Source organism: Herbiconiux moechotypicola, assembly GCF_024979255.1.
Taxonomy (GTDB): Bacteria; Actinomycetota; Actinomycetes; order Actinomycetales; family Microbacteriaceae; genus Herbiconiux; species Herbiconiux moechotypicola.
Genome location: NZ_JANLCN010000001.1, coordinates 113577 through 227211, shown reverse-complemented (window position 1 = coordinate 227211; position 113635 = coordinate 113577). Strand labels below are relative to the sequence as shown.

Annotated in this window: 103 protein-coding genes (2 of these 103 only partly in view); 31 read left to right on the top strand and 72 right to left on the bottom strand. The window is 71.7% G+C overall.

The window, feature by feature from the left end:
• Positions 1–1034: the 3' portion of a M18 family aminopeptidase gene (locus N1031_RS01060; RefSeq protein WP_259477731.1), read on the top strand. The gene continues 253 nt to the left of window position 1, outside the view; the window shows 1034 of its 1287 coding nt (coding positions 254–1287); its start codon lies off the left edge, out of view; its stop codon occupies positions 1032–1034.
• Positions 1035–1090: 56 nt separating this feature from the next.
• Here the strand turns inward: N1031_RS01060 and N1031_RS01055 are convergent, their stop codons facing one another.
• A complete protein-coding gene (locus N1031_RS01055) occupies positions 1091–1540 on the bottom strand; it encodes a DUF3817 domain-containing protein (RefSeq protein ID WP_259477730.1) in 450 nt (149 codons plus the stop codon).
• 31 nt (positions 1541–1571) lie between these two features.
• Entirely contained in the window at positions 1572–2531 is a 960-nt protein-coding gene (locus N1031_RS01050) for a LysR family transcriptional regulator (RefSeq protein WP_259477729.1), read from the bottom strand.
• A 103-nt stretch (positions 2532–2634) separates the two neighbouring features.
• On the opposite strand from N1031_RS01050, the gene N1031_RS01045 reads away from it, so the two are divergent.
• Together N1031_RS01045 and N1031_RS01040 are read left to right on the top strand one after the other, a co-directional pair.
• Positions 2635–4047, top strand: a complete 1413-nt coding sequence (locus N1031_RS01045; protein WP_310795658.1) for an MFS transporter — start codon at positions 2635–2637, stop codon at positions 4045–4047.
• Positions 4044–4829 carry a 3-hydroxybutyrate dehydrogenase gene (locus N1031_RS01040; RefSeq protein WP_259477728.1) on the top strand — a complete coding sequence of 262 codons (786 nt, stop codon included), beginning with the start codon at positions 4044–4046 and terminating at the stop codon, positions 4827–4829. Before N1031_RS01045 ends, N1031_RS01040 begins: the two co-directional genes overlap by 4 nt.
• 401 nt (positions 4830–5230) lie before the next feature.
• Here N1031_RS01040 and N1031_RS01035 read toward each other — a convergent pair whose 3' ends face one another.
• The 11 genes from N1031_RS01035 to N1031_RS00985 form a co-directional block, all read right to left on the bottom strand.
• Positions 5231–5818, bottom strand: a complete 588-nt coding sequence (locus tag N1031_RS01035; protein WP_375163595.1) for a GIY-YIG nuclease family protein — start codon at positions 5816–5818, stop codon at positions 5231–5233.
• 41 nt (positions 5819–5859) lie between these two features.
• Positions 5860–6093, bottom strand: a complete 234-nt coding sequence (locus N1031_RS01030; RefSeq protein ID WP_259477727.1) for a hypothetical protein — start codon at positions 6091–6093, stop codon at positions 5860–5862.
• A gap of 4 nt (positions 6094–6097) precedes the next feature.
• On the bottom strand, positions 6098–6550 hold the full coding sequence (locus N1031_RS01025; protein WP_259477726.1) for an iron chaperone: 453 nt from the start codon (positions 6548–6550) through the stop codon (positions 6098–6100).
• Between the two features lie 138 nt (positions 6551–6688).
• Entirely contained in the window at positions 6689–7141 is a 453-nt protein-coding gene (locus N1031_RS01020) for a MaoC/PaaZ C-terminal domain-containing protein (protein WP_259477725.1), read from the bottom strand.
• Between the two features lie 9 nt (positions 7142–7150).
• The gene (locus N1031_RS01015; RefSeq protein ID WP_259477724.1) at positions 7151–8089 is read right to left on the bottom strand and encodes a methylenetetrahydrofolate reductase; all 939 of its coding nucleotides are present in this window, start codon (positions 8087–8089) and stop codon (positions 7151–7153) included.
• Positions 8090–8099: 10 nt separating this feature from the next.
• Positions 8100–9251 carry a flavodoxin-dependent (E)-4-hydroxy-3-methylbut-2-enyl-diphosphate synthase gene (gene ispG / locus N1031_RS01010; protein WP_259477723.1) on the bottom strand — a complete coding sequence of 384 codons (1152 nt, stop codon included), beginning with the start codon at positions 9249–9251 and terminating at the stop codon, positions 8100–8102.
• Positions 9252–9341: 90 nt separating this feature from the next.
• Entirely contained in the window at positions 9342–10670 is a 1329-nt protein-coding gene (locus tag N1031_RS01005; RefSeq protein ID WP_259477722.1) for a M50 family metallopeptidase, read from the bottom strand.
• 109 nt (positions 10671–10779) lie between these two features.
• Positions 10780–11865 (bottom strand): 1-deoxy-D-xylulose-5-phosphate reductoisomerase, encoded by a 1086-nt coding sequence (locus N1031_RS01000; protein WP_259477721.1) that lies wholly within the window; start codon positions 11863–11865, stop codon positions 10780–10782.
• 106 nt (positions 11866–11971) lie between these two features.
• Positions 11972–12961, bottom strand: coding sequence for an FKBP-type peptidyl-prolyl cis-trans isomerase (locus N1031_RS00995; protein WP_259477720.1), 990 nt, complete (start codon positions 12959–12961; stop codon positions 11972–11974).
• 53 nt (positions 12962–13014) lie between these two features.
• Positions 13015–14439: a DHA2 family efflux MFS transporter permease subunit gene (locus N1031_RS00990; protein WP_375163594.1), complete on the bottom strand. Its 1425-nt coding sequence runs from the start codon at positions 14437–14439 to the stop codon at positions 13015–13017.
• 4 nt (positions 14440–14443) lie between these two features.
• Complete coding sequence (locus N1031_RS00985) at positions 14444–14911, bottom strand: OsmC family protein (protein WP_259477719.1); 468 nt, start codon at positions 14909–14911, stop codon at positions 14444–14446.
• Between the two features lie 52 nt (positions 14912–14963).
• Here N1031_RS00985 and gabT point away from each other — a divergent pair, with 52 nt between their 5' ends.
• Entirely contained in the window at positions 14964–16337 is a 1374-nt protein-coding gene (gene gabT / locus N1031_RS00980; protein ID WP_259477718.1) for a 4-aminobutyrate--2-oxoglutarate transaminase, read from the top strand.
• Positions 16334–17344, top strand: coding sequence for an asparaginase (locus N1031_RS00975; protein ID WP_310795657.1), 1011 nt, complete (start codon positions 16334–16336; stop codon positions 17342–17344). Before gabT ends, N1031_RS00975 begins: the two co-directional genes overlap by 4 nt.
• A gap of 27 nt (positions 17345–17371) precedes the next feature.
• On the opposite strand, the gene N1031_RS00970 is transcribed toward N1031_RS00975, so the two are convergent.
• The 12 genes from N1031_RS00970 to N1031_RS00915 all read right to left on the bottom strand — a co-directional run bounded on the left by N1031_RS00970 (position 17372) and on the right by N1031_RS00915 (position 36210).
• Positions 17372–18169 (bottom strand): ABC transporter permease, encoded by a 798-nt coding sequence (locus N1031_RS00970; RefSeq protein ID WP_259477717.1) that lies wholly within the window; start codon positions 18167–18169, stop codon positions 17372–17374.
• The gene (locus N1031_RS00965; RefSeq protein WP_259477716.1) at positions 18166–19077 is read right to left on the bottom strand and encodes an ABC transporter permease; all 912 of its coding nucleotides are present in this window, start codon (positions 19075–19077) and stop codon (positions 18166–18168) included. Before N1031_RS00965 ends, N1031_RS00970 begins: the two co-directional genes overlap by 4 nt.
• A gap of 9 nt (positions 19078–19086) precedes the next feature.
• Complete coding sequence (locus N1031_RS00960; RefSeq protein WP_259477715.1) at positions 19087–20295, bottom strand: ABC transporter ATP-binding protein; 1209 nt, start codon at positions 20293–20295, stop codon at positions 19087–19089.
• Positions 20295–21518, bottom strand: coding sequence for an ABC transporter substrate-binding protein (locus tag N1031_RS00955; RefSeq protein ID WP_259477714.1), 1224 nt, complete (start codon positions 21516–21518; stop codon positions 20295–20297). The genes N1031_RS00960 and N1031_RS00955 overlap by 1 nt, the downstream gene beginning before the upstream one ends.
• 226 nt (positions 21519–21744) lie before the next feature.
• A complete protein-coding gene (locus N1031_RS00950; protein ID WP_259477713.1) occupies positions 21745–22479 on the bottom strand; it encodes an FHA domain-containing protein in 735 nt (244 codons plus the stop codon).
• A gap of 4 nt (positions 22480–22483) precedes the next feature.
• The gene (locus tag N1031_RS00945) at positions 22484–24925 is read right to left on the bottom strand and encodes a transglutaminaseTgpA domain-containing protein (protein WP_259477712.1); all 2442 of its coding nucleotides are present in this window, start codon (positions 24923–24925) and stop codon (positions 22484–22486) included.
• Positions 24922–26211 (bottom strand): DUF58 domain-containing protein, encoded by a 1290-nt coding sequence (locus tag N1031_RS00940; RefSeq protein ID WP_259477711.1) that lies wholly within the window; start codon positions 26209–26211, stop codon positions 24922–24924. The genes N1031_RS00945 and N1031_RS00940 overlap by 4 nt, the downstream gene beginning before the upstream one ends.
• A complete protein-coding gene (locus tag N1031_RS00935) occupies positions 26208–27185 on the bottom strand; it encodes an AAA family ATPase (protein WP_259477710.1) in 978 nt (325 codons plus the stop codon). Before N1031_RS00935 ends, N1031_RS00940 begins: the two co-directional genes overlap by 4 nt.
• A 9-nt stretch (positions 27186–27194) precedes the next feature.
• Entirely contained in the window at positions 27195–33152 is a 5958-nt protein-coding gene (locus tag N1031_RS00930) for an Ig-like domain-containing protein (protein ID WP_259477709.1), read from the bottom strand.
• Entirely contained in the window at positions 33149–34480 is a 1332-nt protein-coding gene (locus N1031_RS00925) for a serine/threonine-protein kinase (protein WP_259477708.1), read from the bottom strand. Before N1031_RS00925 ends, N1031_RS00930 begins: the two co-directional genes overlap by 4 nt.
• Before the next feature lie 3 nt (positions 34481–34483).
• Entirely contained in the window at positions 34484–35269 is a 786-nt protein-coding gene (locus tag N1031_RS00920) for a PP2C family protein-serine/threonine phosphatase (RefSeq protein ID WP_259477707.1), read from the bottom strand.
• 32 nt (positions 35270–35301) lie between these two features.
• On the bottom strand, positions 35302–36210 hold the full coding sequence (locus N1031_RS00915) for an FHA domain-containing protein (protein ID WP_259477706.1): 909 nt from the start codon (positions 36208–36210) through the stop codon (positions 35302–35304).
• Between the two features lie 149 nt (positions 36211–36359).
• On the opposite strand from N1031_RS00915, the gene N1031_RS00910 reads away from it, so the two are divergent.
• The 3 genes from N1031_RS00910 to N1031_RS00900 all read left to right on the top strand — a co-directional run bounded on the left by N1031_RS00910 (position 36360) and on the right by N1031_RS00900 (position 39666).
• Entirely contained in the window at positions 36360–36827 is a 468-nt protein-coding gene (locus N1031_RS00910) for an Lrp/AsnC family transcriptional regulator (RefSeq protein ID WP_259477705.1), read from the top strand.
• Entirely contained in the window at positions 36824–38242 is a 1419-nt protein-coding gene (locus tag N1031_RS00905) for an aspartate aminotransferase family protein (protein ID WP_259477704.1), read from the top strand. Before N1031_RS00910 ends, N1031_RS00905 begins: the two co-directional genes overlap by 4 nt.
• 77 nt (positions 38243–38319) lie before the next feature.
• Positions 38320–39666: an NAD(P)/FAD-dependent oxidoreductase gene (locus N1031_RS00900; protein WP_259477703.1), complete on the top strand. Its 1347-nt coding sequence runs from the start codon at positions 38320–38322 to the stop codon at positions 39664–39666.
• A gap of 95 nt (positions 39667–39761) precedes the next feature.
• Here the strand turns inward: N1031_RS00900 and N1031_RS00895 are convergent, their stop codons facing one another.
• The 3 genes from N1031_RS00895 to N1031_RS00885 all read right to left on the bottom strand — a co-directional run bounded on the left by N1031_RS00895 (position 39762) and on the right by N1031_RS00885 (position 42215).
• Complete coding sequence (locus N1031_RS00895) at positions 39762–40925, bottom strand: DUF4192 family protein (protein WP_259477702.1); 1164 nt, start codon at positions 40923–40925, stop codon at positions 39762–39764.
• 148 nt (positions 40926–41073) lie between these two features.
• Positions 41074–41628: a YceI family protein gene (locus tag N1031_RS00890; RefSeq protein WP_259477701.1), complete on the bottom strand. Its 555-nt coding sequence runs from the start codon at positions 41626–41628 to the stop codon at positions 41074–41076.
• A gap of 89 nt (positions 41629–41717) precedes the next feature.
• Positions 41718–42215 (bottom strand): hypothetical protein, encoded by a 498-nt coding sequence (locus tag N1031_RS00885; RefSeq protein WP_259477700.1) that lies wholly within the window; start codon positions 42213–42215, stop codon positions 41718–41720.
• 71 nt (positions 42216–42286) lie between these two features.
• On the opposite strand from N1031_RS00885, the gene N1031_RS00880 reads away from it, so the two are divergent.
• Complete coding sequence (locus N1031_RS00880; RefSeq protein ID WP_259477699.1) at positions 42287–43474, top strand: aggregation-promoting factor C-terminal-like domain-containing protein; 1188 nt, start codon at positions 42287–42289, stop codon at positions 43472–43474.
• Between the two features lie 19 nt (positions 43475–43493).
• Here the strand turns inward: N1031_RS00880 and N1031_RS00875 are convergent, their stop codons facing one another.
• Complete coding sequence (locus N1031_RS00875) at positions 43494–44456, bottom strand: DNA-3-methyladenine glycosylase family protein (RefSeq protein ID WP_259477698.1); 963 nt, start codon at positions 44454–44456, stop codon at positions 43494–43496.
• A 12-nt stretch (positions 44457–44468) separates the two neighbouring features.
• Positions 44469–45530, bottom strand: a complete 1062-nt coding sequence (locus N1031_RS00870) for an NUDIX domain-containing protein (RefSeq protein ID WP_259477697.1) — start codon at positions 45528–45530, stop codon at positions 44469–44471.
• An 81-nt stretch (positions 45531–45611) separates the two neighbouring features.
• Here N1031_RS00870 and folP point away from each other — a divergent pair, with 81 nt between their 5' ends.
• From folP to N1031_RS00855, 3 genes are read left to right on the top strand one after another with little or no spacing between them, the layout of a single operon-like run.
• Positions 45612–46544 (top strand): dihydropteroate synthase, encoded by a 933-nt coding sequence (gene folP / locus N1031_RS00865; protein WP_259477696.1) that lies wholly within the window; start codon positions 45612–45614, stop codon positions 46542–46544.
• The gene (locus N1031_RS00860; RefSeq protein WP_259477695.1) at positions 46541–47356 is read left to right on the top strand and encodes a pyrimidine reductase family protein; all 816 of its coding nucleotides are present in this window, start codon (positions 46541–46543) and stop codon (positions 47354–47356) included. Before folP ends, N1031_RS00860 begins: the two co-directional genes overlap by 4 nt.
• Positions 47353–48003: a trimeric intracellular cation channel family protein gene (locus N1031_RS00855; protein WP_259477694.1), complete on the top strand. Its 651-nt coding sequence runs from the start codon at positions 47353–47355 to the stop codon at positions 48001–48003. The genes N1031_RS00860 and N1031_RS00855 overlap by 4 nt, the downstream gene beginning before the upstream one ends.
• A gap of 49 nt (positions 48004–48052) precedes the next feature.
• On the opposite strand, the gene N1031_RS00850 is transcribed toward N1031_RS00855, so the two are convergent.
• The gene (locus N1031_RS00850) at positions 48053–50590 is read right to left on the bottom strand and encodes a DEAD/DEAH box helicase (RefSeq protein WP_259478045.1); all 2538 of its coding nucleotides are present in this window, start codon (positions 50588–50590) and stop codon (positions 48053–48055) included.
• Positions 50591–50683: 93 nt separating this feature from the next.
• Here N1031_RS00850 and N1031_RS00845 point away from each other — a divergent pair, with 93 nt between their 5' ends.
• The 4 genes from N1031_RS00845 (at position 50684) to N1031_RS00830 (ending at position 54725) form a co-directional block, all read left to right on the top strand.
• Positions 50684–51097 (top strand): Hsp15 family ribosome-associated heat shock protein, encoded by a 414-nt coding sequence (locus N1031_RS00845; RefSeq protein ID WP_259477693.1) that lies wholly within the window; start codon positions 50684–50686, stop codon positions 51095–51097.
• A 124-nt stretch (positions 51098–51221) separates the two neighbouring features.
• The gene (locus tag N1031_RS00840) at positions 51222–53270 is read left to right on the top strand and encodes a coiled-coil domain-containing protein (RefSeq protein WP_259477692.1); all 2049 of its coding nucleotides are present in this window, start codon (positions 51222–51224) and stop codon (positions 53268–53270) included.
• A gap of 146 nt (positions 53271–53416) precedes the next feature.
• Entirely contained in the window at positions 53417–54058 is a 642-nt protein-coding gene (locus N1031_RS00835) for a TetR/AcrR family transcriptional regulator (RefSeq protein WP_259477691.1), read from the top strand.
• Positions 54059–54101: 43 nt separating this feature from the next.
• Positions 54102–54725 (top strand): TetR/AcrR family transcriptional regulator, encoded by a 624-nt coding sequence (locus N1031_RS00830; RefSeq protein ID WP_259477690.1) that lies wholly within the window; start codon positions 54102–54104, stop codon positions 54723–54725.
• On the opposite strand, the gene N1031_RS00825 is transcribed toward N1031_RS00830, so the two are convergent.
• Genes N1031_RS00825 through N1031_RS00815 form a run of 3 tightly spaced genes read right to left on the bottom strand, consistent with a single transcriptional unit; the run spans position 54722 to position 58007 of the window.
• Positions 54722–56464, bottom strand: coding sequence for an FAD-binding oxidoreductase (locus N1031_RS00825; protein WP_259477689.1), 1743 nt, complete (start codon positions 56462–56464; stop codon positions 54722–54724). The two genes, N1031_RS00830 and N1031_RS00825, sit on opposite strands and share 4 nt — an antisense overlap.
• Positions 56461–57225 carry a lysophospholipid acyltransferase family protein gene (locus N1031_RS00820; protein ID WP_259477688.1) on the bottom strand — a complete coding sequence of 255 codons (765 nt, stop codon included), beginning with the start codon at positions 57223–57225 and terminating at the stop codon, positions 56461–56463. The genes N1031_RS00825 and N1031_RS00820 overlap by 4 nt, the downstream gene beginning before the upstream one ends.
• The gene (locus tag N1031_RS00815; protein WP_259477687.1) at positions 57222–58007 is read right to left on the bottom strand and encodes an SDR family NAD(P)-dependent oxidoreductase; all 786 of its coding nucleotides are present in this window, start codon (positions 58005–58007) and stop codon (positions 57222–57224) included. Before N1031_RS00815 ends, N1031_RS00820 begins: the two co-directional genes overlap by 4 nt.
• Before the next feature lie 80 nt (positions 58008–58087).
• Between N1031_RS00815 and N1031_RS00810 the strand changes: the two genes are divergently transcribed.
• Genes N1031_RS00810 through N1031_RS00795 form a run of 4 tightly spaced genes read left to right on the top strand, consistent with a single transcriptional unit; the run spans position 58088 to position 62669 of the window.
• Entirely contained in the window at positions 58088–59056 is a 969-nt protein-coding gene (locus tag N1031_RS00810) for a hypothetical protein (protein WP_259477686.1), read from the top strand.
• Entirely contained in the window at positions 59053–61425 is a 2373-nt protein-coding gene (locus N1031_RS00805; RefSeq protein WP_259477685.1) for an HAD-IB family hydrolase, read from the top strand. Before N1031_RS00810 ends, N1031_RS00805 begins: the two co-directional genes overlap by 4 nt.
• Before the next feature lie 10 nt (positions 61426–61435).
• Positions 61436–62230, top strand: a complete 795-nt coding sequence (locus tag N1031_RS00800; protein WP_259477684.1) for a ferritin family protein — start codon at positions 61436–61438, stop codon at positions 62228–62230.
• A gap of 1 nt (position 62231) precedes the next feature.
• A complete protein-coding gene (locus N1031_RS00795; RefSeq protein WP_259477683.1) occupies positions 62232–62669 on the top strand; it encodes a YdeI/OmpD-associated family protein in 438 nt (145 codons plus the stop codon).
• Here the strand turns inward: N1031_RS00795 and N1031_RS00790 are convergent.
• Both N1031_RS00790 and N1031_RS00785 read right to left on the bottom strand, forming a co-directional pair.
• On the bottom strand, positions 62627–64342 hold the full coding sequence (locus tag N1031_RS00790; RefSeq protein ID WP_259477682.1) for a hypothetical protein: 1716 nt from the start codon (positions 64340–64342) through the stop codon (positions 62627–62629). The two genes, N1031_RS00795 and N1031_RS00790, sit on opposite strands and share 43 nt — an antisense overlap.
• Before the next feature lie 104 nt (positions 64343–64446).
• The gene (locus tag N1031_RS00785; RefSeq protein ID WP_259477681.1) at positions 64447–64608 is read right to left on the bottom strand and encodes a hypothetical protein; all 162 of its coding nucleotides are present in this window, start codon (positions 64606–64608) and stop codon (positions 64447–64449) included.
• Positions 64609–64621: 13 nt separating this feature from the next.
• Between N1031_RS00785 and N1031_RS00780 the strand changes: the two genes are divergently transcribed.
• Both N1031_RS00780 and N1031_RS00775 read left to right on the top strand, forming a co-directional pair.
• Positions 64622–65314 (top strand): DNA-3-methyladenine glycosylase I, encoded by a 693-nt coding sequence (locus N1031_RS00780; protein WP_259477680.1) that lies wholly within the window; start codon positions 64622–64624, stop codon positions 65312–65314.
• A gap of 38 nt (positions 65315–65352) precedes the next feature.
• Complete coding sequence (locus N1031_RS00775) at positions 65353–65697, top strand: GNAT family N-acetyltransferase (RefSeq protein ID WP_259477679.1); 345 nt, start codon at positions 65353–65355, stop codon at positions 65695–65697.
• 22 nt (positions 65698–65719) lie between these two features.
• Here N1031_RS00775 and N1031_RS00770 read toward each other — a convergent pair whose 3' ends face one another.
• From N1031_RS00770 to N1031_RS00735, 8 genes are all read right to left on the bottom strand, one after another.
• Positions 65720–66106: a VOC family protein gene (locus N1031_RS00770; RefSeq protein ID WP_259477678.1), complete on the bottom strand. Its 387-nt coding sequence runs from the start codon at positions 66104–66106 to the stop codon at positions 65720–65722.
• Between the two features lie 119 nt (positions 66107–66225).
• Positions 66226–67848: an AMP-binding protein gene (locus N1031_RS00765; protein WP_259477677.1), complete on the bottom strand. Its 1623-nt coding sequence runs from the start codon at positions 67846–67848 to the stop codon at positions 66226–66228.
• Positions 67849–67920: 72 nt separating this feature from the next.
• Positions 67921–68766 (bottom strand): nucleotidyl transferase AbiEii/AbiGii toxin family protein, encoded by an 846-nt coding sequence (locus tag N1031_RS00760; RefSeq protein ID WP_259477676.1) that lies wholly within the window; start codon positions 68764–68766, stop codon positions 67921–67923.
• A gap of 95 nt (positions 68767–68861) precedes the next feature.
• A complete protein-coding gene (locus tag N1031_RS00755; protein ID WP_259477675.1) occupies positions 68862–69452 on the bottom strand; it encodes a type IV toxin-antitoxin system AbiEi family antitoxin domain-containing protein in 591 nt (196 codons plus the stop codon).
• Between the two features lie 78 nt (positions 69453–69530).
• Entirely contained in the window at positions 69531–70832 is a 1302-nt protein-coding gene (locus N1031_RS00750; RefSeq protein ID WP_259477674.1) for an SGNH/GDSL hydrolase family protein, read from the bottom strand.
• Between the two features lie 60 nt (positions 70833–70892).
• A complete protein-coding gene (locus N1031_RS00745; RefSeq protein ID WP_259477673.1) occupies positions 70893–71891 on the bottom strand; it encodes a DnaJ domain-containing protein in 999 nt (332 codons plus the stop codon).
• A 79-nt stretch (positions 71892–71970) separates the two neighbouring features.
• Positions 71971–72861 carry a universal stress protein gene (locus tag N1031_RS00740; RefSeq protein WP_259477672.1) on the bottom strand — a complete coding sequence of 297 codons (891 nt, stop codon included), beginning with the start codon at positions 72859–72861 and terminating at the stop codon, positions 71971–71973.
• A 94-nt stretch (positions 72862–72955) separates the two neighbouring features.
• Entirely contained in the window at positions 72956–73273 is a 318-nt protein-coding gene (locus tag N1031_RS00735) for a nuclear transport factor 2 family protein (protein ID WP_259477671.1), read from the bottom strand.
• 136 nt (positions 73274–73409) lie between these two features.
• On the opposite strand from N1031_RS00735, the gene N1031_RS00730 reads away from it, so the two are divergent.
• Positions 73410–74459, top strand: coding sequence for an LLM class flavin-dependent oxidoreductase (locus N1031_RS00730; RefSeq protein ID WP_259477670.1), 1050 nt, complete (start codon positions 73410–73412; stop codon positions 74457–74459).
• A 6-nt stretch (positions 74460–74465) separates the two neighbouring features.
• Here the strand turns inward: N1031_RS00730 and N1031_RS00725 are convergent, their stop codons facing one another.
• The 14 genes from N1031_RS00725 to N1031_RS00660 all read right to left on the bottom strand — a co-directional run bounded on the left by N1031_RS00725 (position 74466) and on the right by N1031_RS00660 (position 92465).
• Complete coding sequence (locus N1031_RS00725; protein ID WP_259477669.1) at positions 74466–74981, bottom strand: methylated-DNA--[protein]-cysteine S-methyltransferase; 516 nt, start codon at positions 74979–74981, stop codon at positions 74466–74468.
• On the bottom strand, positions 74978–76492 hold the full coding sequence (locus N1031_RS00720) for an AlkA N-terminal domain-containing protein (RefSeq protein ID WP_259477668.1): 1515 nt from the start codon (positions 76490–76492) through the stop codon (positions 74978–74980). The genes N1031_RS00725 and N1031_RS00720 overlap by 4 nt, the downstream gene beginning before the upstream one ends.
• A 70-nt stretch (positions 76493–76562) precedes the next feature.
• Positions 76563–77531 carry a phosphate ABC transporter ATP-binding protein gene (locus N1031_RS00715; protein ID WP_259477667.1) on the bottom strand — a complete coding sequence of 323 codons (969 nt, stop codon included), beginning with the start codon at positions 77529–77531 and terminating at the stop codon, positions 76563–76565.
• Positions 77532–77559: 28 nt separating this feature from the next.
• Positions 77560–78522 carry a sortase gene (locus tag N1031_RS00710; RefSeq protein ID WP_259477666.1) on the bottom strand — a complete coding sequence of 321 codons (963 nt, stop codon included), beginning with the start codon at positions 78520–78522 and terminating at the stop codon, positions 77560–77562.
• A complete protein-coding gene (locus N1031_RS00705) occupies positions 78519–79274 on the bottom strand; it encodes a hypothetical protein (RefSeq protein WP_259477665.1) in 756 nt (251 codons plus the stop codon). Before N1031_RS00705 ends, N1031_RS00710 begins: the two co-directional genes overlap by 4 nt.
• Complete coding sequence (locus tag N1031_RS00700) at positions 79271–80362, bottom strand: COG1470 family protein (protein WP_259477664.1); 1092 nt, start codon at positions 80360–80362, stop codon at positions 79271–79273. The genes N1031_RS00705 and N1031_RS00700 overlap by 4 nt, the downstream gene beginning before the upstream one ends.
• Positions 80363–80497: 135 nt before the next feature.
• The gene (locus N1031_RS00695; protein ID WP_259477663.1) at positions 80498–81562 is read right to left on the bottom strand and encodes a hypothetical protein; all 1065 of its coding nucleotides are present in this window, start codon (positions 81560–81562) and stop codon (positions 80498–80500) included.
• A gap of 33 nt (positions 81563–81595) precedes the next feature.
• The gene (locus tag N1031_RS00690) at positions 81596–82711 is read right to left on the bottom strand and encodes a hypothetical protein (protein WP_259477662.1); all 1116 of its coding nucleotides are present in this window, start codon (positions 82709–82711) and stop codon (positions 81596–81598) included.
• Positions 82712–82820: 109 nt separating this feature from the next.
• Positions 82821–85409, bottom strand: a complete 2589-nt coding sequence (locus N1031_RS00685; protein WP_259477661.1) for a hypothetical protein — start codon at positions 85407–85409, stop codon at positions 82821–82823.
• Between the two features lie 156 nt (positions 85410–85565).
• Positions 85566–87197, bottom strand: a complete 1632-nt coding sequence (pstS, locus tag N1031_RS00680) for a phosphate ABC transporter substrate-binding protein PstS (RefSeq protein ID WP_259477660.1) — start codon at positions 87195–87197, stop codon at positions 85566–85568.
• A complete protein-coding gene (pstA, locus tag N1031_RS00675; protein WP_259477659.1) occupies positions 87194–88519 on the bottom strand; it encodes a phosphate ABC transporter permease PstA in 1326 nt (441 codons plus the stop codon). Before pstA ends, pstS begins: the two co-directional genes overlap by 4 nt.
• A 15-nt stretch (positions 88520–88534) precedes the next feature.
• The gene (gene pstC, locus N1031_RS00670; RefSeq protein ID WP_259477658.1) at positions 88535–89677 is read right to left on the bottom strand and encodes a phosphate ABC transporter permease subunit PstC; all 1143 of its coding nucleotides are present in this window, start codon (positions 89675–89677) and stop codon (positions 88535–88537) included.
• Positions 89678–89821: 144 nt separating this feature from the next.
• A complete protein-coding gene (locus N1031_RS00665) occupies positions 89822–91654 on the bottom strand; it encodes a protein kinase domain-containing protein (RefSeq protein WP_259477657.1) in 1833 nt (610 codons plus the stop codon).
• The gene (locus N1031_RS00660; protein WP_259477656.1) at positions 91647–92465 is read right to left on the bottom strand and encodes a lytic transglycosylase domain-containing protein; all 819 of its coding nucleotides are present in this window, start codon (positions 92463–92465) and stop codon (positions 91647–91649) included. The genes N1031_RS00665 and N1031_RS00660 overlap by 8 nt, the downstream gene beginning before the upstream one ends.
• 125 nt (positions 92466–92590) lie before the next feature.
• Between N1031_RS00660 and N1031_RS00655 the strand changes: the two genes are divergently transcribed.
• Positions 92591–93490, top strand: a complete 900-nt coding sequence (locus N1031_RS00655; protein WP_259477655.1) for an ABC transporter ATP-binding protein — start codon at positions 92591–92593, stop codon at positions 93488–93490.
• Here N1031_RS00655 and N1031_RS00650 read toward each other — a convergent pair.
• Positions 93407–94180 (bottom strand): oxygenase MpaB family protein, encoded by a 774-nt coding sequence (locus N1031_RS00650; protein ID WP_259477654.1) that lies wholly within the window; start codon positions 94178–94180, stop codon positions 93407–93409. The genes N1031_RS00655 and N1031_RS00650 overlap by 84 nt on opposite strands.
• A 33-nt stretch (positions 94181–94213) precedes the next feature.
• On the opposite strand from N1031_RS00650, the gene N1031_RS00645 reads away from it, so the two are divergent.
• A complete protein-coding gene (locus N1031_RS00645) occupies positions 94214–95461 on the top strand; it encodes a geranylgeranyl reductase family protein (protein WP_259477653.1) in 1248 nt (415 codons plus the stop codon).
• 15 nt (positions 95462–95476) lie between these two features.
• Here the strand turns inward: N1031_RS00645 and N1031_RS00640 are convergent, their stop codons facing one another.
• Complete coding sequence (locus N1031_RS00640) at positions 95477–97456, bottom strand: cellulase family glycosylhydrolase (RefSeq protein WP_259477652.1); 1980 nt, start codon at positions 97454–97456, stop codon at positions 95477–95479.
• A 135-nt stretch (positions 97457–97591) separates the two neighbouring features.
• On the opposite strand from N1031_RS00640, the gene N1031_RS00635 reads away from it, so the two are divergent.
• The 3 genes from N1031_RS00635 to N1031_RS00625 all read left to right on the top strand — a co-directional run bounded on the left by N1031_RS00635 (position 97592) and on the right by N1031_RS00625 (position 101334).
• A complete protein-coding gene (locus tag N1031_RS00635; RefSeq protein ID WP_259477651.1) occupies positions 97592–98383 on the top strand; it encodes a class I SAM-dependent methyltransferase in 792 nt (263 codons plus the stop codon).
• Between the two features lie 95 nt (positions 98384–98478).
• Complete coding sequence (locus N1031_RS00630) at positions 98479–99879, top strand: MFS transporter (protein WP_259478044.1); 1401 nt, start codon at positions 98479–98481, stop codon at positions 99877–99879.
• 21 nt (positions 99880–99900) lie between these two features.
• Entirely contained in the window at positions 99901–101334 is a 1434-nt protein-coding gene (locus tag N1031_RS00625) for an LssY C-terminal domain-containing protein (RefSeq protein ID WP_259477650.1), read from the top strand.
• Here N1031_RS00625 and N1031_RS00620 read toward each other — a convergent pair.
• From N1031_RS00620 to N1031_RS00610, 3 genes are all read right to left on the bottom strand, one after another.
• The gene (locus N1031_RS00620; RefSeq protein ID WP_259477649.1) at positions 101315–101638 is read right to left on the bottom strand and encodes a hypothetical protein; all 324 of its coding nucleotides are present in this window, start codon (positions 101636–101638) and stop codon (positions 101315–101317) included. The genes N1031_RS00625 and N1031_RS00620 overlap by 20 nt on opposite strands.
• Positions 101639–101730: 92 nt before the next feature.
• Positions 101731–102699: a diacylglycerol/lipid kinase family protein gene (locus N1031_RS00615; RefSeq protein ID WP_259477648.1), complete on the bottom strand. Its 969-nt coding sequence runs from the start codon at positions 102697–102699 to the stop codon at positions 101731–101733.
• Between the two features lie 13 nt (positions 102700–102712).
• Positions 102713–103387: a hypothetical protein gene (locus N1031_RS00610; RefSeq protein WP_259477646.1), complete on the bottom strand. Its 675-nt coding sequence runs from the start codon at positions 103385–103387 to the stop codon at positions 102713–102715.
• A 91-nt stretch (positions 103388–103478) separates the two neighbouring features.
• On the opposite strand from N1031_RS00610, the gene N1031_RS00605 reads away from it, so the two are divergent.
• The 3 genes from N1031_RS00605 (at position 103479) to N1031_RS00595 (ending at position 106180) form a co-directional block, all read left to right on the top strand.
• Complete coding sequence (locus N1031_RS00605) at positions 103479–103799, top strand: DUF7882 family protein (protein ID WP_259477645.1); 321 nt, start codon at positions 103479–103481, stop codon at positions 103797–103799.
• A 67-nt stretch (positions 103800–103866) separates the two neighbouring features.
• Complete coding sequence (locus N1031_RS00600; protein ID WP_259477644.1) at positions 103867–104532, top strand: TetR/AcrR family transcriptional regulator; 666 nt, start codon at positions 103867–103869, stop codon at positions 104530–104532.
• A gap of 85 nt (positions 104533–104617) precedes the next feature.
• Positions 104618–106180 (top strand): MDR family MFS transporter, encoded by a 1563-nt coding sequence (locus N1031_RS00595; protein WP_259477643.1) that lies wholly within the window; start codon positions 104618–104620, stop codon positions 106178–106180.
• Between the two features lie 33 nt (positions 106181–106213).
• Here N1031_RS00595 and N1031_RS00590 read toward each other — a convergent pair whose 3' ends face one another.
• From N1031_RS00590 to N1031_RS00550, 9 genes are all read right to left on the bottom strand, one after another.
• Positions 106214–106606, bottom strand: a complete 393-nt coding sequence (locus tag N1031_RS00590; RefSeq protein ID WP_259477642.1) for a type II toxin-antitoxin system VapC family toxin — start codon at positions 106604–106606, stop codon at positions 106214–106216.
• The gene (locus N1031_RS00585; RefSeq protein WP_259477641.1) at positions 106606–106836 is read right to left on the bottom strand and encodes a type II toxin-antitoxin system Phd/YefM family antitoxin; all 231 of its coding nucleotides are present in this window, start codon (positions 106834–106836) and stop codon (positions 106606–106608) included. Before N1031_RS00585 ends, N1031_RS00590 begins: the two co-directional genes overlap by 1 nt.
• Before the next feature lie 26 nt (positions 106837–106862).
• Complete coding sequence (locus N1031_RS00580; RefSeq protein ID WP_259477640.1) at positions 106863–107360, bottom strand: DUF4253 domain-containing protein; 498 nt, start codon at positions 107358–107360, stop codon at positions 106863–106865.
• A gap of 106 nt (positions 107361–107466) precedes the next feature.
• Entirely contained in the window at positions 107467–108048 is a 582-nt protein-coding gene (locus N1031_RS00575; RefSeq protein WP_259477639.1) for a TIGR03086 family metal-binding protein, read from the bottom strand.
• A 42-nt stretch (positions 108049–108090) separates the two neighbouring features.
• On the bottom strand, positions 108091–109377 hold the full coding sequence (locus tag N1031_RS00570) for a glycosyltransferase (RefSeq protein WP_259477638.1): 1287 nt from the start codon (positions 109375–109377) through the stop codon (positions 108091–108093).
• Positions 109374–111977, bottom strand: coding sequence for a GH92 family glycosyl hydrolase (locus N1031_RS00565; RefSeq protein WP_259477637.1), 2604 nt, complete (start codon positions 111975–111977; stop codon positions 109374–109376). Before N1031_RS00565 ends, N1031_RS00570 begins: the two co-directional genes overlap by 4 nt.
• A gap of 285 nt (positions 111978–112262) precedes the next feature.
• Positions 112263–112793, bottom strand: coding sequence for a hypothetical protein (locus tag N1031_RS00560; RefSeq protein ID WP_259477636.1), 531 nt, complete (start codon positions 112791–112793; stop codon positions 112263–112265).
• Between the two features lie 81 nt (positions 112794–112874).
• The gene (locus N1031_RS00555; protein ID WP_259477635.1) at positions 112875–113354 is read right to left on the bottom strand and encodes a hypothetical protein; all 480 of its coding nucleotides are present in this window, start codon (positions 113352–113354) and stop codon (positions 112875–112877) included.
• Positions 113351–113635, bottom strand: partial view of a hypothetical protein gene (locus tag N1031_RS00550; RefSeq protein WP_259477634.1) — the 3' portion only. Its footprint extends 942 nt past the window's final position; 285 of the gene's 1227 nt are visible here — the last part of the coding sequence; its start codon lies beyond the right edge, outside the window; it ends in the stop codon at positions 113351–113353. Before N1031_RS00550 ends, N1031_RS00555 begins: the two co-directional genes overlap by 4 nt.

The window sequence follows — 113635 nt, the reverse complement described above, 5'->3', positions numbered from 1 at the left end:
GCCACACCGACTCCCCCGGCTTCATGCTGAAGCCACAGCCCACCATCGCGGCGCACGGCTGGTTGCAGGCCGGCGTCGAGGTCTACGGCGGGCCGCTGCTGAACTCGTGGCTCGACCGCGAGCTCGAACTGGCCGGTCGCGTCGTCACCGACGAGGGCGAGGAGCGGCTCGTGCGCACCGGGCCGCTGCTGCGCATCCCGCAGCTCGCCATCCACCTCGATCGCGAGGTCAACTCCGGCCTCTCGCTCGACCGGCAGCGGCACACCGTGCCGGTGTTCGGCGCGGGCGCGCCCGGCTCGGCCGACCTGCTCGCGATCGTCGCCGAGCGCGCCGGACTGGAGGGCGCCGGGCGCATCGCCGGATTCGACCTGCTCACCGCCGACACGGCGGCGCCCGCCCGGTTCGGGCTCGACGACAGCCTCTTCGCCTCGGGCCGGCTCGACAACCTGAGCTCCGTGCACGCCTCGGTCACCGCGCTCGTGACGGCCGAGTCGCCGTCGGGCTTCGTTCCGGTCATCGCCGCGTTCGACCACGAAGAGCTGGGGTCGCAGTCGCGCTCGGGTGCCAGCGGTCCGTTCCTCGAAGACGTGCTGCGGCGCATCGCGGCCGGGCTCGGCGCCTCACCGGAGTCGCGCGCCCGCGCGCTCGCCGCATCCTGGTGCCTGTCGAGCGATGCGGGCCACGCCGTGCACCCGAACTACCCCGACCGCCACGACCCGGTGAACCGGCCCGTGCCCGGGGGTGGTCCGCTGCTCAAGATCAACGCCAACCAGCGCTACGCGACGGATGCGCACGGCGCGGCGCTCTGGAACCGGCTCTGTGCGAGCGCCGGGGTGGGCTATCAGGAGTTCGTGTCGAACAACGCGGTGCCCTGCGGCTCCACCATCGGGCCCCTCACCGCCACCCGTCTCGGGGTGCGCACCGTCGACGTGGGTGCGCCGCTGCTGTCGATGCACTCGGCCCGTGAGCTCGCGCACGTCGACGACCTGATGGGGCTGCACGGGGCGATCTCCGCGTTCTACGCGGGGGTCTGAGACCGCCGAGGGCCTCGACCGTCCGCGCGTGCTCGGCTCGGCCCCGCCCGCTCGGCTCAGGCGGGCTTCGGTGCCGCGAGCGCTCCCCCGGCGAGCACGGCCACCACGAGGGCCAGCCCGACCGCGAACAGCCACGGGCGCCCGAGCGACCAGCGCAGCATCCGGTCGACCGCGCTGTCGTCGCGCGGATCGTCGCTCGGGCGGGTGCGCCAGACGCCGTCGAGGCGGCCGCGACGCTCGAGCACCACGTCGGCCACGACCGTGCCGTACGGAGGAACGGCGGCGAGAACGCAGAGGACCGTCACCCACCACGGCCAGCGCTGGTTGAGCCCCACCACCACGGCACCGACGGCGAAGGCGATGAACACCACGCCGTGGGCGAGGCCCACGGCGAAGAAGAACGGCACCTCGGCACCCACGGCCCGGGCGACCATGGCGGCGATGAGGGCGCTCCACGTGACGGCCTCGGCGATGGACAGGGTTCGGAACACGGTGCGCGGTGACATCCCCACGAGCCTAGCGGGGCCGCCTGCGAGCTCACCGGGCGGTGCCGCCGCCGCTTCGGCCGCCGCCGCCCTGGCTGCCGCCGCCGTCGCCCGCGAGCTCGCCCGCCATCGCCGCGGTGCGGCGTCGCAGCGCCTCCACCACCGCCGCGACCGCGGGCTGGGCGAGACTGTCGGAACGCACCACCATCCAGTACGGCAGCCGCTCGGCGATCGCGCCGGGCAGCACCCGCACGAGGTCGTCGTGCCGGTCGGCCACGAAGCACGGCAGAAAGCCGATCCCCGCCCCCGCCCTCGTGGCCTCCACGTGCACGAAGACGTTCGTCGAGCTCACCGCGTCGCGCATGGCGGGCACCAGCCGGCGCGGGGCGTCGAGGTCGTCGACCTGCAGCATCGAGTCGATGAAGTACACGAGCGGATGCGCGGCGAGCGCATCCACCGACTCCGGCATCCCGGCACGCTCGAGGTAGTCGCGCGAGGCGTACATGCCGAGCACGTAGTCGCCGAGCAGCACCGCCTCGGCGCGGTGCACCTGGGGCCGGCCGACCACGACCTCGATGTCGAGGCCCGAGCGCTGCTGCAGGGCGCGGCGGGTGACGGTCACGATCTCCACGGAGAGCTGCGGATGCTCGCGCTGCAGCTCGGCGACGGCGGGCGCGGCCACGAAGGCGCTGAACCCGTCGGTGGCGGAGAGCCGCACCACGCCGCTCAGCGTCGCGGGGCCGTCGTCGCCGATCGCGGCGACCGCGCGCTCCACACCCTCGGCGGCACGCACCGCCCTCGCGCCCAGCTCGGTCGGCTCCCAGCCGCCGGGTGCGCGCGAGAGCACGCGACCGCCGAGCTCACGCTCGAGGGCCGCGATGCGCCGGGCGACCGTGGTGTGGTTGAGGCCCAGGGACTCTCCGGCGGTGGTGAACCGGCCCGTGCGGGAGACCGCGAGCAGCACGAGGAGATCGGAGGGGTCGGGCGCGGAGCCGGGTGTCGTCGTCGACATTGTGCAATTATGCACACGGTCTGCGCGATCTTGGGCATTGCTCGACTCCCGAGGGGCACGAAGACTCGAGTGCAGTCAACGACGACCTGCAAGGAGACCGCACATGAGCGTGAACAACCCCCTCCGCACACCGAGCCGCGAGCATCCGGCCGCCTCCACGGCGGCCACCGTACGCGGCGGCGCACCCGCGGGGCTGAAGAAGGTGGTGGCTGCCTCGATGGTGGGCACCGTGGTGGAGTGGTACGAGTTCTTCCTCTACGCCACGGCCGCGAGCCTGGTGTTCGGGGTGGTGTTCTTCCCCAACGCGGGCAGCCGGCTCGACGGCATCATCGCCGCGTTCCTCACCTACGCGGTGGGTTTCGTGGCGAGGCCCCTCGGCGGCATCGTGTTCGGGCAGATCGGAGACAGGCTCGGCCGCAAGCACACCCTCCAGGTGACCATCGTGCTCATCGGTGCTGCCACCTTCCTCATCGGGTGCCTCCCCGGCTTCGACGGCATCGGGTACTGGGCGCCGGCATTGCTGGTGGCACTGAGGTTCATCCAGGGCTTCGCACTCGGCGGCGAGTGGGGCGGGGCGGTGCTGCTCGTGGCGGAGCAGAGTCCCGACCGCTCGCGAGGGTTCTGGTCGAGCTGGCCGCAGGCCGCCGTGCCGGTCGGCAACGCGGTCGCCACGCTCGTGCTGCTCATCCTCTCGGCCACGCTGCCCGACGACCAGTTCCTCGGCTGGGGCTGGCGCATCGCGTTCTGGCTGTCGGCTGTCATCGTGCTCGTGGGCTACTACATCCGCACCCACGTGAGCGAGGCGCCCATCTTCGTGGAGGCGCGGGCGAAGGCAGAAGAAGAGAAGAAGCGGTCCTACGGAGTGGTCGAGTTGCTTCGCCGGTACCCGGGCTCTGTGCTCAGGGCCATGGGGCTGCGGTTCGCCGAGAACATCCTGTACTACCTCATCGTGAGCTTCTCGATCGTGTACCTCGTCACCGTGCACGAGTACGACACCAGCCAGCTGCTGCTCGCGCTGCTCATCGCGCACGCGGTGCACTTCGCGGTCATCCCGCTCGCCGGCCGGCTCTCCGATCGCATCGGGCGCAAGCCCGTGTACTTCGCCGGAGCGGTGCTCGGGGCGAGCTGGGCGTTCTTCGCCTTCCCGATGTTCGACACCATGAACCCGGTGCTCATCGTGCTGGCGGTCACCATCGGGCTCTGCTTCCACGCCCTCATGTACGCCGGTCAGCCGGCGATCATGGCCGAGATGTTCCCCACCCGCACCCGGTACTCGGGCGTGTCGCTGGGGTACCAGGTCACCTCGATCGTGGCGGGGTCGCTCGCACCCATCATCGCCACGGCGCTGCTGCAGCGCTTCGAGAGCTGGCTGCCGATCGCGCTCTATCTCGTGGGGGCGTGCGTCGTCACCGCCGTGACGGTGCTCACCCTGCGGGAGACCCGCGGCAGCTCGCTGCGGGCGGTCGACGCCCGCGACGAGGAGCGCTTCGGAGCCCGGGCCGGGACCGCGGCGTGAGCGGCGCGGCGGTGCCGGGCGACGGCGCGCTGCGAGGGCGCACGGCACTCGTCACGGGAGGGGCCGGCGGCATCGGCGCCGCCGCCGCGCGCGAGCTGGCGGGACTGGGGGCCGAGGTGATCGTCGCCGACTGTGACGCCGCCGGAGCCGCCGCGGTCGCCCGCGAGGTCGGCGGCGACTCCTGGGCCGTCGACCTCGGCGATGCCGACCAGCTCACCGACGGGGCCGCCGAACGGATGCTCGGGCGGGTCGACATCCTCGTCAACAACGCCGGTCTCCAGCATGTCGCACCCATCGAGGAGTTCGGGCGCGAGCAGTTCCGCACCATGCTCGCCGTCATGCTCGAAGCTCCGTTTCTGCTCGTGCGCGCGGCACTGCCCGGTATGTACGAGCGGGGCTTCGGGCGGGTGGTCAACATCTCCTCGGTGCACGGGATGCGCGCCTCCGCCTACAAGAGCGCCTACGTGGCCGCGAAGCACGGGCTCGAGGGGCTGTCGAAGGTCACCGCCATCGAGGGGGCGGCACACGGGGTGACGAGCAACTGCGTGAATCCCGGCTACGTGCGCACCCCGCTCGTCGAACGGCAGATCGCGCAGCAGGCGGCGCTGCACGGCATCCCCGAGAGCGAGGTGCTCGAACGCGTCATGCTCGCCGAGAGCGCCGTCAAACGCCTCGTCGAGCCCGCCGAGGTCGCCTCCCTCGTCGCCTGGCTCGCCTCCGACTCCGCCGCCATGGTCACCGGCTCCAGCTACGCCATGGACGGCGGCTGGACCGCCCACTGACCCGGGCCCTGACTCGCCCGCCACCTCCCCACCGCATCCCCGCGCCCCACTCCCACACCCACCGACGGCAGCGCCACTCGAGAGCGCAACCGGCGGCCAGAGCGCCTCGATCTCACTCACGCGTGGCGTTCTCGACGCGCGACTGCGCCGGGTCGGGCCATCGAGACCGAGGCAGGTGGGTGGGATGGGAGGGGGCGGTCGGGAGGCACGCGCGAGTGGGCGGGAGGAACGGTCACGAGGCGCGCGGATGGGGCGGGACGGTCAGAAGGCACGGGCGGGTGGGTGCCGGACGGGACGGGACAGCGCACTCAGGAGACACACGCGGGTGAGCACCGCACGCGGCGGGCCGGGGTGGTCAGGAGACACACGCTGGTGAGCACCGCACGCGGCGGGCGGGACGGTCAGGCGGGGTGGTGGCCGAGGAGGGCGGTGGCCTCGCTGCGCCAGCGGAGGTAGAGCTGCCAGGGGTCGGCGGGGGCGTCTGCTCGGAGGCGCTCGAGGTGGGCGAGCAGCAGCGGGTCGCGATCGAACCACTCGCGCCCGGCGCGGCAGTGGGCGAACTCGCGGTGGCGACGCTGCTCGAGGTCGCGGCCGCCGCGCTCGAAGGCGAGCAGCTCGTCGTGGGGGATCTGCGCGAGACGAGCCCGCGGATTCGACGAGGTGCCGATCTTGATGCGGTCGAGCCGCGCCAGGTAGTACACCACCTCGACACGCACCGACTCGGCCCCCTCGTCGGGCACCTCACCGTGCCGCCACTCGCACACCGCGCACAACCACCCGGAGGCGTACAGCACCCCGAGCCGGGAACCGCACACCGCGCACGGAGCCGGCAGCGCATCCGTCACCCCCACCTCGCCGACGACTGCGTCGTAGGCCTCGAGCAGGTGGCGTGCGCAGAGGTTGAGGTCGCCCGCGGCGACCGGTCGCGGGCACGGCTCTCCGGATGCGCGGTCGATGATCCCGCATCCGGCGGCCTGGAGCGACGTCACGGCGCGAGGCTACCCCGCACCGCCGACACCGGCCGACCGTCTCAGACGATGGCGCCGATGGCCGCGTCGCGCCGCAGCTGCTCGTGGGTCACATGGAACCGCCCGTCGGGCGTGAACCACGCCGCGTGCCCCTCGGCGTCGGGGGCGTCTTCGACGACGGGCCAGTGCGCCTTGATGTTCTTCACGTAGTAGCGCAGTTCGCCGCCGATGGTCTTCTTCTCGAGCTTGTCGGAGTTCTCGAGCTCGTCGGGCGTGGGGTCGGTGTAGTCGCTCATGGCCTCAGCGTAGCGCCGCGGCGGCGCGCACCAGCTCGGCGATGCGCTCGGCCGACTCGTCGGTGACCTTCGTCAGAGCGTAGGAGGTGGGCCACAGACCACTGGCGTCATCGAGCGCCGAGAGCGAGCTGAACCCGAGCGTGGAGTAGCGGTCCTTGTCCTGCTGCCCGCTGCGGAAGAACACGACCGGCTTGCCGCCGCGCGCCCAGGCGGGCTGACCGTAGAACAGCTTCGGTGCGAGCTCGGGCGCGACCTCGGCCACGATGGCGTGGATGCGCTCCGCCATCCCGCGGTCGGGCTCCGGCATGCCGGCGATCTTGTCGAGCAGGTCCTGCTTCTCGGCGGCCGCCTTGTCGCCGGCCTTGGTGCGCTTGGCGGCGGTCTTGAGCTCGGCGGCGCGCTCCTTCATGGCGGCGCGTTCCTCGGCGGTGAATCCGTCGCTGCTGTCGGGGCTCATGATGGGTCTCCTCGCGGGTGTCGGCTTGCTGATGCCTCGACACTATCCAGCACGACGCGGTGCGCGCTTCTCGAATCCTGCTCGAACGCGCGACCGGACCGGACCGGACCGTGCCGCCAGCCCGCTCGCCCGCCCGCCTCAGACCGCAGCGGCCCGCGTGAGCACGAGCAGGTCCATCCGCCCTTCCTGCACCAGCTCGTCCCGCTGGTTGCGCAGTGACACCAACCGCCCCACCACCCCCGTCGTCCCCGACGAGGTGAGCCTCGTCGACAGGATCTCGACCGTGCACGTCACCGTGTCGCCGATGAACACCGGCGCCGTGAACCGCCACGCATCGATCCCGAGCAGCGCGACGGCGCTCCCCTCGAACACCCCCGTGCGCGCGATCAGCCCCAGGCACAGCGAGGTGCCGAACAGCCCGTGCACCACCCGCTGCCCGTACCGGGTGCCCGCCGCGAACTCGGCGTCGGTGTGCACCTGGTTGTTGTCGTTCGTGAGCGCGGCGAACATCACCACGTCGGTCTCGGTGATGGTCTTGCCCGGACTGACGAACCGCTGACCGGCGGCGAGGTCTTCGAGGTAGTGCGGCATGCTCCGAACCTATCGCGCACCGCCGCCGAGCTCGCGCCCGATGGCCGCCAGGGCGCGGGCGTAGCGCACTTCCGACCCCGGTGTCGCTCCCCCGGCGGCCACGATTCCCGCCACGCCCTCCACCGCGAGCAGCCGGGTGCCGAGCTCGACCGCGAGCCTGACGCCGGTGGTGAACGGGTCGGATGCGGAGAGCACCTCGTCGAGATACCCCGGCGGCAGCACGGTGCCCGGGAACGACGCGAGCACCCGTGCGCCGTCGTGGTCGATCACCACGGGCACCCCGGCCAGGAACGGCAGCGTGCCACCCGCCACCCGGGTCTCATCGATGAACTCGGCGAGTTCGGAGACCTCGCCCACGTACTGCGGCAGGCACAGCTGCGCGCCCGCCCGCTGCTTCTGCACGGTGCGCGCCGCCCGCCGGTCGCGCGGTGGCGCCGCGGGCGACTCGGCGACCGAGGTGAGCAGACCCAGCGAGCGAGCGGCGGGCACGAGAGTGGTGCCCTCGAGGTCGAACACGGCGCGGGCGTCTGCGCGGTGGCCGAGGGCGGTGTGGTCGCCCGTCACGCAGTGCACGGCACCCACGTCGGCCGCCGCGAGGGCGGCGAGCTCCTCGTGCAGCGCGGTGCGATTGCGGTCGCGCGCGTTCACCCCGAGCCAGGCACGCAACCCCTCCCGACGGATGAGCGCTGCACGGTACGAGGGCGGGTACTGCACGCGAGCCCGCCCCGAGTCGCCCGAGAGCACGGCGTCGACCGATCCACGCAGCTGCTCGGCGCACTCCGCCAGCGACCCCGAGTCCAGCGGACGGGCGGGCATGCCGGTCACGATCAGAGGCCGACGGCCCAGGATCCCGACGAGCTCGCGCCCCGCGACGGTCGAGACCTCACCGGCCACGGGTGCACCCGCATCCGTCATCGCCGCGGCGACCGCCCGATCAGTCACGGCCACCGCCGGGGCCTCAGGCCGTGACGACCTGCGGGGTGCCCACCACGTCGGACGGCATCTCGGCCGCGAGCCGGTTGGCCTCCTCGATGAGCGTCGCCACGATCTCGGCCTCCGGCACGGTCTTGATGACCTCGCCCTTCACGAAGATCTGGCCCTTGCCGTTGCCCGAGGCCACCCCGAGGTCGGCCTCACGGGCCTCGCCCGGTCCGTTCACGACGCATCCCATCACCGCCACGCGTAGCGGCACGCTCATGCCCTCGAGACCGTCGGTGACCTGGTTCGCCAGAGTGTAGACGTCGACTTGGGCCCGCCCGCACGACGGGCACGACACGATCTCGAGCTTGCGCTCACGGAGGTTGAGCGACTGCAGGATCTGCAGGCCCACCTTCACCTCCTCGGCCGGCGGCGCCGAGAGCGACACGCGGATGGTGTCGCCGATGCCCTCGGAGAGCAGGATGCCGAACGCGGTGGCGCTCTTGATGGTGCCCTGGAACGCGGGCCCGGCCTCGGTCACCCCGAGGTGCAGCGGCCAGTCGCCCCGCTCGGCGAGCAGGCGGTAGGCCTTCACCATCACGATGGGGTCGTTGTGCTTCACCGAGATCTTGAAGTCGTGGAAGTCGTGCTCCTCGAACAGCGACGCCTCCCAGATGGCGCTCTCCATGAGCGCCTCGGGGGTGGCCTTGCCGTACTTCTCGAGCAGGCGCGGGTCGAGCGAGCCGGCGTTCACGCCGATGCGGATGCTCACCCCGGCCGCCTTGGCCGCCGCCGCGATCTTGCCGACCTGGTCGTCGAACTTGCGGATGTTGCCCGGATTCACGCGCACGCCCGCGCAGCCGGCGTCGATCGCCGCGTAGACGTAGTTGGGCTGGAAGTGGATGTCGGCGATCACCGGGATCTGCGACTTCTTCGCGATGATCGGCAGCGCCTCGGCGTCGTCGCGGGACGGCACGGCGACCCGCACGATGTCGCATCCGGAGGCCGTGAGCTCGGCGATCTGCTGCAGGGTGGCGTTGATGTTGGGCGTGGGCGTGGTGGTCATCGACTGCACGCTCACGGGCGCGTCTCCACCCACGAGCACCTTGCCGACCTTGATCTGCCGCGACTTGCGACGGGGGGCGAGGGTCTCGGGCGGGGGCTTGGGCATCCCCAGGTTCACGGCTGGCACGTTTTCAGTGTAGAACCGGTGGCTGGATGCGCGGTCAGCGCGAGCCGGATCAGCCGAAGATGTTCGGCGCCGAGCGCCGGCCGGCCGGCGTCAGCCGAAGATGTTGACCGGCTTGACGATGTCGGCGTACACCAGGAGCGCGGTCATGCCGCCGAACACGATCACCACGGCGAAGGTGAGCGGCATGAGCTTCGCGGCGTCGACCGGGCCCGGGTCCTTGCGCTTGAACAGCTTGGCGAAGAAGCGGCGGATGCCCTCCCAGAGCGCCGACACCACGTGCCCTCCGTCGAGCGGCGTGAGCGGCACGAGGTTGATGACGAAGAGCGCGATGTTGAGCGAGCCGAGGAGGCCGAGGAGCGTCGCGGCCTTCGACTCGAGCGAGATCGAGTCCATGGACGCGATCTCGCCGGCCACCCGGCCGACTCCCACCACGCTGATGGGCCCGTTGACGTCGCGCTCCTCCGAGCCGAACGCGGCCTGCGCCACGTCGTAGAGCCGCTGCGGCAGGTTGAGCACCAGGTTGGCGGTGCTCGCGATGTTCTCGCCGATGAGCGGGAACACGGCGGTGATGGGCTGCGGCACGAGCTCCTGCGCGGCGCCGATGCCGACGAAGCCCACCTCCTGGGTCTGCGAGGTGCCGTCGGCGTTCGTGACGACGGCGCCCGACTCGTCGGTGACGTAGCGCTCGGTGAGCAGCGGCGTGACGGTGAGGGTGAGTTCTTCGCCGCCGCGCTCCACCACCAGCGGCAGGGCCTCCCCCGACGACTCGCGGATGATGGCGGTCGACTGCGCCCAGCTGGTGATCTCCACCCCGTCCAGGCTCACCAGCCGGTCGCCGGGCTGGAGTCCCGCGGCGGCGCCGGGCGACACCTGGTCGCCCTCCTCGCACGTCTGCCGGTCGCTCGTGGCCGGCAGCACGCAGGCCGACACGCTGCCGACGGTGGTGGAGGTCTGCAGAGTGCCGAAGCCGACGAGCACGATCGAGAAGAACACCACCGCGAGCACGAGGTTCATGAAGGGCCCGCCGAGCATCACGATGATGCGCTGCCACACCGGCTTGCGATAGAAGGCGCGGCTCTCGTCGTCGCCGATGGACTCCTGCGACTGCTGGCGCGCATCCTGCACCATCGACTGGAAGAAGCCGGTGCTGTTGGCCACCGCTTTGTCGCCCGGGCGCCGTGGCGGGAACATGCCCACCATCGACACGTAGCCGCCGAGCGGGATGGCCTTAAGGCCGTACTCGGTCTCGCCGCGACGGCGCGAGAAGACGGTCGGGCCGAAGCCGATCATGTACTGGGTGACCTTGATGCCGAAGAGCTTGGCGGGCACCAGGTGCCCCACCTCGTGAAGGCCGATGGAGACGGCCACGCCGACGGCGACGATGAGCACGCCGAGGATGAACTGCAGGACCGTTTCCACGAGAGAGGACACTACCCCGCGCGGAATCGACCGCGCTGATGGTTGGCTGAGCGCCGGCTGTCAGGCGGTGATGAGGATGCGCGCCACCGAGTGCGACCCCGGCTCCGGGTCAGGCCGCGGCGATGAGGGCGTCGGCCGTGGAGCGCGCCCACACTTCGGCCTCGGCCAGAGACTCGCGGGTGACCTCGCCGCTCGCGGGCTCGTGGGCGTCCACCACCCGCTGCACCGTGTCGACGATGTCGAGGTAGCCGATGCGACCGGCGTGGAAGGCCATGACCGCCTGTTCGTTGGCGGCGTTGAACACCGCGGGGAAACTCGCTCCGGCGCGGCCCACCTGCTTGGCGAGACCGACCGACGGGAAGGCTGCGTCGTCGAGCGGCTCGAAGGTCCAGTTGTGCCCGGCGGTCCAGTCGATCGGCGCGCCGACGCCCGGAACCCGCTCCGGCCAGTGCAGGCCGAGCGAGATGGGCAGCCGCATGTCGGGGGGCGAGGCCTGCGCGATGGTCGACCCGTCGACGAACTCCACCATCGAGTGGATGACCGACTGCGGATGCACGGTGACCTCGATGTCGGCGTACGGCACGTCGAAGAGCAGGTGCGCCTCGATCACCTCGAGGCCCTTGTTCACGAGCGTCGACGAGTTCGTGGTGACGACGAGACCCATGTCCCAGGTGGGGTGCGCGAGCGCCTCGCGGGGCGTGACACCGGCCAGCGACTCGCGGCTGCGGCCGCGGAACGGGCCGCCCGATGCGGTGAGCACGAGCCGCGACACCTCGCTCCGCGACCCCGACCGCAACGCCTGCGCGAGGGCCGAGTGCTCGGAGTCGACGGGCACGATCTGACCGGGCGCGGCCACCCGCTTCACCAAGTCGCCGCCCACGATCAGGCTCTCCTTGTTGGCCAGCGCGAGCATCCGGCCCGCCTCGAGAGCGGCGAGCGTCGGCCCCAGTCCGATGGAGCCGGTGATGCCGTTGAGCACCACGTCGGCCTCCACGTCACGCACCAGCTGCTCGGCCTCGACGACGCCGAGACCGGTGTCGGCCACGTGGAACTCGGCCGCCTGGGCGTCGAGCGTCTCCCGGTTGGTGCCGGCGACGAGGCCCACCACCTCGAACAGCTCGGGGTTCGCCCTGATGACGTCGAGGGCCTGAACGCCGATGGAGCCGGTGGAACCGAGGATGATGACGCGTCGCACCGTGCCATCATGCCACCCGCGACTGCCGCCGAGACGTCGAGTGGGCGCAATCGGTCGCATCCTGGAGGGTGATGGCGACCGATTGCGCCCACTCGAGGCTGAGGGGCTAGGCCGAGGCGGTGGCGAGGATGTCGATGACGAACACGAGCGTGTCGGTGCCCGAGATGCCGGCCGCCGAGTTGCCGTCGGAGCCGTAGCCCTGATCGGGCGGGATGACCACGAGCACCTGCGAGCCGACGGTCTGCCCGATCATCGCCGCGGCGAAGCCGGTGACCACGCCGGTGGTCTGGAAGGTGCGCGGCCCGCCGTTGCCCCAGCTCTGGTCGAACACGGTGCCCGAGCCCCAGATGACGCCCTGGTACTGCACGGTCACGCTGTCGCCGTCTCCGACGGTGGCGCCGTCGCCCTTCTTGAGCACCTCGATCTGGAGGTCGGTGGGCGCGTCGGTGGAGGGGATGGCGACGGTGGGGGCACCGGTGTCGTCGAGGGTCACGGTCGGGAAGCCGTCTTGCGCGGGCTGGTCGACGCCGTCGGCGCGGGTGGGCACGATGGCCTCTATGTCGGCGACCATCACCATGTCGTCGCCGGCGCCGATGCCGAGGGAGTCGTTGCCGGTGTCGCCGAAGGCATCGGCGGGCGGGATGACTGCGACCACGCGCGAGCCGACGGTGGCGCAGTTGACGGCCTTGACGATGCCCGGGATGTACTGGCTGGAGTCGACGGTGAGCTGCAGCTGGGTGCCGCCCTCGTCGAGGGTGGAGAACACCTGGTCGCCCGAGGTGCCGTTGTAGATGGTGAAGTCGATGGTGGCGAGCGAGCCCGTCTCGAGCGCGTCGCCGTCGCCCTCGGTGACGATGGTGCGCTCGGTGGTGTCGACCGAGAGCGGCCCCTCGAAGGTGGTGGTGGGCGCGGCCCCGAAGTCACCGGTGACCGTGATCGACGACGAGACGTCGCCGTCGGTGGCGCAGGTGTTGTCGACCGTGGCGTCGGCACCGGCCGTCGGCGTGGACGTGGCCGACGGGGTGGACGCCGTGCAGCCGGCGAGCAGCAGGGAGGCGGCGACGGCCGCGGTGGCCAGGGCCGGGAGTGAGCGCATGATTCCTCTTCGTCTGGTGGGGGACGGCGACAGTCTGTCGCAGCGGCCTTGGGTCAAGCTGGCCGCTCGCTGGGAGCGGGGCCGGTGCCGGTGCCGGGGCCGGGGTTGCGGATGCCCACGAACGAGACGGCGGCACCGGCGAAGAACAGCACGGCCGTGACGAGGGCGACGCGGTGGAACCCGGCGAGGTCGAGCACCGCCGCTCCGGTGACCACGCTCGCGAGCGCGATGGTGATGAGGCCCGCGACGCGGGAGACCGCATTGTTGACCGCCGAGGCGATGCCTGAGCGCGCCGGCTCGATGGCGCCCAGGATGGCGGAGGTGAGCGGGGCGACCGTGATCGCCATGCCGAGGCCGAAGACGAGCACCGCGGGCAGCACCTGCGTGAGGTAGTCGGCGCTCGCATCCGCCCTCAGCAGCAGGAGGAACCCGGCGCCCGCCAGCAGCGGTCCGACGGTCATGAACAGCCGCGGGCCGAATCGCCCGCTCAGTCGCCCGAAGAGCGTCGACAGTCCGATGAGCAGGATGCTCGTGGGAATGGTGGCGAAGCCCGCGAGCGTGGCGCTGTACCCGGCCACCTGCTGCAGGAAGACGGCGAGGCTGAAGAACCCGAGCGAGAGCGCCCCGTAGATGAACACCGTGGCCACGTTGCCCGCCGAGAAGTTGCGCGAGCGGAACAGCGACAACGGCAGCATCGGCTGCGCGGCCCGCCGCTCGTGGAGCACGAAGAGCACGAGGGCGGCGGCGCCCACGACCAGCGGCACCAGCACCACCGGCGAGGCCCAGCCGAAGTTCACCTGCTCGATGAGCGCGAACACCGGCAGACCGAGTCCCACCATGCCGAGCACCGCCCCCAGCACGTCGACCCGGGCGCCCGGTGCGTGCGGCGCGTCGTGCGGCAACCGGGCGAGCAGCACGAGGGTGACGGCGATCGGCAGCACGTTGATGCCGAACACCAGCCGCCAGCTCAGCTGATCGACGAGCACGCCCCCGAGCACCGGGCCGGCGATGTTCGCCACGCTCGTGAAGGCGGTCCAGATGCCGATCGCCCTGCCCTGGGCGGGGCCGGAGAAGTTCGCCAGGATGAGCGCCAGCGAGCTCGGCACGAGGAGGGCTCCCGCCACCCCCTGCAGGGCTCTGGCCAGGATGAGCACCTCGATGGTGGGCGCGAAGGCGCACAGCAGCGAGGTGGCACCGAAGCCCACGAGGCCGGCGAGCAGCACGCGCTTGCGGCCGAACACGTCGGAGAGCGATCCCGCGAGCAGGATGACGGAGCCGAGCGTGAGCAGATAGGCGTCGACCACCCACTGCTGCGTCGACAGACCTCCGCCGAGCTCGCGCCCGATCGCGGGCAGGGCCACGTTGATGACGGTGGCGTCGAGGAAGGAGACGAAGGCCGAGAGGATGGCGACGGCGAGCACCAGACGCTGGGCCGGCGAACTCGCCCCCGCCTTCGATCCGACCATCGACTCGGCCACGGGCTCAGGCCACGAGCGCGCGCGGCTCGTGCAGCACGGGGAACGACACGGAGTTCGCGATGAAGCACACCGCGTTCGCCTCGTGGTGCATCAGCGCGAGCTCGTCGGGGTCGACCGGAGCGCTGGTGGTGACCACCGGGCGGAGGGTCACCGAGGTGAAGCGCCCCCCGTCGCCGTCCTGTTCCATCACGCCCTCCGGAGCATCCGTGTAGGCCGTCACCACCACGCCGTGCTTCACCGCGACGTGCAGGAACGAGAGCATGTGGCACTCGCTGAGCGCGGCGAGCAGCAACTCCTCGGGGTTCCAGCGGTCTGCGTCGCCGTGGAAGGTGCGGTCGGCCGAGGCCTCGATGGGATGCTTGCCGGCCGCCTCGACCACGCTGGTGCGCCGGTAGTCGCGGTAGCCGCTGGTGCCGGTGCCGCGATTGCCCAGCCAGGCAACATCCACCCTGTAGCGATGCTCACGAGTCACGCGGCCATGCTACCCGGCGCTCGCGGGAGCGCTGGCCTAAGCTTGCCTGACTATGACTGACATCATCGACGCCCCGGCGGCTGCAGCCGCGAACACCCTCACTCAGGAGCGGAAGGTCGTCACGGCGATCCCCGGCCCGAAGTCGGTGGAACTGCAGCAGCGACGCCTGGCCGTCGTGCCGCCCGGTGTGTCCAGCGCCCTGCCCGTCTACATCGCCAAGGCGCACGGGGCGATCATCGCCGACGTCGACGGCAACCAGTTCATCGACCTCGGCGCCGGCATCGGCGTCACCACCATCGGCCACACCGACCAGGGGGTCGTGGATGCGGCGGCCGCCCAGCTGGGCGACGTCACCCACACCCTCTTCACCATCACCCCCTACGAGGAGTACGTGCGGGTGGCGGAGCTGCTCGCCGCGCACACCCCCGGCGACTTCGCCAAGCGCACCGTGCTGGTGAACTCCGGGGCGGAGGCGGTGGAGAACGGCGTGAAGATCGCCCGCAAGCACACCGGCCGCAACGGTGTGGCCGTGCTCGACCACGCCTACCACGGCCGCACCAACCTCACCATGGCCATGAACTTCAAGGCGGCCCCCTACGCCACCGGGTTCGGCCCGCTCGCCGGCGACGTCTACCGGGCGCCGAACTCCTACCCGTACCACGACGGTCTGAGCGGCACCGAGGCCGCCGCCCGCACCATCGGCTACCTCGAGAAGACCGTCGGCGCAGCTGACCTGGCCTGCCTCGTGGTCGAGCCCATCCAGGGCGAGGGCGGCTTCGTCGTGCCGGCCGACGGCTTCCTCCCGGCGCTGCAGGAGTGGTGCACGGCGAACGGCGTGGTGTTCATCGCCGACGAGATCCAGAGCGGGATGGCCCGCACCGGCGCCTGGTTCGCGAGCGAGCACTTCGGGCTCGTGCCCGACCTGGTGCTCTCGGCCAAGGGCATCGCGGGCGGTCTGCCGCTCGCCGGCGTGACCGGTCGTGCCGAGATCATGGACTCGGCCCAGCCTGGCGGCCTCGGCGGAACCTTCGGCGGCAACCCCGTGGCCGCGGCCGCGGCGGTCGCAGTGTTCGAGCAGCTCGAGAGCGGCGAGGGCTTCGCCGCCGCCCGCCGCATCGAGAGCACCCTCGTGAGCGGGCTCACCGCCCTGCAGGAGCGCTACGACGTCATCGGAGAGGTGCGCGGCATCGGTGCGATGGTGGCGATCGAGCTCGTGCAGCCCGGCACCGCCGCCACCACCAAGGCGCCCAACGCCGAGGCCGTGAACGCGATCGTCGCCCACGCCGCCCAGAACGGCGTGCTCGTGCTGACCGCCGGCACCTACGGCAACGTGCTGCGCTTTCTGCCCAGCCTCGCGATCAGCGAGGAGCTGCTGCTCGACGCCCTCGCGGTGATCGAGGAGGGCTTCGCGCGGCTCGGCGCGTGAGCGCGACGGGCGCGACGGGTACGTCGGCCGGCGCTGTGACACCCGGCACCGCTCCGGCGGCGGAGAGCGCCGAGCTCGCCGTCGTCACCCGCAGCGGCTTCGTGGAGTCGCGCCACCTCGGCTCGGCGGTGCTGCTCGACCCCGCGGGCGAGGTGGTGGTGTCGCTCGGCGCCCCCGCGCATCCGGTGTACCCGCGCTCGTGCATGAAGCCGTTCCAGGCGCTGGCCGTGCTCGAGTCGGGGGTCTCACTCGACCCCGTGCAGACCGTACTCGCGACCGCGAGCCACTCCGCCACGCCCGCGCACGTGGAGGTGGTCGAGTCCATCCTCGCCCTCGCCGGGCTCGGGGTCGACGACCTCGGCTGCCCGCCCGACTGGCCGGGCGACTCGGCCGCGCGCGACGCGGTCGGTCGCGCGCACGGAGGCCGCTCCCCCGTCTACATGAACTGCTCGGGCAAGCACGCCGCGATGCTCTACGCCTGCGTGCAGAACGGCTGGAGCACCACCACCTATCTCGACCCCGCGCATCCGCTGCAGCAGCGCATCGCCGCGGTGGTGGAGCGCGAGACCGGCGAGCCGATCGTTCACACCGGGGTCGACGGATGCGGGGCACCGGTGCACGCGATGTCGCTCGTGGCGCTCGCGCGGGGCATCGGACGCATCCGGAGGGCCACCGGGGGGCCGGCGAAGCAGCTGACCGACAGCATCCTCGCCCAGGGCTGGGCCATCGACGGGCCTGGACGCGCGAACACCGTCGTGATCGATCGTCTCGGCGTGGTGGCGAAGCTGGGGGCCGAGGGCGTCATGGTGATGGCGACGCCCGACGGCGCCTCCGTGGCGGTCAAGATGCTCGACGGGAGCCTTCGCGCCGCGTCGCTCGTAGCGCTCACGCTGCTCGCCCGTCACGGTTCGATCAGCGAGGAGCAGCTCGCCGGCATGACACCGCTGCTCGACCTCGACACCCACGGCGGCGCGAGCATCGTGGGCAGCATCCGCACCTCGTTCTGAGCGCAGCGCGCGCGCCGCACGCCCTCCTCAGCCGAGCCGCGCCAGCCGCTTCTCGCGGGCGGCCCGCGACACCTGGGCCACGATCACGAGCACGATCGCGAGCAGGAACACCGCCGAGGCGATCACGTTCACCTGCGCCGGGATACCCCTCGCGGCGGCCACGTAGATGAACTTCGGGAAGGTGTTGACCGACCCGGAGTTGAAGTTCGTGATGATGAAGTCGTCGAAGCTCAGCGCGAACGACAGCAGCGCCGCCGCCGCGATGCCCGGAATGAGCAGCGGGAAGGTGACCCGCCAGAACACCTGGCCGGGCGAGCCGTAGAGGTCGCGCCCCGCCTCCTCGAGCGCCGGGTCGAGCGACGCCACGCGCGCCTTCACCGTCACCACCACGAAGCTGATGCAGAACATGGTGTGGGCCAGGATGATGGTGCCGAGCCCCTTCTCCACCCCCACCGTGAGGAACTGCGCCGCCAGACCGGCGCCGAGCACCACCTCGGGGGTCGCCATCGGCAGGAACAGCAGCAGGCTGATGGCCGACCGCGCACGGAACCGGTAGCGCACGAGCGCGATCGCGATGAGCGTGCCGAGCGCCGTGGCGAGCACCGTCGCCACGAGGCCGACGATGATGCTGTTCGCGAAAGCCTCGCACAGCCCCTGCACGCTGCAGACGGTGAGCCACTTGTCGAAGGTGAACCCCTGCCAGGCGATGTTGAGCTTGCCCGAGTCGTTGAACGAGAACACGAAGGTGTAGGCGATCGGGATGAGCAGGAACACCAGCGCGATGACGGTGTAGATGCCCAGGCCGAGGCCGTCGCGGCGCTTCATACCAGGTCCTCCGTTCCGGAGCGGCGCACGTAGACGCCCACGATGATGAGGATGACCGCCATGAGCACGATCGACAGCGCCGCCGCCGCCGGGTAGTTCTGCAGCACGAGGAAGTTCGCCTCGATCGCGTTGCCGACCATCGAGGTCGACGCCGAACCGAGGAAGTCGCGGCTGGCGTTGATGTAGTCACCGGCGGCCGGGATGAACGTGAGCAGCGTTCCCGACACGATGCCGGGCATCGAGAGCGGGATGGTGACCTTGCGGAAGGTGGTGAACGGGCTCGCGTAGAGGTCGGCCCCCGCCTCGATGTAGCGCAGATCGAGGCGCTCGAGAGTGGCGTAGAGCGGGAGCGTCATGAACGGGATGAAGTTGTAGGTGAGACCGAAGATCACCGAGAACGCCGTGCCCGTGAGGTGCCCGTCGGAGGGCAGGATGGCCACGGCCTTGAGCGCCTGCACGATCGGGCCCTCGTCGGACATGATCTGCTTCCAGGCCAGGGTGCGCAGCAGGAAGCTGATGAAGAACGGGGCGATCACGAGCGTGAGCATGAGGCTCTGCAGCAGCGGCCAGCGCCGGGCCTTCACCCCGATGAAGTAGGCGATCGGGTAGCTGATGACCAGCGCCAGCACGGTCGCGACGATGGCGTAGCCGAAGGCGCGCAGGATCAGCGGCCAGTACTCCCCCACCGCCTCGGTGTAGTTCTCCCAGCGGAAGGCCGTGACGTAGTCGCCGATGTCGCCGTAGAGGTCGGGTGCCTGGAACGACGTGATGATGAGCGACACCAGCGGCGTGAGGAAGAACAGCACCAGGTAGAGGATGCCGGGCAGGAGCAGCACCAGCGCGATGAAGCTGCGCTTGCGCGGCGCCTGCTCGACCGCGGGCTGCGACGCGAATGCGGAGAAGGCCATGCCGCTCCCCTACGCCTGCTCGAGCTCTTCTTCGAGCGCGATGCGCCGCTGGATGGCGATCGACTCGGTCGAGTCGTCGGGCACGAAGCGGGGCACCACGCCGGGATCGTCGTCGAGACCGAAGCCGTGCTCGGCGTTCCACGACAGCCACACCTCGGCGCCCACCGCGACGACCGGCCCGAACACCATGTTCTGAGCGAACACGATGAGCTCGCCCACCCCGGGCACCTCGACGAGGTACTGGGTGCTCACGCCCGAGAACGACACATCCGTCACCCGGCCCGGCCCGAGCACGTTGCGGCCGGCCTCGGGAGTGGGGGCCTCCGTGAGCAGCGACACCTTCTCGGGGCGCACGCCGATCGCCACCTCGCCCGCGTGCCTCTGGGCACGCTTGCGGGGCACCACGATGGGGACACCCGCCACGTCGACCGTGATGTGGTCGGCGGTGGACGCGACCACGTCGCCCGTGAAGAGGTTGGACTGCCCGAGGAAGTTCGCGACGAACGCGGTGCGCGGCAGCTCGTAGAGCTCTTCGGGCGCGCCCATCTGCTCGATGCGGCCCTTGTTCATCACCGCGACGGTGTCGGCCATGGTCATGGCCTCCTCCTGGTCGTGGGTGACGTGGAGGAAGGTGAGGCCCACCTCGGTCTGGATGGTCTTGAGCTCGAGCTGCATCTGGCGGCGGAGCTTGAGGTCGAGCGCGCCGAGCGGCTCGTCGAGCAGCAGCAGCGCCGGGCGGTTCACGATCGCGCGGGCCAGAGCGACGCGTTGCTGCTGACCGCCCGACAGCTGGGCGGGGCGACGAGCCGCGACGTGGTCGAGCTCGACCAGCTTGAGCGCCTCGTGGGCCTTGCCCACCGCATCCGCGATCTTGCGGCGGCGCAGACCGAACGCCACGTTCTCGAGGATCGTCATGTGCGGGAACAGCGCGTACGACTGGAACACGGTGTTCACCGGCCGCTGGAACGGCTTGGTGCTCGTGACGTCGGCACCGCCGATGAGGATGCGCCCGGAGGTCGGCTCTTCGAGCCCCGCGACCAGCCGGAGCGTGGTCGTCTTGCCGCAGCCGGAGGGACCGAGCAGGGCGAAGAACGAGCCGGCCGGGATGGACAGGTCGAGCTCTTCGATGGCGGTGAAGCCCGGGAAGCGCTTGGTGATGCCGGCGAGCTCGAGGTCGGCCCCCGCCTCGGCGAACGACGCGATGGATGACGTGGCCATCAGCTGCCCAGCAGCACCTTCTGGAACTGGGCCTGGTAGTCGTTCTCCTCCTGCGGGGTGAGCGTGCGGAACACGTGCACCGTGGAGAGCGTCTCCTCGTCGGGGAAGATGAGCTGGTTCGACGCGAGGTCGGGGTCGATGGCGTCCATCGCCTCCTTGGCGCCCACCACCGGGGTGACGTAGTTCACCCAGGCGGCGAGCTCGGCGGCGACCTCGGGCTCGTAGTAGTAGTTCATGACGGCCTCGGCGTTGGCCTTGTGGGCCGAGCCCATCGGCACGATGAAGGTGTCGTTCCAGAGCGTGCCGCCCGCATCCGGGATCGCGAACTCCCACTTGTCGCCCGCCGTGGCGTTGAGGCTCGTGATGTCGCCCGACCAGCAGATGGCCGCGTAGGTGTCCTCCGACTGCAGGTCGTTGAGGTAGGCGTTGCCCTTGATGTTGCGGATCTGGCCGTCTTCGACCTGCTGGGTGAACGCATCCATCGCGTTGGCGAACTCGTCGTCTCCCCACTCGCCGGTGATGTCGGTGCCCTGGCTCAGCATGATGAGGCCCATGGTGTCGCGCATCTCGCTCAGCACGCCGACGCGGCCCTTGAGCTCGGAGTTCCACAGGTCGTCGACGCTCGCGAGGCCGCCCGGCACCTTCTCCTTGTTCCAGCAGATGCCGGCGAAGCCGCCCTGCCACGGCAGCGAGTGCGTGCGGCCCTCGTCGAAGTCGGGGTTCGCGAAGGCCTCGGCGAGGTTGGCGATGTTGGGGATGTTCGCGTGGTCGAGCTCCTGGAGGTAGCCCTGGCGCACCAGGCGGGCGACCATCCAGTCAGTGAGGCAGACCGTGTCGGCGCCGATGTCCTGCCCGAGCGCCAGCTGGTCTTTGACCTTGGCGTAGTAGCTGTTGTTGTCGTCGACGGTGACGTTGTAGGTGACCTCGATGCCGGTCTCGTCCTGGAAGCCGATGAGGGTGGGGTAGTTGCCGTCGTCGTCCTCGTCCATGTAGGCGGGCCAGTTGTCCCAGGTGAGGGTCTTCTCGGTGGCGGAGAGGTCTTTGGCGGGGGTGAGGGTGCGCTGTTCACCCGAACAGGCGGCGAGCGCCAGCGCCGTGGCGCCGAATCCGGCCGCCCCGATGAAGCCGCGCCGCGAGAGGGTGAGGGCACGGGCGCGCTGCAACGCCTGGGAGTGGCGGATGGCCTGGATGATCATCGGATCGGTAGGCGGCTTCAAAGGCATCTCTCGCTGTCTCCTCTGGTCTGGTGCACCTGTTCTGGGTGCACCGATCCTGGCACGGCGGTGGTCGGATGCACCAGCACGAACGGCGAAAGTAGCCATTCTGAAACAAAGACTTTACGAAATCCGTGCCGAAACGGTGGAATGACCTTCGATTTCGTCGGTGGGGTGGTGAAGGCTCAGACGAGGCGCGAAGGTCTCAGGGGGGTTCAGGAGGTCTCAGGAGGTCTCAGGAGAGATCGAACCATTGGTCGCCGAGTTCGACTCGGGTGCCGCGCGGGATGCGGTGCCAGGTGCCGGGGGCGAGATCGAGGGGTGTGGTGCCGGGGGGCGTCGTGCCGCCCTGGTCACCTGCGACGGGCGGGAGCACTCGGGTGCCGTTCGTCGAGTCGCGGTCACGGACCCAGAAGTCGTCGCCGTCGACGGCGAACTCGAGGTGGGTCTTGGAGACGCTGCGTGCAGGGTCGACGAGTTGCACGAGGTAGTCGAGGGTCTCACCGTCGGCGGGCGACGGGCTGCGGCCCACGAGGCCGGAGCCTGCGACGCGGATGCTCTCGCCCGTGCTGAAGCGGAGGTGGTGCACGGCGCGGTCGTCGCGGGGGGTGGGTGCGGATGCGCGGGCCGCGGCCCGGGCGGCGCGTCGGGTGGTGATGGTGGTGGGCACCCCAGGTGCGGCGGGCGCCTGCGGCGCGGGGGACGCCTGCGGTGCGGGCGACTGCGGTTCGGCGGGCACCCCAGGTACGGCGGGCGCCTGCGGTGCGGGCGCGGGAGCGGGTGGGGTCACGGCGGCGGGCGGTGCCACCGGCGCGGCAGGGGCGGGCCGGCGCAGAGCAGCGCGGAGGGCGGCCCGGTCATGGTGGGCGGTGTCGCCGAGGGTGGGACGAGGGGCGATGACGGAGGTTCCGCACTCGCCGCAGAGCAGGGCTCCGGCGGTCAGAGACGTGCCGCAGGTTCTGCACTTCACTGGTCTATCCGTTTCTCGTGTCTGTGCCATGATACGTGCGCAACGACCGGGTCGAGAGCGCCGCCCTCAGCCGCCCCCACCGCGATCGATGTTCTCCGAGCGCGCGGCGCTCCCGGTCGGAGGCCTGCCAGAGCTCGTCGACCTGCTCGGCCCGGGGCACCTCGGGAGCGAACACTGCGGCGTCGACGCGTTCGGCGAGCCGCACGCCGCCGGAGTCGCCGGCCAGCACAAGGGCGCTCTCGCGGCGGGTCGCCCTCGGTGGCGGAGGGAGGCCGTGGTCGCGCGCCGAGTCGATCAGCTCGTCCCACGCCCCAGCGGCACTGGCGCGCGGCGGGGCGCGGTGCCGACGTCGACGTCTCGCGCGCTTCATCAGAAGGATCACCATGAAGGGAATCGCGGCGACCAGCAGCAGCGCGACAACGGTGCCGGCGACGACGGCCGCGATCCCCCACCAGGGCTCCGTCTGCGGGAGCGGGGAGTCGTCGTCGTTCTCGGTCGCGGTCACCGACGGTTCGGTGCCGCGGTCGGCCGGCTCCGGCGCGGGGTCGACGATGCGGGGCGGCTCGACCGCGATCGGGTCGTCCTCGGCGACGGCGGGGGGAACAGGACGACTCTCGGGAGTCACGTCGAGGGTCACCCAGCCTTGCTCATGGGTGAGCACCTCGACCCACGCGGCGGTGTCACGCCCCCGCACCGCGATCGCCGCGGTCGCCGCACTGCGCGCATCCGTCGCCGCACCGCTCGCATCCATCGCCGCACCGCTCGCATCCGTCGCCGCGCCGCGCGCATCCGTCGCCGCCCCCTCCCCGGCGACCGTCCCGCCCGGCACGTCTCCCTCCTCACCCGGTCGGGGCACCACATACCCCACCACCACGCGCGCGGGAAATCCCGCGGCGCGTGCCAGGAGTGCGCCCGCTGCCGCGTACTGCTCGGCATCGCCGAGCATCGGGGAGTCGGTGAGCAGCTGCTGCAGCCGTGCCGTGCTGTGACCGGAGCGGCTGGCGGGCTCACCCGCCTGCCCGTGGGAGACGTACCCCGACCGCAACCCGGCGACGATGCCCTCGAGGCGGAGACCCGGTGCCGCGTCGGCGGGTGCCCATTCGGCCAGGCGGGCGCCCACGGCGGCCGGAACCACCGAGTCGTCGGGAGTGCCCGGATCGGTCGCTCCCGGCATCCCCGGAGTGAGGGTGGCGAGCTCACGGCCCACCGGAGCGGCCCGCTCGGCCGGTGAGTAGACCAGGGTGTAGCCGTCCCCGGAACCGAGCGGGACGGCGACGGCGACGGTGGCGAGCTCGGAATCGCTGTAGACACCGTTCTGGAGGCTCTGGGCGCGCTCGCCCGTGAAGCGCACCTCCTCCGGCGTGCCCGCGGTCGGCACGAAGGCTCCGGTGTAGTCCTCGACCTGCACCGCCATCGCGGCGGAGGAGGAGGACGATGCGGCCGTGGAGGAGCCTTCCGAGGTGGTCGATCCACCTGGAGGAGCGACGCCGATCGCCCCGGTCACACGCTCCAGTCCGTCGTCGTCGGACACCCGGAAGACGACGCCGTCGAACTCGTCGAGCCGCGCGACCGCCAGTCTGGTGCCCGCCGGCACCCCCGACACCATGAACTCCACGGCCTCGGCGCGGTCGGCCACGAACCCCGCCCGGAACGACGACAGCGGGCTCGGCATGGCCGCGGCATCGAATCCCGGTTCCACGGCGTCGCGCGCGACGACCCGCACGGCGCCCGGACCGGCGGAGAACCACAGCCCGGCCACGACGGCCACCACGCCCGCCCCGGCCACCACCACGGCGACGGTCGGCACCGCCCTTGGCCTCCGGCCCGACCGCCGAGCGGCGGGAGCCGATCCGTTCCCCCGCCGCGCCGTCCCCGTCCAAGCGGCCCACACCACCACCAGCACGCCGAACACTGCTCCCAGCCCGACCTGGGCGGCCGGCGCAGGACCGACGGATGCTCCGAAGGCCGTTCCCTCCACGAGCACCGCCGCCGGCGGCACCACCGCCAGCACCGCCCACCGCTCCGACAACGCCGCACCGGTCGCGATCAGCGCGCTCACCAGCACCAGCGTGAACACCGGCACGAGCAGCGCCTGGTAGTCGCCGACCGGCAGCGCGATGGTGAGCAGCCCGCGCCACCCCTCGATCAGCCCGGCGGCCAGCTCGAAGAGGCCCTCGGGCGTGGGCAGCACCCTGCCCAGGGCCAGCGACGGCACCGCGAGAGGCACCCCGAGAACCAGCCACAGGGCCACCCCGGCACCGCCGAGCGCAACGGCCGGCCAGCTCCGCACGCGGGCGAGCAGAGCGAGCGCCGACGCCGCGGGTGCCGTCACGCAGACGAGCAGCACGAAGGCGCCGTCGGCGTGCACCGGCCACCACGCGAACGCCGCGACGACCGTGAGCAGCATCGCGCCGGCCGCCCGGAGGAGCGTCGTCGCCGTGCTCACAGTCCGACCGCCCGCACGAGCATCCTCGGCAACTCGGCGAGCCGGCCGAGGTTCAGGATGCGCAGCCGCCCCATCCGTGCCGCTCGCCCGGGGCTCGCGGGGCGGGCCACCACGGCGACGACCTCGGCCCCTGACGGCAGCATCGCCGACACGGCGCGCAGCTGGGCCGCGCTCGCGGTCGAACCGGCACAGACGAAGACGACGGAGGCGTCGGCGGCCTCCCGGGCGATCTCCCCGGCCACGCGCTCGAGACCCGGGGCGCCCTCGGCGCGCGTGACGCGCCCGAGGTCGTCGAGCAGCGCGGAGCGCGCGTGACCACGGAGTCGTCCGAGCCGCTCCCGACCGCCGGCGGTGGCGCGGGGCGCGAACACGCTCACCCTCGTCTCTTCGGCCAGCGCCCGCACTCCGAGCGAGGCGGCGGTGCTCACGGCCAGCTCGAACTCCTCGTCGTCGGCGTGGTCGTGCGGCGCCGTGGCGAGCAGCACGAGAACGTGACTGCGCCTGGTCTCCTCGAACTGGCGCACCAGGAACGTGCCGCTCTTGGCGCTGCTGCGCCAGTGGATGTGCCTCAGGTCGTCTCCCCGGGTGTACGGCCGCAGCGCGTGGAACGAGAGGTCGCTGTCGGTGAGCACCGACGAGGGCAGCCCCTCGAGGTCGCGCAACAGCCCGGGGGCGACGCTCCCCAGCGCCACCGTGACCGGCCGCACGACGACGTCGATCGTGCCCGACCTCGCCGCCTCGCGCCGCACCAGCCCGAGGGGGTCGCCCGTGATGGCCGTGACCGGGCCCAGGGTCACCACTCCCCGGCGTCCTGTGGGAACGCGTTGCGGCGATCGCACCGTGGCGTGCCCTTCGAGTGCGCCGACGACGAGGGGCACACGCGAGCCGTCGATGTCCACCTCGAGCACTCCGGGGCGAACCCGGAGGCGCGAGGGGTTGGAGACCGTGATCAGCGCGACCGCCTCCGCTCCGACGGTCACCTCCGACGGCGGAGGCTCCAGCCCGATCTGCACCGGAGTGCCTCCGAGCAGGAACAGGCCCGAGACCAGGGCGACGAGGGCGCAGATGACTCCCGCGACGAACAGTTCGGTCCAGCCGAAGAGGACACCCGTCACGAGCCCCACGGCCGCGGTCGCCGCGACGCACCAGCCCGCCGGGCTCACCACGATGCGCGCACCGGTCGTGGCGGGCGGCGCGGCAGGCCCGGTGGTGGCGGGCGGCGCGGCAGGCCCGGTGCGCGCCGTGCGCCCGGTGGTCTCGGTGCTGTCGGTCTCCCCGGTGCTCATGCCTGGGCGACGCCCCCGGGCGGGGCCACGTCGAGCAGCGCGCGTGCCACCACGCCCTCGGACGTGGCTCCGTCGAACTCCGCCTCGGGGTCGAGCACGAGACGGTGCGCGAGCACCGGCACGGCGAGCGCCTTCACGTCGTCGGGCACCACGTAGTGCCGGCCCGACGAGGCGGCGTACGTCTTCGCAGCGCGCACGAGGCCGAGAGCCGCGCGCACACTGGCTCCGAGCCTCGTCTCAGGGGCGTCGCGAGTGGCCTGGACGAGCCGGGAGACGTAGTCGTTGACGGCGGCCTCGACGTGCACCGTGCGTGCCTCGGCCATGAGGAGGAGGACGCCTTCCGGGGTGACGATGGAGGGCAGGGGGTCGCTGTGCGGGGGCTCGGCGGCCGACTCGAGGATGCGCAGGGTGGTCGCGTGGTCGGGGTAGCCGATCGAGGTCTTGATGAGGAACCGGTCGAGCTGCGCCTCGGGGAGGCGGTGTGTGCCGGCCTGCTCGATGGGGTTCTGGGTGGCCACCACGAGAAACGGCTCGCCGACGGGATGCGAGACCCCGTCGACGGTCACCCGCCCCTCCTCCATCACCTCGAGGAGAGCCGACTGGGTCTTGGGCGACGCGCGGTTGATCTCGTCGGCGAGCACGATGCTCGCGAACACCGGTCCCGGGTGGAAGACGAAGCGGCCTGTGCCCTGGTCCAACACGCTCACGCCGGTGATGTCGCCGGGCAGCAGGTCGGGGGTGAACTGGATGCGTGAGGTGGTCGAGCGCACGCTCTGGGCCAGGGCGCGGGCCAGCGAGGTCTTCCCGGTGCCGGGGGCGTCTTCGAGTAGCAGGTGCCCTCCGGTGAGGAGGGTCACCAGAGCGAGCCGCACGACGTGGGGTTTGCCCTGCACGGCATGCGAGACGTTCTCGGCGAGCCGTTCGACGACGTCGGCGAACCTACCGGCCTGCTCGGCCGTCATGGTGGTGGTCATGGTGTGTCCTCAATCCCCTGGGTCACGATAGACGAAGTCGCGGCCGCCGACGGCGACGAGCAGCCAGGCCGGGCCGTCGCCGCCCGGCGGGCCTCCCGTGGAGCCGGCCGGTGTGCACGTGGTGCTCGTGAGCGATTCGGGCACCACGTCGCGGGAGGGCGTCGCGCCGTCGGGCCCGCAGGTGAAGATCGCCGGGAGGTCACCGTTGTCGGGCGCCCCGCTCCAGCGCCACATCCCTGCCGCGAAGGAGGGGCCGGCTGCGGGTGCGAAGGTGAGACTCGGCTCGGGTGCGGTCACAGGACCCGACGGATCGCCGCAGGCCTCGACGCCGTTCCACGTGGTGCAGGCCTGCACCACGAACCGGTACGGCGCGCCGAACTCCCCTCCCGTGCGCAGGCGTGGCAGCTCACCGAGCGCGAGCGAAGCGCTCGGTCCGAACGGAGACCCGTCCTCGGCGACCCGCTGCACGCGGTATCGCGTGGTGGGGACGGTCGACGGCGCGGGCGCCGCGACGAGCCGCGGCTCGAGCGCCGTGCCCTCGACCACCATGTCGACCTGCACGGCGCCGGTGTCGACCGGCCCAGGTCGTGGCAGCACGACGGCCGTCGTGAGGGCGCTCGGCGTGCATCCCGCGCGGTTGTGACCCCACACCACCACCGGGTAGGCCGCACCGACGAGGTCGAGTCCGGTGAACACGGCACTCCCGGCTCCCGCACCGAGAACCCGCTGATCGAGCACGGCGGAGCCCACCACGGGCTCGACCACGGAGCCGGGAGCGGGCGCCGTGACCGAGCACGCCTGGGCGCCACCGGGCACAGCGGTCGTGCCCGGTGCGAGCAGTTGCACGACGTAACCCGACACCGGGTCTCCGTTGCCCTCGAATCCCGGCCACACCACGGTGAGGCTGCCGGGCGCCCCTGCGGGATCGACGACCGCGGTGGCCGTGCCGGCCCGCGGCGCCCCGTAGGGCGTGGCGGTGACGGATGCGGTGGGCCAGCTGGAGAGCGCCGGGTACGCTCCGTTGCGCGCCCCGATCACGATCGAGGTGGAGGTGCCGTTCGAGAGCCCGGTGATGACGGTGGAGCAGCCCGATGCCTCGCACGACGAGGCCGGAACGGTGGACTGGGCCCTGCCGTCCACCGACACCGTGTACTCCTGCACGGCGGAGCCTCCGGCCGGCACCGTGCTCGGCGACCATCGTGCGAGCAGCGTACCGTTGGCCGGTGCGGCGGTGAGGGCCACGGGAACGGAGGGCAGCAGGTCGCTCCACACGGCGGAGCCGTACACCACCGGGTCGGACAGCCCGACCGCGTTGCGCGCGGAGACCGAGACCGTGGCCGCCGCGGTCGGTCCGTTCCCCGGAGTGCCGACCGTGCACACCGTGCTGGCGCACTCCGTGGTCACGGAATCCCCCGACGGCGTGCGGGCCGTGACCTCGAACACCGAGATGGGCGAGTTGCGTGCCGCACCCGGAGCGATCGCCACAGTGAGGGTTCGGTCACCGAACCCGGTCACCGCCACGGAGCGCACCGGCTCCGGGCGATCCTGCACGCTCACGGAGACCGAGCCCCAGACGGCACGGTCGCTCGCGCCGGTGGCGTCGAGCACCTGATAGTGCAGGGCCAGGTCGGCTGCGGGCGCGTCGGCCGAGACGGTGACGTCGAGCACGCCCGTCTCCCCCCGTGGCACGACCTGGACGCCGTCGGGAAGCCGGCCGGCCTCGGCCCCCCGGACGGCGACGAGGCGGAGCGGGGTCGCGGGGAACGGATTGCCGGCGGCGTCGTTGGCGAGCAGGTCGATGCTGGTGGTCCGCCCTCGCGGTGCGACGACGGTGTCGGCGACGGCCACCGCCTTCGGCCGGGTGGAGGAGACCACCGAGACCTCGACCCGGCCGGAGCGACCCGCGCTCGCCGCGGAGGACACCCCGATCGTGAACGAGCCCGAGTCACCTCTGCCGGCGCCGTCGGCCGCGGTGAGCGTGAGCCTCGAGCCCACCAGCATCGCGGTGAAGCCACCGGAGGCGGGCTCGAGCAACGAGAAGCCGGAGGGCGGGCTGGTGCCCACGGGAGTGGAGGTGAGCCGGACGAGATCGAGAGTACGGGCCTGCCCCGGCTCCAGCTCGACCACAGCGCCCTCGAACCGGGGCGGCTGGTCGACGGCCGGGGTCACCGTGATGCCCAGTACGATCGTCGAGACCCTGGCGTCGCCGCCGGTGCCGTCGGCCACCTCCACCGAGATCGATGCCGGGCCGAAGTAGCCGTCGGCACTGCGGAAACCGAGGGTGTCATCGTCGACGACGAGCGATCCGCCGTCGGAGTGCGTCGCCCGCACCGAGCTCCGGTCGGCCACGACCGGCCTCCCACCCCCCGCCACGACGATCTGGTCGGCCAGCTCGATCGTGAGCGGCTCGCCCGATCGCACCCGCAGGGCGGGGGCGTCGACGCGGCGCTGCGGCAGCGCGTCGGCGCGGCCGGGCACCCAGACGAACCCGCTCGAGCGCACGTTGGGATCGTCGGGGTGGGCGACCGTGAACGGGATGATCTGCTGTCCGTCGGCCACCTGCACCCGAACCCGGCCGTCGGCCACCCGCGCGACCCGCGCCGAACCCGGATCGACCGAGAGCCACAGCCGGCTCACCTCGCCCTCCGCGAAGAACACCGAACGGAGGACGTCGACGTCGATCACACCGTCCTCGGCCTCCATCACCTGCTCCACCGGAACGACCGTGTCGCTCACCACGGGCCTCGCGAGCGGTGCGTCGCTGCGCGCATCGACGATCAGCACGCCGGTGGCCTCCGCACCCCGATCGTCGGAGACGGTGTAGACGAACGCCGACCGGTGCTCGGCGGATGGCACCTCGACCGCCACGAGATCGCCCTCCACGCGGGCGAGCGCCGATTGACCGGGATCGATCGGCTCGACCCCCACCACGCTCAGCGCTCCGCCCTCGGGATCGGAGTCGTTGGCGAGCACCGGCACGAGCACCGTGCGCGCGGGCCGGGTGCTCACCTCGTCGGCGACCACCACGGGCGCTCCGGGGCCGTCGTCGGTTCGGGGGGCGATGCCCACCCGCGCAATCCCGACCGCCCGGGCACCGAGACGGTCGACCACGGCGTAGTCGAACCGGTCGGTGCCGGTGGAATACTCGCCCGCCGTGTACTCCATCCAGTCGTCACCGAAATCGGTGACGGCACCCTTGCCCGGGGCGGAGTCCGCACCGAGGAACTGCACGGAGTCGCCGTCGGGGTCGACGCCCTCGAGGTCGACCGGGATGCGCACGGTCTCGCCGGCCGCCACCCGCGCGACGATCCCCCCGGGCCGCGGCGGGCTGTTGCTGTCGAGGTCGGCCTCCCGCACCGTGATCGTCACCGAACCGGTCGCCCACTGTCCGTCGGGCGCGTCGACCCGGTAGAGAGCGGTGTAGTCGCCCGGAGTGCCCGGGGCCAGGTAGCGCAGCCGGTCCCCCGACACGAAGAGCAGTCCGGCGTCGGAGGCGAGGCTCCTCGGGAGCACCGGGTCGAGGGTGAGCGGGTCGCCGAAGGGGTGGAGGTCGTTGGCGAGCACCGGGATGTCGACCACGTCGCCCGCCCGCACCGAGGCCCGATCGTCGCGCGCCACCGGTGGTGGCGCGGTCGCACCGGCCGAGACCTCCATGACGGAGATGGTCCCCGCCGTGGAGGCCACGCCGTTGGTGACGCGATAGCCCACGACGCTGCGGCCCGACCCTGCCGACTCCTCGGGGTCCGGGCCCTCGAGCACGATGCGCACGGTGCGGCGGTCGAGCACCTCGGCCCGATACGGTGCCGGCACGTCGAGCTCGCCCTCGACCAGGAGCACCCCGCCCGCCGGGTCGCTGTCGAGGGCGAGCACGTCGACGTCGACGCTGCCGCCCGCGCGCACCACGGCGGCGTGCGGCAGCGTGACGGGCGCCGCGCCCGCCTCGGCGGCAGGCTCGGCCACCACCCGGATCACGCCGGAGGCCGAGCGCGCGCCGTCGGCCACGGAGTACTCGAGCAGGGTGGTGCCGGCGCTCGCCGGGGTGAACTCCCCCGTTCCGGTGAGGAAGTCGGGCTGCACCGCGCCCTCCCGCGCGGTGAGCGAACCGAGCCTCAGGCCGCCCGACGCACCGGTGACGTGCGCCAGCGGCGACAGCGTCACTGCCTCGCCCACGCGCGCGGCGACGGCGAAGCCCTCGGCGAGCAGGGGCGCGTCTTCCGGAGCGGTGGAGGAGATCCACACCGTGCCCGTGGTGTCGGAGACTCCGTCGGAGACGACGATCACCGCCGGCGAGGTGCCTGTCTCGATTCCGGGATCGAGCACCGTGATCGATCCGTCGGGGCCGACCGCGATCGAACCGGGCGACCCCGCCGATGCCGTGCGCACGACGATCGGGTCGCCGTCGGGGTCGTACCAGTCGGAGAGCGCGGAGACCTCTGCCCGGCCCCCGCTGACGACGTCGATCGTGCGCTGGCGCACCTGCACCGGTGGGGAGTTCTCGGAGTCGGTCCGCACCTCGACCGAGACGGTGGCCGACGCACTTCCCCCGTGCCCGTCGGAGACGGTGTAGCCGAGCGCGAGAGTGCCGCTCGCGGTCGACGGCAGCGTCACCAGCAGCCGCTGGCGGTCCGAGACGATGCCGACGGAGTAGTCGGCATCATCGGCCACCTGTACCGCATCGATCACGATCACGTCGCCGTTGGGGTCGTAGTCGTTCTGGAGCACCGGCAGCACCGTCGCGCGACCCGGTCGAGCCCCGAACCGGTCGTCGGCCGCCACCGGCGGCCGCTGATCGGGGTCGAGCTCGTCGGCACGGTCGGCGATCGTGGTGCCCGCGGCGTCGTCGTCGGCCGCCGCGGCCACGAGCGGCTCCCAGTCGTCGATGACGGCGCCCGCGCGGGCGAGGTCCCAGCTGCGCCCGGTGACCGTGTCGGAGACGAGCAGGCGTTCACCCCCGTCGCCGTCGAACACCAGCCGGGAGCTCGACGACAGCCCGTCGAGCCCGCCGCTGCGGGCCGGCTCGCCCTCGCACCCCGTCCAGTATCCGGAACCGCTCCAGGCCGCGTACGCGCATCCGCCCACCCACGTCGGAGCCGCCGGAGGACCGTCGCCGTCGGCGAGGCGTTCCACCGCGCCGTCGCGCCCGACGCCGAGCAACCCGCTCGACGTGGCCACGAGCACCGCCCCCGACGACTCCCCCGACTCCTGCAGCCGCGCCGTGGCGGGATCGTCCACGGCGTCGAGAGGGGCGACGGCGTTCGGGAGGAGCACTCTCGGCACGGTACGGTCGAGCACCGCCCAGCTCTCGCCCACCGCGGCGATCTCGACGTCGGCGTCGGGCTGCAGGTCGATCGCCGCCGAGCCGGCTGCCACCCCCCTCGATCCCTGGGGAAGCGTGTAGACCGCGCCGGCCGAGGGCGACACGGCGACGATCGAGCCGTCTTCGCTCACGCTCGCCGCACCGCCCGCACCGAGAGCAAGGGTCGGGGTGGTCGTCGCGTCGAAGGAGGCGAGCGCGCCGACCTCGACCGCCCAGACGTCGCCCGTGGACCGAGACGACATGACGATCGTGCCCCCCTGGAGCTCGACCCGGTCGGTTCCGCTCGGCAACGGCGCCGCGACGAGAACCTCGGCCGTCGCAGGATCGAGAAGTCTGGCCTCGCCCGCGCCCAGGTCGCCGATGACGACCGTGCGCCCCGACTGGGCGACGGTGAGCGACGACGACCCCATGCGCACCGCCGTGTCGAGTTCGCCCACGAGCGTGTTGGCACGCGCGACGGACTGGTGCACGGCGCTGCTCACCCAGATCGCCGCGTCGTCGGGCTGCACCCGGGCACCGGCGTAGCCGTCGGCGAGCGCCGCACCGGCCGAGATACCCGCCACCACCGCCACCACGGCCACCACGGCGACCGCGCGAAGACGCCTGGCCGGTCGCGGGGACCGGGGCCGGCCAGGGCCCGCGACGGTCACGAACCCTCCGTGCAGCCGGGCGAGCTCGGTTCGCCTGCCCGGCCGGCTCTCACCACTGCGACGGTGATGCAGATGCGCTGACCTGGGGCGGGATGCACCACGAACTCGGCTGACTGCTGCACCGAGGTGCCGCCCGTCGACGTGGTCACCCGGTAGCTGTCACCGGCAGCCAGTCCCGGGTCGGCCCATTCGAAGCGCACGCCCTCTCCCGACTCGACGGTCCGGATCTCGCCGACGGCCGGCGCCGTCGACGACGACTGGCGCCCGAGCGTGAGACCGGCGAGCCCCGCCACCGCGACGACGGCGAGCGCCGCTGCTCCCGCGACCAGAACCGTGACCGTGCGCCGGCGGGTCGTGCTCCCGGATCGCCCGGCGCCCGCGCCTCCCCCTCCCTGCGCCGAGGACGTCGCCGGGGCGATGCGCGTGCGGTCGTCGGGGTCGCGCGCGTACTCCCCGGCCCACGCGGCCGGGGCCAGCTCGGCCGGCGTAGGGGTGAGCCCCAGCTCCGCCTCGACGGCCTGGAGCTCATGCACCAGCTGCGCCACGTCGGCCTGACGTCTCGCCGGGTCTTTCGCCATGCTGCGGGAGAGCACCCGCTCCAGCGACGCCGGCACGTCGTCGCGACCCAGTGCGGGCAGGCGGGCCGACCGCACGCGCCGGGCGAGCTCGCCCGGCGCCGACCCGGGTCGTTCGAACGGGCTGCGCCCGGCCAGCAGGGAGTAGAGCGTGGCTCCGAGCGACCACACCTCGGAGGCGACCGTACCCGGCGTCGACTCGTCGACCACCTCGGGTGCCGACCAGGGGATCGACAGGCCGGCCCCCGTTCCCCCCGCGCGGCCCTTCATGGTGGAGGCGACACCGAAGTCGCCGAGCACCGGGGCCCCGAAGGCGGTGATGAGGATGTTCGAGGGCTTGACGTCGCGGTGGAGCACGCCCTGGTAGTGGGCCGCGTGCAGGGCACCGCCGACGCGCACGCCGATGCGCAGCACATCCGCCACCGGCAGCGGTCGGCTGCGATAGCCGTCGCCGAGCGACGAGGAGCAGAGTTCCGTGACGAGGTACGGGCGACCGTCGGAGGAGACCCCGGCCTCGTACACGGTGAGCACGGAGGGATGTGCGCTGAGACCGGCCATCAGGTCGGCCTCCGACCGGAACATGCGCCGAACCTGGTCGTCGACGACCTCGGGCACGACCACCTTCACGGCCACGAAACGCCTGGGGAGGTTCTGCTCGAAGAGGAAGACGTCGGCGAAGCCCCCCGAACCGAGCACACGGACGGGCGTGAACCCGGGCAGTGCGGGTGGAGCGGAGGGGAGACGCCGGGCCATCGTTCAGTCGTCGGCGGCCTCGACGTCGACCACCACCACGGTGATGTTGTCACGGCCGCCGTTGGCCAGCGCCGCGGTGACGAGTTCGACGGCGGCACGATCGGCGGTGTCGGTGGTGGCGAGGTAGTGCTGGATGCCCACCTCGGTGAGCTCCTTCGTGAGCCCGTCGGAGCACAGCAGGAGCCGCTGACCCGTGGCGAGTGCGACGGTGCCGTAATCGGGCACGGGCTTCTCGTGGAAGCCGACGGCGCGGGTGATGACGTTGCTGTCGGGGTGGGTCTCGGCCTGCTCACGGGTGATGAGGCCCGCGTCGACCAGTTCCTGCACCACGGAGTGGTCGACCGTCAGCTGCTGGAGGGCGCCGTGCTCGTAGAGATAGGTGCGGGAGTCGCCGATGTTGAAGACCAGCCAGCCGAGCTCTCCCTCCAGCTCGCTGAGGGCGGCACCCGTGACCGTGGTGCCGGTGCCGAGCACCGACTCGTCGCCCACCCGGTCGATGTCGGCCAGCGCCAGCTCGAGCGCGGCCTCGATGGTGTCGGCGTCGGTGCGCGCACCGGTGATGGCGGAGAGCCGCCCGACCACGGCGGCACTCGCGACGTCGCCCGCGGAGTGCCCCCCCATCCCGTCGGCCACGGCGAAGACCGGAGGCTCGGAGAGCGAGCTGTCCTCGTTGGCGGTGCGCCTGTTGCCGGTGTGGGAGACGGCCGACCACGACAGCACCACGGCGGCGCCCCGGGCGCCCGGGCCCTCCAAGCGCACCCGCGCGTTCGTTCGACCGATCTGGGTCACGATGACCAACTCCTGACAGCTTTTCGGGAATACTAGACGGGCTTCGTGAACCCGTCCGGCCCCGACGGGAGGATGTGGATGACGTTGCCGTCTCCGATCTCGACGATAGCCGACACCGGCACGACCGCAGAATCCCCCTTTCGCAGTCGCACCGGGGTTCCGTGCCCCGGAACGACGCGGGTTCCGTTGGTCGATCCGAGGTCGGTCACCACCACGACGTCACCGCTCGGGGCGATCTCGACGTGGGTGGCCGACACGAGCTGTGCAGGAGAAGTCACGGCGCGCAGGTCGGTGGGCGTCTCGGCACGGGAGTGCGGCGCCGAGAGCAGGGCACGGGGCCGACGGCCGACGACGAGCGGCCGCCGGAGGGGCTCGAGGGGCCCGTCGTTCACCCGTACCGTGAAGGCGGGCGCGGGCGTCGTGCCGGGCTCGCCCGCTGTGGTGACGGGTTCGTGGCCCCGATCCCCGTCGTGACGAGCACGGATCGTGCCGGCGCTCCAGCCCGTCGGGCCCGCTCTGACCGCCCGCACGCGGGGGAACTCGGCCAGCGACCACGGTTCGGCGCCGCGGGCCGTGTGCCGGTGGGCGCCGCTGTCGAGCAGGAGTTCCACCTCGGCGCCGCCCCGCGCCACCACCATGACCGTGCGGGCACCGGGCTCGTCGACGGCGACGCCGTCGCGGGCGGGCGGCAGCTCGACCACGGCGAAGTGGTCGACGGCGTCGACACCCCGCACCGGGATGGCGGACACGATCCTCTCCAGGCCTCCGGTGTGCACCTGGCCGGCGGGACCGATGTTCTCGGGGAGCGATTCGACTTCGACCGTGGCGCAGACGCCCTGCCACACCTCCTCAGAGACCCCGGCGTCGACGATCACGAGGAAACGGCCGCTCGCCACCGCCCGCCATGGATCGCGTTCTGCGTCCTGAGCGCGCCCGGCCATCCGCTCACCCTACGCCACCCGGCCCCGAGCACGGAGCCGGGCGCAAGCACGCGGTGCGACGGCTCCCCTACTGCTGATTTCAGCACCCTGAGAGCCCATCTCCGACGGAATCGCTTGCCGCCGGCCAGTCATCCTGACAAAATCGAGAGATGAAGTCCTCTCCTCGCCCTGCGCAGCTCGACGACACGTCGAAGGCGATCATCGAGCAGCTGCAAGACGACGGGCGCCGCTCGTACGCCGAGATCGGCAAAGCGGTCGGCTTGAGCGAGGCCGCGGTGCGGCAACGGGTGCAGAAGCTCACCGAAGCGGGCGTGATGCAGATCGTGGCCGTGACCGACCCGCTGCAGCTCGGTTTCTACCGCCAGGCGATGATCGGGCTCAAGGTGTCGGGAGACACCCGCGAGGTGGCCGATGCCCTCGCGCGCATGCCGGCGGTCGACTACGTGGTGCTCACCGCGGGCACCTTCGACATCCTGGCCGAAGTCGTCTGCGAAGACGATGACGACCTCATCGCCCTTCTCAATTCGGAGATCAGGCGACTCGACGGGGTCCAGTCCACCGAGACCTTCGTCTATCTGAAACTGCACAAACAGCTCTACAACTGGGGTACACGATGACCACGACCGACACACCCACCACCGCCTCCGCCCGTGCGCCGCGCTCGGAAGCCGAGCTGCAGCAGATGGCGAAAGACCATCTGTGGATGCATTTCGCCCGTCAGTCGGTGATGGAGTCCGGTGACGGGGTGCCCATCATCACCAAGGGTGAAGGGCATCACATCTGGGACTCCCGGGGCAAGAAGTACATCGACGGCCTCTCGGGGCTGTTCGTGGTGAACGCCGGCCACGGGCGACGACGGCTGGCCGAGGTCGCAGCCAAGCAGGCCGAGGAGCTCGCGTTCTTCCCGATCTGGTCGTACGCCCACCCCTCGGCGATCGAACTCGCCGACCGCCTGGCCGATCTCGCCCCCGGCGAGCTTAACCGCGTGTTCTTCTCCACCGGCGGCGGCGAGGCCGTGGAGACCGCCTTCAAGCTCGCCAAGTACTACTGGAAGCTGCAGGGCCGGCCCACGAAGCACAAGGTGATCTCGCGGTCGATCGCCTATCACGGCACACCGCAGGGTGCGCTCGCGATCACCGGCATCCCGGCGATGAAGCAGATGTTCGAACCGGTGACCCCGGGCGGGTTCAGGGTGCCGAACACCAACTACTACCGTGCCCACGAGATGGGCTTCGAGGGCACCGAGGAGCAGTTCGGGATCTGGGCGGCCGATCGCATCGAGGAGATGATCCTGTTCGAGGGGGCTGACACGGTGGCGGCGGTCTTCCTCGAACCGGTGCAGAACTCGGGCGGATGCTTCCCTCCCCCTCCCGGATACTTCCAGCGCGTGCGCGAGATCTGCGACCGGCACGACGTGCTGCTCGTGAGCGACGAGGTGATCTGCGCCTTCGGCCGGATCGGCAACTACTTCGCCTGCGACACCTACGGCTTCGAACCCGACATGATCACCTGCGCCAAGGCCATGACCAGCGGCTACTCGCCGATCGGCGCGACCATCGTGAACGAGCGGGTGTACGAGCCCTTCAAGCACGGTCAGACGGCGTTCTACCACGGGTACACCTTCGCCGGGCATCCGGTGTCGGCCGCGGTGGCCCTGGAGAACCTCGACATCTTCGAAGAAGAGGGACTCAACGAGAACGTGCGGGCCAACTCGCCCCTGTTCCGCCAGTCGCTCGAGCGGCTCGGCGATCTGCCGATCGTCGGCGACGTGCGCGGCGACGGATACTTCTTCGGCATCGAGCTGGTGAAGGACAAGGCGACCAAGGAGACCTTCGACGACGACGAGTCGGAGCGGCTGCTGCGCGGATTCCTGTCGAAAGCGCTCTTCGACGCGGGACTGTACTGCCGGGCCGACGACCGGGGCGACCCCGTCATCCAGCTCGCACCACCGCTCACCATCGGTCCACGCGAGTTCGACGAGATCGAGCAGATCCTCCGCGGCGTTCTCACCGAGGCCTGGAGCCGGCTCTGACCGGCGAGCGCCGCGGCTCGGCTCCGATCTACCGCGACCTGTCGTTCTGGTTCGACTCGCTGGCGCAGGCCGGGGAGGTGGTGGTGCCGCGCCCGGCGCTCCAGGGCGACCTCAGCACCGGAGTCTGCATCGTGGGCGGCGGCCTCACCGGCCTCTGGACCGCCTATTACCTGAAGAAGGCCGACCCGAGCCTCGAGATCACCGTTCTCGAGAAGCAGGTCGCCGGGTTCGGAGCCTCCGGTCGCAACGGCGGATGGTGCTCCGCCCTGTTCCCCAAGTCGGCCGAGGCGCTCCGGCGTGCCTACGGCGACGACGCGGCGCGTGCCCTCCGTTCGACCATGATCGACACGGTCGACGAGGTCGGGAGGGTCGCGGCGGCGGAGGGCATCGACTGCGACTTCGTGAAGGGCGGAACGCTCGTGTTCGCGCGGGACACCGTGCAACGAGCCGCCGCGCAGAGCGAGGTCGACGCGGCCAGGGAGTTCGGGGTCGACGATCTCGAGCTCGTCACACCGGGCGGTCGCGACGATGCGCACGCCCGGGCGCTCGCCGCCACCTCCTCGCTCGCGGCGAGCTTCGATCCCGCCTGCGCGCGCCTGCACCCGGCGAAACTCGTGCGCGGTCTGGCGCGCGTGGTGGAGGAGCTCGGCGTGACCATCGCGGAGCAGACCGAGGCGGTGGAGTGGGCCCCCGGGCGCGTTCTCTACTCCGGCGCGGGCGGCCAAGGGCTCGTCAGCTGCGAGACGGTGGTGCTCGCCGTCGAGGCCTACGGTGCGACCATGCCGGGGATCGGGCGGCGCATCCTGCCGCTGTACTCGCTCATGATCGCGACCGAGCCGCTCTCCGACCAGGTGTGGGACGACCTCGGCATCGAGCACGGCACGACGTTCTCCGACTACCGGCACCTGCTCGTGTACGGCCAGCGCACCGCCGACAACCGGTTCGCGTTCGGCGGTCGCGGTGCCCGGTACCACTGGGGAAGCTCGATCCGCCCCGAGTACGACCGTGTGGACCGGGTGTTCGACCATCTCGAGTCGACGCTCGGCGAGCTCTTCCCCGCGGTGAAGGGCACGCCGGTGACGCACCGCTGGGGTGGCCCGCTCGGCGTGCCACGCGACTGGCACCCGACCGCGAGCTACAACCCCCGCACGGGGATCGCCTATGCGGGAGGCTACGTCGGCGACGGCCTCAGCACCACCAATCTCGCCGGCCGCACCCTCGCGCAACTCATCACCCGGCAGGAGACGGAGCTCACCCGGCTGCCCTGGGTGAACCACCTCTCGCGCCGCTGGGAGCGCGAGCCGTTGCGCTTCGCCGGGGCCAATCTCGGCCTCATCGGCACCGAGGCGGCCGACGTGGAGGAGTCGGTCACCGGGCGCCGCTCCCTCGCCGCACGGCTCCTGGCGCCCCTGACCGGCCACTGAGCGCCCCCGGCCGGCCACTGAGCGCCCCCGGCCGGGCACGGAGCTCGCGCGGCCGGCCACCGGGCTCGCGTGAGCGGCCACCGAACTCTCGCGGCTCACGGCCGCACCCACTCCGGCACCCGCCCGTGGCTGGTCGCCTCGCCGAGCAGTACCGCCAACTCATAATCGGCGTCGGCGAGCAGTGCGAGGCGCAGGTAGGCTCCGCACACCGACCCACGACCGCGCGTCCACTCCAGCCAGGCCAGGATCGTGAGCGGGGCCGCCGCGAGAGTGACCGGGCTGCACTCGACGATGCGTCGCAGCAGTTCGACCGCGGCCCTGACCCTCACGTCGTCGGGAGCGACGCTGCCCTCGCCGAGGACGGCGCCGAAGTACCGGTCGGCCTCCTGCCGGGAACCACCCGGCAGCACGCGGAGCCCCGCGTCGAGACCCCACGCGCACATCACGAGCACGCCGTCGCGCACCCGCTTGTGCTGAAGCCAGGCGCCGAGCTCGACGGAGCGCGCCTCGGACGGCGGGGCCTCCCGCGCGAGCGCCTCATGCCAGAGTCGCACCCGCTCGGCCATCCAATCCGGCCCCGATCCGGCCTTCGACCCGCCGAGAGCCGCCAGCGTGGCGAGGCTGCGAGCTCTGCACTGCTCCGACGCCTCGGGTATCGGCACGAACCCGCCGGAGTGCACGTCGCCGCCACCACCGGCCGGCTTGAGCTCGGGGCCCGGAGACACCTCGATCCACCCGCGCGCCGCACCCTCACCGGAACCCGGCCCGGATCGCGCGCCGGGGCCGCGTGCGGAGAAGGCCTCGAGCGCCCGCTCCCCCGAGACGCACCAGCCCTCGAGCACCGCGTACCCCGCCGCCTGCGCGCCGCGCCTCACGGCCGAGACGGCGGCGAGCAGCCGTCGGGCCTCCTCGGCGGGAGGTTCTGCCCGCCCACCGGCGTCGGGGGCGCAACCCGGAGCGGCACGTGTCGTAGAGACTCTCGCGGACGGCTCGCCGAACGCGACCAGGTCGAGCGAGCCCGCTCCGGGAACACGGGCGAGAAGCCCGACGACCGCCGCCGCCAGGCGCTCTCCCTCCTGCCTCGAGGCGGGTGGGCCGGGAAGGTCGAGGCGCAGCACCGCGAAAGGGCGGGCGGGCCGCCGGATGCGAAGGGCGAGCGAACGGGTGGGCCGGAAGCCGAGCACGGAGTCGAGGTCGGCGAGCAACGGTTCGAGCACGGTGACCGGAGACCGGTCGAGGACGATGGTGGATTCGGACATACCGGGAGTGTGCCGACCGCGAGGCACTCGCCGGCCACGAGAACGGCTGCTGTGGAGGAGCCCGCTCCACACCCATCCTTGTGCAGGACAAGACGAGGGCACCGGAGGAGTCCTCCGGTGCCCTCGAACGCGCTGCGTGCTGCAGACCTTACGGCTGCAGGACCGCCTGCACGTCGATGGTGATGGTGACCTTGTCGCCCACGAGCACGCCACCGGTCTCGAGAGCGGCGTTCCAGTTCACACCGAAGTCGTTGCGGTCGACCTCGGCGGTCGCCGTGAAGCCGGCCTTGTAGTTGCCGTACGGGTCGGTGCCGAAGCCGCCGAACTCGAAGTCGAAGGTGACCGGCTTGGTCACGCCCTTGATGGTGAGGTCGCCGTCCACCTTGAAGTCGCCGCCCTCCTGGCGCACGCCGGTCGACACGAAGGTCAGCTCGGGGAAGGTGGGGGCGTCGAAGAAGTCGTTCGTGGCGAGGTGGCCGTCACGGTTCTTGTCGTTGGTGTTCACCGAGGCCACCTCGGCAGAGGCCGAGACGGTGGTGTCGAGCGGGTTCTCGGCCGTGACGAAGGTGGCGTCGAACTTCTCGAACTTCCCCTTCACCTTGCTGATGAGCATGTGGCGCACACTGAACCCCACCTCGCTGTGGGAGGGGTCGACGGTCCAGGTGCCGGCCTTGTAACCGGGGATCTCGAGGGTGTCGGTCATGATCTCTCTTTCGTGATGCCGAAGCGGTCGGAGCGGCCCGGATGCGGCCACTTCGATACAAATACATCAATCGGCTGGATTATTCCCCGTCAGCGCAGGATCTCGATCATGAGCACCCAGGCGTTGAGCACCGCCGCCGCGAAGATGGCGACGAAGCCGACGGCGACCAGATAGAGTCCCCAGCCCGAGCCGAAGGCCACGGCCGCGCCGCCCACCACGACCCAGAGCTGGGCACCGACGCCGAGCACCGTCTGCAACAGCCGTCCGAGCGTGCCCGCGCCGACGTGATGGGCGAACATGCGCGTGGCCGCATCGATCTGCAGGCCCAGGGCGATGAGGGCGAACACCGCGAGCTCGAGGCCGAGCAGCACGGCCGGCTGGCCCGGGATGAGCATGACCGTCGACCCGAGGAGGATGACCACCACCGACGCGATGGTCGCACCCGCGCGCGACGGCAGTGCCGCGCCCGAGATGATCTCCTTGACGTTGACCGAGATGGCGACGATGAGCAGGCCTGCGAGGGCGGCCGCTGCACCGGCCGACGCCACGGCGAATTCGCTCCAGCCGTCGACGAGCGAGGTGTCCATAGCGGCATGGTATCGGTGACGCGCGCGAGCCGTTGTGTACAACCGTCACTCTCGTCACATACCCTGGACGCATGGGGAAGGCCACCGCCCGCAGCGTCACCGCCATCGCGGCGGTGCTCGCGCTGACCCTCGGCGCCTCCCTCCCCGCCCACGCCGCGCCACCTCCGTCGCTCGTGCGCGACGAGTACCCCACGTGGGACGAGGTGAACGCCGCCAAGTCGAACGCCGCCGCCAAGCAGGCCGAGGTCGACTCCATCAACTCGCTCCTCGCGGGCCTGCAGGACGAGGCGGCGGCCCGCGCCGACGAGGCGCTCCAGCGTGGGCAGGAGTACCTCTCGGCCAAGACCGCGCTCGACACCGCCACCGCCACCGCCGACGCCCTCGCCGCTCGCGCGCAGGCGGCGACCGAGAAGGCGACCACCGCCGACGCCACGCTCGGCCGGCTCGCCGCCCAGCTCTACCGATCGGGTGGAGACAGCGGCCTCGGCCTCGCGCTCGACCAGAGCCAGGCCGACTCGCTGCTCTACCGCCTCGGCACGATGGCCAAGCTCACCGAGCAGACGGCGGGCATCCGCGACCAGGCTGTCGCCGCCCGCAACACGGCCGCCGCACTCGACGCGCAGGCCGAGGTGGCCCGGGCCGAGCGCGACGCGCTCGCGACCTCCGCGCAGACCGCGCTCCAGTCGGCCGAAGACGCTCGGGCGGCCGCCGACGCCCAGGTGGCCGAGACTCAGTCCCGCAGCGAGACCCTCGTAGCCCAATTGGCCACCCTCAACGACACGACCGTCGAGCTCGAGAAGCAATACCAGGCCGGGGCGGAGTACCGGGCCCAGCAGGCGGCCGCGCAAGCTGCCGCCGAGGCTGCCTCCGCCGCCGCCGCAGCAGCGAACGAGGTCGCGACCGGCGCGACCACGGGCGCCTGGGTGCCCGACAGCAGTCAGGTGGCCACGCCCGCCGAGGCGCAGGCCTACGCCGCGAGCCAGATGCCGGCCTACGGCTGGGGGGATTCGCAGTTCCGCTGCCTCGTGCAGCTGTGGATCGGCGAGTCGGGCTGGCGCGCCAACGCCTACAACCCCTCCAGCGGCGCGTACGGCATCCCGCAGTCGCTCCCCGCCACCAAGATGGCCTCGGCGGGCTCCGACTACATCACCAGCGCGGCGACCCAGATCACCTGGGGACTCAGCTACATCGTCAACCGCTACGACACGCCCTGCGGCGCACTCTCCGCCTGGCAGGCGCGCTCCCCGCACTGGTATTGAGCCCGCCGCGATCCCACGCTCAGTGCGAGCGGTGGTCTTGGATGGTGATGCGCGCTCCCCGTCTCGGCACGCTCACACCCGAGGCCAGCGCCAGGCGCACCACGCGCTGTCGCTGACCCGCCCAGGGCTCCAGCAGCTCGGCGAGCCCGTCGTCGTCGAGCGGCTCACCCACCAGTGCCGTGCCCACGAGCGAGGCGAGATGGTAGTCGCCGAAGCTCACCGCATCCGGATCGCCGTGCGAGCGCTGGGCCGTCTCTGCAGCGGTCCACTCCCCCACGCCCGGCACCGTTCTCAGCCGCCGCCACACGTCGGGCCCGCCCCCGGCCCCGGCACCACTGAGCGTGCGCTCGAGGCCGGCAGCCACCACGGCCGCGCGCACCACCGTCGCCGAACGACCCGGGTCGACCCCGGCACGGTGCCAGTCCCACGACGGGATGCGCCGCCAGGTCTCGGGCGAAGGCGGCACCCGCATGCTCTCAGGAGCGGGCCCGGGTGCGGGTGCGCCGAACCGGGTGACCAGGGTGCGCCAGGCGCGGTGGGCCTCCACCGAGGTGACCCGCTGCTCGATGACCGCCGGCACGAGCGCCCCGAGCACTCGGGAGCTGCGCACGAGCCGGAGGCCGGGGCGCCGCCGACGCACCTCTCCGAGCAGCGGCGACGGCGAGAGGTCGAGTTCGCTCCAGTCGTCGCCGCTGCCGAGCAGGATGGGCAGTTCGTCGAGGGCCACTGCCGCGCCGTCGCCCCAGGCCTGGGCGGTCACCGCCCCGCGCATCCCTCTCAGCAGCAGCGACGCAGAGCCGCCCGGCGTGTCGAGCACGACCCACAGACCCTCGGGCGCCACCCGGATGCACGGGTCGTGCGGCCCCCGACGGAGCGGTGCCAGCGTGCTGACGAGATCGACCGGCTCGGCCGGTGCGTAGTGCGCGGTGAGCGGCTCGTGACCTCGACCGGCCTCGGCCGCACCGGCGGAAGTGGGGCTCATGATGCGACGAGACTACGCGACCCCGCCGACACCACCGTCCTCCGAGACACCGCCGGCCTCCGAGACACCGCCGGCCTCCGAGACACCGTCAGAGGCCGAGGCACCGCCGGCCTCCGCCGCATCCGCTCCGTCGAGCAGGTCGAGCAGCCATCCGGGCCCCCGCACCTCGGCCCCCACGGAGCGCACGCGCTCGGAGAGCTCCCGATCGGCGGTGACCACGATCGTCCTCACCGCCGGCGACCCCGCGCCACGGGCCACCGCACGCGCCGCGACCTCCACGATCTCGTCGTCGCCCGAGCCGGGGGCACGCACGACGGCGACCGCAGGAGTGGCCGGGCCGGCGGCGGGGGCGACTCCGCCAGGACGCTCCGCACCGGCGGTGCGCGCCCGGCCCTCCAGCACCACCTCGAACGCGGGCCACACCCGCCCAGGTCGCTCGCCGTGACCGGAATCGTCGAACTGCACGGCGTCGACGCCTCGCGCACTCAGCTGCTCGACACGCGCGAGAAGCCGCTCGGCGGCCCCGCGGCGATCGCGCCACCAACCGTCGGGCCGGGAGCCGACCACGTTCGCGGCATCGACCACGATGCCGATGCGCTCGGCCAGTCGTGACCGGAGCATCGGCCAGGCGGCACCGAACCCCGGATGCAGCGGGAGCGCATCGACCTCGTCGACCGGAACCCAGCGCAGCTCGAGACTCTCGGCGTCGCCGATCTGCGGAGCGAACGCCTGCGTGGTGCGGGCCACGACCGTGACGTACGACCAGAACCCGAGGTCGAGGGTCGAGGCGAAGCCGATCTCGAGCAGCTCGGCGGGCACACCGGCCTCTTCACCGGCCTCGCGCACCGCCCCGGCCACCGCGGACTCGCCCTCGTGCCGCGCACCGCCCGGCAGACCCCAGGTGCCACCGAAGTGGCTCCACTCGGCCCGGTGCTGCAGCAGCACGCCCGCGTCGGCGTCGTGCACGAGCAGACCCGCTGCGCCGTACCGGCCCCAGTACCGGCGACCGTCCGGTGCTTCGACCCAGGCGTCTCCGCTGTCGCGCGGATGCGCGGGGACGGGCAGATCGCTCATGACTCAAGCTTCTCACGGTGTGGCACCGCCCTGACGCGAGCCCTGGACCGCGGCGCGGACGGATGCGTCCATGATGGTTCCATGAGCCACCACCGCCCGGCAGCGCCGCACGACCTCCTTCCCGGCGAGGGCGTCTACCTCCCCCCGTTGCGCCACCCGGTGCGCACCATCGGTGCCCGCACCTTCGACTTCGATCGGCGGATCGCCGTGATGGCGATCGTGAACCGCACGCCGGACTCGTTCTACGACCAGGGCGCCACCTTCGCCTTGGACCGCGCGGTCGAGGCCGCCCTCGCCGCGGCCGATGCGGGTGCCGACTGGATCGACATCGGCGGTGCCAAGTTCGCACCGGGACCCGAGATCACGGCCGGCGAGGAACTCGCGCGGGTGCTGCCCGTGGTCGAGGCGGTCGCGGCCGAGCGCGACGTGGTGATCTCGGTCGACACCTTCCGCGCTGACGTGGCGGTGGCCTGCATCGCCGCCGGCGCCCGGGTCGTCAACGACACCACCGGACTCAGCGACCCGCGATTGGCCGCCGTCGTCGCCGACTCCCCCGCGTCACTCGTGCTCACGCACTCGCTGGCCGAGCCGCGCAAGCCCTACCCGCGACCGCACTACGACGACGTGGCCGCCGAGGTGAGACACCATCTCGAGCAGCGGGTCGACCGCGCCGTCGCCGCCGGGGTTCCGGAGGAACGGCTCTTCATCGACCCGGGGCACGACCTCAACAAGAACACCCGGCACAGTCTCGAGCTCACCCGCCGCATGACAGAGATCACCTCGCTCGGCCTGCCGACCCTCGCGGCGGTGTCGAACAAGGACTTCGTGGGCGAGAGTCTCGGCGCACCGAAACCGGAGCGCACCGAGGGGTCGATCGTCGCCGCCACCGTCTGCGCCCTCCTCGGCGCGAGAGTGGTGCGCATGCACGACGTGCGGGCCAGCGTGGCCGCGATGAGGATGCTCGAGGCCGTGCTCGGGTTCCGCGAGCCCGTGTTCGAGGTGCACAACCTGTGAGCGCCGCGGTTCCGAGGGAGGCGATCGACTCGTTCCCCGAGATCGTGCCGGTGCTGCCGGTGGCGGGAGCTCCGCTCGACGCCGAGGCGTTGCTGCAGCGGTTCTCCGCCCCCGACCGTTCCACTCCCACCCTCCGCGTGAACTTCATCCAGAGCATCGACGGCTCGGCCACCCTCGGCGGTCTCTCCGGTGCCCTGGGAGGGCCTGCCGACAAGGCGGTGTTCGACACCCTCCGCGCCGTGTCCGACGTGGTGCTCGCGGGCGCGGGAACCGCTCGCGACGAAGGCTACGGCGCCCTGACCGTCGCCGAGCGGTTCGTCGACTGGCGGGTGGCCCACGGACTGCCCCCGCACCCGGTGATGGCGCTCGTGAGCGGCTCCCTCGACCTCGACCCCCAGTCGGCGCTGTTCCGCCAGGCTCCGGTGCGGCCGATCGTGTTCACCACGAGGCGGGCGCCCCAGGATGCGCGTGAGCGACTCAGGGAGGTCGCCGATGTCGTCGACGCGGGCGAGGAACACGCCGACCCCACCACGATCAGGGCTTCGCTGACCGCTCGGGGGCTGCGCCAGGTGCTCTGCGAGGGCGGGCCGTCGCTGTTCGGCGCGTTCGTCGCCGCTGACCAGGTCGACGAGCTGTGCCTCACGACCAGCCCGATGCTCGAAGGCGGGGCGGGGCCGCGCATCGCGTCGGCAGTGGGGGCCGCATCCGCCGCCCGCGCGATGGAGCTCGACTCGCTCCTGCGCTCAGGGAGCATGCTGTTGGCACGGTGGGTGCGCGCCCGCGGCGACTCCGGATCGACGGGCGTGGCGTGACAGGGCAGACCGCACAGGCGGCGGCGCGCCGGTCTCAGCGCGCGTTCACGCTGGCCGACGTGGCCGCGACCGCGCTGTTCGCGTGGGAGGGCGCCAGACTGGCCGCCGAGGCCGGCCTCGACCTGTTCGGCATCATGGTGGTGGGCTGCGTGTCGTCGCTCGTGGGCGGGATCACGCGCGACCTCCTGCTCGGCGACACCCCGCCCTTCGCCTTCCGCTCGCCCTCGCGCCTCCTGGCCGCACTGGTCGGTTCGGGGGTCGCCCTCGTTCTGGCCTTCCTGGGCGCACCCGCCCCCGACGAACTGATCGCCGTGCTCGACGCACTCGGACTGGCGCTGTTCGCCGTGACCGGAGCGCAGAAAGCACTCGACCACGGTTCGAACGGGCTGGTCGTGGTGATCCTCGGCACCCTCACCGCGGTGGGCGGGGGGATCGCCCGCGACCTGCTGCTCGGTGCGGTGCCCTCGGTGCTGACCTCGAGCGTGTACGCGTCGGCCGCGGCCGCCGGTGCGCTGGTGATGCTGATCGTGGTGCGCCTCACCGCGCGACCCGCGGTGGGTATGACCGCGGGGTTCGTGGTCTGCGCGGGGCTGCGGCTCGCCGCGATCGCGTTCGACTGGCAGCTACCGCACCTCGTGGTGCGCTGACCGCGCCCAGCCCCCGGAGCCGGCCCGCCCTGCCGGCCGGTGCTACCGCTCAGAGCCGGTCGACGGCCAGCACCTTCACCACGGCGGTGCCCGCCTCGTCGGAGGCCGCCAGATCGATCTCGGCCGTGATGCCCCAATCGTGGTCGCCCGCGGGGTCGTCGAAGATCTGCCGGGCACGCCACACCGACGGCTCGCCCGGCAGCACGTCGGAGGGGGTCGCTTTCTCGTCGAGGATGAGCAGGGCCGCGCTGCGGGCGTGCGGGCCGATGCCCACCACGTCGTGCTCGTCATGGTAGTCGTCCATGGCCTCGGCCCAGCGCTCGGCGCCGAAGCCCGACGCCCCGTCGAGCTCCCCGAGCTCCTCCCACGCCCCGCGGGCGGCAAGGGCCACCCGGCGGAACAGCTCGTTGCGCACCAGGATGCGGAACGCCCGCACGTTGGAGGTGACGCGGCGCGGTGCCGGCGGCACGACGGGCTCGACGAGGTCTCCCCCGGAGGCGGAAGCCGCGGCAGCGGCCGGATCGAGCAGGGTCTCCCATTCGTCGAGCACACTCGAGTCGGTCTGCCGCACGAGCTCGCCCAGCCACTCGATCAGGTCGACGAGGTCGTCGCTCTTGTACTCCTCCGGCACGGTCGAACGCAGAGTTCGGTAGGCGTCGGACAGGTAGCGCAGCACCAGCCCCTCCGACCGCGCCAGCCGGTAGAATGCGATGTACTCCCCGAACGACATGGCGCGCTCGTACATGTCGCGCACCACCGACTTCGGCGAGATGTCGAAGTCGCCGATCCACGGCTGCGAGCCCCGATAGGTGGCGAACGCCTCGCCCAGGAGCCCCTCCAAGGGTTTCGGGTAGCTCACCTCCTCGAGCAGGTCCATGCGCTCGTCGTAGTCGAGACCCTCGGCCTTCATCGCCGACACGGCCTCGCCGCGGGCTACGAACTGCTGGGCCGACAGAACCGGACGGGGGTCGTCGAGGATGGCCTCGGTGACCGACACCACGTCGAGCGCGAAGGTGGGCGAGTTCTCGTCGAGCAGGTCGTAGACCGCGAGAGCGAACGGAGACAGCGGCTGATTGAGGGCGAAGTTCGGCTGCAGGTCGACGGTGAGCCTGATGATGGTCTGGCCGGTGACGGCGTCGGTGACCTGCTCGACCACGCCCGCCGTGCGCAGCGTGCGGTAGATGGCGAGCGCCTGCCTGATGTGCTCCCGCTGCCGCTCGCGCGGCTCGTGGTTGTCTTCGAGCAGCGCGCGCATGGTGGCCACCACGTCTCCGCCCCGAGCGATGGCGTTGAGCACCATGGCGTGCGTGACCCTGAACTGCGAGGTGAGCCGCTCCGGTGGCGCGGCGATGAGCTTCTCGAAGCTCGGCTCGCCCCAGCTCACGAAGCCGTCGGGAGCCTTCTTGCGGATGAACTTGCGGCGCTTCTTCGGGTCGTCGCCCAGCTTCGCGAGCGCCTTGAGGTTCTCGGTCTCGTGTTCGGGCGCCTGCACCACCACGGTGCCGGCGGTGTCGAAACCGGCCCGGCCGGCCCTGCCCGCGATCTGGTGGAACTCGCGCGCCGTGAGCTGGCGCATCCGGGTGCCGTCGAACTTCGTGAGGGCCGACAGCAGCACCGTGCGGATGGGCACGTTGATGCCCACGCCCAGGGTGTCGGTGCCGCAGATGACCCGCAGCAGCCCGCGCTGGGCCAGCCGCTCCACCAGCCGCCGGTACTTCGGCAGCATGCCCGCGTGGTGCACCCCGATGCCGAGCCGCAACAGCCGCGAGAGCGTCTTGCCGAACGCCGTGCTGAACCGGAACGGACCGATGAGCTCGGCGATCTCGTCGCGCACCGCCCGGTCGGCGACCCGGATGCTCGCGAGGGCCTGAGCGCGCTCGACCGCCGCCAGCTGGGCGAAGTGCACGATGTACACGGGGGCGCGCTGGGTCTGCAGGAGCTCCTCGACCGTCTCCTGGATGGGCGTGGTGGCGTAGCTGTAGCTGAGGGGCACGGGCCGGTCGACGCCCGTGATGACGGTGGTCTCGCGCCCGGTGCGGCGGGAGAGATCGGCAGCGAGCCAGTCGATCTCGCCCAGGGTGGCGGAGAGCAGCACGAACTGGGCGGCCGGGAGCGTGAGCAGCGGAACCTGCCAGGCCCACCCGCGGTCGGGCTCGGCGTAGAAGTGGAACTCGTCCATCACCACCTGGCCCACCGGCGACTCCGCGCCGTGCCGGAGCGCCAGGTTGGCCAGGATCTCGGCGGTGGCGCAGATGATCGGGGCATCGGCGTTGACCGAGGAGTCACCGGTGACCATGCCGACGTTCTCGGCGCCGAAGACAGACACCAGGTCGAAGAACTTCTCGGACACGAGCGCCTTGATGGGCGCCGTGTAAAAGCTGCGCACACCCTGCGCCAGCGCCGTGGCGTGCGCCGCCACCGCGACCAGCGACTTGCCCGTGCCGGTGGGGGTGGAGAGGATGACGTTCTCCCCCGAGACGATCGCGACCAGCGACTCGTCTTGCGCCGGGTAGAGCGGGGTGCCGCGATCGGCCGCCCACGAGGCGAACGCGTCGTACGCGGCATCGGGGTCGAAGGGATCGGGCATCGCCGGTCGAGACGGGGTGGAAGGCACCCGCTCAGCCTAGGCGGCGCGGGCGATCTCGATCGCTCCCACCGAAGAGTGTGGAAAGCTGTCGGGATGGCAGTACCTGTGCAGGAGCAGAGCGTCCGGCTCGACAGCTGGCTCTGGGCCGCGCGCGTCTACAAGACCCGTACCCTCGCCACGACCGCCTGCCGCGCCGGCCACGTGCGTCTCAACGGAGAACGGGCCAAGGCCGCCCAAGCGGTGCGCCCCGGAGACGAGGTACGAGCACGCATCTCGGGGTTCGACCGGGTGCTCAAGGTCACGGGTCTGTCCACCAAACGCGGCTCCGCCTCCGCCGCGGCCGAGTACTTCACCGACCTCACTCCCCCGCCACCCCCGCGCGAGACCATCGCAGCGGTGCCCGTGCGCGACCGCGGCGCGGGCCGGCCGACCAAACGCGAGCGCCGCGAGATCGACCGGCTCACCGGTCGTCTCGACACCCCTCACGACCGCGACGACGACCTCTGAGGCGCCCCGCTCATCCCGTGCCTCCACGAACGCTGACCGTTGCACCCCCGCACCCGGCTACCCTGGTTACGACGAGCCGCGACGACCGCGGCAGCCCCCCATCCGCGAGGCCAGTAGGAGCATCATGTCTGACGCCGACTCGACCGCATACACCCTGAGCGGTCGCGACCGCACCGCACTGTCGTTCGTGGGGGCATCGCTGAAGATCGGCAGTCCCGAGTTCAGGGCGCGCTACGAGGCGATCGTGGACGAGCTCTACCGCCACCACTTCGTCGACCCCACCGCACATCCCGCCTACGAGGCCCCCGAGATCGTGCCCGCCGAAGAGGTGGAGGGCGACGACGATCCGCTGGAGATCATCCGTTCTCAGCTCGGCCTCGTGATCGACGACCGCCGGGTGCGCGACACCGCCCGGCTCGACGCCGAACGCGAGCTCGCCGAGACCCGCGACGCCCTCGCGGCCATGACCTCGCGCTACGAGCAGACTCAGGCGAGCCTGGACGCGACCGCCGAGGCGTTGCGCCAGCGGGAGGCAGAGCTGGCGGCGCTCCACGAACGGCTGGCCGCCGAGACCGCAGCGCTGCAGGCGCAGCTCGCGGCGGAGACCGGCGCCCTGCGCGAGCAGCTCGCCGCCGAGACCGGTGCGCTGCAGGCGCAGCTGGCCGACGAGTCGGCACGCCACCAGGCGCAGCTCGCCGCCGAGACCGGCGCCCTCACGGCGCAACTCGCCGCCGAGACCGGTGCCCTCCAGAGCGAGCTCACCGCCACCACCACCCGGCTCACCGACGAGCGCCAGGCGCTCGCCTCGGGCTACGAGAACCAGATCGCCGGGCTGCACTCGGCGCACGCCGCCCAGCTCGACGAGGTGCGGGCCACCCACGCCGCCCAGCTCGAGCAGCTCAGCGGGTCGCACCAGGCGCAGCTGCAGCAGCTCGGCACCGCGCACGAGACGCAGCTCGGCGAGCTGCGGGCCGCGCACGAAGGCGAGACCGAGCAGCTCCGGGCCGGGCACGCGAGCGAGTCGGATGCGCTGCGACTGCACGACGAGCAGCTGCGGGCCGCGCAGGCGGCCGAGCTCGAGGGATTGAGGTCGGCACACGCCGCCGAGATCGAGCAGCTCACCACCGCGCACGCGGCCGAGTCGGAGCAGCTGAGGGGCGCCGCCGCGGCGGCCGCGCACGAGCAGCGCAGCGAGGCCGCCGCCGAGGTGGAACGCATCGAGGCCGAGCGGGCGCAGCTCGCCACCGAGCTCGAGCAGACGCGGGCCGAGCAGGCCGCGGCCCTGGCGGCAGCCCAGGCCGAGACCGAAGCGCAGGGCGAGCGGCTGCGCGCCGAGCACGCCGCCGCTCTCGCGGCCATCACGGCCGAGGCATCCGACGGCGACGACGCACTCACCGCTGCCCGCACCCGCGTGGCCGAACTCGAGACCGAGCTCGCCGCGGCCCGTGCTGCCGCCGACCACGCCGCCGAAGCCGCCGCGAGCGCCGCGGCCGGCGCCGACGAACTCGCCGCGAGCGCGCTCGACGAGGCGCGCTCGCGGATCGGCGAACTCGAGTCCGAGCTCGCCGAGGCCCGCGAAGCGGCCTCCGACACCTCGGAGCTCGAGGCCGAGCGCTCCCGCGCCGCACTCCTCGAGTCCGACCTCGCCGAGGCCCGGGCCGCCTCCGAGGCGGCGGCGGGCGCGGTCGTGTTCGCCGACGGCACCTCCGACCTCGAACTGCTCGAGGCGCGGGCCCGCATCGCCGAGCTGGAGGCGGAGCTCGAGGTAGCAACCGCCGCCGCCGCGGCCGCAGCCGCATCCGCCGGTTCCGACGCGGCCGCCGCCACCACCACCGCCGCCTCCGCCGACGTGACCAGGCTCGAACGCGAGCTCACCGACGCACGCGCCGAGATCGGCATCCTCGCCGACGAGCGCGACCGCGCACTCTCCGACGCGGCGATCGCCCTCGCCGACCGCGAACAGCTGAGCGACTCGCTCTCGGCGCTGCAGTCCTCCCGACCCGACTCCGCGGCCACCCAGAACGAATTGCGCTCGGTGCGCCGCCTCGTCGACGAGATCGAGGAGATCGCCACCGGGCAGCTCTGCGCCGAAGACGAGACGAACGAGTACGCCATCGGCGCCAACGACTCCGCGGTGCTCGTGCTCAACGCCATCGCCGACGGCACCGACTGACCGTCGCACGGCGTCATGACCGGCGGCGGCACCGTCGCGCATGACTACACTGAGCAGCACCGCGCGAAGCAGCGCCACCCCATCGAGAAGCACGACCCCGCCCCCGCGAGGGCCGCGTCACCAGGAAAGGCACGACCCCACGACCGATGAGCGACTCGCGAGAGAGCTCCCCCCGCTCCACCTACCGCCACGGCGACCTCCGCGACGCCCTCGTGGCCGCGGGCGTCGAGATGGCCCGTGAGGGCGGCCCCTCCGCCGTCGTGCTCCGTGAGGCGACCCGGCGGGCCGGAGTCTCCCCGAACGCCGCCTACCGGCACTTCGCCGACCGGGAGGCCCTGCTGCACGCGGTCTCCGACGTCTGCCTCGGGTTCTCGGCCGACCGCATCCAGGCGGAGTTCGACGCGCATCCAGGCACCGGAGACCTCGAGAGCGACGCCCGGCAGATGCTCCGCGCCGTCGGCCTCGGCTACATCGGCTTCGCCCGCGAGCAGCCCGGCCTGTTCAGAACCGCCTTCACGGTGCCCGACGACCTGCGCCGGGCCGCCGATCCCGAGAAGGCCGGCCTCAACGGTCTCACGCCGTTCCAGCTCGTCGGTCTCGCGCTCGACCGGCTCGTCGAGGCGGGCCTGCTGCCACCGGAGCGCCGCCCCAACGCCGAGTTCCTGGCCTGGGCGACGGTGCACGGGCTCGGGATGCTCGTGATCGACGGCCCTCTGCGCGGGCTCGACGACCAGATGGTCGACTACGCCACCCAGCGCCTGCTCGACATGGTCGACCGGGGTCTCTGAACCGCCACGGGATGCGCGTGGCCGTCGTCGATAGACTGCACCCATGAGCGTCGAAGACGGTGCGGGGCCCTCCGACGGCCGCGACGCCGCCGACCGGCGCATCGTCGAGGCGACGCTCCAGCTGCTGCGCGACCGCGGGCCGGGCGGCATCAACGTGGAGGCCGTGGCCGCCGCCTCGGGCGTGGCGAAGACGACCATCTACCGCCGCTACGAAGACCGCGAGGCCCTACTCGGCGCCGCGATCGACGCGGCCACCACCGAGGTCACCCTGCCGAGCGGCATGTCGACCTACGACACCCTGCACTGGCTGCTCGGCGCCGCCCGCGTGCGAGTGCAAGAGATCGTCGGCCGCGGCACCGTGGCCGCCATCCTCATCGACGACGGCGCCCCGTTCACCGAGCAGCTTCGCGACATGATCCGCATGCGCAGCCACCAGCTGGTGGCCTTCCTCGACGACGCCGTCGCGCGCGGAGACCTGCGCGCGGGCCTCGACGTGAAGCTCGTGGTCAGCGTGCTGCTCGGCTCCGCCGTCGGCCACGTCATCCGCGGCGGCGAGCCCGACGAGGAGTGGGCCGACCGCCTGCTCACCCTCCTCTGGCCCGCCCTCACCCCACCCGTTACCGGGGGCGAGACGGCCGACCACCCCCAGGGAGCCGACCGCTCTTAGGGCGCCGGCACCTCCGCCACGTCGGCGCGGGGCGCCGCGGCCCGGAGCGCGGCCACCGACTCGGGCGTCGCCTGCGCGGGCCCCAGCACCTTGCCGGGGTTGAACAGCCCGGCCGGATCGGCAGAGTCGAACAGTCCCTGCATGAGCTTCACGCCGCCCACCGAGATGTCCTGCTCCATCCACGGCGCGTGCTCCACGCCCACACCGTGGTGGTGCGACAGCGTTCCGCCCGCATCCTGGAACGCCTGCTGGATCGACTGCTTCACCACCTCGTACTGGGCGATGGGGTCGTCGCCGTGCACGAAGGCGAAGGTGAAGTACAGGCACGCGCCCGAGTGGTAGGAGTGCGAGAGGTGGCACATGATCCAGCCGTGCACGCCGAGCGCCTCGTAGGCGGCATCGGCCGCCGCACGGGTGGCGTCGTAGACCTCCTGCAGCTTCGACCACGGCGCCGCGGTCTCCGACACGTCGGCGGCCGCACCCCGGTCGAGCAAGAAGTCGCGGAGGTAGGGCGTGTCGAACTTCTTCTGGTCGTAGAGGGCACCCGGGCCCTTGCCCACGCCGATGCCTCCGTGCTTCTTCACGATGGCGCCCACGAGCTTCTTCTCGTACGACACGTGGGAGGCGGTGCCCTCATAACCGATGAACGACAGGCACATCTCCTCGAGATTCCACCCGCGGCGCTTGAGCACTGACATGAGCACGCTCTGCGCGGCCCCCGACACGCCCTTCGACGCCTTGCGGGTGGCCAGCGAGAAGCCGCTCTCCCGCGCATCCGACACCCGGGTGATCGACGGCGAGGCGTCGGACTCCGCGATCTCGTGCATCGCGGCGAGCCCGGCCTTCCAGGTGGGGAAGAAGTAGGCCTGCACCTCACGCACCTCGGGCTGCCGGTGCACCTGCACCGTCACCTCGGTGATGACTCCGAGGCGACCCTCCGAGCCGATGATCATCTCGCGCACCGACGGCCCGGTCGAGGTCGACGGCAGGGGCCGCAGCTCGACGATCTCGCCGGGGCGCACCATCCGCAGCCCCCGCGTGATGTCGGCGATGTCGCCGTACTTGTCGCTCTGCATGCCCGACGATCGGGTCGCGACCCAGCCGCCGAGCGTGGAGTGCGTGAACGAGTCGGGGAAGTGCCCCATCGTCCAGCCCTTGGCGTTCAGCTGCTCCTCGATGTCGGGGCCCTGAGCGCCGGCCTGGATGCGCGCGAGGCCCGAGTACTCGTCGATCGCGAGAACGCGGTTCAGCCGGCCGAGGTCGAGCGACACGATGCTGCGGGTCTCCCCCACCAGCGGCTCGAGGCTGCCCGCGATGTTCGACCCTCCGCCGAACGGGATGATGACGGCGCCCTCGGCGACGGCGGCGTCGACGATCTGCTGCACCTCCCACTCGTCACCGGGATACACCACGATGTCGGGCACCCGCGCGATCTCGTTGCGGCGGATGCGCAGCAGGTCGCGGATGGACTTGCCGTAGGTGTGCACCACGCGCACCTCGTCGGCGGTCGACGCGGCCTCTTCGCCCACGATCGCCACGAGCTCGGCCTCGAACGAGGGCGAGAGCCGCACGGGCGGCACGGTGAGCTGGTCGAACGACAGCGGCGGCACCGGCGGCACGCTCACGTCGAGCCCCACGGCCTTCTTCACGAAGGGCGCGAACTCCGGCTTGTCCTCGAAGTGGAAGCCGACACCCTCGAGGCCCCACCCCCACCACTTCATGTGCTTGACGTCGGTCATGCGGCTCCCTTCGTGGTGCTGCGGGCGCGGGTGCGCCTGATCGCCGGCAGCGACGGGATCTCGGCGGTCGCCGCCTCCCGTTCGTGCAGCCGGCGTACTTCCCGCGCGATGCGGGCCGAGAACTGGTCGGGTGTCTCGCCGGGACGGCCGAGCATGGGCTCGCCGAACACGACGGCCACCGGTGGGCGGCCCGGGATGGGCCAGTTGCGCCCGCGGGGCATGGCGAGGCTCGCGCCCACGATCGCGACGGGCACGCACGGCACGTCGCACGAGATCGACAAGGCCGCCGCCCCCGCCTTGAACTCCGCCATCTGGCCGGTCTTCGAGCGGGTGCCCTCGGGAAACACCAGCAGCGGCACCCCGCGGCCGAGCAGCTTCTTCGACACGCCCTGGCGCGCCGCCGTTCCCGTGCGATCGATCGGGAAGGCGTTGAAGAAGAGGGAGGTGAGGATGCGCCGCCACCAGATGTCGAAGAAGTAGTCGGCCGCCGCTCCCGCCGCCAGGTAGCGCCCGAGCCGCCGCGGCAGCGCGCACATGATGAGCGGGGCGTCGAGATGGCTGGAGTGGTTCGCGACCGCGATGAACGCGCCCTGCACGCCCTTGACCGCATCCTTGCCGCGCACGCTCACGCGGGTGACCGACCACACGACGGGTTTCAGCAGCATGCGCTGCGCCACGAACCGCATGCCGGCCATGACGCCGGAGGTGAAGCGGTCTTTCGGGGCGCGGATGAGGTGCTTGTGCTCGTACGTGTCGCTCATCGGGCGGCCTCCGGTGTTCGACGACTCGAGGAGATCCGGCCGGAGATCCACCGGATGGTGCGCCGGGGCAGGTGGCGCGTGAAGAAGAAGAGCACCTTGAAGCGCGCCGACGGCACCGAGAGCACCGTGCCGCGCGCGACGTCGCGCAGGGTCTCGGCCACGAGCTCGTCGGAGTCGAGCCAGAGGAACGACGGGATGGACTTCGTGCGGATGCCCGCCCGCTCGTGGAACTCGGTGCGCACCCAGCCGGGCAGCACCGCGCTGACCTGCACGCCGCTGCCCTTGAGCTCGACGGCGAGTCCCTCGGTGTACGCCGTGGTCCAGGCCTTCACGGCAGAGTAGTTGCCGGTGGCGATGGTGCCGGCGACGCTCGAGACGTTGAGGATGGTGCCACGGCGCCGCGCCGTCATCGCCCGGCCGGCCGCGCCGCCCAGCACCAGCACCGCGAGGCACATCACCGACAGCGCCCGCTCGTGCACGCTCGTGTCGCGGGCGATGAGCGAGCCGTGGATGCCGAAGCCGGCGTTGTTGACCAGGAAGTCGACGGGCTTCTCGGTGCTCTCGAGTCGTTCGGCGACCCGGTCGAGATCGGCGCGCACGGAGAGATCGGCCGAGATGATCTCGACCCCGGGGGCGCCTTCGGCCAGCAGCGCGTCGGCGGTCTGCCGGAGCCGCTCCTCGTCACGGGCTACCAGCACGAGATGGTAGCCGCGGAGCGCCAGGGCTCGGGCGAAGGCGGCACCGATCCCCGATGTGCCACCGGTCACCAGAGCCGTCGCCATGCTGCTTAGGATACGCTACGGAGTGCGTAGCGTTCGACGAGCGCACCCACCCAGCAGGCCGCCGACGCGAAGGGACAGCTGTGGCTGCAGAGCACACCACGAGCGCCACCGGGGTCGAGCCCGGCCGCTTCGACGTGCGCGAGTTCGCCCGCACGGCGGTCGGCAGCCACCGCTCCGAGATCGACCTCGAGGCGTTCGCCGAGCGCCCGCTCGACCCGGCCACCGTGCGCCTTCTCGCCTACGCCCGCGAGCTCGAGCGCTCCACCATGACCTATCTCCGCAACGTGCTGGTCACCCCCACCCACAAAGACGCCAGGGTCACCGCCTTCCTCACCACCTGGGCGTTCGAGAAGTACTGGATCGCCGACAGCTTCGAGGTGATCGTGAAGGCCCACGGTCAGGAGTCGCTCGCGGCGCAGGTGCAGCAGCTCCCCCGCCTGCGGGCGCTCGGCCTCGAGCTGGCCGAGCGGGCCACGCCCATCGTCGAGTCGTTCCGGGCCAACTCCATCGGCACCGACGTCATCGCCCTGCACCTGGCCTCGGTCACCGTCGACGAGTGGATCGTCGAGGCCGCCTACCGCCGCCTCGCCGAGCTCGACCCGCATCCCGTGCTCGTGGCGCTGCTCGAGCACGTGGCGACCGTCAAGGCCAGGCACCGGCTCTTCGTCGTGGCCGACACCGAGCGCCGGCTCGCCGGGTCGAAGCGCGCCCGCTCACTGGCCCGCCGGGGGCTGCGCCGCATCGCGTGGCCGATCGGCGCGTCGAGCCTCGCCACATCCGAGACCACCTTCTTCTACGAACACCTCCTCGACGGGCAGCTGGCGACCGAGGTCGACGGGAGGGTGAGAGGTCTCCCGGGCCTCGAACAGCTCAGTCTGGTGGCGGATGCACGGGCCGCGGCGCTCACACCGGGCGGGCCCGGAGCGCGGCTGGCCAGGCGCATCGGCCGCACCGCCGCCTCGATCGCCCACCGACGCAGGCCGCCCATCGGCCGGCCAGAACCCCAATCCACCACCACCCCCAGGCAGCACGACGGAGACCACGCATGAGCGACTCGACCTCGATCGACCAGACCGAGGCCGGCCCCGCCTTCCCCGACTTCACCCTCGGCAGCGCACACGTGCTGCTCACGGGCGGCACCGGCTTCGTCGGCCAGGCCGTGCTCGAGCGGCTGCTCTCCGCGCATCCCGACACCCGCGTGTCGCTGCTCATCCGCCCGAAGTCGCGCACCACGGGCGAGTCGCGGCTGCAGACCCTGCTGAAGAAGCCGGTGTTCCGGCCCTGGCGGGAGCTCGTCGGCGAGGCCGAGGTCGAGCGCGTCGTGCGCGAGCGCCTCTCCGTCATCCAGGGCGACCTGGCGAACCCGGGCGAGCTGCCGGGCGACATCGACGTCGTCATCCACAGCGCCTCCACCGTCTCGTTCGATCCGCCCATCGACGAGGCCTTCCAGACCAACGTCGACGGCGCCACCGGCATTTACGGCGCACTGTTGGCCTCCGGCTCCGACCCGCACGTCGTGCACGTCTCCACCGCCTACGTGGGCGGCATGCGCAAGGGCGTGTCGCTCGAGGCCTCGCTCGAGCACGAGATCGACTGGCGGGCCGAGAACGAGGCCGCGAAGTCGGCGCGCCGCCGCGTGGAGATGGCCTCGCGTCAGCCCGAGGTGCTGCGGAGCCTGCTCGCCGACTCGCGCTCGCGCCTGGGCAAGGTGGGCCCGCAGGCCGTGGCCCAGGATGCGGAGGCCGCCCGCATCGAGTGGGTCACCAAGCGACTGGTCGACCACGGCCGCATCCGCGCCGAGTCGCTCGGCTGGACCGACGTCTACACCCTCACCAAGGCCTTCGCCGAGCGCGCCGCCGAAGAGCTCTGGGGCACCGCGGGCCACCGGCTCTCCATCGTGCGTCCCTCCATCATCGAGAGCGCGCTGCGCCACCCGGTGCCGGGCTGGCTCGACGGCTTCAAGGTGGCCGACCCGCTCATCATGGCCTACGGCCGCGGCCAGCTGCCCGAGTTCCCGGGCGTACCCGACTCGGTGCTCGACGTCATCCCGGTCGACTTCGTGGTGAACGCCATCCTCGCCGCCGCGGTCACCCCGGCGCCCGTCGACGAGCCGAAGTACTACCAGATCGTGTCGGGGGCGCGGAACCCGCTGCCGTTCCACAGCATGTACGAGAACGTCAAGGAGTTCTTCACCAAGAACCCCATGCCGCACGACGACGGCCCCATCGAGGTGCCGTCCTGGCGCTTCCCGGGCGGCCGCTCGGTGGAGCGCACGCTCCGCATGCAGGAGCGACTCACGGGCGCGGCCGACCGCGCCGTGGCCCGCATGCCGTCCACGCACCGCACCCGCGCCTGGACGCAGACCCTGCACCAGCGCCAGCGCGGCCTCGAGCAGCTGCGCTACTTCGCCGAGCTCTACCGCGCCTACGTGCAGACCGAGCTCATCTTCGACGACCGCAACGCCCTCGCGCTGCACCGCTCGATCCCCGACGAGCTCAAAGCCGACCGCGGCTTCGATGTGGCCGACATCGACTGGCACGAGTACTTCCAGACCATCCACTTCCCCGCCATCACCGGCCTCACGAAGGCCTACGCCAACCGTCCGGCCGGCCGGGCCCGCGCCAAGCGCGCACTGCCCGTGCGCAGCGACGTGCTCGCCGTGTTCGACTTCGAGGGCACCGTGGTGGAGTCGAACCTGGTGGAGCAGTACCTCTGGGTGCGGCTCGGCCTCATCCCGAAGGCCCAGTGGCCGCAGGAGTTCGCCTCGCTGATGCTCTCGGTGCCGAAGTACCTCCGGGTCGACCACCGCGACCGCGGCGAGTTCATCCGCACCCTCGTGCGCCGCTACAAGGGCATCCGGGTCGACGAGCTGCAGCGGCTCGTGCAGGGCCAGTTCGGCGCCGCCATGCTCTCGCGCGCCATCCCCGACGCGCTCGACCGGGTGGCCCAGCATCGCGCCGCCGGGCACCGCACCGTGCTCGTCACCGGAGCCACCCGCTCGGCCGCCGAACCGTTCGCGCGCTTCTTCGACGACGTGGTGGCGGGCGAGATGCACTCCACCAAGGGCGTGCTCACCGGCTACCTCGCCACGCCGCCGCTGGTCGACGAGGCCCGCGCCGCGTGGCTGCGCGAGTACGCCGACGCGCACGGCATGAACCTCACGCAGTCCTACGGCTACGGCGACTCGCTCGCCGACGTCGCCTGGTTGAAGCTCGTGGGCAACGCCTCCGTGGTCAACCCCGACACCGCCCTCTACCGGCACGCCCAGCGCACCAAGTGGACGGTGGAGGACTGGACCAGACGTTCATCCGATCGTCAGGTCGTTCCCGGTAATCTGGCCCTGCTGCCCGACGCGTCGCCGGCGCATCCCGCCCGCTCCGAGGAAGGAGACCGGAAGGCCGGCCACGAGCCGCGCTGACCGAACCGCCATGGCTTTCGACATCGACAAGTACACCGAGACCTCCACCAAGGTCGCCTGGCAAGACCTCGACTTCTCGGTGTTCCGCGAGAACCCGCTGCCGGAGGGCACGCTGCGGTCGCTGCGCTACATGTGCGACATCGAATACCACACGGTGTGCTACCTGCGCGACATGCTCGTGACCCCCTCGCACAAAGACGAAGACGTCACCGCCTTCATGACGATGTGGAACCGCGAGGAGTTCTGGCACGGCGAAGCCCTCGCGGCCGTGCTGGCCGAGCACGACGTGATCGTCGACTTCGACGAGCTCAAGGCCACCCGCCTCAAGCTCGGCTGGAAGGACCGCCTCGACCCTGTGAAGCAGTCGCTGCTCGGCAACATCGTGGGCTCGGGCTTCATCGCCGTGCACATGGTGTGGGGCGCCGCCAACGAGTGGTCGGCCGTCGCCGCCTACAACCGGCTGGCCGACCTCGAGAAGCACCCCGTGCTCGCCGAGCTGCTGCGGCGCATCGCCAAGCAGGAGGCCCGGCACGTGGCCTTCTACGCCACCCAGGCGCGTGAGCGGCTCGGCAAGTCCAAGCGAGCCCAGGTGCTCGCCCGGTTCGCCCTCAAGAACTTCTGGGGCCCGGTGGGCTCCGGCGTCATGACCGACGACGAGGTGAAGCACGTCATGGGCCACCTCATGGGCGGTCCAGAGGGCCGCAAGGAGGCCGCGAAGATCGACGCCCACATCGCCAAGATGCCGGGGCTCGACGGCCTCACCATCGTGCAGGACGCCCTCGACGCGCGCGGGATAGCGGCCTGAGATGAAGTTCACCACCACGATCCTCGCCTCGGGCAAGAACAACACGGGCATCCCGGTGCCCGAGAGCGTCGTGGAGGCCCTCGACCACGGCAAGCGCATCCCGGTGGTGGTCACCCTCGGCGACTACAGCTATCGCAGCTCGATCGTGTTCTACACCGGGCGGTTCCTCATCGCCCTGAGCGCCGAGAATCGCGCCGGTGCGGGCGTGGGTGCCGGCGACGAGGTGGAGGTCGACGTGGTGGTCGACGACCAGCCGCGCGAGGTGGAGGTGCCTGCCGACCTCGCCGCGGCGCTGGCGACGGATGCCGACGCGGCGAGTGCGTTCGCGGCCCTGTCATACAGCAACAAGCGGCGCATCGTGCTCTCGGTCGAGGGCGCGAAGACCGACGCCACGCGTCAGAGGCGCATCGAGAAGGCGCTGGCCGAACTGGTCTCCTGAGGCGCCTCCGGTTCCGCTTCCACGGGGCGCGGTGCGGTCGCCCGGCACACCAGCATCGCGCTCACCGGCACGGCGAGCCAGATGACGGCGACCACGGTGAACAGCTGCGCGTCGTAGTCGAGCACCACCGAGGTGGCGAAGGTGCCGAGGATCGCGACCTGCAGCGCGCTCGACGCGACCAGTCTGCGGGCGGTGACGCGCGCATCCGGATGCCGGGGCGGGCTGAGCAGCAGAAACGCCGCGAGCGAGAGCACGATCACCACCGGGCGGGAGAGCGCGTCGTCCCACACCGCCGGGATGAGCTCGCCCGCGTGCACGGCGGCGACCGGGATGACCGCCAGCCGGAGGATCATCCCGTGGTCGACGGGTCGCCGTCGCCCCAGGCTCACGGCGAAGAGGGCCGTCGCCGTGAGCACCAGCAGCACCACGACCTGCGTCGGCGAGGCCCAGAACACGGGAACGCCCCGGTCGCGGAGCCCCAGCACGAGACTGCCGACGAACGGCACCAGGTACACCAGTGCGACCACTGCTCCCACCCGGCCGGTGCTGCGACGGTAGCGGCGGCGGAACACGATCACGAGCACCATCAGCAGCACGGCGAGGCTCACGAGGTGCACGAGACCGAGGTACCCGCTCGGATCGGAGACCGTGCCGGTGACGAAGAGCACGGCGAAGAGCACCACCGAGAGCACCACGAGCACGAGGTTCGACAGCCCCGCCGAGATCGAGACGAGCACCGTCACCGTGCGCTGCCCCAGGGAGGAGAACGGGGCGGATGCGGAGCGCAGGGCCGCGACGACGACGAGGGCCGCGATGACGGCGGCGTGCGGCCACGACCACCAGGTGCGGAGGCTCCAGAGCTCCGACTCGGCCTCGCCGAAGACCTCGTTCAGCACGGTGTAGCGCAGCACCAGCACGACGAGCACCCCAGCGAGCACCAGCGCGGTGGGCAGGGTGCGCACGCGACGCCGCTCCACACTGCCTGCGGTCGCGTTGGCGGACTCGGCGGCGGAGGCCACTCCGGCGATGGTGACGAACCCCGTCACGGCCACCGCCGCCGAGCCGAGGATGGCGTAGCTGGAGACCATGGAGAGCGGCACGACACTGACCAGCGCGTCGAGCCCGAGCGGCAGCCAGGCGCAGGCGGCCGCGGCGCCGGCCGACACGATGAGCGGGATGCGCCCGGAGAGCCCGCCCGCCAGTGCCAGCCCGGTGGCGGCGAACCCCAGCCAGAGGGTGACGCCGACCGCGAGGAGCGACCCGGCGCCCACGAGGAAGAACGCGGGCACGAGCGCCGTGCCCAGTGCCACGAGTGCGGCCACGACGGTGCGCCTCACCCGCTCGTGGTCGCGGCCTGCGTCGGCACCGGCGCGCAGCTGAAGCAGCACCGTGGCGGCGCCGGAGCTCAGCGCGCTCGTGGCGAGCAGCACGGTCCACACGACGAGGAAGGAGTCGTCGTCGGTCGGCACCGCCGCGCCGCCGAGCGTCTCGGGGGCGAACGGCTCCACGGCACCCGGCACGAGGAGCACGACCGCCGCCGCGATCCACGCGAGCCAGAGCACGACCACCACGGCGCAGAGCGACCGCGGCAACCCGTCGAGGCGCACCCGCAGCGGGCGCCGGGCGACGGTGAGCAGCGCGTCGAGCACCCGTGTGCGGAGCAGATCGGTCACCGCTCCAGTGTGGCGATCATCCGGTCGTTCTGGGAAGGCCCGCCGTCACGGCAATCCTGGCGCAACCGGCCGAGCCGAAGGCCCGCCGCCGGCTCAGTGGAAACTCAGTGCCGGCGCTGGCTCGGCAGCACGTGGAAGCACACGGCCAGTGACGCCGACACGCACACGATGCCGGCGAAGAACACCCAGGCGTCTTCGTGGATGCCGAACAGGAGGATTCCGACCAGGAACAGCAGGATGGCTCCGAGAGCGGCGAGCACGTTCATTCCTGGTCCTCCGATGCTGTGTTCCTCCCCACGGGGGGCTTCCCCAATACTAGAGGATGTGGACGACGCGACCGGGGTCATCGTGGGGCCCGACGGTCTCGCCCGGCCGGCCTGGGCATCCGTCGACCCGCTGCTGCGCGACTACTACGACACCGAGTGGGGCCTGCCGGTGCGCGACGAGCGCGGGCTGTTCGAGCGCCTGAGCCTGGAGGGGTTCCAGGCGGGGCTGTCGTGGGCGACGATCCTCCGCAAGCGGCCCGCGCTCCGCGCCGCGTTCGACGGCTTCGACCCCGACGTGGTCGCCGGCTACGACGACCACGACCTCGCGCGGCTGCTCGCCGACCCCGGCATCGTGCGCAACCGGGCCAAGATCCTCGCCGTCGTGGGCAACGCGCGCGCCACCGTCGCCCTCCGCGACGACCCCGAGGTGGAGGGGGGCCTTCCCGGGCTGGTGTGGTCGTTCCAGCCGGCGACCACACCGCGGCCGTCGACCTTCGCCGAGATCCCCACCACCTCCGCGGAGTCGATCGCGCTCGCCGCCGCCCTCAAGGCCAAGGGGTTCCGTTTCGTCGGACCCACCACGATGTTCGCGCTCATGGAGGCGGCCGGACTCGTCGACACCCACCTCGTCGGGAGCCACCGCCGGGGCAGCTCGGGTGTGTGGCCGCGGGAGGACCACCCCGCGCATCCCGCCCCACCGGCCTGACGCTGGCGCATCCCGGGCGGGTCTGCTTCGCTGGAGTCATGAGCGACACCGAGACCCCCGACGCCCCCTCATCTGCCGTCGTGGTGCCCCAACCCGCCCGGCACCGCTACAGGCTCGAGGTGGACGGCCGCGCGGTGGGGTTCACGGGGTACGCCGACGTGGGCCGGCAGCGCGTCTTCCTGCACACCGAGATCGACCCCGCCGAGGGCGGCAAGGGCTACGCAAGCACCCTCATCGCCGGAGCCCTCGACGACGTGCGGGCGAGCGGGATGCGCGCGGTGGCGATCTGCCCGTTCGTCGACGCGTACGTGAAGAAGCACCACGACTACGACGACCTCGTCGACCCGGTGTCGATCGAGCTGCGGGCGGCACTGCGCGGCTGAGCTCGGGCGCGCTCGCCGGGCGCTACTCCTCGAGCACCGAGAGGATGTTGCCCGAAGGGTCGAGGAACCATGCGATGTCAGGGCCCATGCCGGCCGCCTTGCCGCGACCGATGCCCTTCTCGTCCTGCGGCATCGTGTCGTAGCGCTCGAACACCACCCCGGCGGCCGTCAACTCATCGACCGCGGCGTCGATGTCGGGCACCACGAGGTTCAGGATGGTGAACGAGGCGGGCGAGTGGGCGTCGCCCTTCGGATAGGCCATCACCGTGGCACCCCCGGGGAGCGTGATGCCGAGGATGCCCATCTCGTTCGGCTGCACCTCGAGGCCGAGCACGTCGCGGTAGAACCGCTCCGCCTCCGCTGTGTCGCGCACGCTGAATCCACTGAATCCGTGGGTCGAGGTGACCATGACCGCCTCCCGGGCTCGTCGCCGTGTCGTCGTCTCGTCGTCGCCGCCGGTTCATCGTCGGCGATGTGAACACCGTCCACACTGCCACCGCCCGGCCCTCACCGCCAGCCGGCACCCGCTCATACGAGCGCGGCGTGCCTCCCGCGGCGGGCGCGCAGGTCTTTGCGGAGGATCTTGCCCGAGCTCGACTTCGGGATGAGGTCCACGAACTCCACCAGACGCACCTTCTCGTGCGGGGCCACCCGCTCGGCGACCCACGCCATCACGGACTCCTCGTCGAGCCCGGTGCCGGTGGTGCCCGCATCCTGGGCCCGGCGCACCACGAACGCCTTCGGCACCTCCTGCCCGTCGTCGTCGGGCACGCCGATCACGGCGGCGTCGGCGATGAGCGGATGCGCGAGCAGAACCGCCTCCAGCACCGCCGGGGCGACCTGGTAGCCCTTGTACTTGATGAGTTCCTTCAGGCGGTCCACGATCGTGTAGACGCCCGCGGAGTCGACCGTGGCGATGTCGCCGGTGTGCAGCCAGCCGTCGGGTTCGATGGTGCGCGCGGTCGCCTCATCGTCGTGAAGGTACCCGCTCATCACCTGAGGCCCGCGGATGAGGAGCTCGCCCGGCGCGCTCGGCCCGCGGCCCCGGCGGGGAACCTTCACGTCGCGGCCCGACTCCGGATCGACCACGCGGCACTCCGTGTTCGGCAGGGCGAAGCCGATCGACGAGCGGTCGACGTCGTCGCGCCCCACCGGGATGACGTGGGTGACCGGGCTGGTCTCGGTCATGCCGTAGCCCTGGCACACCGTGCATCCGAGTCGCTCGGCGACCGCCGTCGCCAGTGCGCGGTCGAGGGGTGCTGCGCCCGAGAACACCACCTTCACGCTCGACAGGTCGCTCTCGGCGACGAGCGGATGCTTCGCCAGGGCGACCGCGATGGGCGGGGCGATGAAGAGCCAGGTGCAGCGCTGGGTGGCGACGGTGCCGAGGAAGTCGGCCAGATCGAAGCGCGGCATCGTCACCAGGGCGGCGCGCTTCAGCAGGGCGAAGTCGAGCAGCACCGACATGCCGTAGATGTGGAAGAACGGCAGCACCGCGAGCACGCGGTCGTCGCGCTCGAGCGGGATGATCTGCTCGCACTGCAGCACGTTCGCCACGAGATTGCGGTGCGTGAGCATGACGCCCTTCGGGTGGCCGGTCGTGCCCGAGGAGTAGGGCAGCACGGCGAGGTGCGTGGCGGGGTCGAAGTCCACCTCGGGCGGGGCCGCCCGGTCGAAGAGCAGGTCGCGGAGCGACGGATGACCGGGAGCGCCGTCGATCACCACCAGGCGGTCGGCGGGGATGCCGGCGTCGGCCGCGGCGGCCTCGGCCTGGGGTAGCAGCGGCGAGATGGTGAACAGCCACGAGGCACCCGCGCCGCTCAGCTGAGCGGCGATCTCGTCGCGGGTGTAGAGCGTGTTGACGGTGGTCGCCGTGCCGCCGGCCCGCAGCACGCCGTGGAACACCGTGGCGAAGGCCGGGATGTTCGGACAGAGGATGCCGACCCTGTCACCCACCGCGAGCCCCCGCGCGGCGAGGGCTCCGGCGAGGGAGTCGATCTGGGCGATCAGGGCGCGATACGTGGTCTCGTCGCCGGACGGGCCGTCGATGAGGGCGACCCGATCGAGGTCGGCATCGTCGAGCTCGCCGAAGAGCAGCTCGTAGAGGGTCTGGCCGGGGATCTCGATGTCGGGCAGGGTCGAACGGGCCATGAGCTATCTCCTTCGATAGACGTTGGCCCATTTGACCCCCTCGACGCCCCCGTGCGCAAGGTGCCCGGGCTGCTACGCCCTGATTCCTCCTGCGTCGGAGGTGGTACCGGATGCGCTGCTCCACACCCGATCAACAGGGTTCCACACGGCTGTGGAGTCCAGCACGTCGAGCACGGGGTCGACGAAATCGGTGACGGCAGCAACTGCGTCGGAGAACTTCTCCGGCAGCGTCGCCCCCACCTCACCGAGTCCTTTTCGATAGGCGGCGTAGGTCGAGTCTCTGAGCTCTCCGATCCCGTCGGTCGCCCGCGAGAACGGAGTCAACCTCGTTCCCCGAAAATCGGCTGTCGCCTGAAGTGCACTACGCAGAGACCCGCATTGCACGGGCCGCGTGTCGGTGAGGAGGTAGACATCGACGAAGTCTCGCACACGGGTGTTCGCGCGCCCCAGCTCGATCGCCGTGACGAGTTTCTCGGCGAACACGGTCTCAATCGGGTATCCAAGAATGACGATCGGAGGTGAGCCCGGCCGCAGCGGCGGCAGTTCGACAAGTCGCGGGGACGGTGTGACCGGGTCGCCGAAGTTGATATCCAGACGCAGTTTGACCTGCGCGGTTGCAAGCTGAGCAGTCATCGTCACCCGGACGCCCGAATACAGCGCGTCATCGCGAATCACTGCGGTCGCCAGCGTGTCGGTCAGGAACTCCACTCCGTCGTCCGCATCCTCCATCGTCGCGATCTCGGCAATGCGGCGGCCTACAGCCTCCTCGTCAGAAGGCATGTTGCGTGCGAGTGCATCGGCGTCGACCGTGGGACGGCGAGTACCGAACGAAGCCAGCAGCATCCCACCCTTCAGAATGAAGTCCTCCACGTAAGGCGAGCGCGACATGCGAGAGAGCCACCGCTCGACGACGTACATCGTGAGCACTTCCTGCGTGCCACGCCTTTCGCGGCGAGCACGATTCTGCAGGTCGAGATATGCGCGCCCTGCGGCACTGTCTCGCCTGGGCCGACTCATCGTGCACTCGCGACGTCGAGGGCAGCGCGCATCGGTCCGAATGCCCCCAGCACCTCCGCATATTCCAGCAACAGCGCTGGACGCGCGCCGGCCGCTGCCAGATATCGGTGGAGCGCGGCGTGGGCGATCGGTTCTCCGAAGCGACCACGGAACCTCATCAGATCCACCACGGTCCTCGCCGGATCATAAACGCGGACGGGTTCTCCCGGACCAGCCTCGAAGGAGGTCAATCCGAGATCGAACGTGGCCTCGTCGAAGCGGAACACCATCACAGGCGGGTAAGCGATCACAGGAGTGTGGGAGCGATTGGGCACGGCGATCTGCACGAAGGGCGTCATCTCATCGGTCAGATCGTGGACCGCCGCTGCCGAGACGCAGCACACGATGGCCCGAGGTGATCGGTGCGATACAGCGATCATGTCGGGATGTGACGCCGGTGGTGCGTCTGCTCGGCGGAAGACCCCGCGTGAGAGCTCGATGATCATCCCCGCGTCGCGCCAGCCGTACAGGTCACGCGGATGCACCCCGTACGCGCGCGAGGTTGCCGTCGTGAACGTCGACGGAAGCGACTCAGCCAACTCCTTCATGGATAGAATCCTCGCACAAGACACTCGACTATGTGCGGTTTTTATCCAATTCCGACGCTTCAGCGGTGACAGGGCGGTTCAGTGGGGGCGGCGGCGGAGGGTGAGCGCCAGGGCGGATGCGCCGGCGACCGCGGCGAGCAATGCGGCGAGCCCTGCGAGGAGGGGGGCGGGGGTCGCGCCGGTGGCCGCGAGCGCCGGTGCGGGGGTGGAGGTGGCGGTGGGTTCGGGCGTCGCGGTGGCCGTGGGGGCGGGCGTGGCCGTGGGAGTCGGGGTGGGGTCGGGGTCGGTCGGGTCGGCGGCGAGCACGTCTTCGACGGTCGCGGTCACCTGCTCTGCGAGGGAGGCGACGCCGGCGGCGTTGGGGTGCAGCGCGCCGTACTTCACGAAGAGGAACGGGTCGGGCGTGGGCGTTCCGCCCGGGTGCGGATGCTCGGGGGTGGCGAGCAGGAGCGTCACGCCGTTGACGTAGGCCGACCCGTCGGTCTGGCAGGCGCTGTTCGACTCGGTGAGCGGCAGTGTCGACACGTAGTGGAAGCCGGCCGTCGACGCTGCGGATCCGATGGCGTGGTCGAGTTTCGCCTCGACCCCGTGGAGGTACTCCGTGTCGACGTCGGTGAAGGGGAACGCGTTCTCGGGATACGGCGGCTCGTCGGTGACCGCCGGCGTGAAGCATCCGCCTTCCGGCACGTTCTCGACGTCGGGCGCGATGGTGGGGTACCCCACCACGACCACCTCGGCGTTCGGCGCCTTGCTGCGGATGTCGGCGAAGGCGGCCGCGAGGGCCGGCTCGACCGTGTTCTGCAGCTTGTAGACGAGCTGGTCGACACCCTCGGAGGGGTTGAAGTACTCGCGGCAGTTCTTGAACGCCGGGTTGCCGATGACGGGGCCGTCGGCGCTGAGCGCCACGCAGTAGGCGGCGACGTCGGCGAAACCCAGGTCGTTGCCGCCGATCGACACCGTGACGAGGTCGGTGTCGGCGCTGAGCGCCGTCGACTGCGGGGCCGCCGTGCCCGCGCCGGTGATGGTGACCTGGGGCGTGTCGATGATGTTCGCCGTGACGGCGCCGCTGCAGGTGACGTCGGTGAGGTCGAGTCCGAGGGTCGCCGCGACCTGGTGGGGGTAGTTGGCCTCGGCCTGGAAGCATCCGTCGGCCGGGGTGGTGAAGCTGTAGGGCACGAGACCGTAGCCGGCGGAGTAGGAGTCGCCGAGCGCGACGTAGTCGACGCCCGCGAGGTCGCCCGGCGCCGTGGCGGCGGGCACGACAGCTGCGGAGGCCGCGGCGGCGGGGCCGATGCAGAGCACGGATGCGGCGAGGAGTGCCGCGGCGACCGCGGGCACGGACACGGGGAAGGCGGTGGCGGGGCGGCGACGTCGGCTCACCCGTGCACCCTATCGAACGGGCCGGCTCAGCGCGATGACCCGGTCGGGGGCTTGTGCCGCTCAGGCCAGTCGGATGCCGCGCTGCAGCAGGGGCCGCAGCTCGAAGGCGCGGTCGATGCTCGCGCGGTCGGAGCGCCCGACGCCGTCACGGAGCAGCTGGGGCAGCACCGAGCGGCGCACCACCACCGACCCGGCGAGGCGCCCCCGCTCGACGAGCTGCGCCGCGTCGGGCAGATCGGCATCCGGAACCACGATCACGAGCCCCGTGAACCGCACACCCAACGAGCGCGCGAGAGCCTTCGCCGCCCGGGAGAGTTCGTGCAGCGGCTCGTAGCCCTTGGTGAGGCTCTCCCCGACGAGCTCGTCGCGCTTGAGGCGCACCTCGGAGCCCCAGTCCTCCGACTGCACCGCGAACAGTCCGGCCGGGCCGAGCACCACGTGGTCGATGGTCTCGGGCACGCCGTCGACGATGCGCCCGGTGAGCACGTTGTTCCAGATGGTGTAGCCGATGCCGAGCGCACCGACGATGCCCGCGGTCGCCTCCTCGGCGAGGGCTTTCGCCAGCCAGGCCCGGATCTCGCGGGGCGCCGACCGCACCAGCGCGGCATCGTAGGGGTCGGCGATCTCGACCCCGCGGCCGACCCACTCGCGCAGCAGCGCCAGGTAGCGCTCGCGCTCCTGCCCGCCGGGGTGACCGTAGCTGCGGGCACGCACGGTCGAGCTCGCAGCACGACCTGCCGTGCGGAAGGATCCGGTAGCGGGGCCGAAGCCGCTCCCGGGGGTCGACGCGCTGCCCGAGGCACCCGCGGAGTGCGATGAGCTCTGCTCCCCCGTGACGCCCCGCGAACCCTGGCCGCGGTCGTAGGCGGCGCGGTCGGCCGGGGTGCCGACGCGCTCCCACGCGCGCTGCACGCGGTCGAAGCGGACGGCGTCTCCGCCGGTGTCGGGGTGCGTCTCGCGCAGCAGACGGCGGTACGCCTTGCGCAGCTCGGCGTCGTCGGCCTTCGGGTCGACGCCGAGCACCTCGTAGGGCGTGGCGGCGGGCGGGCTCTCGGACACCCGCTTCACGATACCCGGCGCGCCGAGGTGCCCGCTTCGAACGGGCTGTGCGGGGGATGTGCGGAGCGGGTGCCTGCGATCAGCGGCGGTCGCCGACCCGCAGCACGAGAAGGGGGCACGGGGCGTGGATGAGCACGTCATGGCTCACCGATCCGAGCAGGAAGCGGCTGAGGCCGCGACGACCGTGACTGCCGATGACGAGCAGCGCCGCCTCCGAGGCGGCCGTGATGAGCGCGGGCGCCGGGGCGTCGAGCACGACGCTGGTGGTGATGACGGGGTCGGGTCCGGAACCGGGGGCGGCATCGGCGGCGCGGCGGTCTCGCACCTGGCTCACCGCATCCGCCACCACGTCGCGCGCACGTTCCTCCAGCGCGTCGTAGAGCTCGGAGTCGGGGGTGAAGTCGGGCTGGGTGAGCGGCGGCAGGGTCCACGCGGTGACCACCGAGACGGGTTCGCCGAGCCGTGCGGCCTCGGCCATGGCGGCGTCGAGCAGGGCCGCCGAGGCGTCGGAGCCGTCGACGCCCACGACGACGCCGCTGCGGTGCGCCGGAGGCAGGTCGGGGATGACCGCGACCGTCACCTTCGCGGCGGCCGCGACGCGCACGCTCACGGCGCTCGTGGTGAGTCGCTCGTAGAGGTCTTTGCGGTAGCTGCCCACCACGAGCAGCTCGGCACCGGTCGCCTCGGCCTGCTCGCACAGCACGTGCACGGGATTACCCGGCAGCACGCGCGAGCTCACCTGCACGTGAGGCGCCTTGGAATCGGCGTGGAACGCGGCGGTGGCGAGCACCACCTCGCCCTTCTTCTCGAGCAGCGGGGTGGCCGTGAACGCCTCGGAGTCCCACGAGGTGTCGGCGACGAAGAGCACGTCGACGGCCAGCCCGGTGGCCTCGGCGCGGCGCAGCGCCCAGTCGAGTGCGACCGCGGCGGAGGGCGATCCGTCGTAGCCCACCAGGATCGTTCCGGCCATGGTCTCTCCCGTCGTCGCGCTGGGGTGCGTGTGTCTCAGTCTTCCAGATCCGGGGCTCCGGATGCGCGGGTCGGATGCGTGGACCGCGCGCGGGTCAGCCGGTGATGTCGAGGCGTGAGATGAGCCCGTCGGCGAGGGTGAACGCCATGGTGCCTCCGCCGTTGTACCCGTGGCCGGTGACCTGGACACCCACGAGCACCACCCCGTTCTTCTCCTCCACAGACGTGACCTCGATGCGGCTGTCCACACCCATGTTGTCGCTGTCGTTCCACGCGGCGATCCCGTCGTAGCCTGTGTATCCGCGCCCCCAGTCGTCGAGCACCGCATCCGCGGTGAAGGCGGCGAGGAAGCGGTCTCGGTCGCCGTCGTTGGTGGCCTCGACGAAATCGCGGATGGCGGGTGGCAGGTTCACCCTTCCATCATCGCCGTGACGGCACACCTCCGACGAGGATCACGGCGCGCACCCAGCTTGGAATACTGGTCGACGGCCCCGGGTTGACGGGTTCATACGTTCGCATCGATCCAGAGAGCACGAGGCACACCCCACCATGGCCGAACACAGCGCGCCCCACCCCGAGTTCGGACTCGACACCTTCGGCGACGTCACCGCCGCCGTCGACGGCAGCCCGCTCCCCCAGGCCCAGGTGCTGCGCAACCTCGTGGCCCAGGGTGAGCTCGCCGACCAGGTGGGCATCGACTTCCTCGGCATCGGCGAGCACCACCGCGACGACTTCGCCGTCACCGCGCCCGAGGTGGTGCTTGCGGCGATCGCGGCGCGCACCACGCGCATCCGCCTCGGTTCTGCGGTGACGGTGCTGAGCTCCGACGACCCGGTGCGGGTCTTCCAGCGCTTCTCTACCCTCGACGCGCTCTCGAACGGCCGGGCCGAGGTCATTCTCGGGCGCGGGTCGTTCACGGAGTCGTTCCCGCTGTTCGGGTTCAACCTCAGCGACTACGAGCAGCTCTTCGAAGAGAAGCTCGACCTGTTCGCGGCCGTTCGGCAGCAGCTGCCGGTGACCTGGGAGGGCACGACGAGGCCGGCGCTCCAGGGGCAGAGCGTCTACCCGCCGGTCGAGAACGGGCTGCTGAAGACCTGGGTCGGCGTGGGCGGCAGCCCCGAGTCGGTGGTGCGCGCGGCGCGGTACGGGTTCTCGCTGATGCTCGCGGTTATCGGGGGCGACCCGGCACGGTTCGCCCCGTTCGCCGACCTGTACCGGCGAGCGCTCGAGCAGTTCGAGCTCCCGCTGCAGCCCGTGGGCGTTCACTCGCCCGGCCACATCGCGGCCACCGACGAGCTGGCCAAAGAGCAGCTGTGGCCGCACTACCAGCGCCAGATGACGCGCATCGGCCGTGAGCGCGGCTGGTCTCCGATGGGGCGCGCGCACTTCGAGCAGGAGACGGGCCCTCACGGCTCGCTGTACGTGGGCTCGCCGGAGACGGTCGCGCAGAAGATCGCGTCCACCGTGCGCACACTGGGCGCCGACCGCTTCGACCTCAAGTACGGCAACGGCATGCTCGCGCATCCCGAGCTCCTCACGAGCATCGAGCTCTACGGCACCCAGGTCATTCCCCGCGTGCGCGAGCTGCTCGCCGACTGAGCAGCGTTAGCGGGCGGCCGACTCCCGGGCGAGCAGGGAGCGCTTGACGTCGGTGCCCCAGGCGAAGCCGCCGAGGGTGCCGTCGGTGCGGAGCACGCGGTGGCACGGCACGAAGAGCGCGGGCGCGTTGCGGGCGCAGGCGCTGGCGGCCGCCCGCACGGCGGTGGGCCGGCCGAGGAGCGCCGCGAACTCCTGGTAGCTCAGCGGGTGCCCCGGCTCGATCGTGCGGAGCGCTGCCCATCCGAGGGTGTGGAACTCGCCGCCCGACTGCCGCACCTCCACCCCGTCGATGGCCGTGACGTCGCCGTCGTAGTAGGCCAGCGCAGCCTCCGCCGCCCGGGTGCGACCCGGCTCCAAGGAGGCGGGCCGGATGCCGGGCGCGAGGCGGGCGAGGAGGGCGGCGGGATCGTCGGTCCAGCCGGAGGCGAGCACCCGGTCGTCGGCGTCGGCGATGATGCCGAACGCACCGTCGGACGTGTCGATGAACTGGACGCGCGCTGCGCCGGGGACGGGGGTCGTCATGAGGTCTCCTTGCTGAGAACGGGGGCAGTGGTCGGGGTGGCGGCGGCGCGCCAGAGGTGGAGCGAGAGGTAGCTGCGCCACGGCGCGAAGGGAGCGGCCCAGTCGGCGAGCGGGCGGGGCGCATCCGGAGCACCGAGCGCTCGGGCACCGGCGCGGAGGGCGACGTCGCCGGTGAGCAGCACGTCGGGTGCGCCGAGAACGCGCATCGCGACGTAACCGGCGGTCCAGTCGCCGATGCCGCGCAGGGCGGTGAGCCGTCGGTGCTGGTCAGCGGCGTCGTCGCCGGGGCCGAGGTCGAGCTCGCCCGAGGCGAGCCGCTCGGCCACGTCGACTACGGTCGCGATCCGTGCGCGCGGGCCCGTGAGCACCTCGCCGGCGCGCTCCGCGAGCTGCGCGGCGGTGGGAAAGAGCAGGAGCCGGGAATCGCCGTCGCCGGAGTCGGCACCGAGCAGACCCGTCGGCACCTCCGATCCGGCCGCCGCCGCGAGCCGGCCGAGCAGCGTGCGCGCACCGGCCACCGAGATCTGCTGCCCGATGAGGGCGCGGAACAGCATCTCGTGCGGATCGACCGCACCCGGCAGCCGGATGCCCGGCCGCGCCGACACCGCCGCCGCGACTCCCCCGGCACCCGCATCCCGTGCCGCTGCCTGGAGTGCCTCGTCGACCGCCACCGGGTCAGCGTCGAGATCGAACAGGCGGCGAACCCGTGCCACCAGCGCCCCGAGGTCACCGAGCGCCGACACGTGCGCCGTGAGAGAGAGGCGCCCTCCCCCGTCACGGACCCCGAACCAGGCCGGCCCGCCGGGCAGGGCGAGCGTGCGCGAGTAGGAGTCCGCGGTCGCGGTTTCCACCCCGGGGATCACCCGCGCGGCGAGCCAGGCGAACACCCCCGCCGCGTCGAAGGGCTCCCGGTAGGGCAGGGCGAGCTCGAGCGCACCGGGAGCCGCGGCGCCACGCGACTGGCGTGCCCGCAGCTCGGTGGGGGTGAGCTGGAACACCTCGCCGATCGTGTCGTTGAACTGCCGGATGCTCGTGAAGCCGGCCGCGAACGCCACGTCGGCCATCGGCAGCGCGGTCGAGGTGAGCAGCGTGCGTGCGGTCTGCGCGCGATGCGCGCGGGCGAGCGCCAAGGGTCCCGCCCCGAGCTCCTCGGTGAGCACCCGGGTGAGATGCCGGCTCGAATAGCCCAGCCGGGAGGCGAGCCCGACGACCCCCTCGCGCTCCACGCATCCGTCGGCGATGAGCCGCATGGCGCGCCCGGCGAGGTCGTCGCGCAGGTTCCACGCGGGCGTTCCGGGCACCGCCTCGGGCAGGCACCGTTTGCACGCACGGTAGCCCGCCTCGTGTGCCGCTGCGCTGGTTTCGTAGAACGTGACGTTGGAGGGTTTGGGGGTGCGGGCGGGGCAGCTCGGCCGGCAGTAGATGCCGGTGGAGCGCACCGCGGTGATGAACTGGCCGTCGAAGCGGCGGTCGCGCGAGTGGATCACGCGGTAGCGCTCGTCGAAGTCCATGCCTGAAGTCTCACACGGCCACCGCCGCGCTTCTAGCGGGAATCGGACACGGCGTTGCGATGGCTCGAGCTCAGCCGAAGACCCCGTTGACGTAGTCGTAGGTGCGCTGGTCGATCGGGCTGGTGAACATCGCCTCGGTGGAGCCGTGCTCGACGATGTGCCCTGGCTGCCCCTGCGAGGCCAGGAAGAACGCGCACTGCGTCGACACCCGCTGCGCCTGCTGCATGTTGTGCGTCACGATGACGATGGTGACGTCGTTCACGAGCTCGAGCATGGTCTCCTCGATCACCCGCGTGGAGGTGGGGTCCAGGGCCGAGCAGGGCTCGTCCATGAGCAGCACCCGTGGCGTGACCGCGAGCGACCGGGCGATGCACAGTCGCTGCTGCTGACCGCCCGAGAGGCCGCCGCCCGGCGCGCGCAGCCGGTCGCGCACCTCCTTCCAGAGTCCCGCCTTGGTGAGGCAGGTCTCGACGAGGTAGTCCTTGCGATCGCGGTCGGCGCGCGTGCCGGTGAGCTTGAGGCCGGCGAGCACGTTGTCGTAGATCGACATGGCGGGGAACGGGTTCGGCTTCTGGAACACCATCCCGATGCTCTTGCGGGCGTCGACGAGCTTGCGGGCGGGGTCGTAGACGTCCACTCCGTCGATGAGCACCTCGCCGGCCAGGCTCGCCGAGGGGATCAGCTCGTGCATCCGGTTCAGGATGCGCAGGAACGTCGACTTCCCGCATCCCGACGGCCCGATGAGCGAGGTGATGACGCCCGCGGGCATGGTGAGCGAGACCCGGTCGAGAACCTGGTGGTCACCGAACCAGGCCGAGATGCCGCGGGCGTCGAGTTCGGCGAGCGGGGCGGCCGGGACGGGCTCGGGCAGGATGGCGCGGTCGAAGGTGCTGACGGGCGCGGGGTTCGCCGGGGCGGGCACGACCGCGACCGCGCCCGTGGGCATCGTCGCCGCGCCCTTCATGATTCGGCGCTGCTCACGGCGGCTGAGCGGCGGGAGGACGGTGGTGACGTCGTCTGCGGTGGCGGGATCGGTCATGGGGGATGGTCCGTTCGGTCGGGTGGAGTCAGAGCAGGTTCGGCAGCAGGCGGGTGATCTGATCGGCCACGAGCACCCCGGCCAGCAGCATGACGGGCACGAACACCACCCACATCTTCTGCGCGCCGATGCGGCGGTAGGCCCACACCGCCGCGAGCTCGGCCACCACGAAGAACTGCAGCGCGAACACCAGCGCCCAGACGGTGCTCGTGTCGGTCGCGAGCTCCATCGCCTGGGGCGGGAGGGTGCGGAAGGAGCTCTGCCGCTGCCCGGAGGGCTGCGTGTCGGAGACGAGCATCGCGTCGACTCGGGCGACACCGGTCGGGATGTACGCGGGCCCGCGCGCCGTCTCGAGGATCAGCCTGCTCTCACCCGCGATCGGGCTCGGCGGTGCGGGGTCGCCGGCGTAGCGCACGCCGATCACCTCGAACTCCTGCACCCCCTGCCCGGTGAGCACCGAGAAGGCGTCGCCGGGGGCGAGCTCCTGGATGCGACTGAACGGTCCCCCGTACGACGCCGCCCTGGCCATGACGACGCTCACCCCCGCCTGTCCGGGAAGCACGGTGTCGCGGCGATGACCGGGCCCGGCCTTCAGCTCGCCGCTGGTCGTGCCCTCGACCACGACCTCGCTCACGCCGATCGACGGGATCTCGATCAGAGCGACCGGAGCCCCGTCGGGCAGCAGGGTGTCGTCGAAGGCGCCCTCGCTGACGGGGGCGGTGCCGGCCGAGAGCTGGGCCCGGAAGGTGTCGACGAGCTGCTGCTGTGAGACGAGGTGCTGGAGGTGACTGAGCACCATGAGGTTGAGCACGAAGGCGAAGACGAGGGCGGCCACCAGGGCGAGGCTGCTCTGGGCGAGCACCTGTGCCGGGCTGAGGGGTGCCAGCGGCATCATCGACCGCGGCATGCGCCGGGGCATGCGCGGCGGTTTGGTCGCCCTCGGCGGCTTCGCGGGGCGGCCGGGTGGCGACTCGTCGATCACGGCGGTCACGCGGGGGAACCCTGTCCGGCCGGAGCGGACACCTCGGCACGCGGATACCGTGCACGGACGACTCTCACGAAGACGTACCCGACACCGCAGAGCGCCGCCACCCCGAGCAGGAACCACGGAGGCAGGAACACGATCGTGTCGCGGGTGAGTGGTTCGAGCGCGACCCCCTCGACCTCGGCCGGAGGGGTGAGGGTGTAGTGGGCGGTGCCGAAAAGCCATTGACCGACGCCGGGGAGTGTGGTGGCGACCACCACCTTCTCGTCGGGCTTCAGCCCGCTGACCGGCACCTCCTCGGCCGAGCTCAGCTCGCCGCCGAACGGGCCGGTCACCCAGAACCGCGCGGTGCTGTCGATCACCGACCCCGAGACGTTGCGCACGGTGAACCGCAGAACCAGGTCGCCCTGCAGCGGGTCGAGCGCCGGGTGGTACTCGGTGCGCAGTCCGCTGACGTACAGGATGCCGCCCAGGCTGTACTCGTCGTCTTCGAGCACAGGCGACGAGACCGGTCCGCTCACGACGGTCACTCCACCGATCGTCGTGGTGGTCGAGGACGCGGGCGGGGCGGTGGTCGGCGACGGGCTCGCCGGGGCCGAACCGTTCCCGGGGACGACCGTCACCTCGAGGTTGACGCCCGCGGGGTCAGGTGTCGACTCAGCGGCGGCCGCCGCAGACCCGGCGCCCAGGGCACCGGCCACCCCGGCGATCAGTGCGAGGGAGCCGAGACCGGCGGCGAGCCGGCGGAGCCTGCTCACCGCGACTCGCTCGAGACCGCCGGCCGCCGCTCCTCGTCCTCACGCGCCTTGCGGCGCGCCTCGGCCTCGGTATAGGCGATCCACTCACGGGCGGTCTTCTCGTCGCGCGCGCGTCGGATCCGCACGAACAGGAACACCCCGAGAGCGAGCACGAACAGCGCCAGCAGGAGCCATGGCACCGCGAAGGCGATCGTGTCGCGATTCACCGTGTCGAGCGGACCCGGGTTCATCGCGTTCTCGTCGACGGTCGGCGCGAGCGAGACGTAGGGGTTGAGGTAACCCAGCTGACCGATGCCGTTCACCACCATCGTGATGGTGCGCGTGCTGCCGGGCAGCATCTCGGCGAGCTCTTGCCGGCTGGTCTCGCCCGCGCCGATCCCCAGGTAGGTGTTGACGCCCGCGACGATGTTCGCGCCGAGCGCGACGTTGCCGGAGTTCTGCACCGTGAAGGTGATGCTCACCTGGCCGTCGAGCGGATTGAACCGACCGTCGTAGTCCGCCGCGATGCTCGAGATCGTGAGCGCGGGTTGCAGCTCACCGGGCACCCGCACGTAGAGCCTGGTGGCGACGCGCCGGTCGACGAGGATCTGACTCTCGACGCTCGTGGTGGAGATCACCACGCCCGCCGCGTGGTCTCCGGGTGCGGCGTCGGCGGGCACCGCGATCGTGAAGGGCACCACCTGGCTGGCGCCCGGGTCGAGCGGGATGTCGACGGAGGCCGCTCCCCCGAAGCTCACCCAGGCACCGGCATCGGCGGGGGCGACGCCGGTCTCGAGCAGGCCGTAGGCGCCGTCTTCGGTGTTGTACGCATCCGTCGCGTACACCTTCATGACCTGGGCGGTCGTGCCGGTGTTCCGCACCACGTAGTGGTCGTCGAGCTGCTGGCCCGGCTGCACGGTGTAGTCGAACCGGCTCCGGCCGTCGCCGCCGTTCTCGTCGGAGGGCGATCCCGAGATGCCGTTGGTCTCGTCGGCGCGGGCCGGCAGCGGAGCTGTCGCGACGGAGAGTCCTGCGGCGAGCGTCAGAGCGGCGAGGAGGGCCGAGAGTCCGCGCCGGAGAGCGGCGCCCGAGACTGATGTGAGAAGCACAGTTGATTCATCCAGGAGGAGTTGGCCTAGCAGCGGCGAAGAGATGAAGGAGGGGTGAACGCGCGACCACGGAAGGTGGCACGGTCACCCCGGCGAGGGGGCCGCGGTCTCCCACGGCCCCCTCGGGGTGGTGCACTACTTCGAAGCGAGCGTGACGGTCATCTTCGAGGTGTAGGTGCCGGCCGGCATGCTGCCGGGCGCGACGAAGGTGAGACCGGCGTCGAGGGTGACGTCACCGGCCGCCTCGGTGTTGTTGGACTGGGCGAACAGCACGCCCGCGGGGGCGGACGACGCCGCGTGCGCGGCGGCGAGGGTGACGTTCGCGTTGGGCGTGCCCACGAACTCCGGAGCGATCGCCAGCTGCGTGGCCTGGATGACCTTGGTCGGGTCGTCGCTCTTGGTGAAGTCCGTCACCGAGGTGGTGAGCGTCCAGCCCTCGTGGGACTGGTAGCGCTCGTCGCTCACGGTGAACTGACCGAGCTTGCCGGTCGAGGTCGACAGCCCGTCGACCAGGGTCGGGGAGCCGATGGTCGCGGTCGTCGACGCCGGCGCGATGAGGCTGAGGTCGCCCTGCGGTGCGTTCATCGTGGTGGCGTTGAGGTCGATCTCGAACTCGTTCTCGCCGGGCTCGGGCTCCGGGTCGGTGCCACTCGGGGTCTCGAAGGTCCACGCGCCGGTGCCCGCGGTGACGGAGATGTACGTGAAGTACACCGCGTCGGAGGCCACGCTCACGCCGTTGTCCTTCACGAACGCGAAGCCGAGGCTGTACTCGCCACCCGCGGCGCGCACGCCGTTGGCGCCGAGCATGCCCTCGGTGAAGCTCGAGAGCTTCGCCGGCGACATGAGAACGGTCTTGGCGACCGGGTCGGAGAAGTCACCGAAGGCCTTGGCCGAGTACGAACCCGGGGTGAGCTCGGTGCCACGGGTGGTGATGAACGGGATGACGCCGGTCGCGTCGGAGGGGCCGGTGAACACCTGGTCGAACGCCTCGTTCGACTCGGTGGGGTTGCCCGACACGTCGAACTCCCAGTCGATGGTCGTGCCGGGGGCGATCGCGGTGCCGTCGGCCGAGTCGATCAGGTAGAACGGGCCGGCCGTGCCGGCGGGGGTGGCGGCGCTGGCCGCGACGGCGGACGTCGCGACGAGCGCGGCGGCCACCACACCGGCCGCGAGCACGCGGGCGGCAGTCTTCTTGAACATTGTTGCCTTTCGGATTCTGTGGTGAGTGCGGGACTACTGGAGGTTGGCGCGCTGGGTGGTGGTGACGCTCGGCGCGAGGAAGCCGAACTTCTTCTTCGCCGCACCGGCCGAGGCAGGGCTGGCACCGAAGTTGGTGAGGCTCTTCAGGTTCGTCGAGTCGACGAGCGAGGCGAGGCCGGCGTCGTACTTCGCGTTGCCGGTGGTGACGCGGGCGTTCTCGACGACCATGTAGGTGTCGCGGCCGAAGGTCGCGCTGTTGTAGAACGCCGTGTTCGGAACGAGCGAGGTGCCCGACCCGGTGTAGGCGGCGTTGCCGCCGATCGCGCCGAGCAGCACGTTGGTGCCGGTGATGGTGTTCGGGGCGACGTTGTTCGACTGCGCGACCCACGCGGCGGCCGAGAAGGGGATGATCGCGACGGTGTTCGCCGCCGGGGTCAGGGCCGCTGCGTTGTTCTCCTGCAGCGTCGTGGTGGCGGCGTCGGGCACACCGGCGGGGCTCTGGCCCACGCCGAGGGCGCCGACCCAGAAGTTGCGGGTGCCGGAGCCGGTCTGCGGGAGCTTCGGAGCCACCGTCACGCCGCCGATGCTGGTGAGGGTGCCGTTGTAGATCTGGGTGAGCTCGGTGGCGGTGAGGTCTTCGATGCCGGAGACCGAGGTGACGCCCGAGCCGAACTTGTACGCGTACGACACCGCGTCGCGGCCGAACGGCACGTACAGGAGGGGGCCGGACGGGTTGGCGTTGGAGCCAGGACCCGACGACGAGCGGGCGATGTCGACCTGGCCGGTGATGGTGGCGGTGACGCCGTTCTTCACCCACGCGGCGCCGTCGATCGAGCGCGAGAGCGCCTTCACGCCATCGCCCGAACCGGACGGGCGGCCGAAGTACGGACCGTTCGGCTTGGCCTGGATGGTGCTGCTGCCGAAGGCATCGAACGAGCCGATGGTGCTGCCGTTCGCGGTGACGCGAATGGTCGAGCCACCCACGTTGGTGCCGTTCGCGAGAGCGTTCGACGCGGCGTCGAGGGTGTCCGAGCCGACCAGCACGTAGCTGTTCGAGATCGGGTCGGCGTTCGCGGGGGCCGCGAGCGCGAGACCCGCGACGGCGACGCCCAGTGCGGCGCCGAGCGCCACGACCTTCTTCATCTTCACGTGATGATTCCTTTCAAGGGATGTGACCGGCCCGCCGCGGGTGCGACGGCCTTCGCTTGGCACGCGGGTCCTTGCGGGGTGTGAGCGTGGGTTCCAAGTGCGTGGGGCATCAGAGTCGCCTTCTGACGCGGGGCAGGACGGCGGCGGCGAGAGCCGCGAGCAGTCCGGCGAGGAGGGCGATCGGCACGGCGCCCGACACGGCGCTGATGTTCGCGTCGACGGGCGTCGCGGCGCCGACGAGCGATCCGGCCGCCTGCCCGGTGGCGGCCGGGTTCTGCGGCGCGGCGGCCGCCGGAGCGACCACGGCGGGCGGAAGGGCTCCGGTGGTGCGCGGCGGCGTCGTGGTGGTGGTCGATCTCGGGGTGGTCGTGGGGGCGGGGGTGGCGACCGGCCCGGCCGCGATCGTCTCCGCCGCCGCCACCGCCTGGTCGCGCCAGGCCTGCGGCAGCGGGGCGTACCCGTCGGGCAGCTGTCCGGTGCCGGTGCCGGGGACCTGCCCCGACGAGACCGCGAACGCGATGAACGAGGCGTAGTCACCGCGCAGCTCACCGGCACCGCGATCGTCGGCGAGGCCGTCGTTGGCATCCTTCATCTGCGGGTTCACGGCGGCGTACACCGGCATGGCGAGGGGATACGCGCCCGGGGCCTCGGCGGCCTCGGTCGAGGTGGGGTCGTACCCCACCACCTGCGGCTGCGCCGGATCGGCGACCATCGCCGACGCGGCCGCCAGCAGTGAGCCCGAGTCCGGTGCGACGTACTCCCCCGCCGGATTGAGGAGAGCCGCCGTGTAGACCTGGTACTTGGCCGCGGCCGAGGTGTCGGTGAGACCGAGCACCGACTGCTGACCGGGCACCTGCCGGGCGGCCTTGCCGTACTTGGGCGGGGTGGCCGTGATGTCCCAGCCACCGAGGATGAGGCCGTCGCCGCGGAGGGTGAGGTTCGCCGACTGGTCGAGGTTGTTCGTGTAGGGGCGCCAGGTCACGAGGTTCACCGCGGCTGCGCCGTCCGGTCCTTCCACGGCCGGCTGCTCGATCGGATCGGCGCGCGGGAACTGGTCGAGGGGGTAGCTCGCGGCGATCCCGCCGTTGCCCTCGCTCGGCGTGGTGGAGCTCCAGGGGTTCACGATCATGCCCCACTCATCCGCTTCGCCGGAGAGGAAGGCCAGCGCCTCGGCGTCGGAGATCACGTAGTTCCACAGCACCCACGCGCCGTCGAGTCGGCCGAGGGGGGTGAGGAGGTCGGCGACCGAGGGCGCCGTGATCGCCTGGTACGCCCATTCCGGGTCGTTGATCTCGAGGAACTCGGGATCGGAGGTGAGGTTGCGGGCGTTGTGCCCGGGCGAGGTCTGGTCGACGTAGCCGATTCCCGATCGGTCGGCTCCCGGCGGCAGGGAGTCGACGTAGGAGTTGGTGAGCAGCTTGGCGATCAGCCGCGGAGTGAGCTTCAGCTCGGTGAACGGCAGCCTGGCCGCATCCGTCACCTCCTGCGGCACGCCCTCTGCCGCGCTCGGCTGGCGATCGACCGCGAACGAGATCGCGAGACCGGTGAGCGCGACCGGGGCGTAGCTCAGCCGGTCGACGATGTCAGGGGCCTTCAGCGCGCGGGTCGTGAGCGCCATGGGTGCGGCCGTGGTGCCGTTGGCCGCCAGCAGCGCATCCGACTCGGTCTGGCCGATGAGCGAGTAGGCCGCGCCGTCCTCGGCACCGCAGAGCTCGGGCTGCCAGGAGCGCACGGCGTCGCTCACGAGCTCGCTGCCGGCCAGCTGCCGCTCGGCGGCCCCGATGGTGCAGCGCACGCCGATCGGCTGGAACTCCAGCTTCACCGCGATGCGGTGCTTCCACGCATCCCACGAGAGCCCCGAGTTCACGACGAACTGCTGCCCCACGTCGTTCGTGCCGCGGGGGATGATGACGAGCCAGCACGAGCTGCCCTTCACCCCTCCGGTGACCTGGTTGACGGGGGTCCCGCATCCGAGCCCGGGCGACTCGGTGGCCGTCTGCACCTCGAACGTCGCCGAGCCGGTGCCGTCGGTGCTGGAGCCGGCCCAGGCCACCTCGTTGGTGTTGAACTTCGTGAAGAACTGGTTCACCGCGGGGTCGACGTCCGGGATGCGCTCGCCGTCCTCGACCGATCGCACCCAGTCGCCGGTGGCCGACTGGAATGGGATGCCCGTGAAGGTGGGGTTGAACGGGCTGTCGCTGTAGGCCGTGAACTCCTCGTCCTGCTCCGCCACGTCGTCGGGGTTCGTGGTGGTCGAGTACCGGTAGGCGCCCGGGGTGCCGAAGCCCCCGTACTGGCACTTCGTGCGATCGGGTTCGTCGTCGTCGTCGGCTCCCCAGCACTGGGCGATCTGGAGGAAGTCGGCGCCGCCGGTGGCGTTGGTGGGGATGTCCGACTTCAGGCCACCGGTCCAGGTGATCTTGATGCCCTGGGCGAGCAGGTCCTTCGTCTGCGACACCGTCACCGACAGATCGGGCATGGGGGCGTTGTCGAGATCCTTGTCCTGCTGGTTCGCCGACACCGTGATCGACGAGCCCGAGGTGGGCGTTGTCGGGTCGGCCTGAGCCGGAGTACTCGCTCCGGGCACCCCGGTGACGACGGCGATGGCACCCACCACGACACCGGTGACGACACCGGAGGTGAGGGAGACCAACCACGAGCGCCGCGGGTGACGGCGGTGGCGGGCATGTCGGGACACGGCAAACTCCAAGCAGGAATCCAGAGGATTCGGTGGGAACGTCGCCAGCTTCGGCGCGCTCGGTGACGGGCGGATGAACGGTGTGGGAAGGAGACTTCCCGCGGAGTTGTCGGCCAGGGGCGGGAGGCCTAGGGTGACCCGCGAACAGGGGTCAGGTCAGCTCCTGCCACCCCGTTTCAGGCGACGGGAGGCCAGGGGCGGCACGATCACGGCGGCCAGCAGCAGCACTCCGGCCGCCACCATGAGCCACTGCTGCGGCCCCATGCCCGGGTCGGGGAGCGTGAACGGGCTGGACACCGCCCCGCCCGCGACCACCGTCCCGGAGCCGCCCGAGATGAGGGCCCCGTTCTCGTCGTAGCTCGCGGCACCACCGCTCGAGGCTGCTTGCGCCGCGGCACCGGAGGCCGCCGCGCCCGTGCCGCCTCCCCCTGAGCCCGCACTGCCCGCGTCCGCCGAACTGCCGCCGTTGCCGGTGCCCGTGGTGTCGGTCGGCGTCTCGGCGGCACCACCCGTGCCGGTCACGCACTGGTCCGGGCCCTGCTTGTCGCACGGGGCCGGCTGGGGCGCGGTCTTCGCGAGCGCGTTGCTCTCGGGGCCGTCACCCGGGCTGAAGGTCGGGTTGTTGCAGGAGTTGACGTCGACACCGGTCGAGCCGGCGCCCGGGATCTTCTTGATCTGGTCCGAGCCGGCGATGACGAGGTTCATCGGCAGCGGCGAGTAACCGAGGGTGTCGGCCTGCTGCTGACCCTCACAGAGCATGTAGCGCGCGAAGGTGCCGAGGGTGTTGCCCTTCTCCGCGGTGAACACCGTGTTCGTCGCCGTGGGGATGATCATGTACGAATAGCTCGACAGCGGGTACGAGCGGGGGTCGCCGCTGTTGTAGACGTTGTCGAGGATCTGTGTGAGGTAGTCGGGCGAGGACGGGTCCTGGTTGATCTGCGCCTGCAGCAGCGCCACCGCCACCGAGGTGGCCTTGGGCTCGATGTAGTAGCCCGAGTTGTTCAGCACCTTCGCCACGGGGAACCCCGAGTTCTTGGCGTAGGAGTACTCGACGTAGGTGATGGCTCCCTCGCCGTAGCCCTGCGCCACGTAGCCGGCGACACCGAGCGAGCCGTTCTGGGCCTTCATGGCACCGGTCGGCTTGTACTGGGAGGTCAGTCCGGGCCCTCCGTTGTAGGCGCTCCAGAGCGCCGGGTACTGCTTCGACATCCAGAGCGTGAACTGCGCGGTCGAGCCCGAACCGTCGGAGCGCACGACGGGCACGATCCCCTTGTCTGGCATGGCGAGGCCCGGGTTGTCGGCCTGGATCGCCGGGTCGTTCCAGTTGGTGATCGCGCCGGTGAAGATCTTCGTGATGACCTCGCCGGAGAGCCGCAGGTTGGTGACCCGCTTGCCACCGATCTGGAGGTTGTACATGAACGAGGTGCCGCCCGCCACGATCGGCATGTAGGCGTAGGCGGTGGTGGGCTGCTCGGGTGCGGAGCCGTCTTCGGGTGCGGCCTGGAACGGGATCTCGCTGACGGCGAAGTCGACCGTCTGGGCGATGAAGTCGCGGCGGCCCGCCGAGGAGCCGACACCGGAGTAGTTGACGGTCATGCCGTAGTTCGCGGCCACGTTCTTGCGCCACTGGTCGAGGGCGTTCTGCGACCAGGTCGAGCCGGTGCCGGTGATCGGGATGTAGGTGTCGGCCCGGGCGGGGGCGGCCGCACCCAGGGCGACGGTCGAGGCGAGCAGGAGGCTCGCGACCGCGGCGGCGAGCAGCCTGACGAGGCGGAGGGTCGGGGTCACTTCTGGTCCTCGGGTTCGGAGGTCGGGCGGGTGGGAGGGGTGGCGGGTTCGGCGTAGTCGCCGGTTGCGGCGGGCCGTGGCGGGTAGGCGCCCGCCGCGACGCGGTCGCCCAGCACCGTGATGCGCTGCAGGTCGCGCATCGACTCGGCCTTGGCCGCCCGCCGCTGCCGGTCGGACTGCTGGCCTGGCCCGCGGCCGCCGATGAGGCGTGCCACGATGAACAGCCCGAGCACGAGCAGGATGAGCACGGCGGCCGTGCCGAAACCGCGCGCGATCATGTTCGGCTCCGGGGAGCGCACGAAGTCGAACACCTGCAGCGGCAGCGAGATCATCGGCCCCGAGAACGGGTTGACGTTCATGACCGCCGTGATGCCCGAGGTGAGCAGCACCGGCGAGGTCTCGCCGATGCCGCGCGCGGTGCCGAGGATCACGGCGGTGACCAGCCCCGACCGCGCCGTCGGCAGCACGACGTGCCACACCGTGCGCCACCGGCTCGTACCGAGCGCGTAGGAGGCCTCGCGCAGGTTGGCGGGAACCAGCCGCAGCACCACGTCGGAGGCGCGGATGACGATCGGCAGCATCATCACCGTGATCGCGAGCGCCGCCGCGAACCCCGAGCGCTGGTGGGTGACCAGCTGGATGATCGCGGCGTACACGAACAGGCCGGCCACGATCGAGGGCAGCGCCGTCATGGCGTCGGCGATGGTGCGCACGAAGCGCGCGAACCGGCCGCCCACCTCGTTGAGGAAGACCGCCGTGGCGATGCCGAGCGGGATGGTGATGGCCAGCGCGATCGCGATCTGGATGAGCGTGCCGACGATCGCGTGCAGGATGCCGCCGGAGGAGAGCGGGTCGAGCGGCCCCGTGAGCTCCATCGTCTGGGTGAAGAAGTTCGGGTACGGCAGGGCCTCGGCGCCGCGGATGAGCGTGTAGACGACGATGAACACCAGCGCACCGAACAGCAGCACGCCCGCACTGACGATGAGCACCGTGGCGACGCGGTCCTTCACCTCCTGGAAGTCGCTGCGCAGCGACACCAGCAGCATGTAGAGGCCGATGAACGCCAGGAAGGCCACGACGATCCAGCCGATCACACCGGTGAGCGGCCCGATCCAGCCGAACAGCAGCGTGGCGATCGCCAGCCCGCCCGCGAGGGCGCCGAGCACGTTGAATCGCTCGTCGAGGGTCGAGGTGCGCACCGTGCGGCGCGGACCGATCTCCTCCCCGGAGCGGTCGGGGATGGTCGTGGGGGCGACCCCGTCGAACTCGGCCTCGTACTCGACCTCGTCGAAGTCGGCCGCGGGCTCGTAGGTGGTGGTCATGGCGGAGCTTCCGGGTCAGGTGCTCTCGGCGCCCGAGCGGGAGCGGGCGACGATCGAGGAGGCGGTGAAGTTGATGACGAGGGTGATGAGGAAGAGCACGAGGCCGGCGGCCATGAGCGCCGAGAGGCCGAACTCGCTCGCCTCGCCGTAGCGGAGGGCGATCAGCGCTGAGACGGAGTTGGTGCCCGTCTTCAGCACCTGCCAGTTGATGGCGAACAGGGGCGAGATGATCATGTAGACCGCGATGGTCTCGCCCAGCGCCCGGCCGAGCCCCAGCATCGTGCCGCCGATGATGCCGCCGCGGCCGAACGGCAGCACGACGGTGCGGATCATGCCCCAGCGGGTGGCACCGAGCGCGAAGGCGCCCTCGCGCTCCCCGATCGGCGCCTGCGAGAAGGCCTCGCGCATCACCGAGGCCTGCGTGGGCACCACCATGAAGCCCACCACGATCCCCGCGATGAACGCCGAGCTCGTGAAGGCGCTGGCCTCGGTGAGCACCTGGCCGTCGTCGCCGGTGACGGCGAACACCGGGATCCACCCGAAGTAATGCGAGATCCACTCCGCCACCGGGATGATGGCGGCCTGCAGGAAGAACACGCCCCAGAGGCCGAACACGATGCTCGGCACCGCGGCCATGAGGTCGACCAGCGACACGAGGAACGAGCGCAGTCTCCCGCGCACCACCTCGGAGAGCAGTAGCGCCGTGCCGAGGGCCAGCGGGAATCCCACGCACAGCGCGATGACGGCGATGGTCACGGTGCCGAAGAGCACGGCGGCGATGCCGAAGGTCTGGGTCTCGGGCGACCACTCCTGCTCGAACAGGAACGAGATGCCCGCCACCTGCAGCGCCGATCCCGCCCTGATCGAGAGGAAGAGCCCGACCGCGAGCATGATGGCCACGGTGATGCCGCCGGCCGCGAACGAGACCGACGTGAAGACTCGGTCGGAGAGCACCTGCCGGGAGACCAGCGAGCGGGGGCGCGGCGCCTCGTCGCCCGCACCCCCGCCGGGAGTGCCCTCGGCCCCTCCCGCGCCGCCCGCACCGGCGGCACGCTCCCTGGTGCGCCCGTCGTCGCCCTCGAGGGGGGCGATGACCTCCGTGCGCTCGTACTCCAGCAAGACGTCGTCGATGGTCTGGAACGTGTCTCTCTCGGTCACCGGCCACCCGTCATGCCGACGATGTTCGAGTCGGCGGGTGAACGGACGGGGGCCTGCCGCTGAAGGAGGTGTGGCCGCGGTGTGGAGATCGAGAGCGGCGCCCCGGGTTCCCACCCGCTTTCGGGGGTGGGGTGATAAAGGCGGTCAGCGGGGCGTCGGGGTGGGGGTCGGCGTCGGCGTGGGTGCCGAGGATGTGGGCGTGACGGGCGTGCCCGGGGCCGGTCCCAGCGAGACGGTGAGGGTGATCGTGGCGCCGTGGGCGAGCTCGACACCGTCGGCGGGGAGGCTGGCGATCACCGACCCCGCCGGCGCCTCGGAGGCGCGGCCGCTCAGGATGCTCGTGAACCCGGCGTCGCGCACCGCCGCCTGCGCCTCGGTCTGGGTCGAGCCCACCACAGGCGGCACCAGGTTCGTGCCGGACGCGACGACGAGCGCCACGGCCTGGCCGCGGGTGAGCGGGCTGCCCTCGCCGGGCTCACTGCGCAGCACCGTGTCGGCGGCGAGTGCGGAGAACTCTGCCGACACGGCACCCACGGCCAAGCCGGCCGCCTCGAGCGCCGCCCGCGCCGCGAGCGACGTCGAGCCCGCGACCGCCGGCACGGAGGTCTCGACGGCGGCAGTGACGACGTCCGGAACCGCACCCGACGTCGGACCGACGGCGTCGGACGACCCCACGGGGTCGGGGGCGGTAGGTGCAGCCGAGCTGGTCTGCGCCACGGAGCCGGAGGGCGCCACCCCCGCGAGGGAGCTCGGCGCGCCCCCGGCCGCCATCGACCAGGCCACCACGACCACGCCGACCACCGCGGCGACGATCAGCCACAGCGCGGCCCCTGCCCTGCCCTGCCTCGGGTCCGCCTCCGGCTGGGACATCGGGCGCTGCACTGAAGGGGCGGTCCTCGCCCTCGTGCCCGTGCCGGTCGGGGCGACCGTCGCCGTACCCGTCGCGATGAGCGGGGGCACCGCCGCACCTCCCCGCGTGCGGGGCAGCACGGCCGTCTTCACCTCGGTGCCCGACGCCGGAGTGATCGCCGCCACCCCTGCGAGATGTGTGGCGGCCGCCCGCACCGCGAGCAGCATCTCCTGCGCCGAGGCGAACCGCGCGGCCGGGTCTTTGAGCAGCGCCCGCACCACCACCCGGTCGAGGGCGCGAGAAACCCCGGCGCGCGACACCGACGGCACCGGGGGCGGCGCGCTCAGGTGCGCCAGCATCACCGCCCGGCGGGTCGGGCGCACGAAGGGCGGGGCGCCCACCAGGGCGAAGTACAGCACAGCTCCCGCCTGGTAGACGTCGCCGCGCTCGTCGACCGCATCGCCCCGCGCCTGCTCGGGCGAGAGGTAGTTCACGTTGCCGAGCACGCCGACGTCGCCGTCGGCGGCCTGCCCACGGAGCACATCGGTGCCGACCGCGGCCCGGCCCGCCGCATCCGCCAGCCCGAAGTCGAGCAGCCGCACCCCCGAGGGCCTGAGCGTGCCGCGCCGGTCGAGCGCGATCATCACGTTCGCCGGTGACACGTCGCGGTGCACCAGGTGCTCGGCGTGGGCGTAGGCCAGCGCAGACAGCACCCCGTCGGCGACGGCGAGCGCCTGCGCCGCCGGCAATGGCCCGCGCTGCTCCACGAACTCTGCGAGGGTGACACCGGGAGCGCGTTCGAGGGCGATCCAGGCCTGGGGGTCGCCGTACTCGCCCGCCTCGTCGTGCACGCCGACGCCGAGCACACGCACGATGTTCGGGTGCAGCAGCCGCTCGGCGGCACGCGCCTCCGCGAAGAAGCCCTCCCGGGCCGCTGCCGACCGGGAGAGGTGCGGATGGAGCACCTTCAGCGCGACGGGCAGCCCGGTGTCGAGGTCGTCGGCGGCGAACACCGACGCCGAGCCGCCGGAGCCCAGCAGCTCTCCCAGCCGGAACCGGCCGGAGACCAGGCCCGCGCCCGCACCCGGCGCAAGCCCGCCCTCAGGCCTCTCCCCCGGCTCAGCCACCGGACGCCGGCACGGCCGCGGCCAGTGACGCGTACTCGTTGGCCGTCGCGGCCACCGAGTCGACGTAGCTGTCGAGGTGGTTGTAGGCGAACACCGCCGCCCGCCAGCTCTCGGCCGCCGACAGCGAGCCGTAGTGGCAGAGGTAGCGGCCCGCGGCGAGGGCCGCGTCGTCGATCTGCTGCGGATCGGCGGTGCCGTCACCGTCGGCGTCGGCACCCCAGCGATCCCAGGTCTGGGGGATGAACTGCAGCGGACCGACCGCCCGGTCGACGGCCGCATCGCCGTCGAGGGCTCCGCCGTCGCTGTCGGAGATCGCGTCGTAGGCTCCACCGTCGAGCGCAGGCCCGAGGATGGCGGGCTGAGCACGCCCGGCGTCGTCGAGTGCCGATCCGCCATGGGTGCCGTGACCCGACTCGATCCAGCCGAGCGCGGCGAGGGTGTTCCAGCCCACGCCGCACGACGGCTGCTCGCCCGCGAGTCGCAGGGCGGCGGCGGCGTACCCCGTGAGCGCCCGCTGGGGTATGCCGGTGGCCAGAGCGACGGACTCCGCCCAGACCGGGTCGACGAGCGCGACGGCCGCACCGCCGTCACCCGCCGTGACCAGGGCGCCGCCCTCTGCATCCGGAACCGGCACCACCGGGGCGGCGGCTGCGGCGCCGAGCCCGCCCTGCACCGACCCCGCCGGGAGGGACTGCACGGCACCCGACCGCGCCGGGTCGAGCGCCGCCGCGGCCAGCGCACTGACCCCCAGCCACACACCCAGCGCGAGCAGGCCCGTGACGAGGGCTCCCACGGCGACACGGGCGATCATGGCCGAACCCTCGCCTGGCGAGGTGACCGGGAGGCGACCGGCCGGTGAAGGAGGCGTGACGCGACGGATGCGCGCCGGCTCGACGCGATGCCGAGCGCGGGCGCCGCGGGGAGCAGAATGGTCGGATGCACGTCGCTCCCCCGCCCTCCGACCATCGCTCCGACGATAGCACCGCGCCCGTTCTCGAGCTGCGTGACGTCACCTTCGTGCGGAGCGGCAAGGTCATCCTCGACCGCATCGACCTCGCGGTGCGGCCCGGCGAGCACTGGGCGCTCATCGGACCGAACGGCGCGGGCAAGAGCACCATCCTGAGCCTCGCGGGGGCGCTGCAGCACCCCACCTCCGGCGAGGTGCACGTGCTCGGTCACCGCATCGGCCGGGTGGAGCTGCAGGCGCTGCGGAGATCGATCGGGCACGTGAACCCCCGGCACCCGATCGGGTCCGCCCTGCCGATCCTCGACGTGGTGCTCACCGGATCGATCGGCACCGTGGAGCTGCCCCCGCACTGGACGCCGGAGCCCGCCGAGATCGACCGCGCCCGCGGGTTCGTGGAGTTGCTCGGCCTCGGGGCGAAGAGCGCCGAGCCGTGGACCACCCTCTCGCAGGGCGAGCGCGGCCGCACCCTCATCGCCCGGGCGCTCATGACCGATCCCCGCCTGCTGCTGCTCGACGAGCCCTCCACCGGGCTCGACGTCGCGGCGCGGGAGCAGCTGCTCGACACCATCGACGCGGTGCGCGTCGCACATCCCGCCCTGGCCTCCGTGCTCGTCACGCACCACCTCGAGGAGCTGCCGGCCAGCACCACCCACGCGGCACTGCTGGCCGGGGGCCGGATGCGCGAGACGGGCCCCGCCCGGGAGGTGCTCACCACCCGGGCCGTGACCGAGTGCTTCGCGCATCCGATCGCCATCGAGCACCGGCACGGGCGGTGGAGCGCCCGGTCAGTGCGTGCGTCGGAGCCCGGCGAGGTAGTGCCGCTGCGGCCAGCGGCGCACGGCGGCGGGCAGCACGCGGTAGACGGCTGAGACTCCCCCGAGGGTGCGGCGCAGACGCCGCTCGTGGGTGACGCTCCAGTCGAAGCCGTAGAGCTCGCGCACGTTCGGCGGGAGGAGACCGACGGTCACGAAGCGGGCCAGCGGCATGACGGCCCGCAGCCACCGAGGGGCGTTCTCGGCCCGGAACAGCGCGGTCGCCACACCGCTCACGGCGGGGTCGACCGAGAGCGTGGCGAGGGTGGAGTCGAGGTAGGCGCGGAATGCGGCGCGGTCGGCCGGCCAGAGCTCGAGGGGCATCTGCAGGTCGGTGCCGAGGCGGGCGTACTCCCGGTAGACGCGCTCGCCCTCCTCGGGACCCAGGGGGCCGAAGGTGCGCTCGTAGAGGCTGATCGCGGTGTCGTAGAGCGTGGCGGCCACCCAGAGCTGCAAGGCGGGGTCGTGGGCGTCGTAGGCCGGGGCCGAACGGGTGGGGTCGCCGTGCACCGGTGCGTGGGCGCGGTTCACGGCGGCGCGCATGCGCCGGGCGTCGTCGGGGGTGCCGTTGGAGAGCGCGTAGATGTAGCTCAGCGTGGCGGTGAGTCGCTTCATCGGCCGGGCCGCGAAATCGCTGTGCTCCACCACCCCGCGCCCCACTCCCGGGAGGGCGATCTGCAGCAGGATGGCGCGGCCGGCCCCGGCCAGGAGGATGCCCTCGGGGGCGATGTCCGCCAGGGTGCGCATGGGTGCGACGCTAGCACCGCCTAGCCTGGGAGCATGTCCTCTCCCACGACGCCGCCGATCGCAGACCGGGTCTGGGACGTGATCGTGGTGGGCGCGGGCCCCGCGGGTTCGACCGCCGCGCGCGTCGCCGCGGAGGGCGGGGCGAGCGTGCTGCTCGTCGACCGCGCCGTGTTCCCGCGCTACAAGACCTGCGGCGGTGGGCTCCTCGGCGAGTCGCTCGCGCTGCTGCCGGAGCCGGTGCGGGCCACCGTCGAGTCGCGCGTCGCGGAGGTGGTCGTCACCGAGCGGTTCGGGCGACGGCAGCGCATCCGTCGTGGCACCCCCTTTCTCGCGATGGTGCGGCGGGTCGAGTTCGACCAGGCGCTCGTCGACGCCGCGGTCGCCGCCGGTGTCGTGTTCGCGCCGGGCACCGCCGTGCGGTCGATCGAGACGCCGGATGCGCGGGGCGGCGGGGTGCTGCTGTCGACCAGTGCGGGCGTGCTGCGAGGGCGGGTCGTGATCGGGGCCGACGGCACCAACAGCCGCATCGGCCGCCACGTGGGGGTGGAGCTCGAGGGGGTCGACCTCGGGCTCGAGGACGAGCTCGCGATGCCGGAGGGGGCGGTGGGAGACGCGGAGACCGTGGGCTGGCGCGATGTCGTGCGGCTGGACTGGGGCGGGGCCGCGGGGAGTTACGCCTGGGTGTTCCCGAAGGCCGGGTCGCTCACGGTCGGGGTCATCCAGGCGAGGGGCTCGGCCGACGAGACCCGCTACTACCTCACCGCGTGGCGGGAGTACCTCGGTCTCGCCGACGCGGTCGAACTGCACTCCTCGGGCCACCTCACGCAGTGGCGTGCCCCGGGCTCGCCCGTGCGCCGCGGGCCCGTGCTCGTGGCGGGCGACGCGGCAGGCCTGCTCGAGCCGTGGACGCGCGAGGGCATCTCGTACGCCCTCCGCTCCGGTACCTGGGCGGGAGCCGCCGCCGCCCGCGCCGTCGCCTCGGGCGAGGCGCACGCCTCCTCGCCCGCCCTCGAACCCCTCGAGGCGGCGCTGGCGCGGTACGACGCGCGCGTGGCCGCGGAGCTCGCTCCCGAGCAGGAGGTGGGCGCCCTGCTGCTGCGCGCGTTCGAACGGCACCGCACCCTCGTGCACCTCGTGCTGCGCACCCGGGCGGGCGCACGCTACTTCGTACGCTTCTGCCGGGGAGACACCTCGCTCGCCCACCTCCCCCGCCACCGCCTCGCGATGCGGGCACTGCGCCTCCTCGCCGGCCTCGCGCATCCGTCACCCGCGAAGCGCTGATCGAGCGCTCTGCCGTCAGCGCGCGGTGACGGCGAGGGTGGGTGAGGCCGGTGCGGCGGGGGCGGCGACCTGCACGCCGGCCTTCACGGTCTGGCCCGGCGAGAGGAAGGCCGCCCAGTCCGAGCCGGTGCAGACCACGCGCGTGCCCTCGATGACGCAGCTCATGCCCCAGGAGCCGAGCACCGCGGTCGCGCCGGGGTCGTCCCACGACACCTCCCAGCCCGACGCTCCCCCGCTGTTGGTGACCGAGACCTCGGCCACGTAGCCCGACTCCCACGAGCTCTGCACCGACCACAGCGCCCCGAGACGGCCCTCCTGAGCGCTGAGGGGGCCACCGGATGCGGGTGGCTCTGCGGTCTCTCCGGTCGCGTCATCGGGAGCGGCCGGTTCGTCGCCGACGGTCCCACCGCCCGCGGGTGCCCGCGCGACCCAGGGAACGCCCGGCGGAGCGGCCGGCGCGGTCACCCAGGGCAGGAGCGCCGAGGCCGAGTGCTTCGAGGGGCCGGCGTCCCCGGCGCCCTCGCTGCCCGCATCCGTGCCCTCGCCCGCATCGGGCTCGCCGTCCTCCGCACCATCCGGGCCGGAGCCGGGTGTGGGCGTGGGAGCCGGAGCGGGCGTGGCCGCGGGAGCGGGCGTGGCCGCAGGGGCGGGCGTCACGACCGTCCCCGGCCCGAGCAGCGGCGCCAGCGCGGCGACCTTCTCGGCCTGGGGCGTGACCCAGTCGTCGGCCACGAGCCCGCCGGTGTCGCCGGAGTTCGGGTTGAACGACCAGTAGGCGAAGCTGATGCCGGTGCCCGCGAGGTACGCCACGATCGTCTCGAACCAGGCTCGGTCGGTGTCGTCCTCGAGCCGCGACCCGAACTCGCCGAGCAGCACCGGGGCGATGCCCTCGGTGGCGAGGTACCCCCAGTTCTCCTCCCACACCGACGGCAGGTTCGCCGGGTACGCCGGATCGTCGAACCAGCTCTGCGGGTAGATCGACCGCGGGTAGTCGTGCGGCGAGTAGACCACCTGCCCCGGGACGGCGAGCGACACCGGGTTCGACCGCGCATCCGAGAGCCCGCCACCCCACCAGGTGTAACTGCCGTCGCCCTGCCGCTCGACGCCCTCCACGACGATGAGAAGCGTGGGATCGACCGCGAGGACCGCGTCACCCGCCCGCGTGGCGGCGGCGGCCCAGTCGGTGGCGGCGTCTCCGCAGCCCCAGCAGGCGGCGCCGTGCGGTTCGTTGTGGAGATCGAAGCCGATCACCGAGGGCCTGTCGCGATAACGCTCGGCGAGCATGGTCCAGTCGGCGATCCAGGTCGACTCGGGGAACCTGTCGGTGTACCAGAGCGCCGACTGCGACCCCGAGTCGGGCCGGTGCCGGTCGAGGATGACGTTCAGTCCGTACCCCGCGGCCCGGTCGATCACGGTGTCCAGGAGCTGCAGCGGGGTGAGCGAGACGAGGTCGGGGTTCGCCTGCGCACTGATGGAGGTGGTCGCCGAGGCGGCGAGGCACTCGTTGGAGTACGGCAGACGGATGCTGTTGAACCCCATCGAGGCGAGCTGCGCGAGCCCGGAGTCGAGCGAGATGGTCCAGAGTCCGTGCGGCGCGCAGTTGCTCGTCTCCAGGCCGAACCAGGCGGCGGCCTTGATGACGTAGGTGTCGCCCGAGGCCGTCACGATGCGCGAACCCTCGGTGTGCAGCCGGCCCGGCAGCGTTCCCGCGCGGTCTCCGGATACGGGCGGCTGGGCGGTCGTGCCCGTCTCGCCCGTCGCGCCGCCGGTGTCTCCCGGCGTGGCCGTCTCCGGTGCCGTCGGCGAGGTCGTCGCCGCGGGGTCGGAGGGCGCGAGGGCGTCGTCGCTCGCCACACCCGAGTGGCGGGGTCGCGGCGTGGGGTCGGCGTCGGTGCTCGTCGACGTGCTCTCCCCGCCGGTCACCACCGCACCCCCTCCGAACAGCATCGCGGCGGCGACGACGGCGGCGAGGGCCACCCGTGCCGACCTGCGCATCCGCTCTCCCCCGTTCGTCGTGCCGCGCACCCACGCGGCCCCCTCCCACCGTACGCGGTCCCACCCGCCTCGCCAGCCCCGCCCGTCACAGCATTCCGGGCGCCCAGGGGCGGCACGGGGTGGTTGACTGGGGGTGTGAAGGATCGACGGCTGGCGCAGAGCTTCGGGGCCGAGGCGGCGGCGTACGAACAGGGCCGTCCCGGCTACCCGGCCGACGCCGTGCAGTGGATCCTGGCCGCGACCTCCCCCGACGAGCTCGCGCCGGCCCACGGGCAGGGCAGCAACCACCCGGGAGCGGCGGGCCGCGTCGAGGTCGTCGACCTCGGAGCCGGCACCGGCAAGTTCACGCGTGCCCTGGTCTCGGAGGGCGCCGAGGTCACCGCCGTCGAACCCGACCCGCAGATGCGCGAGCGCCTCGCCGTCGCGCTCCCCGAGGTGACCACGCTCGCCGGCACCGCCGAGAGCATCCCGCTCGGCGCCGCCTCGGCCGATCTCGTGACCATGGCACAGGCCTGGCACTGGGTCGATCCGGTCGCGGCCTCCGCCGAGATCGCCCGAGTGCTGCGCCCGGGCGGCGTGCTCGCCCTGGTGTGGAACGTGCGCGACCACCGGGTGCCCTGGGTGCAGGCCCTCACCGAGGTGATCGGTGCCTCGATCGCCGAGGAGTTCGACACCGTCCACCCGCCGCTGGGTGACCCGCTCGTGCGCGACGCGTTCGCCGAGTTCGACTGGAGGTTCCCCCTCGACCGCGACGGCATGCACGCCCTGGTCGCCTCCCGCAGCTCCGTGATCGCCCTCGACCCACCCGCCCGGCACGAGCTCGCTGACCGCCTCGACAAGCTACTCGACGCGCATCCCGCCCTGGCCGGGCGCACCGGCTACGAGCTGCCCTACCGTACGCGCGTCACCCTCGCGCGACGTCCCTGAACGCCGCGACCGGGCGCGGGCCCGGCGGGCCGCGCGGCCGCACCCCGAACCCCGTCGGCTTCCGCTCCGAACGCGGACCCGTGCTGATCGCGCTCATGGTCACCACCGGCCTCGTGGCGATCGACTCCACCATCCTCGCCACGGCCGTGCCCACCATCGTGGGCGAGCTCGGCGGCTTCGCCCAGTTCCCTCTGCTGTTCTCGATCTATCTGCTCGCCCAGGCCGTCTCCGTGCCCGTCTACGCCAAGCTCAGCGACACCCTAGGGCGGAAGCCCATCATCCTGGTGGGCATCGGCCTGTTCCTGCTGGGGTCGGTGCTCTGCGGGCTCGCGTGGAGCATGCCCGCCCTGATCGTGTTCCGGGCCGTGCAGGGCCTCGGGGCGGGGGCGGTGCAGCCGATGGCGGTCACGATCGCCGGCGACATCTACTCGGTGGTCGAGCGCGCCAAGGTGCAGGGCTACATCGCGAGCGTCTGGGCCGTCTCGGCGGTGGTCGGTCCCACCCTCGGCGGGGTATTCTCGGAATTCCTCTCCTGGCGCGCCATCTTCTTCGTCAACGTGCCGCTGTGCCTCCTCGCCGCCGTCATGATCGTGCGGCGCCTGCACGAGAGCGTGCGCCCGCAGCGCCACCGCATCGACTTCGTCGGCGCGGCCCTGCTCACGGTGGGCATGAGCGCACTCATCCTCGGTCTGCTCGAGGGCGGCCAGGCCTGGGAGTGGGCCTCCTGGCCGGGCATCGGCTCGTTCGCGCTCGCCGCGGTCGCGCTCACCGCCTTCGCCGTGGTACAGACCAGGGCGGCGGAGCCCATCCTGCCGCCGGCCGTGCTGCGACGCCGCCTCATCCTCACCACCACCCTCACGAGCCTCGGCGTGGGCGCGATGATGATGGGCCTCACCTCCTACGTGCCCGCCTACCTCGAGGGCGCGCTCGACGTGTCGCCGCTCGTCTCGGGCCTGGCGCTGGCCACCCTCACGCTGGGCTGGCCGACCGCCGCCACTGTCAGCGGCCGGTTCTACGGCCGCTTCGGCTTCCGGTTCACGATCATGCTCGGCACCGTCGTGGCCCTCGCCGGCGCGGTGCTGCTCGCGGCGACGGCCCAGCACCCGTCCATCGCGGTCGTGGCCGTGGGATGCTTCGTGATCGGGTTCGGCTTCGGACTCGTCGCCGCCCCCGGCCTCATCTCGGCGCAGTCCAGCGTTCCCTGGAACGAGCGCGGCGTGGTCACCGGCACGAACCTCTTCGCCCGCTCGATCGGCAGCGCGGTCGGGGTCGCAGTGTTCGGGGCGGTGGCGAACGGCATCATCGGCGCCTCCTCCGGAGGCACGACCGGCGATCCGGATGCGGCGGCCGTCATCGCGGCGTCGGCGGCGGTCTTCCTCGCCATCGCGATCACGGGGGTGCTGCTCGTGGTGGCCGGGGCACTCGTGCCGAGGGTCTCGGTACGCGACGTCTCCCCCGAGGTCCCCGACCCCGACGGGCCCGCCCGCGCGGCCTGACCGCGACGGTATCGTGTCCCTATGCCCCGCTCACACAGCTCGCCGCCCGGCGACGACACGCGTGTGCGCGCCACCGAGATCGGCCTGCGCCGCCGCCGCGGCTTCTCGCTGAACGCCCTGTTCGACAACCTGTTCTTCGTCGTGGCGGGCGTGGCCGTGGTGTGGCTGGCGTACCTCGTGCTGAACGAGGGCTTCGCCTCGGGCTGGGCGCAGATCTGGTTCTATCTCGTGTTCTGGGCGCTGGTGGCCTACATCGCGCTGCCGCGCCTGCACCGCATCCTCACCAACATCTACGTGCCCAACTACTTCATCGGCCGCACCCGCACGAGCGACGGCCTGCTCGGCGACCCGGTGAACCTGGGCCTCCTCGGCTCCGAGGAGCAGCTGCACTCGGCCATGCTCGCCGCCGGCTGGACGAGGGCCGACGACCTCACCCTGCGCAGCGGCTGGCGCATCGTCACCTCCACGCTCCTGCGCCGCAGCTACGACGAGGCCCCGGTGAGCCCCCTCATGCTGTTCGGCCGCAACCAGGACTTCGCCTATCAGCAGGAGGTGAAGGGCAACCCCGCCAAGCGCCACCACGTGCGCTTCTGGCGCTGCCCCGACGGCTGGCTGCTGCCCGGCGGCCACCACACCGACTGGCTCGCGGCCGGCACCTACGACCGCGCCGTCGGTTTCTCGCTGTTCACCCTGCAGATCACCCACAAGATCGACGAGAACACCGACGTCGAGCGCGACCACATCGTGTCGACGGTGCAGGAGGCGGATGCGGCGGTCGCCGTGACGGTGCTGAAAGACTTCGCGACGGGCTACCACTCGCGCAACGGGGGCGGTGACGCGATCGTGACCGACGGCGACCTGCCCGTCATCGACCTGCGCGCCGTCACTCCCTCCGCGGCGGCTCAGGCCATGGTGGCGGCCGAGCCGACGGTGGTGCCGGGCGCCGGTGCCGCGACCGCATCGTCGACGACGACGGACACACCGGTGCGCCTGCGCCGCCCCACACCGACCCTGTTCGGCGCGGTGGTGGTGCTCGTGCGCGCCTTCGTGCCCGCCGCCATCGTGCTCGCCGTGCTGCTCGACTGGGACGGCGTGAAGCAGCTGCTCGTGATCGAGGTGGGCTCCGACGCCGACGAGCTCTTCGACCGCGATCTCGTGCTCTGGGTGTTCGTCGCCTTCGCGCTGGTGTTCCTCGTGGCCGAACTGCTGCTCGGCATCGCCGTGCTACGAGGCAGCAACGTGGCGCGCATCCTTGTGATGTGCTTCAGCCTCACCAACATCGTCATCGTGGCGGTGCAGCACATCCAGGGCGAGGCCATCACGCTCAACACCAGTCTCGTCGGGCTCTCGCTCGACATCCTCATCCTCATCGCACTCTCCTCGTCGCGCGCCCGCGACTACGCGCGCCAGCCGGGGCGCCGGAGGAGCCGGGTCGTCACGCCGCGAGCATCGTGAGGCCGAGGCCCGCGATCGACACCGCGACGGCCGCGGAGGCGAGAGCGACGTTGGAGAGCAGGGCGTCGGAGACGCGATGCCCGCCGCGACCCGACTCGGCCGCGGTCATCGCCTGAGCGAGGTCGCTCCAGCTGCCGAGCGACCGGCCGGTGGCCCCCACCACCACGAAGTGCCCGTCGACGTACTCGATCATGCCCGCGTACTCCCCCGCCCGGGTACCCACCCAGAGCTTGGTCTCCGGCGTCGACCAGCGGATGGGCTCGACGGCCGTCGTGCCCGCCACGGGCATCGCGATGAGTGACATTGCGCCTCCACTCCTGAGTCGTTCTTATTGTTAGAAAGACTAGTGACTATAGAGGCGAGCAAAGAGGGGCTTGCCGGTCGCGTCCGATCTGATTACTGTTCGCGCGGCACGCGCACGGTGAGCGCGCCGGGGTCGACCCAGGTCTTCACGGCGACGGCCTCGCCGAACGGGTCGCCGTCGAGCTCGATCTCTTCGGGGCGCTGCAGCTTGAGCACGAGCTCCCGTCCCTTGAGGTAGTTGAGCGCCCGCACCTCCTTCGTGAGGCCCATGAGCTTGCGCCCTACCGTGTTGCGGCGCAGCACGCCGTTCTCCCAGAACACCTTCACCATGATCTGCACCCAGCCCACGAAGCCCTCGGGCCGCAGCACGACGATGTCGAACACCCCGTCATCGACGGCCGCCTCGGGCAGCAGCAGGATGTTCGCGGGCAGCGACCCGCAGTTGCCCACCATGATCGTGTGCGCCCGCACCGAGCGGTTCGGCCCGCCGTCGAGGCTGTACCGGATGTGCAGCTGATTCTTGTCGCGCAGCACCTGCGCGATCGCCTTCACGTAGGCCAGCCACCCCACCTTCGCCTTGAGCTCGTCGTCGGTGGCGGAGAGCATCTTGGCGTCGAGGCCGAGCCCCGCCATCACGAGGTAGGCGTGCTGACCGACGGTGCCGTCGGGGTGACGGATGCGGATGAGGCCGAGGTCGATCGCGCGGTCGTCGCCGCGGAACGCCGTCTCGAGCGCCGTCGCGGTGTCGTCGAGCGTGAGGTCGAGGTTGCGGGCGAGGAGGTTGCCGGTGCCCGAGGGGAGGAGACCGAGCGGCACCCCCGCATCGCGGAGCTCTTCGGCCACCGCGCGCACCGTGCCGTCGCCGCCGGCGGCGATGACGAGGTCGGCACCCTCGGCGAGAGCCTGGCGCGCCTGACCCTGGCCCGGGTCGTCCTCCGTGGTCTCGATCCAGAGGGTCTCCGCCCAGCCGGCGGCCTCCTCCTCGGCGGCGACCGCGGCCTTCAGGGCCTCGAGGTCGACCTTCACGGGGTTGTACACGAGTGCGGCACGGGGCGTCGTCATGCCGCCGACCGTATCAGGAGCGCCGGTGCCCCGCCCGCGCCTGGCGCGCCGCTCTGGCGACGCGGGCCGCGGCGGCCTCTCGGCTCTCCGCCAGCTCCCACAGGTCGAACTCGCGCACCCTGCGCATCCGTTCGGCCCGCAGCCGGCGGTACTCGTCGTCGACGACGACCCCGGCGACCTCCCGGGCGTCGTCGAGCCGCGAGGAGAGCTCGCGCGCGATCTCCTCCCAGGCGCGCTCCCGCGCCTCCTCCACCACCCGGGCGACGACCTCGGGGTCGCGCGCGTCGTCGCGCAGGCGCTTCGCCACGCGGCGGTACACGGCGCGTCTCGCCGAGAGCAACTCGACGTCGCGCGACTTGTAGTCGTGCTCGTGCCTGGCCACCCCGGGGTCGAGTTCGACCTGGTCGATCAGCTCGGCGGCGTGGTCGGCGTTCTGGTCCTGCTCGATCGCGAGGTCGGCCACGACGGCGGCGTAGGCCCGGGCCGCCGAGTCGCGGTCGAACGGCTCGTCGTCGCGCAGGGCGGACACGATGAGCCGGTTCTTGAGCGCGAGCACGGCCGAGAACCGTGCGATCAGCAGCCCGTCGTCGACCGCGGCCTCGAGCTCCTCGGGCGGGAGCGGGGGCGGGGCGACGATCGGTTTGCCCGTCGCGATCCACTTGGGGAGGCGTGAGCGGTTGCGGGCCATCGTGCGCCTCCTTCCGCCTCCAGGATAATCCGCTCGGGCCTGGGATTCCGTTACCATCGGCGATGAGGGAAATCGCGTAAGGAGTTACTCGGTGGGAACACTGGTCTACGGGCCGCAGGCGTCGGAGTTCGAGTTCGACGATCGGCTGCTCGCGCATCTGCGCGTGGTGATCGTCACGAAGTTCCGCCGGCGCGAGTCGTTCACCCTCTCGTGGGAGATGCACCGCGACTCGGGGGGCGGCCGCATCTCGCTCTGGCTCGATCCGTCGATCCCGTTGCAGTTCCGCTTCCGCGGGTCGCGCGAGCCTTCGCTCAACCGCGAGTGGATCGAGCATCTGGCCACCATCGCGGGCAGCACGACGGGTCTGGTGCCGCTCGACGAGCCCAACGCGCCGACCGCATCGTCGCTGTAGCGGGCTTTCCGGCTTCGCCTAAACTTTCGCATTGCGAAATCTTTCGTGATGTGAAAATATTGCGGATGTGACCCTCACCGAACCAGCCGACGCACCCTCGGGTGCTCGCGAGCGCAAGAAGCGCGAGACCGCCCGTGCCATCGAGGTGGCCGCGGTCGAGCTCGCGCTGGCGCAGGGGCTCGGCGAGGTGACGGTCGAGGCCATCAGCGCGGCGGCCGATGTCACGAGCCGCACCTTCTTCAACTACTACGCCAGCAAAGAAGATGCGGTGCTCGGCAATTCGCGGGCGTTCCCCCCGCCCTCGCTCGCCTCGGTCGCGTGGCGGCCCGGCTCCTCGGTGAGGTCGCAGGTGCTCGCCGCCATCCTGGGGCACCTCGAGTCGTTCGACATGGGCTCGCCCGCCTTCGTCGAGAAGAAGCGCCTGCTCATCAGCGCCAACCCGCACCTGCTCGCCAAAGACTTCCAGTCGCTCGGCGCCATCGAGGCCGAGTTCGCCCGCGAGGTCGAGCGGCTGCTCGGTGAGGAGGCGCGGGGCGGCCCGAGCCCCCTCACCGCCGACGACATCGTGCCGGGCGATCAGGCGTGGGCGATCGTGTTCTCGATCGGCTCGACCCTCCGCATGGCGATGCACACCTGGAGCAGCGTGTCGGCGAGCACGGGCGTCGACCGCACCCTGGCCGAGCACATCTCCTACGCCGACCGTCTGCTGCTCGGGGTGGCGTCACCCGGCTGAGCCCACCGTCGCAGCACCCTCCATCCTCGTCCCCGTCGCTCCCTGACCCACTCCCCCACACCACTCCCACTTCCCTAGGACACCCATGTCTTCCACACCGACCGGTTCATCCCCCGCCGTCACCGCGCCACCGGTGCTCACCACCCGGCGCGTCAACCTCATCTTCGCCGCGCTCATGGTGGCGATGCTGCTCTCGGCGCTCGACCAGACCATCCTCGGCACCGCGCTGCCGACCATCGTGGGCGAGCTCGACGGCGTCAACCACATGCTCTGGGTGGCCACCGCCTACATCCTCGCCTCCACGGTCGTCATGCCCGTCTACGGCAAGGTCGGCGACCTCATCGGGCGCAAGTCGCTGTTCGTCATCGCCCTGTCGATCTTCGTGGGCGGATCGGTCATCGGCGGCTTCGCGAACTCGATGGAGTGGCTCATCGCGGGCCGCGCCATCCAGGGTCTCGGCGGCGGCGGACTCATGATCCTCTCGCAGGCGATCATCGCCGACGTCATCCCCGCCCGCGACCGAGGCAAGTACATGGGCTTCATCGGCGTGATCTTCGGTCTCTCCTCGGTCGCGGGGCCGCTGCTCGGCGGCCTGTTCACCGACGTGCTGAGCTGGCGCCTGGCGTTCTGGATCAACGTGCCGCTCGGCATCGCGGCCATCATCGCCGCCGTCGCCTTCATCAAGCTGCCCAAGCTCGACCTCAGCGTGCGGCCGAAGATCGACGTGGCGGGCATGATCACGCTCGCCATCGCCGCGGCCGGACTGGTACTCACCGCCTCGTGGGGCGGCACCGAGTACGACTGGGACTCGCCCGTCATCATCACGATGATCGTCGTCACGGTCGTGTCGGCGGTGGCCTTCGTGTTCATCGAGCGCCGCAGCTCGGAGCCGGTGCTGCCGATGTCGCTATTCGCCAACCGCAACTTCACCCTCACCACCCTGGGCGGGCTGGCCATCGGCATCTCCATGTTCGGCGCCATCGGCTACATGCCGACCTTCCTGCAGATCGTGAACAGCGTGAACGCCACCCAGTCGGGCTTCATGCTGCTGCCGATGCTCGCAGGCCTCCTGGTCACGGCCATCGGCGGCGGCTTCCTCGTCACCAAGACGGGGCGCTACAAGTGGATGCCCATCACCGGGTCGCTCATCATCGCGCTCGCCCTCGTGCTGTTCTCCACCATGCGGGCCGACACGCCGCTCTGGCTCATCCTCGGCTACCTCACCATCCTCGGGCTCGGTATCGGCCTGGCGATGCAGGTGCTCGTGCTCATCGTGCAGAACTCGGTGCCGCACACCATGGTGGGCACCGCCACCGCGGGCAACAACTTCTTCCGCGAGATCGGGGCGTCGCTCGGTTCGGCGATCGTGGGGTCGCTGTTCGTGGCCCGGCTCACCGACCAGCTCACCTCGGGCGCGGCGTCGCTGGGCGCATCCGCGGGTCAACTGCCGACAGACACGAACGCACTCACGCCGGCGGCCATCAACGCACTGCCGGCCGAGCTGCACAGCTTCATCGTGGACGCGTACTCGAACGCGCTGAGCCCGGTCTACCTGGTGCTGGTGCCGCTCATGCTGGCCGCGGCACTGCTGCTGTGCTTCGTGAAGGAGATCCCGCTCGCGACCACCGTCGTGCAGCCGGAGGGCTGACCGCCCGCCCACCTCGCACCACTCGCGTCGAGGTCACCGCCAGGCGAGTCGCACCCCACCCAGGGTGGCGAACACGGCGTCGGCCGACACCAGCACGGCGTTCTCGATGATGGCCTGCGCACCGAGCATCCGGTCGAAAGGATCACGATGCTCCCACTCGAACTGGCCCGCCACCAGCGAGTGCTCGACGGAGATGGGTAGCTCCGCGGCACCCAGCGCCTCGAGGTATCGGGGCAGTGCGGCGAGGAACGGTGCAGCCTCGGGAAACCGGCCCGACCGCACCTTGATGCCCATCTCCCACGGAGTGACGGACGAGACGAGCAACTCGTTGCCGGGATCGGTGAGGAGCGCAGTGGCGGTCGCGGGGATGCGGGTCGGATCGCGCACCGCCCAGAAGAGCGTGTGCGTGTCCAGCAGCAGGCGCACTAGAGGCTCCAGGCCGCGAGGGCTTCGTCGTCGAGAGGCTCCCAGAACGAATCGGGGAGCTCGGCTCCCGGCGCGAAACCGAGCTCGCGCCGTGGTGCCGGATCGACAGCCCTCAGGGTGGCGACGGGCTTGCCACTGCGCGCGATGATGAAGTCTTCGCCACGCTCCACGCGAGCTAGCAGTTCCGACATCCTCGTCTTGGCGTCCTGCACATTCACCATCTCGGTCATGTTGACCAAGTTTAGTTGGTCAACCATTAGTCCCACCAGAAATCCCACTGGTGGTTCGCCACGAGCGTCGCGACAGAGGGTGCGATCCCGCCCATGCCGTGAAACTGACTGTCGTAGCGACAGAAGTGGAAATGCTCCCGCGCCACGAGCCGGGCTTCGGCGATGGTGCGAGGCGGTCGCGTCACCCTCACCGACAGCGAGCCACCAGAGGTGGAGTGCACGTACGCACCGAAGCGCGACTGCCACGACTTCAGCACGACACGAGCGTCGACCCCGAGCATCCCGGCGTTGATCGCACCCGACCAGCCGAGTTCGGCCAGGCAATCCGCTGGGTCGTCGACTTTGATCAGCGCCAGAGGCAGGTTTCGCGTGTCGTCGTCGAGCTCCCACGGTCTCTCTCGATGGCCGCCGCCGACATGGATCGGCCAGTTGCCCGTCGCCGGAAAGCGCGCGGCGAGCGCCGCCCAGGTCGATCCGGGTTCGGCGAAGGTGAGCGGTGGCGGCTCGGAGGAGTCATGCGTCATGCACCGAGGCTAGGAATATCCGCGCGAACCGCTCTCGCGAGTGAGTGAATTGTGGAGAGTCGACGCTGGGCGTGGCGTTGTGGAGGAGGGGACGGCTCCGTATTAGTCAAGCCATCGGGCGCTGCCAGGCGGGGTTGCGGCCGATGAAGGCGATGAGGCGGTCTTGCGGGGGCGCGTCGGGTGACACGTCGACGCGCGGACCATACTGGCCGGAGGCGCGCAGCATCGCGTCGAGGGGTTCCATGCCCTCGAACAGGCGGCGGCACTCGTCCCCGTCGAGCGCGGGGGTCTGCCCGGTGGCGGTGGCGAAGTCCCAACTGTGCAGGAACACGTCGGTCGTGTAGAAGCGGTCGATCGCCTGCGCGACCGGCATCTCCCCCGTGTGCGGGTTGCTGAAGGGGGCGTAGGCGGCGACCGGGTCGTCGAGCACCGCCTGCACCGCCTCGGCGTGCACCCGCCAGGCCTCGACGGGGTCGTCGTCGACCGACGGACCCGCGAGCAGCACCACGTCGCTCCCGCCCGCGAGCAAGCCGGGCAGCCAGGTCACTAGGTGCCGCACGACATCGCGCGCCGCCCACTCCTCCACCGGGCTGGGCGCGTCCCACCCGGTGTCGGCCACGCCACGCGTCAGCTCGGCGAACCGCCCCGCGATCGCCCGGTGCCGCTCTGTCGCCTCCGTCGGGATCATGCCCTCACCCTACCCACGCCCGTCCGCCGTGCCCACGTCGCCTCAGACGGCGACGGAGCGGGGGAAGCGGTCGAACAGCTTGTCGAACACGTGGTGCCGGTCGAACTGCAGCGCGAACGCGCGCGCCTCGTCGGCCCACTCCAGCCGCTGCTCGGGCGTGGTGTGCAGCACGGCGCGGTCGATGGCCGCCGCGATCGCGTCGGGGTCGTTCACCGGCACCACGATCGCGTGGTCGCCGATCGCCTCGCCGATTCCGCCGGTGAGCGTGGTGATCACCGGCCCGCCGCCCGCGAGCATCTTCTCCGCGAGCGCGATGCCGAAGGTCTCCACGAACTCCGGCCGCGGCTTCGACGGCAGCACGAACGCCGTGCACCCGTTCATCAAGTAGGGCTTCTCAGCGTCGCCCACGTCTTCGAGGAAACGGATGCGGTGCGCCAGCGGCGAAGCGGCCGCCAGTTCCTTCAGCTGCGACGCCTGCGGCCCGCGCCCCGCGATCACGAGCGGCAGCTCGGTGCTGCGCCCCACCTCGCTGCGCTCGAACCCGGCGATGAGGTCGTCGACCCCCTTCGCATCCGTGAGCCGCGAGAGGAAGAACAGGTACCCGTCGTCGACGAGCCCGCGCGACGACAGCTCGGCGGCCTTGGCGGCGGGGTCGAGGTCGAGGTACTGCGCCGCGTCGATCGCGGGGTACGACACCACGATGCGCTCACGGCACTGGTCGGCGAACCGCGTGCCGTGCTGCTCGTCGACCCGCGCGGCCTCGCTGATGATGAGGTCGCGGGTGTACTCCGACACGGCCACGCAGTGGTCTTGCGAGAGGTACGACGAGAGGATGTGCGCGGCGGCTCCCAGCCGCCCCTCCTCCACCGCGGTGCGCACCACGTTCGTGACGTCGGAGCCCACCGCCTCGGCGATGGTGGTCACGTTCACGGGCAGGCCCGTGCCCCACGCCGCACGCACGGCGTCGGCCACCGCGATGGTGTGCGGGCTGAGGTAGAGCGAGAGCGCCACAGTGGGCACGCCGTCGGTGAACAGCTCGACGAGGCGGCCGGTGATGCCGGCCAGGTAGCGCCCGTCGGGCACCTTGTAGTCGCCCACGGGGGCGGGCCGCTCGACGATGATTCCGGGGCTGTACGGCAGCACCGAGTCGAGCGGCTTCAGCGGCAGACCCGCGGCCTCGAGCCGCTCGATCGGCCAGGTGACGATGCGCACCTCGTCGAAGCCGCGGGTGAGCGCGGTCTCGGCGAGGTTGCGGCCCTCCACGGAGTGGCCGCAGATCACCGGATCGGCTCGGACGACGATGACCAGGCGGTTGCGGATCTCGGTCATGGGGTGGCTCCTCTCGCGGGAGGCGGGTCGCCTCCGTCGGGGCGGGCGTTGGTGGGGGTGGTGCGGGTGGTGCTCTGGTCTGAGGGGTCCGCCGGGTCGGGCACGACACGCAGCGGATGCGCGACGTCGGTGACGATGGCCGGGTGGTCTTCGTGGGGGTCGGCGTCGTCGCCCGGCTCGACGTCGAGCTCGATGTCGAGTTCCGACTCGAGCGCCTCTTCGGCGAGGGCGTCGGCGTCGGCGTCGGCCGCGGCGACCTCCGCCGCCCGCAGTTCGGCGACCGCCGCGAGGTCGATCGGCCCGGTGGCCGCGTCGATCACCGCGTCGTGCGCGGCCGGTGCGATCCCGGCCGTCCCCTCCGCCCCCTCGGGCACGATCGCGGTCGTAGGCTCCGGCGCGATGGTCGGCCGGCTCGACGGCGGCACTGCGGCGGCGTCGGTTCCCCACGCGCTCGGCGCGGGCCCCAGCGTCACCACGAGCGACCCGCCCTCGTGGAACTCCTCGCCCGTGATCCACGTGCGCGACAGAGGACGCCCGTCGAGCGTGACCGACTGCACGTACTGCACGGGCCCGCCGGCCTCGGGCTCGACGAACCCGGCGGTGCGGATCGAGAACTCTCCCCCGGCCACGGCGATCGTCGCCTCTCGGAACGACGGCGCGTTCACGAGGTAGATGTTCTGCCCCGCCACCGGGAACAGCCCGAGCGACGCCCACACGTACCACGAGCTCAGCCCGCCCGAGTCGTCGTTGCCGGGCAGCCCGCCCCGCCCCGTGCCGAACTGCTGGTGCACCACGTTGTGCACGATCTCGGCCGTGCGGTCGGGCCGGCCGGCGTAGTGGTAGGCCCACGGCGCATCCATGTCGGGCTCGTTGTTGAGCCCCTCGAAGCGGCCGAGCTTGTACCCGGCCAGCAACTCGGCGGCGCCCGGCTTGTTGCCAGGCTGCACCACCGCATCCGCCCCGTAGCCGAAGAAGGCGTCGAGCTGCTCGAGAAAGCGCTCGCGCCCACCGCTCACCGCGATGCGGCCCTCCATGTCGTGCTGCAGGCGGAACGAGTAGTTGTAGCGGCTGCCCTCGTAGTAGGTGCTGTCCTTGAGCAGGCCCGACTCGGGGTCGTAGGCGTTCACCCAGCGCTCCGCGAGCTCCTCGAACTGCGCGGCGAGCGCCCGGTCGCCCACGTGCCGGGCGACCTTCGCGGTGCACCAGTAGCCGAAGGCGAGGTCGAGGGTGTGGCTGATCGGATGCGCCTCGCCGCGCAGCAGGTACTCCTCGCCGTAGGTGCGGCGCAGGTCGTCGCTCATGTGCACGAGCGCCCAGTCCCAGTCGATGCCCGGCACGCCGAGCTGGCAGAGGTCGGCCAGGAAGGTGTGTGCGAGCGCGCTGCCCTGCCGCGAGAAACGGTCGCCGCCGCGGGCGAGCCGGTACCCGATGGGGAAGTTGCCCTCCTCCTCGCAGATGGTGAGCAGCGCGTTGGCCAGCTCGACCGCCTTCTCGGGGAAGAGCGCGGTGAGCAGCGGCAGCTGGGTGCGGTAGATGTCCCACATGGTCGAGATGTCGAAGGCGAAGGGGCCGTCGGCGGGCCAGAACGGGCTCTCGTCGGCCGCGAAGCTCGGCTTGACGAGCGAGTGGTAGAGCGCGGTCGAGAACACGGTGCGACGGGCCGGGCTCGGGGTGTCGACCGCGATGGTCTTGAGCTGTTTGCGCCAGGTCTTCTGGGTGCGCTCACGCCGCGCCTCGAAGCGGGCGGGGCCGGGGCCGCAGTCGTGCCTGAGGTTCTTCTCGGCCTGCTCCACGCCGCGGAACGAGAAGCCGATGCGCAGCTCGATGGTCTGCCCCGGCTCGCTCGGGCCTGCCCACATCAGACCGAAGTTGCGCAGCGTGGTGGGGCGGATGTGGTCGAAGTCGAGCCGCGTCCCGCCCGGCATGAGCCGACGATCGTACCAGAGCATCTGCCGCCACTGCGGGGTGTCGGCCTCGATGTGCACCGAGATGGGCGCCCCCTCGGCCACGACCGTCCCGTTGGCGACTCCCGGCGAGAGCGTCTCGAGGTGCGCCCGCAGCGGGATGGTGGAGCCGTAGGGGATGGCGAGACCGCCGAGCGAGAAGTCGATCACCACGCGCGCGTTGCCGTGCCGGGGGAAGGTGTAGCGGTGCACGGCGCTCTTGGGGCCCACGGTGATCTCGGCGGTCACGCCCGAGTCGAGGGTGGCCGAGTAGTACCCGGGCTCCGCCGCCTCCTCCACGATGTCCCAGCTGCGCCCGAGCACGTCGAGCGGCTCCACCATGGGGGTGACCCTGAAGTAGTTGTAGTACTTGCGGATGGCGCCGGTGCCCGACTGCTGGAAGTGCGAGAAGCCGCTCGCGCGGTTGGTGTCGTAGAGCGGCGAGGGGATGCCCTCGAGGCTCAGGTCATAGCGCCCGTACCCCGTGGGGTAGGCGCCCGAGTAGGCGCAGGCGGACACCATGCCGAGCGGGTACACCGCACCCGGATGCGTGTTGCCGATCTGCGGTTTCGGCCACCACCAGGTGGCGGCGAGCCCGGTCTGCGGCGCGAGCTCGGTGACGTCGGTGCCGATGAAGGGGTCGACCCGTTCGATCATGAGCGCCCTCCGCGGGTGAGGCGGGGCGAGCGGCGGGAGCGGGGCATCGTCGGAGAGTAGGTTCCGGATGCGGCCGGTGTGTGAACGGCGGGTGACCGGTCGGCGAACGGCTGCGGTGGTGCGGCGTGCGGGTGGTTCACGGTGCTCCTTCGGTTCGGGTCGAGACGGTCGGGCGGTGCGGGGTGGGGCCGGATGCGGACGGTGCGGGAGGTCAGGACGGACGGTCGACGAGGCGGGAGGCGATGCGGTCGGTGGCCGGCTCGAGCGGCGGCGCCCCCGTCGCGCTCAGGGCAGCGGCGCCGTGAGCAGCGCGGCCCGTTCGTCGAGATAGGGCGCCAGGGCCGTGTAGCCGTCGGGCCCCGCCTGTTTACTCCAGCGCACGGAGAGCACGCCGTCACGCAGGGCGACGACCCCGTCGCCGGCGCGGAGCGCGGCCTCGTCGAGCTCGACCTCCTGGGCGTCCCAGTTCACGGTGTCGCCCTCGGCGAACTTGCCCTGATAGGCGGCCCGCCGATGGTCGCGGCGCTCCTCGGCGCGCGGGTTCTGGTGAGTGGCCCGGCCCGGTTCGACCGCGCGGGTAACCGAACCGATGGTGAACAGCCGGCCCCGTGCATCCAGCAGCAGCACCCCCAGCCGCCAGACCCGGTCGACCGGCACCATCACCGGCGAGCGCCGCACGCCGAGGATGGGGCGCCGGCTCTGGTAGCTCGCGAGCGCCTCGGTACGGGCGCCGTCGGCCTCGAGGCGCCGCACCGTCGACTCGAGCAGTCGCCCGAGCTCCGCGGTGATCGTGTCGTCGTCGGCGCGCCCTTCCATACCGTGACGTTACCCGGCCTCACATGTCGTCGGTGTTACGTGTGGCCGTTCGTTCGCCGTTCTTCCAGCTTCGGCACCGCATCAGAGCTGTCGGAGCCGCGCCCCGGCACGAGCCTCTCCGGCCCAGGCGAGCAGGATCGCGCCGGCGATCCCGTGCGCCGAACCCAGGGCGGCCAGGGTGAACGACTGCGCGTGGGTGAGCGACTCCGGCACCAGCACGAAGGCCAGCACGGTCACGACCACGCCGCAGGCCGAAGCCACCACCCACCGCGGCGCCCGCAGCCCCCACGACACCACGGCCACGATCGCGACGGCCATCCCGAGCCCCACTCCGATCAGCGAGCCGAGCACCATGGCCCAGAACGCGGCGTAGAGCACGAGGCCGGCGGAACCCGTGCCGCCCTCGGAAGCGGGGTCGAGCACGGCGTCGGAGCCGTAGACGACGATCGCGAACGCGATGGCGAGAAGGGCGGTGGCGAGCCCGCCCGCCGGCAGGGCGAGCAGGGCGGTCGTGAGCGGTGGGCGCGGGCGGGCCGCGCGCCGCTCACGACCACTCGTCATACCCCGCCGCCTCCGCTCGTGCCGTTCGCGTTGTCGGCGACCTTCTTCCAGTACAGCAGCCAGTTCGCGCCCGCCGCGCGTGCGTTGAGCACGTTGAGGTAGGGGCCGTTGTCCTTCATCACCATCGCGTGCACGTAGAGGTGGAGGTAGCCGCTCGGATCGTTGTACCACGAGAACGTGATGACCGATCCGGCGCCGTCGAAATGGCCGTCGAGCGCCACGAACTGCAGGGCCCCGCCGTTCGCCGTCTGCGAGCGCACCGGCGCGGCCGTGGGCGACCA

What these genes read in the sequence shown, in the direction of transcription:
- N1031_RS00825 (WP_259477689.1), bottom strand. Translation starts at nt 56,464, where the DNA reads ATGACCGACGTCAAGCACATGAAGTGGTGGGGGTGGGGCCTCGAGGGT.
- N1031_RS00850 (WP_259478045.1), bottom strand. Translation starts at nt 50,590, where the DNA reads ATGCCCGATCCCTTCGACCCCGATGCCGCGTACGACGCGTTCGCCTCG.
- N1031_RS00645 (WP_259477653.1), top strand. Translation starts at nt 94,214, where the DNA reads ATGTCCTCTCCCACGACGCCGCCGATCGCAGACCGGGTCTGGGACGTG.
- N1031_RS00940 (WP_259477711.1), bottom strand. Translation starts at nt 26,211, where the DNA reads ATGAGCACCGGGGAGACCGACAGCACCGAGACCACCGGGCGCACGGCG.
- N1031_RS01025 (WP_259477726.1), bottom strand. Translation starts at nt 6,550, where the DNA reads ATGAGCCCCGACAGCAGCGACGGATTCACCGCCGAGGAACGCGCCGCC.
- N1031_RS01020 (WP_259477725.1), bottom strand. Translation starts at nt 7,141, where the DNA reads ATGCCGCACTACCTCGAAGACCTCGCCGCCGGTCAGCGGTTCGTCAGT.
- N1031_RS00760 (WP_259477676.1), bottom strand. Translation starts at nt 68,766, where the DNA reads ATGTACGTCGTCGAGCGGTGGCTCTCTCGCATGTCGCGCTCGCCTTAC.
- N1031_RS00795 (WP_259477683.1), top strand. Translation starts at nt 62,232, where the DNA reads ATGAAGTTCACCACCACGATCCTCGCCTCGGGCAAGAACAACACGGGC.
- N1031_RS00965 (WP_259477716.1), bottom strand. Translation starts at nt 19,077, where the DNA reads ATGGCCTTCTCCGCATTCGCGTCGCAGCCCGCGGTCGAGCAGGCGCCG.
- N1031_RS00650 (WP_259477654.1), bottom strand. Translation starts at nt 94,180, where the DNA reads ATGCGCACCCTGGCGGACATCGCCCCCGAGGGCATCCTCCTGGCCGGG.
- N1031_RS00895 (WP_259477702.1), bottom strand. Translation starts at nt 40,925, where the DNA reads ATGTCCGAATCCACCATCGTCCTCGACCGGTCTCCGGTCACCGTGCTC.
- N1031_RS00805 (WP_259477685.1), top strand. Translation starts at nt 59,053, where the DNA reads ATGAGCGACTCGACCTCGATCGACCAGACCGAGGCCGGCCCCGCCTTC.
- N1031_RS00960 (WP_259477715.1), bottom strand. Translation starts at nt 20,295, where the DNA reads ATGGCCACGTCATCCATCGCGTCGTTCGCCGAGGCGGGGGCCGACCTC.
- N1031_RS01050 (WP_259477729.1), bottom strand. Translation starts at nt 2,531, where the DNA reads ATGTCGACGACGACACCCGGCTCCGCGCCCGACCCCTCCGATCTCCTC.
- N1031_RS00655 (WP_259477655.1), top strand. Translation starts at nt 92,591, where the DNA reads ATGCACGTCGCTCCCCCGCCCTCCGACCATCGCTCCGACGATAGCACC.
- N1031_RS01030 (WP_259477727.1), bottom strand. Translation starts at nt 6,093, where the DNA reads ATGAGCGACTACACCGACCCCACGCCCGACGAGCTCGAGAACTCCGAC.
- N1031_RS00885 (WP_259477700.1), bottom strand. Translation starts at nt 42,215, where the DNA reads ATGGACACCTCGCTCGTCGACGGCTGGAGCGAATTCGCCGTGGCGTCG.
- N1031_RS00620 (WP_259477649.1), bottom strand. Translation starts at nt 101,638, where the DNA reads ATGTCACTCATCGCGATGCCCGTGGCGGGCACGACGGCCGTCGAGCCC.
- N1031_RS00740 (WP_259477672.1), bottom strand. Translation starts at nt 72,861, where the DNA reads ATGGCCGGAACGATCCTGGTGGGCTACGACGGATCGCCCTCCGCCGCG.
- N1031_RS00870 (WP_259477697.1), bottom strand. Translation starts at nt 45,530, where the DNA reads ATGAGCGATCTGCCCGTCCCCGCGCATCCGCGCGACAGCGGAGACGCC.
- N1031_RS00570 (WP_259477638.1), bottom strand. Translation starts at nt 109,377, where the DNA reads ATGACCGAGATCCGCAACCGCCTGGTCATCGTCGTCCGAGCCGATCCG.
- N1031_RS00770 (WP_259477678.1), bottom strand. Translation starts at nt 66,106, where the DNA reads ATGGTCACCTCGACCCACGGATTCAGTGGATTCAGCGTGCGCGACACA.
- N1031_RS00730 (WP_259477670.1), top strand. Translation starts at nt 73,410, where the DNA reads ATGGCCGAACACAGCGCGCCCCACCCCGAGTTCGGACTCGACACCTTC.
- N1031_RS01045 (WP_310795658.1), top strand. Translation starts at nt 2,635, where the DNA reads ATGAGCGTGAACAACCCCCTCCGCACACCGAGCCGCGAGCATCCGGCC.
- N1031_RS00565 (WP_259477637.1), bottom strand. Translation starts at nt 111,977, where the DNA reads ATGATCGAACGGGTCGACCCCTTCATCGGCACCGACGTCACCGAGCTC.
- N1031_RS00575 (WP_259477639.1), bottom strand. Translation starts at nt 108,048, where the DNA reads ATGATCCCGACGGAGGCGACAGAGCGGCACCGGGCGATCGCGGGGCGG.
- N1031_RS00630 (WP_259478044.1), top strand. Translation starts at nt 98,479, where the DNA reads ATGGTCACCACCGGCCTCGTGGCGATCGACTCCACCATCCTCGCCACG.
- N1031_RS00880 (WP_259477699.1), top strand. Translation starts at nt 42,287, where the DNA reads ATGGGGAAGGCCACCGCCCGCAGCGTCACCGCCATCGCGGCGGTGCTC.
- N1031_RS00555 (WP_259477635.1), bottom strand. Translation starts at nt 113,354, where the DNA reads ATGACGAGTGGTCGTGAGCGGCGCGCGGCCCGCCCGCGCCCACCGCTC.
- N1031_RS00955 (WP_259477714.1), bottom strand. Translation starts at nt 21,518, where the DNA reads ATGCCTTTGAAGCCGCCTACCGATCCGATGATCATCCAGGCCATCCGC.
- pstA (WP_259477659.1), bottom strand. Translation starts at nt 88,519, where the DNA reads ATGACCACCACCTACGAGCCCGCGGCCGACTTCGACGAGGTCGAGTAC.
- N1031_RS00935 (WP_259477710.1), bottom strand. Translation starts at nt 27,185, where the DNA reads ATGACCACCACCATGACGGCCGAGCAGGCCGGTAGGTTCGCCGACGTC.
- N1031_RS00890 (WP_259477701.1), bottom strand. Translation starts at nt 41,628, where the DNA reads ATGACCGACACCCTCGAGATCCCCGGTTACAAGGCCGGCACCTGGACC.
- gabT (WP_259477718.1), top strand. Translation starts at nt 14,964, where the DNA reads ATGACTGACATCATCGACGCCCCGGCGGCTGCAGCCGCGAACACCCTC.
- N1031_RS00640 (WP_259477652.1), bottom strand. Translation starts at nt 97,456, where the DNA reads ATGCGCAGGTCGGCACGGGTGGCCCTCGCCGCCGTCGTCGCCGCCGCG.
- N1031_RS00615 (WP_259477648.1), bottom strand. Translation starts at nt 102,699, where the DNA reads ATGACGACGCCCCGTGCCGCACTCGTGTACAACCCCGTGAAGGTCGAC.
- N1031_RS00875 (WP_259477698.1), bottom strand. Translation starts at nt 44,456, where the DNA reads ATGAGCCCCACTTCCGCCGGTGCGGCCGAGGCCGGTCGAGGTCACGAG.
- N1031_RS00775 (WP_259477679.1), top strand. Translation starts at nt 65,353, where the DNA reads ATGAGCGACACCGAGACCCCCGACGCCCCCTCATCTGCCGTCGTGGTG.
- N1031_RS00800 (WP_259477684.1), top strand. Translation starts at nt 61,436, where the DNA reads ATGGCTTTCGACATCGACAAGTACACCGAGACCTCCACCAAGGTCGCC.
- N1031_RS00905 (WP_259477704.1), top strand. Translation starts at nt 36,824, where the DNA reads ATGACCACGACCGACACACCCACCACCGCCTCCGCCCGTGCGCCGCGC.
- N1031_RS00830 (WP_259477690.1), top strand. Translation starts at nt 54,102, where the DNA reads ATGAGCGTCGAAGACGGTGCGGGGCCCTCCGACGGCCGCGACGCCGCC.
- N1031_RS00715 (WP_259477667.1), bottom strand. Translation starts at nt 77,531, where the DNA reads ATGACCGATCCCGCCACCGCAGACGACGTCACCACCGTCCTCCCGCCG.
- N1031_RS00610 (WP_259477646.1), bottom strand. Translation starts at nt 103,387, where the DNA reads ATGGCCCGCAACCGCTCACGCCTCCCCAAGTGGATCGCGACGGGCAAA.
- N1031_RS00560 (WP_259477636.1), bottom strand. Translation starts at nt 112,793, where the DNA reads ATGGAAGGGCGCGCCGACGACGACACGATCACCGCGGAGCTCGGGCGA.
- N1031_RS00970 (WP_259477717.1), bottom strand. Translation starts at nt 18,169, where the DNA reads ATGAAGCGCCGCGACGGCCTCGGCCTGGGCATCTACACCGTCATCGCG.
- N1031_RS00840 (WP_259477692.1), top strand. Translation starts at nt 51,222, where the DNA reads ATGTCTGACGCCGACTCGACCGCATACACCCTGAGCGGTCGCGACCGC.
- N1031_RS00915 (WP_259477706.1), bottom strand. Translation starts at nt 36,210, where the DNA reads ATGGCCGGGCGCGCTCAGGACGCAGAACGCGATCCATGGCGGGCGGTG.
- N1031_RS00625 (WP_259477650.1), top strand. Translation starts at nt 99,901, where the DNA reads ATGCCCCGCTCACACAGCTCGCCGCCCGGCGACGACACGCGTGTGCGC.
- N1031_RS00910 (WP_259477705.1), top strand. Translation starts at nt 36,360, where the DNA reads ATGAAGTCCTCTCCTCGCCCTGCGCAGCTCGACGACACGTCGAAGGCG.
- N1031_RS00845 (WP_259477693.1), top strand. Translation starts at nt 50,684, where the DNA reads ATGGCAGTACCTGTGCAGGAGCAGAGCGTCCGGCTCGACAGCTGGCTC.
- N1031_RS00580 (WP_259477640.1), bottom strand. Translation starts at nt 107,360, where the DNA reads ATGACGCATGACTCCTCCGAGCCGCCACCGCTCACCTTCGCCGAACCC.
- N1031_RS00815 (WP_259477687.1), bottom strand. Translation starts at nt 58,007, where the DNA reads ATGGCGACGGCTCTGGTGACCGGTGGCACATCGGGGATCGGTGCCGCC.
- N1031_RS00780 (WP_259477680.1), top strand. Translation starts at nt 64,622, where the DNA reads ATGCTGTGTTCCTCCCCACGGGGGGCTTCCCCAATACTAGAGGATGTG.
- N1031_RS00995 (WP_259477720.1), bottom strand. Translation starts at nt 12,961, where the DNA reads ATGCGCTCACTCCCGGCCCTGGCCACCGCGGCCGTCGCCGCCTCCCTG.
- folP (WP_259477696.1), top strand. Translation starts at nt 45,612, where the DNA reads ATGAGCCACCACCGCCCGGCAGCGCCGCACGACCTCCTTCCCGGCGAG.
- N1031_RS00725 (WP_259477669.1), bottom strand. Translation starts at nt 74,981, where the DNA reads ATGACGACCCCCGTCCCCGGCGCAGCGCGCGTCCAGTTCATCGACACG.
- N1031_RS00755 (WP_259477675.1), bottom strand. Translation starts at nt 69,452, where the DNA reads ATGAAGGAGTTGGCTGAGTCGCTTCCGTCGACGTTCACGACGGCAACC.
- N1031_RS00765 (WP_259477677.1), bottom strand. Translation starts at nt 67,848, where the DNA reads ATGGCCCGTTCGACCCTGCCCGACATCGAGATCCCCGGCCAGACCCTC.
- N1031_RS00925 (WP_259477708.1), bottom strand. Translation starts at nt 34,480, where the DNA reads ATGGCCCGGCGTCTCCCCTCCGCTCCACCCGCACTGCCCGGGTTCACG.
- N1031_RS00835 (WP_259477691.1), top strand. Translation starts at nt 53,417, where the DNA reads ATGAGCGACTCGCGAGAGAGCTCCCCCCGCTCCACCTACCGCCACGGC.
- N1031_RS00695 (WP_259477663.1), bottom strand. Translation starts at nt 81,562, where the DNA reads ATGTTCAAGAAGACTGCCGCCCGCGTGCTCGCGGCCGGTGTGGTGGCC.
- N1031_RS00585 (WP_259477641.1), bottom strand. Translation starts at nt 106,836, where the DNA reads ATGACCGAGATGGTGAATGTGCAGGACGCCAAGACGAGGATGTCGGAA.
- N1031_RS00785 (WP_259477681.1), bottom strand. Translation starts at nt 64,608, where the DNA reads ATGAACGTGCTCGCCGCTCTCGGAGCCATCCTGCTGTTCCTGGTCGGA.
- N1031_RS00660 (WP_259477656.1), bottom strand. Translation starts at nt 92,465, where the DNA reads ATGATCGCCCGTGTCGCCGTGGGAGCCCTCGTCACGGGCCTGCTCGCG.
- N1031_RS00820 (WP_259477688.1), bottom strand. Translation starts at nt 57,225, where the DNA reads ATGAGCGACACGTACGAGCACAAGCACCTCATCCGCGCCCCGAAAGAC.
- N1031_RS00595 (WP_259477643.1), top strand. Translation starts at nt 104,618, where the DNA reads ATGTCTTCCACACCGACCGGTTCATCCCCCGCCGTCACCGCGCCACCG.
- N1031_RS01055 (WP_259477730.1), bottom strand. Translation starts at nt 1,540, where the DNA reads ATGTCACCGCGCACCGTGTTCCGAACCCTGTCCATCGCCGAGGCCGTC.
- N1031_RS00720 (WP_259477668.1), bottom strand. Translation starts at nt 76,492, where the DNA reads ATGGACTTCGACGAGCGCTACCGCGTGATCCACTCGCGCGACCGCCGC.